The sequence below is a fragment of the Flavobacterium sp. SP2 genome (genome assembly GCF_057626655.1).
On sequence record NZ_JBVHBT010000001.1, the window covers coordinates 461372 to 576714 of the forward strand.

Here is a 115343-nt window from a genome sequence, read left to right on the forward strand (position 1 = left end):
TTTCGCTCGATTGAAAGAAAAATACGGAAAAGGTCGCGAACGTCAAACCGAGTTAAGAAGTTTTGAAAATATTGAAGCTACGAAAGTAGTTTTAAGAAACACAAAATTATATGTAAACAAAGAAGAAGGTTTTTTTGGAACAGGTTTGAAAAAAGACGAATACGTAGCCGATTGTTCTGATATTGATGATGTGATTGTGTTCTTACGCGATGGAAAAATGATGATTGCCAAAGTGGATGACAAGAAATTCGTTGGAAAAGATATTATTCACATTGCGGTTTTTGATAAAAATGACAAGCGAACTATTTACAACATGATTTACCGTGATGGTAAAAATGGTTCTACATTCATTAAACGATTCAATGTTTCGGGTGTTACTCGTGATAAATTTTACGATTTAACTCAAGAAAAACCAGGTTCACAAACCTTGTATTTCTCTGCCAATCCTAATGGTGAAGCTGAGGTTGTAACGATATTATTACGTCAAGTTGGAAGTGTTAAAAAGTTGAAATGGGATGTCGACTTTACCGATATTGCTATTAAAGGTCGTGCTTCTCGTGGAAATACTGTTACGAAATATCCAATCAAGAAAATCGAATTGAAGGAGAAAGGAATTTCTACTTTACGTCCGAGAAAAGTGTGGTTTGATGATACAGTTCAACGTTTAAATGTTGATGGTAGAGGCGAATTGTTGGGCGAATTCAGACCAAATGATAGACTTTTAATTATCAATCAAGCAGGAAAATTGAAGACCATAATTCCAGAATTGACTACGCATTTTGATGAAGACATGATTATTTTGGAAAAATGGCATCCTAAAAAACCAATTTCTACCATTTATTATGATGGTGAAAAAGAGCGTTATTTTGTAAAACGATTCTTAGTGGAAAACGAAAACAAAGAAGAAATTTTCATAACCGAACACGAAAAATCACAGTTAGAAATTGTTTCTACCGATTGGCGTCCGGTGGCTGAAATTGTTTTTGCAAAAGTAAAAGGCGTTCAAAAAGAAAATCAAACGATAGATTTAGAACAGTTTATTGCTATTAAAGGAATCAAAGCTTTGGGTAATCAATTAACAGCTGATAAACTGAAACAAGTCAATCTTCTAGAATCCTTACCTTACGAAGAACCTGTGGAAGTAGCTCCAGAAGAACTAGAAGTTACAGGTGAAGATACAGTTTCTGAAAATATTCAAACCGAATTGGATGATGATGGTCAGATTACGTTGAGTTTGGAGTAGTTTAAAGTAAACGTCTTACTGAATTTATTATCTATTCGATACAAAACTTATCTAACCCTGATAGCAGTGGAAATAAAAAATGCCTTGATTGTTTCAAGGCATTTTTTATTGCAACGGATAGCAGGAATAGGGATTGTTGAAAATGCCCAAGCCATTTGTTCCTAATTTTTACTGTCCGAAAGTGTTTTCATGAAAGCAATTAGTGCTTTTTGTTCTGCTTTGCTTAAATTGAGTTTGTCCGACGGTAAGGTTTGGTTTTCTATAATAATTCCGGTTCCAATGCCGCCACCTTCATTATAAAAATCTACTACTTCTTCTAAGGTTTCAAAAACTCCGTTGTGCATGTATGGCGCGGTTTGCGAAATGTTACGCAGTGTTGGCGTCTTGAACGCGTTCTTGAGTTGTACCATTTTATATTGGGTAAATCTTCCCAAATCTTGACTTATGATTTTGCCATTTTTAGTTTGTGGCGTACCAATAACTTCTTGCTCGGTTTTTTTATAAATTGGCGGAACGGTGCCGTTAAATAGCGGAATAAAATGACAAGTGGCACATTTGGCTTTTCCTGCAAAAAGGTTAAAACCTAGTTTTTCCTCGGCCGAAAAGGTGTTGGAATTGGTTTGAAAATAGCTATCGAATTTAGAATTAAACTTGTTTAATGAGCGAACGTAACTTGCCAAGGCATTTTGCAATTGCCATTCTTCGAGCGTTTTGGTATTTGGAAAAGCAGTAGCAATGAGCACTTTATAACGCGAATTGGCTTGAAGTTTTGGCAGGTTGTCTTTCAAATTTCCGTGCATTTCGTCTTTATTCTGAATTACATCTAAACTTTGCTTTTCTAAATCAGGCTGGCGCATGTCCCAAAATTGTGCATTTTGTAACGAAGCGTAAGTCAAAGTTGGTGTATTTCGTGGCAAACTTGTTCCTGTCAGCGATTGATTGGTTTTTTGACCATCAGTAAATGCTTTTTCTGGATTGTGACACGTTGCACAGTTGCGATTTCCATCTTTAGAAAGCGATTTATCATAGAATAATTGCTCGCCAAGTTTGGCTTTGGCGTCTGAAAATTCATATTCTTTCGACGGAATAAAAGCATTGACATTAAATGTGTTTTTGGCAAATAGCGATTTTGCATCTTGATTTATAGCATTGGTTTTAACCACATTTTTAATTGCGTTATCTTTTTGGAACTGAATTAATTTTTCAGATATTGGATTTAAAAATTGTTTAATAAATGTGGCTCTATCGAACGAATTAAAATTGGTATTGGACTGGCAAAATTGATTGGCTTTGTCAATTAATGTAAAAATTTGTGTTCGAGATTTTGAATTTTGGGTATCTAATTTTTCAAGTAAAATCTTAACCGAAGACAGACTAGCGGTTGTTTCTGAAATAGAATTGTTAGCAATAGGCGAATCGAAACCCGTAATTCCTAAAGTTAGAATGCGGAAAATTTCCATCTTAGTTGCATCTACAACATAATCTGGACTTATAGTAATTACTTTAAGATGTTCTTTTACTTGTGCAATTAAACCTTTTAAAACAGCAATTTCTCTTTGTAACTCGGTTGTATTTTCAGGTGCATATTTAGGATAAATGAGTTCTTCAATTACTTGAAATCCTGTAGGTGATAAAAACTTATTTTCTTCGACTTCCAACTCGTCGAGTGCTGGTCCGTTTATAAATCGCGCTGGATCTGGTGTAAAATATTCAATTGCCCATTCTATTTTTTTGTAGGCCATTCGCGATGCTTCGAAAGATTTATGCAATTTTTCTGTAGTTGGATTTTGTTTAGCAACTTTTTCAAAATTGATAATTTCTTGATTTAGTTTTTCTAGATTATATAATAATTCCTCTTGAATTGAAATCTCCGAATACTCTTTCTGACACGAATTAAATATAAATAGCAGTGGTAAAATTTTAAAAATAAATTTCATTTTAATTATTATTACATACAAAAACAACCCAAAAAAATGGGTTGTTTTTACTAGTTATTTTAGATTTACTTATTTTTCAACGTTTCTAATGATCAACGTTTGACCACCTTCTTTGTTGGTATTTAATCCGCTTCCATCAGCATTTAAAAATTCATCTTTTTGCCAAGTATGCGGATGAACATTTACAATAAATGTGTTTGGAACACCTATGATATCTGAAATATCTTCCATTGCGCCATATTCCCAGCTTCCAAAACGCATTTCTCCAGTTTGGTTATACGTTGAATTCCAAGCTGCATCGGTTCTTTTATGGTTCATTGTTAACCAAGGTTTGTTTACTTTGGTAGCAATGTTGTATTGCCATATGTATGAATCGTGTTGCGCTGCTGTGTAATAAGAATCTCCATCTTCTTGAATATAAACGAAGTTTTCTGTTACACATAAATTATCAGGGTTAATAATTCCGGTACCTGGAGTAGAATCTCCTTCAACCACTAATTCTAATTTTCCTAATAATGGATTGGTATCGTTCAAAACTAATTTATAAACCCTACCCCACATGGTATATCCTGCTACTGGTGCATTAGAACTTGCCTGACCAGTTGCTGTAAAATAAATTTCTCTATTGTTTTTAGCAGAACCTTTTCTATAATCAACATCTTCTACTCTTGAAAAACGGATTGCTCCAAGATTGTTTACTGCAGTATTTATTGCGGCACCAGTTAGATTTTTAGCATTTGGAATTTCTACAAAAGAAACATCAAAAGAAGATCCAACATTCATGGAAGTTTCCACTTGGTTTCCATCATTTCTTTTTAATGCGTACAATTTACCATTATTTAAATCACCAGTTGTGCTTACATACATAATTACTTGTCCCGCGCTTGCATGAGATGTAGCATACGATTGATCTTCGCCAATAAGAATTACGGTTTTTCCTGAATATGCAGCTTTAGGAAGTGGCACTGCATTTTCCATACTAGCTTTACCAAGAGCTGGTAATACTCTATCGGTTCTACTTTTTTCGCTTGTCAATCCAAGTGGATCAATTCCGTGAACCATACTTTCTTCACCGCTTTCTCCAGCTGTTAAAAACATTGGTCCAAAACCGTGAATTCCTGGCGTTGCTAAAGTTGCTGAACACAATCTTGTTAATCCACCAACGGCATCAACGATGTATTCACCTTTTACTGGTTTTAATGTTTTATCAAAAAATACTCGTGAAACTGATTTTAATATTTCGTGATTGGTAATCATTACATATCCATCGCTGTTAGGATCTTTCATAAATCCTGCTCCATCTGGCTGCGCACCATAACGAAACGTTGGTGATTGCGCTAAAACATCGGGACTTGAAATTAAAGAAGTAATTTCTAAATCTTCAAAACCTTCTTTAGCAATTGCCAATGGTGGAACTGATGAAGTATTTGAGAAATCGATGTTTTGATTCACACTTTTACCTTCATTATCATCTTGACAACCAATGGTTACAGCCGATAACATTGAAAATAATGCAATCTTTTTTAAATAATTCTGACTCATAATAATTCTGTTTTTTAGTTATTTTGTTTGAGTTCAAAACTACTATTTAAAGTTTATTTTGAGTTTACGTGATAATTTTGAATTTGTCAAAAAAACGTAAATTGAGTATTACCTAATCGTAAATTTGTAAAATTATGGTAAAATTAAAATGACCTTAAAAAACGGAACAGCTTTCTAAGGTCATTTTTGTACTTGTGAACTATTGACTTTTAATTATTTAAATCAAAGTCTTCTAATTTCTTATCTTCAATTGTATTGTTATGTAATTGTACTGGTTTTCTGTTTTTTCTCATCTTGATATTTAAAAATTCTACAAACAATGAGAAGAAAATAGCGAAATACAAATAACCTTTCGGAATTACTCCAATTTCGGTATCGCTTCCAAATTTGAAATGTGCCAAATGCGAACCTTCAGCAAGCAACATCACTCCTATTAATATTAGGAAAGACAATCCAAGAATTTGAATGGTTGGATGTTCGTTTACAAATTTAGAAACTGGTCCAGCAAAAATCATCATGATAACAATAGAAATTACTACGGCAAGGATCATGATTTCGATAGCGCCATCTGGGCCAAAACCACCTTCAGCTGGAGATTTCATGCTAATCATTCCGATTGCAGTCAAAATACTATCAAACGAAAAAACGATATTTAATAAGGCAATTTGAACGATTGCTTTGGTTAAGTTACCAGCAGCTTTACCCGAAGTTGCTTCTTCTTCTCCTTCCATTTTATGGTGAATTTCAGAAACTGACTTGTACAAAAGGAATAATCCACCACCAAAAATAATCAAACTTTGTCCTGTAATACTAGCTTCAAAAAATCCTAAATCAATGTGCGTTAAAACGTCTTGTAAACTTAAAACCCAAGTTATTCCAAACAACAACACAATTCTAAAAGCCATCGCCAACAACAAACCAATTCTTCTGGCTTTTGGCTGATCTTTAGCTTCTAATTTACCAGAAACTATGGAAAGAAACACAATGTTGTCTATTCCTAAAATTATTTCTAAAAAAGTTAGGGTTAATAATGCTACCCAAGCATTTGGATTGGTAATTAATTCAATCATTAGTTTGTGAAAGTTTAAAATTATAAAATGGTTTTACGTAATTAATCAATTTTTGTTACAGTTCCAAGTTGTTTATTGTCGTCGTTTACAAAAGAATATTCAAAGGTATAACTTTTATCTTTTGTTGTTAGAATTCGCATGGTAATTGCTTTTTTCTCTCGCATATTTTTAGGATGTAACTTTTCTAAGACAAATTCGCAGTCGTTTACCCAACGAACAGAAGCAGTATCGGTTTTTCCATTATAAGTTTCTATCTGAAATTTATCGGTTCTTTCGAAAGTTGTGGTTTGCTTTTTACCCTCAATTTCCTGTGTAAAAGTAAATTTTCCTGTTTTAAAATCGGTGCAGTTTTTTTCTTGTTTGTAACAAGAAACTAATGTTGATGCAGTTAAAACTAAGAATACAAAGGGTTTAAGTATTTTCATAATTATTGTAATTTTTTTATTTCGTCGTCAGTAAAATGCTTGGTTGTTTTTTCTTGAGAAAATTTGTCAGCATTATACAAATTGGATTTGTTTTTAGGAATCGAAAGACTGGTCCATTCTTCTTGTTTGAGCATTTTAGCATAAAAAACGATTTGTCCAATATGGTACGGGTAATGTGCCAATTGCCGGTTTACTGCATCAAGAACACTCTGACCTTCATTGCGAATGTAGATTATGGTAGTCAAATCTAAATCTTGCATGACGTTTAATGCATTGAAAAAGCAATTCCAACCTGCGTTCCAAAGTTCCATGATTTCTTCTTTGGAATGTAGCGCTTCATCAAATTCAGAATCTCTGTTGCGCCATTCTTTCTCTCCATCAGATGTTAAAAAATCGGTCCATCGCGAAAGCATGTTGCCCGACATATGTTTGATAATTACAGCTATAGAATTGGTGTTTTCATTGACTGAAACAAATAATTGCTCTTCCTGCAACTGATCTATTGCTTTTTCACCAACAATTTTATAATACAAAAACTGTTTTTTAATGCTTTCTAAGTAGGTGTTATTTATCATCGTTAAAAAGTCCTTTTACAACAGTGTTAATTCCTTGAAAAGTAAAATACATTCCGCTCAAGCATAATGCGCAACCAATTACCAAAACCAAATAATGCCAATTGGTATGTTTGTTACTGAACGCATTAAAAATAACCGCCGGACCAATAAACATTTGCGGTAAAGCAATAAGTAAATATTTTAATCCCTTATTTAAAAGCTTTTGATTCGTTGGCATGATATACTTATTTAAGAATTATAGCCTTCAACAGCTTTACGAACACTTCCAAATTCTAACAACAAAGCAGCTGCTTTTTCATAAGCTACTGGAATTTCGTCCATAATCATTTTTACACCGCGGTCAACCAATTTATCATTACTCAATTGCATGTCGACCATTTTATTGCCTTTTACTTTGCCAAGTTGGATCATTGTTGCAGTCGAAATCATGTTTAAAACTAATTTTTGAGCCGTTCCAGCTTTCATTCGTGAACTTCCTGTAACAAACTCTGGTCCAACAACAACCACAATTGGATAGTGCGCGGTCAATGCCAACGGACTTCCTTCATTACAAGTAATACATCCCGTTATGATATTATTTTCATGACATTTTTCTAAACCCGAAATTACATAAGGCGTAGTTCCTGAAGCAGCAATCCCAATAACCACATCGTTATCAGAAATATTTTGTTCCTGTAAATCAATCCAACCTTGTGTTGTATTGTCTTCTGCATTTTCAACAGCACGACGAATGGCTTTATCACCACCAGCAATAATTCCGTTTACCAAATCAAATGAAACTCCGAAAGTTGGCGGACATTCACTGGCATCCACAACTCCCAATCGACCAGAAGTTCCAGCGCCAATATAAAAAAGTCGTCCACCAAGTTGCATTTTTGAAACAATTTGAGTCACCAATTTTTCTATTTGCGGAAGCGCTTTTTCTACAGCAAAAGGAACAGTTTTGTCTTCGTTATTGATATTTTGAAGCAAATCAGTAACCGACATTTTTTCTAAATGCTCGTATTTCGATGCTTGCTCGGTGGTTTTTGTGAAGTTCATTTTTTTATTGAGTTGCTGAGTAGCTAAGTTTCTAAGTAGCTAAGTATCTGATTAGCTAGGCTTCTGAGTGGCTAAGTTACTCAGCTACTCAGAAACTAAGCTACTATTTTAAAACATGGTGCGCCAAAACAGTTTGCACATCATACACATTTACCGATTTATTAAATTGCTTTACAATACTCGGATTTACTTCGCTAGAAACCCAAATTTTAAGTTCGGCTTCTAAGTCAAAAGTTCCTGCAGTTTCAACACTAAATCGTGAAATACTTTTGTAAATTATCGATTTATATTCAATTTTGCTACCCGTAATACCTTGCTTTTCAATCAAGATTAATCGTTTTGTGGTGAAAATAAAAGTATCTCGTATCAATTTGAATCCCAATTCAATTGATTCACCTTCAATAAGTAATTTTCCGTAATCTTTAATTAAAGACTCTTGGCTTACAGAACCAGCATTACCCATCAAGGCAGAAAATATTCCCATACTATTTGAATTTAAATTTTAGTTTATCAAAGGTAGATAATTACTCTGAATTAAAGAAAATAAGCCAAGGCAATTCCTAAAACAATCATCGAAACTTTGGCAATATTAAATTTATGACCTTCACTACTCTCAAAAATAATTGTTGACGAGATGTGAAACAAGATCCCAATAACAACCGCCGTAATTTCAGAATAATACTGATTTAAAATTGGAAAACTGTCTGAAACAAACGTTCCAAGTGGCGTCATTACGGCAAAAATCATCATAAATAAAAACAAAGCCGTTTTATTCAATTCGGCATTCAGAAAAAAAGTTGTCAAGATTATTGCAATTGGCAAGTGGTGAATTGCAATTCCCAATGCCAAATCATGATGATGACCAACAGGAAAACCTTCTAGTAAAGCGTGCAAACACAAACTAAAAAACAACAACCAAGGTATTTGGGTAATCTTATCATGACCGTGAACATGACCATGTTCGGCACCTTTGGAGAAAAATTCCAAAATTATCTGGAACAAAATCCCAATCATTATAAAAATTCCTATGCTGTTGTTATGCGTTTCGTAAACTTCTGGAAGCAAATGCATTACGGTCAAAGAAAGTAAAAACGAGCCACTAAAAGCAAGGAGTAATTTCAATCTTTTTTTCTGTTTTGGACGTAAAAAAAGTGCAACTCCGTAGCCCAAAAGTACTGATAATAAGGGTAAAATATAATTCATTATAGTCTATTATCTTTTTGTCTATTATCTTTTTGTCTATTATCTAAAAGTCTATTTAAAAATCATAATCAATCGTTCACTGTCTTTTTTATGAAATTTCTTCAGCTTGTAATCGCCAAAAATATCCAATAAAAATATGCCAGCTTCGTCCATCATTTCCTGAAAATTTTCCAATGTTAAAGCACGAACACGCTCGGTGAAATGATATTTTTCACCATTATCTTCAAAGTCAATTTCTTTATAAATATGACCTTCCTTAAAATAACGTTTTATATGAAAATCAATCTCGTCAACAGTTTTTACTTCTTCTGGAACCAAATTTTCTAAAACCTGATGCACATTCATGAAGTCAATTACAGCAAATCCGTATTCTGTAAGGCTATTTTTTATTGCAATTAGAGTGGTCAAATTATCTTCTTCATTTTCGAAATAACCAAAGCTGGTAAACAAATTAAAAATCGCATCAAACTTACTTTCAAACGCTTCACGCATATCATGAACCTTAAAATGTAAGCTGTCATTCTCGTTTTTCTTCGCAGATGCAATGCTGTTTTCGCTTAGGTCGGCACCAATAACATCAAACCCAAGTTGGTTCAAGTAAATAGAATGGCGTCCTTTTCCGCAAGCCAAATCTAAAACTTTCGCTTTTTCTGGCAAGTTTAAATAATGGGTCAAGTTGTCCATGAAAATCTGAGCTTCACGGTAATTTCTATCTTTATATAATATGTGATAATACGGCGTATCGAACCACGAAGCAAACCAATTTTTGGATACTATTTTCGGATTTTGGGAATCGGGTTTTTGTAAATCTGACATTTAATCGTTTCAAATAAATTCTAATCCTGCAAATTTAGTGTATTTTTGCCGAAGAAAATATAAAACAATAGGTTTGACTTTGGTGACTTTGTAATTTAAACACAAAAGACACAGTAGAAAAGCATAAGAAATGAAAGACCTTTTGTGACTTTTGTGGTAAAAAAATAAGAATGGAAAATTTTAAAATGGTTGCCAAAACCTTCTTTGGTTTTGAAGAATTATTAGCGCAAGAGCTTCGTGTTCTTGGCGCACAAGATGTAGAAATAGGAACACGAATGGTAAGTTTTAAAGGCGATAAAGGTTTTATGTACAAAGCCAATTTATCGTTAAGAACCGCTTTAAAGATACTTAAACCAATCTATTATTTCAGAGCCAAAACTGATATTTTACTATATAAAGGAATTCAAGGAATTGACTGGAGCAAATACTTAAATGCCAATCAAACATTTGTAATTGACACTACGATACACTCCGATTTTTTTAAGCATTCGCAATTTGTATCCCAAAAAGCAAAAGACGCTATTGTAGATCAGTTTCGTGAAAAAACAGGACAACGACCAAGTGTAGACAAAGATTTTCCAGATTTACGAATCAACATTCATATCGATAAAGATCAATTATCCATTGCGTTAGATACTTCTGGAGCATCATTACACCAACGTGGTTACAAAACCGCAACTAATATTGCACCCATAAACGAAGTTCTTGCAGCCGGAATGTTAATGCTTGCCGGTTGGGATGGAAAATCAGATTTTCTAGATCCAATGTGCGGTTCGGGAACCATTCTTGCCGAAGCAGCGATGATAGCTTGTAATATTCCAGCCAACATCAACAGAAAAGAATTTGCTTTTGAAAAATGGAACGACTGGGACAACGACTTATTCGACAACATTATTGATGCCTTAATGAAGCGAACACGCGAATTTCATTATAAAATTACAGGCTATGACAAAGCGCCAAGCGCAGTTGAAAAAGCAAAAGCCAATATAAAAAATGCCAACCTTGACGATTATGTAACTGTAAGTCAGCAGAATTTTTTTGATACTAAAAAAGAAAGTTCTGGACCTTTGCAAATGGTTTTCAATCCACCATATGGCGAACGATTGGATATTGAAATGGAACGTTTTTACCGAGAAATGGGCGATACTTTAAAAATAAATTATCCCAATACCAACGCTTGGTTCATTACCGCAAATTTGGAAGCATTAAAGTTTGTTGGACTAAAACCATCGCGAAAAATTAAACTTTTCAACGGAAGTTTGGAAGCGCGTTTAGTAAAATACGAAATGTACGAAGGAAGCAAACGCACGAAATTTCAACCGAAGGAAGAAGAATAATTTTAATTGCAACTAAAAATCGTATAAATAGTCAACCACTATGAGTAAGAAAACAAAAGCATTTCTATTTCAATTAGCAAGTTTTGCCGTATTATTCTTTACAGCAAGATATTTAGTAGCAACCTTTACACCGTTAAAAGAAATTTGGATACCTCTTTCAGCATTTGTCGTTGGAACAATTTTATCTCCAAAATTTCAAGCAGTTCAAACTAGAGATGGTGAAAAATTATTTATGAAATGGATTTTCCTTAAAGGAATTCGAGAAATAAAATAATTTCATTAAAATAATAAATCCACCAATTTTAAAAATATAATTATTATTAAAATTGGTGGATTTTTCGTTAGGTAACGTTACTTATTTTTTCTTTTTTACCTCTTTTGCTTTAGCCTTTACAGTCGATTTGTACAAAGGTAAAAAGTACGAAACTGTGTAATTAAATCCTACACCAAAATCACCATTGTACGTTCGGTTAAATCCTGGAATGTAAAGATTTTCAAAATTATCAGGCTGTTTGTTGGATACCATTCGATTCATTCGAAGACTAAAACCTACATAAATGTTATTAAAAACCTCCGCTTTTACACCGGCAACAACTTCAATCCATTGCGCTGATAATCCATCAAATTGTACTGCATCAACAATAACGGGTTGGTCGCCAAAAATAGAGTTGGGATCATAAATTTTATAACTGTTGCGCTGCTGACTAAAGGAACTTACACCATAGCGCAAACCAACGTAAATTAAGTTTTCCATTCCGAGCCAATTTTCATAGGCGTTGTAATCAAAACCCGCTTTTAAATAAGTACCTTGAGTAGTAAAATTTATTCTGTCGTCGTCAACAGTTTTATCTTCATTACCCAATTCTACCGCAATGTAATGTTTTCGCGTGAGTCGATAATCGCCAACCAATTCCAATCCGCGATAGTCCTTTTCATAAAAAGAACGTGTTAACTTGAATAAATCTACACCAAATCGTATTCCATACCGCTCCGTTTTGGGAACAATGGTATCTTTTTTTGCCGCAACAGTATCTGTTTCTGCTTTAGTTGTAGTAACCTGTGCTTGTCCGATGTAAGAACCCAACACAAGTAAAACACTAAAAGTAAATTTTAACATGTGTTGTTTTTTCATCGTCAATGTTTGTTGTAATTATATCAAGATCTTTTATCCATTTTCCATCCAATGAAGCTGCATCACTATCAACTGCTGGAGCATTTTCATCTAAATCATACGTTATTTTAAATCCACAGGCTCGTGAAACGTATAAGGTATTTTTGCTGTATTTAAATTCTAATAAATCTTCATTAGCACTTGCTGGTAACGAACTATTAAGTATCAATCTGTAATTGGTAATTGTATCTGCAACGTTTAACGGTAATTCTATTTTACTTACAGCATTAAAAACAGCTAAAGAATCGACTTGACCAACTCCTACAACCTTCAAACTACTTACATTTTTCACCAATGATTGTTGCGCAAAATCATAAAACTCAATTATAACTCTAGGAGTTGTAGAAGTATTTTCATCGCAAATATCGTCTTTCTCACAACTTGAAATCGAAAATCCCAACACGATTAGTAACAGGAAATATATTTTTTTCATAATTATCATCAATTATTTCAGTTCCAAAAGTACAACATTTTCAACATGATGCGTTTGCGGAAACATATCTACAGGTCGCACTCTAGTAACTTTATACAATTCGTCCATCAATGCCAAATCTCTTGCTTGTGTAGCCGAGTTGCAACTTACATATACAATTTTTGGAGCGCCAGTTTTTAATAACATGGCAACCACATCCTTATGCATTCCATCTCTTGGTGGATCGGTGATGATAACATCTGGTTTGCCGTGTTGCGCGATGAAATCGTCATTGAAAACATTTTTCATATCACCAACATAAAACTCACAATTGGTGATTGCATTGCGTTTGGCATTTTCTTTAGCATCAGCAATCGCTTCTGGAACGGCTTCCACACCAATTACTTTCTTAGCTTTTTTAGAAACAAATTGCGCAATAGTTCCAGTACCAGTATACAAATCATAAACTACTTCATTTCCGGTTAGTCCGGCAAAATCTCTTGTAATTTTGTACAATTCATAGGCTTGGTCTGAATTGGTTTGGTAAAAAGATTTTGCATTGATACTAAAATGCAAACCTTCCATTTCCTCCAAAATGTAATCTCTTCCTTTATATAATTTAATATCTTGATCGTACAAAGTATCATTAGCTTTACTGTTGATAACGTATTGCAATGAAGTAATTTGCGGGAATTTCTCGTGAATAAAATTCATCAATAATTCTCTATTTTCCTTATCGTTTTCAAAAAACTGAATCAACACCATGATCTCGCCAGTCGAAGCCGTTCTAATCATCAACGTTCGCAACAAACCTTCATGATTTCGTGCATTGAAGAACGTCATGTTATGAGCTACAGCAAATTCTTTAATCGAATTACGAATAGCGTTGGATGGATCTTCTTGCAAATGACATTTCTCAATATCCAGAATCTTGTCCCACATTCTAGGAATATGAAAACCAAGCGCGGGTTTTTTACTTAATGTTTGATCATCCGATTGTATTTCGGTTTCGTTCAACCAACGTGTGTCGGAAAACCCGAACTCCATTTTGTTTCTATAAAAAAACTGTTTTTCTGAACCTAAAATTGGTTCAAAAGCAGGCAATTCAATTTTACCAATGCGTTTAAGGTTATTATAAACTTCCTGATTTTTATAAAACAACTGTTGCTCGTACTTCATATTCTGCCATTTGCAACCGCCACAGGCACCAAAATGTTGGCAAACAGGTTCAATTCTATTCTCAGAAAACGAGTGAAATTTAATGGCTCTTCCTTCAAAATACGACTTGCGTTTCTTTAAAGTTTGCACATCCACCACATCGCCAGGCACAACGTTTGGTATAAAAATTACTTGTCCTTCTGGCGCTTTCGCAACCGAAACACCTTTCGCACCAGCATCAAGCACGGTAACATTTTCAAAAATCACTTTGTCTGTCTTCTTTTTTCCCATGAGGCAAAAATAATGTATTGGTTTGTTTTATTAGAATGTTTAAGAAAAAAATATAATTTACACGACAATTCTTGTTAATTGAAGCAATGTTGGCTTTTGGAAATTTGTATATTTGGGATTAAAAAAAACTAATTAAAAGTGAAATCAAAATTTCCAAATACAAGCATTTTAAATATTATTACTCAATCAAAAAAAGAAGAAGAAATCATTGTGTTTTTTCATATTAAAAATGTTCCTGATTATTCTGAAAAAGAAATTTTTTGGTTTGAAAATAAGGGAAAAAATGGCAAAGCAGTATTGATTTGGGAGGAATTATTATTGAAACAATGGTTAGTTGTTGGAAAAGATGATGAAATATCAAATCTTCTTGATGAAATTTTAAAGAATTCAAACACTACAATAGATTCTAAAGTAATTAATTTCAACATTCCTAAGCATACAAAAATATCAAGTCAAGAAAAATCTTCAAAAAGAAGCAATGATATAGTATCTGATAGCTATTTATTAAAAGATTTTTCTATAGTTCCAAGACAACTTCTTAATAGAGATAATTTAGATGTCTTAAGCGGATTGAAGATTAGAGATACTATTAAAGCATTACTTCCAATAGGTTTATACGAACAAGATTTTATTTATAATTATTTAAATGAAAAAACATTCGGAATAAAGGAATACAGACAACCTTTTGTGACATTTAGAGGAGTTAGAAAGACTTCTGTAAAAGGAAAAGGAAGTAAAGAAATTATTGGATTTTATCAATCTAATTACTTAGATGAACAAGAATATTATGTCTCTATAAATAATGAATCAAGTTTAGAAATTGGCAAAAGTAAAATAAACAAAAAAGACGGTGTATTTAAAATAGCTTTAAAAGAAGCGTCTTCAAAAGGACAAGTTATTATCACAAATAATGAAGAAGAAATAAACAAAATAGATTTTGTATTGCTTCAAGAGATTCAGTTTAATATGGATGTCATTAATAAAACATTTAAAGATGCCTATGGTAGGGAATTTGGCATAACCCCAAAAAAAAATAACTCAACTAAAAAATTGAATCCCATTTATTGGGAAAAAGATTTATTTAGTGATGACATAGAAGCTTATAAAAAATTATCTGATATTTTCAGAACTGTTTTTGAATATTTAGGAGATAACATTTTAATTGCTGACCCTTATTTTATTGGATTAATTAAACTAACTGAAACCACAAATGAATATAAATTAAGTAGATGTCAATTATCTCTTATTAATGCCATTACTCACTTTTCTCTTGAATCTAAAACAAATAGTTTTACAATTCTAGGTTGTAATTCAAGAGCAAACAGTATATCTGACAGTATTGAGGATGAGAACACTTCAAAATCAGAACGTAGATTTGAAAACTACAATAAGTTTTTTAATAATTATATTTCACAAAACGAATTAAAAGATTATTTCCCGACAATTACTTTTAAAAACTCAAAAAAATCATTTCATAATCGTTATATATTTTCAGTCAAGAATGTTGGTGGTATTAAAAAATTAGATAAGTGTATTATATTCACTAACAGTTTTGGAAACATTGAAGAACTTGATATAGTTCCTTGCACGGATGAAGAACAAATAAACCTTATTACAACAAGGTTTTTATTATTAAATAACCACTCAACAACAGAAATAGAACTTTAATGAAAGATACATTCCTTAAAATATTAAAGACATCATCTGATATTGATTGGTTTATTACTCATAAACTTTCAAAAGAAGAATTTAATGATATTTCATTTTCTTTTGTTGATGGTAAAGAACGGTATGACAATCCTTTTAAAACTAATTTAGGATATATTTCCTTTAATAAAAAACCATTTTTAAAAGAATACAAAAAAACTATTATAGACCTAATCAATGAATTAAGAGGAAATGATTTTGCATTAGCAAATATTTATATATTTATAACTCGAACTTCATTTAAAAAGGAGAATGATAATATTCTTGAAAAAATATTTAAAAAAGAACTTGGTGCAAAACACACTAAAAGTATTTATGAATTACTAGCTAAATCATTAAATGAAAATTATTATTATCAATTACCAAAAAAATCAAATAATTACGAATCATTAAATGAATGGCTAGATATTCTAAATAAGACAGGATATTTGCACGATACTTCAGACACTATTTTTTCTATTTTATATTTAGCAGATGTTGATAACTTTCAAAAAATAGAATATGAAAAAATCAAAATATTGAATCCCTTAATAAGAAGTCGTCTTATTTCTTGGTATGGAACGAGTATTGAAATTGACAAAGATGAATTATTAGAATTAATAAATGTCAATATAAAAGAAGCAAGTTTCTTTGCTGCATTATTGATTGAGAATGATTGTATGCCTATTTGGGCAAATGAAAAATCTTTAAATGTATTTATCTTAAAATATTGGACTGATATTGGTAAAGATTTGTTTTTAAACATATTCGGTATCAGTTATAGAAATAAGAATAAGGACTTTTCAGAATTAAAGATAATAATACATTCAATACTTTTTGAAAAGATAAAAATTAATGACGATTTTAATAAAGAATGGCTTAAGTCACTTGATTTTCCAAATGACTTTATTGCATTTTTTAATTGGATACATGAAAATGAATTAACACTTGCTGATATAGATAGTAATAATAAAAAAATCATATCAAATTCTTTAATCAATTCTCTGAATACTATTGCTGACAATTTTCCCAAATATATTGCATCAAAAAATGATTATTTTCCATTTAATTCACATCAACTAAATGAAAAAAAATATCAAACTTCATTATCATATATTTTATTATTCATCACAACTTTAGATGAAGTTGATTTTAAATTAATAAAAAAGGAATTAAATAATTTGGCATTCAAAATAAGACCTCAATATTATGGAAGTTACAGAAGTCAATATTTAGCAAGAAATTTTACCGAAATTCTCTTATTAGTTCTTTTATCAGCAATTAATATTAGTAATATATCGGTGCAGATGATTGTAAATATACAGGGCTTTTTAAAGATTCTAAATAGTACAATTCTAACACCATACATTCATTTAAGTGAAAGAGAAGAAGAAATATGGAATAAAGATATAGAAGAAAATAATTTTCAATATAAAATAGGTGAATCAGTAATAAACAATTATTTAAAAAAAGTAAATAATAATGAAAATAATATAAAAGAGTGTTTTAAAGATTTATTCGAATTGTTTGACAATGTAAAGGTTGCTAAATGGATTTATGAACGATAAAACACTATATATTAAATATGATAAAGAGTAAACAATTTACCTAACCCTATAACTAGTACTTCTGCCTTTCCCGACTAGCTCCAAAACCTCTTTTTTAACCAAGTCTTGCAAATCTCTCAAAGTAGTATCAGTGGAGGTTTTGGTTATTTTGGCATACTTATAAACATTAAGAGTTCCAAAAAAATCTTCTGGTAGCAATTGTGCTATTTTTTGTTGGCGTGCATTAAAAATTGCGGTGATTATTTTGTCTAATCACCGCATTTTAAATACCTGACAGGTTTTAAAAACCTGTCAGGTATAGCATCTTTAATTATCTTTACATCATGAAACACCCAGCACTACTTCACAAAATCAACGTCTCAGGACAGAACATGATAAAAATATAAAATAGTACCAAATCATTTAACCCTATAACAAGTACTTCTACCAGCACCAACTTGCTCTAAAACCTCTTTTTTAACCAAGTCTTGCAAATCTCTCAAAGCAGTATCGGTAGAGGTTTTGGTTATTTTGGCATACTTAGAAACATTGAGATTTCCAAAAAAATCATCCAGTAGCAATTGTACTATTTTTTGTTGGCGTGCATTAAAAACGGTTGTTTTATTTACTTCCCAAAATTTTGTGCGCGTTCTAGACTTGGCTATCGTTTCGTCGGTTTGCTTCATAGAACGCAGTAAGCAATTTAAAAACCAAACCATCCATTCGGTGCAATCTAAATCGCCTTTTTGCGTGCTTTCTAATAACGAATAATAGGTGTTTCGCTCTATTTGTATTTGCGCCGACATCGAATAAAAACGCTGCGGACTTTCATCAGCTTGTGCCAAAAGCATATCGGTTATCGCTCTGGCTATACGACTATTTCCATCGTCAAATGGATGTATCGTTACAAACCATAAATGCGCTAATGCTGCTTTTAGTACTTTATCAAGTTTGTTTTCGTCTTGAACCCAATCTAAAAAAAGTTTCATTTCGACTGGCAATTTTTCGGCGTTTGGTGCTTCAAAATGTATTATTTCTCTTCCCATTGCGCCGGAAGTTACTTGCATTGTGCCATCACGCCATGCGCCAGTTATTATTTTGTACATACCACTTCTTCCTGTTGGAAATAAAGCAGCATGCCAATCAAATAAGCGTTCTTCAGTAAGTGGTTTGTTGTAGTTTTGAGTTGCGTCTAATAGCATTTCTACAACGCCTTCCACATCTCTTTCGGCTTTTATTGCACCAGCTATTTCTATGCCCAATCGTCTTGCTATTGAAGAACGTACTTGTTCAGGATGTAAAAATTCGCCTTCTATTTCGCTGGTTTTCAATGCGTCCATTGTTAAGGTAACTAACATGTTTTCTTCTAATTGCCCAAAACCAAGTGCTTGCATTTGTCCCAATATTTTTCCTTGCTGGTGACGTACAGCTCCAAGTAAAGAACTTACTTCGTCTGAATCCCAAGTAAAATTTGGCCAATTTTTAAGTTGATGTATGTACATAATCACCGCATATTTGCAGTAAAAATACAATCTTTTTACTGAAGTAAGAAGTTTTGCGGTGATTATTTCATCTAATCACCGCATTTTTACGGTGAATAATCTTTTAATCACCGCATTTTAAATACCTGACAGGTTTTAAAAACCTGTCAGGTATAGCATCTTTAAGTATCTTTACATCATGAAACACCCAGCACCACTTCACAACAGCAACCTCTCAACACACAACATAAGAAAAAGTCTAGCACTAATAACAACCTAATAACCCATTAGGTTTAAAAATTACCACCAGTAAAAAAAAACTACCATCCAAGGAAAGTATACTTCCATAAAATGAAAGTATACTTCCGTTAAGCTAACAACTATTTACATTAAGGTAACAACTATTTACATTAAGGTAGCAACTACTTCCATTATGCTAACAACTACTTCCATTATGCTAACAACTACTTACATTTAAGTAACAACTACTTCCATTAAGCTAACAACTACTTCCATTATACTAACAACTACTTCCATTATACTAACAACTACTTCCATTAAGCTAACAACTACTTCCATTATGCTAACAACTACTTCCATTAAGACATAGAAAACTACCGTACTTAGAAAGTATAGTGGCACTAAACCCAATAATCCTTCACTACATTTTATAAACAGTACCTTTATAAGTATCTTTACACCATGAAACACCTAGCACTACTCCGCGGCATCAACGTCTCAGGACACAACATGATAAAAATGGATGCGTTAAAAATAGCCTTGGAAAGCATAGGCTTTACTAATGTCGTTATGTATATCCAAAGCGGTAATGTGTTTGTTGAAACAGACGAAGAAAGCAGTTTTGGTGTGGGTTTCAAAATCAAACAGGAAATTTTTAAAACGTTCGGACACGACGTTCCAGTTATTGTAATTGGTAAAAACGATTTGGAGTTGTGTTTAAAAAACAATCCGTTTCTCAAGCAAAAAGACGTTGATACTAAGAAGTTGTATGTGGCTTTTATTTCTAAAGTAGTACCAAGTTCTGCCATAAACGAATTAAAAATCAGCCAATTCAAACCCGACGAAGCCGCAATCGATGGCAACAGAATTTTCATAAAATACGACATCGGCGCAGGAAAAACACGTTTAGACCAAAAATACATCGAGAAAAAACTAAACGTCACAGCAACCATTAGAAATTGGAATACTGTTAATAAATTGTTGGAATTATACGATACGGCTTAAGTGTAGCTTAAATGATTTAAATTTGTTTAAAACAACTAGTTTAAAAATGTATTTATGAGTTCAACCGTTACATTTAAAAGTGCCATTTCTGGATTAGAATTTCCTGAAAAAGATAAAGTTTCCTGCAAAAACATTCGAATTCCTGTACTTAATTTAATAAAAGAAGACCATCCAAATATTGATGCTAAAGATGCTATTGCAACTGAAGAATTGAATGTATATCGCGAAAAATACATTTCAAAATTTCTGCAAACCGAGGTTGGCGAACTTTCAGAAGTTCATAAAGATGTAATAAAATCCATCCGTCAAGACGATACTTCATTTGTAAAAAAAATTGAAGAAGAAGAAAACGATGACACCCGAAATCTAGGTCAAGTAATCGCCGATAAAGTAGCTTCATTTGGAGGAAGTTGGACGTTTATCATTTCGTTTTTCATTTTTATCTTAATCTGGATTGCATCCAATGTATTTATTCTTTTAAATAAAGGTTTCGATCCGTATCCTTTTATATTATTAAATTTAATTCTGTCGTGTTTAGCGGCTTTGCAAGCACCAGTTATCATGATGAGTCAAAACCGTCAAGAAGAAAAAGACAGAGAGCGTGCTAAAAAAGATTATTTAATTAACCTGAAATCAGAGTTAGAAATCAGATTATTAGATGATAAATTGGATCATTTAATCATGCACCAACAGCAAGAATTAATCGAAATTCAGAAAGTGCAAATTGAAATGATGAATGATATTTTGGAGCGAATTAAAAAATAAAAAACCTGCAATTTTCATTACAGGTTTTAACTTCTATTATATTTCTTTTCTGAATTACACGTTAAAACGGAAATGCATCACATCGCCATCTTTAACTATATATTCCTTACCTTCTACTCTTAGTTTTCCGGCTTCTTTAACTTTGGCTTCTGAACCAAAATTTGAAAAATCTTCGTAAGCAATAACTTCAGCACGAATAAATCCTTTTTCAAAATCGGTATGAATAACTCCAGCTGCTTTTGGCGCAGTATCTCCGATATTAATTGTCCATGCACGAACTTCTTTTACACCAGCAGTAAAGTAGGTTTGCAATTTCAACAATTTGTAAGCTGCACGAATTAATACCGCTGAACCTGGTTCGGTCAAGCCCATATCTTCAAGAAAAACCTGACGCTCTTCGTAACTTTCCAACTCCGTAATATCAGCCTCTGCTCCAACAGACAAAATGATAACTTCTGCATCTTCATCTTTTACCAGTTCGCGAACTTGATCGACATATTTATTTCCGTTTACAGCAGCACTTTCATCAACATTGCATACATATAAGACAGGCTTTGTTGTAATTAATTGAAAATCTTCTAATAAATCTTCCTCATCTTGACTTTGCGGTGCCACAGTTCTAGCTGATTTTGCTTGCAATAAAGCTTCGCGAATTCGGTCTAAAAATGCTTTCTCTACCTGAGCCTCTTTGTTTCCCGTTTTAGCTGCACGATTTACTTTTTCCAAACGTTTTTCAACAGTTTCTAAATCTTTTAACTGCAATTCGATATCAATAGTTTCTTTATCACGAATCGGATTTACATTTCCATCAACATGCACAATGTTATCATTATCAAAACAACGCAAAACATGAATAATAGCATTACATTCTCTAATGTTTCCAAGAAACTGATTTCCCAATCCTTCACCTTTGCTTGCGCCTTTTACCAATCCAGCAATATCAACAATATCAACTGTTGCCATTTGAACTCGCTCTGGTTTTACTAACTCTTCCAAACGAACAATTCTAGGATCTGGAACGTTAACAACACCAATATTAGGTTCTATAGTACAAAAAGGGAAGTTGGCACTTTGCGCTTTTGCATTTGATAAACAATTGAATAACGTTGATTTTCCAACGTTTGGTAATCCTACAATTCCTGCTTTCATTATGAATAATTATTTTAATAAAGTGTGCAAATATAAGGTTTTAAATGGTTTAATAAATACCCGAACTTAATTAATAAAATATGTTAATTATTTATTAAACTTTTGGTATATTGCGCCAATATTAAATAAATCAAAACCAATTTTATGAAAAAAGCCTCATTATTATTAATTCTTTTTAGTTTTACAAGCCTATTTGCACAAAAAGAAGTATCAGGAAAAGTTACAGACTTGTCTGGTGCTGCATTAGCAGGAGTAAATATCTTAGAAAAAGGAACTCAAAATGGCGTTGCAACCGATTTTGATGGAAACTTTAAAATCAAGACTTCAGAAAATGCAACGCTGGTTTTCACCTACATAGGTTACACCACACAAGAAAAAAACGTTGCTAATGTAAACACAGTTTCGATTAAATTGTCTGACGGACAACAATTGGATGAAGTTACCGTATCGGTAGGATCAAGAAATAGTAAACGAACCGTAGTAAACTCAGCAGTTCCAATTGACATTATTGATGTAAAAAATGTAACTACTCAGAGTGGAAAACTGGAAATTAATGAATTACTTCAATACGTTGCACCTTCATTTAATGCCAATAAACAATCAGGTTCCGATGGCGCCGATCACGTTGATCCAGCTTCATTGCGAGGAATGGGACCAGATCAAACTTTAGTCCTAATCAATGGAAAAAGAAGACATCAATCATCGTTAATCAATTTATTTGGTACTCGTGGTCGTGGAAATACTGGAACCGATTTAAACGCTATTCCAGCATCTTCTATCAAAAGAATCGAAATCTTACGAGATGGTGCGGCAGCTCAATACGGTTCAGATGCTATTTCAGGAGTTATCAATATAGTTCTTAATGATTCTGTTGACGAATTTACTGGAACTGTTAGCTATGGCGCATACAGTACTAATGCCGATGGTGACTTTCCAGCCGGAACAGCCAATACAGATGGGAATTTTTTAGATACCAATCAAGATGGAAATCAAATTGGAAAAGATAAAAACTTCGATGGCGGTTCACTAAAAGTAACTACAAATTATGGAACAAAAATTGGAGACAAAGGTGGTTATGCAAATTTTACTGCAGAGTACATTAATAAAAATAAAACATTACGACCAGGATTTGATTTTAGAAGAGGATTTGGAGAAGCCTCTATAAACGGATTTAACTTTTTTACTAATGTAGCAATTCCAGTAAGTACAAATACGGAAATCTATGCTTTTGGTGGTAGAAATTTTAGAGATACCGATGCATACGCTTTTACTAGAAACAATCCTACACCTAGAAATGTAGTTTCAATTTATCCTGACGGATTTACACCAAGAATTACATCTAACATTATTGATAATTCAGTAGCAGCGGGAATTAGAACTACTACAGACAGTGGATGGAAAATTGACATAAGTAATACTTTTGGTAAAAACAATTTTCATTATTTCATCAAAGGAACATTAAATGCATCATTAGAAGAAGCATCACCAACTGAATTTGATGCTGGAGGACATAGCTTAAGCCAAAATACAACCAATTTTGATTTTTCAAAAAACTACAAATCAATACTTAACGGATTAAATTTGGCTTTTGGAGCGGAATACCGTACAGAAAAATTCAATATTTTCGCAGGAGAAGAAGGGTCATATGCAACCTATGACGTGAATGGTCAACCCGTAACCGATCCAACTACTCAAACCATCCCAACCGATCCTGAAACTGGAGATCCAAGACCTGGCGGATCGCAAGGTTTTCCTGGATACAGTCCAGCCAATGTTGTAGATAGAACAAGATCGAATGTATCTTTATATGCCGATGGAGAATTGGATGTAACCGAAAAATTCTTAGTAAGCACTGCAGTTCGATTTGAAAATTATAGTGATTTTGGAAGCACTTTAAACGGAAAAATTGCTGCAAGATTCAAAGCTACAAAAAACATTAACCTAAGAGGATCTGTAAGTACAGGATTTAGAGCACCATCGTTAGCACAAATTTATTACAATCTAAGATTTACCAACTTTTCATCGTCTGGAGCTTCAGAAATCTTATTATCTCCTAACAATAGTCCCGTTACTCAAGCATTCGGAATTGATAAATTAAATGAGGAAAAAGCTTTAAATGCATCTTTTGGTTTTACAGCTAATTTTGGAAACTTTACAGCAACTGTGGATGCCTATTTAATTAAAGTGAAAGACCGAATTGTTTTAACTGGATATTTTGACGCAAGTGCATTAGGAATTGGAGTTGACTCTGCACAATTTTTCGTAAACGGAACTGACACTAAAACACAAGGATTGGATGTTGTTCTTTCCTATAAAAAGAAAATAGGAAACAATTCATTTTCTGCAACACTTGTTGGAAATATCAACGACATGAAAATTGACAACGTAAATAATGGTGGCCTTGACGAGCAAACCTATTTTGGAGAAAGAGAAAAAGCATTTTTGCTGGCTTCTGCACCAAAAAACAAGTTTGGTTTAAACCTAAATTTCGAGAAAAGATGGTTTGATGCAGGATTAGCATTTACAAGATTTAGTAAAGTAGAATTATTAGACTATCAAATGTATGAAGACGTTGCAGATTACGGAACTTTCGAAAATCAAATTAAAGCAGCAACCGACACTTACGGTGCAAAAATTGTTACCGACTTAACGTTAGGATTTAAACTTTCTAAATCAATTAAATTAAACATAGGAAGCAATAACTTATTCAATATCTATCCGGATCAACAAGACGACTGGGTTGAAGCTGGTGGATATTGGGATGCGGTACAAATGGGATTTGGAGGAGCATTTTATTACGCTCGTCTAGGATTTAGATTTTAATTAAAAAAACATAGTATTAAAAGTCTCGAGGTAACTCGGGACTTTTTTTATTACTTAATGTGTGAATCATATAATATTAATCCATAATTATAAAACAATACAACTGTACGTGTAAAGTAACTTTGTAATGTATTAATAAATAAAATATTTACTTATGAAAACAATAGCTTTAACAATATCAGTAGTCCTTTTATCATTTGGCATTCAAGCTCAAAATAAAAACGTTTTAAAAACTACCGAAGTAACTACAACAACCATCAAAGATTCTGATGGCGAAAAAAAATTAGTTAAAAAAGAAGAAACTCAAGAAGTACAAAATATAGAACTTAAGGAAGCGCAGCCAAACACACTCAACATAGAAATGAAAGAAACACCAGTTGAGGTTGTAAAAACTACACAAATCACTAACGCCGACGGAAGTACAAGAACTGTAGATGTTGACCGTTCTGGTTACTACCAAGGAGAAAATAATGTAAAGTATAAAATTTCTTTAGATTCTCAAGGATATACAGTGGTTTCTGATGGAACTAAAAAACCAGATTTATTAAGAAAAACTTCTATCAATACTTACATCTATAGAAATAAGAATACAACAGCTATAAGTTATTTTGACACTCAAGGAAACTTAGTAGTTGAAACTTATAACGATAAAACAGATAAAGTTACCACACAAAAATACATGAAAGTTCAAGAATAAATTGCTAGTGAAAAAGGGAAAAATTGTTTTTGAAAAAGAAAAATCCTGAGTGTAATGCTCAGGATTTTTTGTTACTATACTTTTTGAAATAAAAAAAATCCCAATTCACATTGGGATTTTCTATTCATTTATTTTATATAATTAAGAAAGTGCAGCCTGAACTTGATCTGCAGCTTCTTGAAATTGAACAGCAGATAAAATTGGCATACCCGAATTATCAATTAATTCCTTAGCAATTTCAGCATTTGTACCTTGTAATCTTACAATGATTGGCACTTTTATAGCATCACCCATGTTTTTGTAAGCATCAACAACACCTTGAGCAACACGATCACAACGAACAATTCCTCCAAAAATGTTAATCAAAATAGCTTTTACGTTTGGATCTTTTAAGATAATTCTAAAAGCCAGTTCCACACGTTTTGCATCGGCAGTTCCACCAACGTCCAAGAAGTTAGCTGGTTCGAAACCTGCATATTTAATTAAGTCCATCGTTGCCATAGCAAGTCCAGCACCATTTACCATACAACCAACAGTTCCGTCAAGATCTACATAATTTAAACCTGCAGCTTTCGCTTCAACTTCAATTGGGTTTTCCTCGCGAATATCTCTGTATTCTGCTAACTTTGAGTGTCTGTATAACGCATTATCATCAAGATTTACTTTAGCATCAACTGCAATAATTTTATTATCCGATGTTTTTAATACTGGATTAATTTCAAACATTGAAGCATCAGAACCAACATAAGCTTTGTACAATGCATCAATAAACTGAACCATTTCTTTAAAAGCATTTCCAGAAAGACCTAAATTAAAAGCAATTCTTCTAGCCTGAAAACCTTGTAATCCAACATTTGGATCAATCTCTTCATTAAAAATTAAATGTGGCGTGTGTTCAGCAACTTCTTCAATGTCCATTCCACCTTCAGTAGAATACACAATCATATTTCTTCCAGAAGCTCTGTTCAATAAAACCGACATGTAGAATTCAGAAGTTTCACTTTCACCAGGATAATATACATCCTCAGCTACCAAAACTTTGTGTACTTTTTTACCTTCAGCGCTAGTTTGCGGAGTAATCAATTGCATTCCAATAATTTGCTCAGCCAATTCCTCAACTTGTTGCAAATTCTTAGCAAGCTTAACGCCACCACCTTTTCCTCTTCCACCTGCGTGAACTTGAGCTTTAATAACATGCCATCCAGTTCCTGTTTCAGCAGTCAATTGTTTTGCAGCAGCAACCGCTTCTTGCGGATTGTTCGCCACATAACCACGTTGAATTTTCACACCATAACTGGCTAATATTTCTTTTCCTTGGTATTCGTGTATGTCCATAATGAAGTTTTAGTCTTTTAAAAAGTGATACAAAAGTAATTAATTTCAACGAAACCAAAAAGAAATGTATACCAATTTAGTAACTTTATTAATTAAATTTCAATCACGCCTTTCTCAATAGTTTGAAGCAATTGGCTTGGGCATTTTCAATTATCCATTTTCCTGCTGCTGCACGTCGCTTTTGTCTTGTTTTAAACACAAGACAAAGAGCTCCAACAAGTGCAACATCAGGGCTAAAAAATTAGGGAAGTACACCAAATTCAAAAACTAATGCATTATTTTTTTTAACAAAAATTATCAATTTATCAATTTTCATTCTTTTATTTATTATATCGATAAAAATTTATCAAATAACTAATTTTAACAGATTATTACTATACATTTTAATAATTTAGTGAAAAATATATAATAATGAAAGTGGAGCAACAAGGGCTATATTTACCCGAATTCGAACATGACAATTGCGGAGCAGGATTTATCTGCAATTTAAACGGAATAAAATCGAACGACATCATTCATAAAGCCTTAGATATTTTAATAAAATTAGAACATCGTGGTGCCGTGAGTTCCGATGGTAGAACTGGTGATGGCGCCGGAATTCTATTCGATATTCCACACGATTTCTTCAAGAAAGTATGCGCTTTTGAACTCCCAGAACCAAGAGAGTACGCCGTTGGAATGCTGTTTTTACCTAAAAGTAAAAATCAGGTAGTTTTTTGTAAAACAACTTTCGAAACCGCAGTTTCCGAGCAAGGTTTGTCAGTTCTTGGTTGGCGTGATGTTCCAGTAGACGATACCAATCTCGGACAAATCGCTGCCGAAAAAGAACCATCAGTAGTTCAAGTATTTGTTGGTAAAAACGGTTTGAATTTATCCGAACAAGAATTCAATGCCAAACTATTTGCTGCAAGAAAAATATCCGAACATGCCGTAATACAATCCAAAATTTCAGAAGCTTTTCGCTATTATTTTACAAGTTTCTCAACTACAACCATAATATATAAAGGTCTTTTAATGCCCGAAGACATCAGTCGCTATTTCACCGATTTACTCGATGATGATTTAGTAACCCGATTGGCTTTGGTTCACCAACGTTTTTCAACCAATACATTTCCTTCTTGGGAATTGGCACAACCGTTTAGATACATGTGTCACAACGGCGAAATTAATACACTTCGTGGCAACATCAGCCGTATGAAAGCCCGTGAAGAATTGATGAAAAGTCCAGTGTTTGGCGACGATATCAAAAAACTTTTTCCAATAATTCTCGAAGGAAAATCCGATTCTGCTTCCATGGATATGGTAATCGAATTATTATTAATGACTGGTCGTTCTTTGCCAGAAGCCATGATGATGGTCGTGCCAGAAGCTTGGGAAAAACACCAAACCATGTCCGAAGATAAAAAAGCATTTTACGAATACAACGCTTGCATCATGGAACCTTGGGATGGTCCAGCATCCATTCCGTTTACCGACGGAAATGTAATTGGTGCATTATTAGACCGAAATGGTTTACGACCTTCAAGATACACCTTAACCAAAAGTGGTTTTGTAATCATGTCGTCAGAAATTGGTGTTTTAGATATCAAACCCGAAGATGTAGTAAAACACGGTCGATTAGAACCCGGAAAAATGTTCTTGGTTGACATGAACGAAGGACGAATTATAGAAGACGACGAAGTAAAAAATGCCATCGTAACCAAGCGACCATACAAAAAATGGCTCGATGAAAATTTACTACAACTAGCAAAAATTCCCTATACAGACAATCCAATATCAGAAGAAAAAATAGATTTTGAAACAAGACTACGTTTGTTTGGTTACACCATCGAAGATTTAAAAACCATCATAAACCCAATGGGAGAATCCGGCAATGAAGCCTTGAGTTCCATGGGAAACGACACGCCATTAGCCGTTTTATCAGAACAACCGCAACTGCTATACAATTATTTCAAACAGCTTTTTGCACAAGTTACCAATCCGCCATTAGACGGAATTCGAGAAGAAATTATCACTGATATTAGTCTAGCAATTGGTGGCGATTTTAATATTTTCGAAATCGAACCCAAACACTGCAAGAAACTAAAAATTCAAAATCCGGTTATTTCCAACGAAGATTTAGATAAAATAAAAAACATCAACCATCCCGATTTTAAATCCGTAACTATTTCAACGTTGTATGAAATCGAAAAAGGCGTCAACGGATTGGAACGCGCACTTGAAAAATGCGTTATGGCAACTTTCAAAGCAGTTGAAGAAGGTTGCAATATTGTAATTATTTCCGATCGTGGCGTTAGTGAAAGATTGGCTCCAATTCCGATGCTGTTGGCTTGTTCTTACATTCATCATTCGTTAAATAAATTGAAAGCGCGATCCAAATTCGGAATCATAATTGAAACTGCAGAAACGCGCGAACCACATCATTTTGCCTTACTTTTTGGTTATGGCGCAAGTGCAATCAATCCCTACATGGTAAACGAAATTATTCACGACCAAGTCAACAAAGGATTTCTCACAAAAGTAAAAGCCGATTATGCTGTAAAAAATTATAACAAAGCCATTGCAAAAGGAATTCTGAAAATCATGAACAAGATTGGAATTTCAACACTTCACTCCTATCGCGCGGCTCAAATATTTGAAATTATTGGTTTGAATAAAACGTTTACCACGAAATATTTTCCAAATACACCTTCAAGAATTGAAGGAATTGGTTTGATTGAAGTTGAAAAAGAAATCAAAAAAAGATACCAAAAAGCCTTTCCAAAATCACAAATTGCCAACTTATTACCCTTAGAAATTGGCGGAATTTACCGTTGGAGAAGAAATGGCGAAAAACACATGTTTAATCCAACAACTATAGCCAAACTACAACAAGCCGTACGATTAAACAGTCCTGAAAGTTATGCCGAATATTCTAAAATGGTCAACGATCAAAGCGAAAATTTAATGACTATTCGAGGTTTATTTGAATTTAACAATTTGGATCCAATACCAATTGATGAAGTCGAACCTTGGACTGAGATTGTAAAAAAATTCAAGACTGGCGCCATGTCTTACGGTTCCATAAGTCAGGAAGCACATGAAAATTTGGCCATTGCTATGAACAGAATTGGTGGAAAAAGCAATTCAGGCGAAGGCGGCGAAGATCCAAAACGTTTTCAAAAAGAAGTAAACGGTGATTCTAGAAATAGTGCTATCAAGCAAGTCGCTTCCGGACGATTTGGCGTTTCAATCAACTATTTATCCAATGCCAAGGAAATCCAAATCAAAATGGCACAAGGTGCAAAACCAGGTGAAGGCGGACAATTACCTGGAGAAAAAGTAGTTCCGTGGATTGCCGAAACTCGAAATTCAACTCCTTATGTTGGCTTAATTTCTCCGCCACCACATCATGATATTTATTCTATTGAAGATTTATCACAATTGATTTTTGATTTAAAAAATGCCAATCGTGAAGCACGAATCAACGTGAAATTAGTATCAGAAGTCGGCGTTGGAACCATCGCTGCAGGAGTTGCCAAAGCCAAAGCCGATGTAATTTTAATTTCGGGTTACGATGGTGGAACTGGCGCAGCACCATTAACATCGTTGCAACATACTGGAATTCCGTGGGAATTAGGATTGGCAGAAGCACAACAAACTTTGATATTAAACGATTTAAGAAGTCGCGTAGTTCTCGAATGTGACGGACAATTAAAGACAGGTCGTGATGTTGCTATTGCAGCTTTGCTTGGCGCAGAAGAATTCGGTTTTGCAACTGCTCCACTTGTTGCTTCGGGTTGCATTATGATGCGTGCTTGTCACTTAAATACCTGTCCGGTTGGAATTGCAACTCAAGATCCTGAATTGCGAAAAAACTTTAAAGGAACGCCCGAACATGTTATTAATTTTATGTATTTCATTGCCGAAGAATTACGTCAAATAATGGCGCAGCTTGGTTTTAGAACGTTAAAAGAAATGGTTGGTCAATCGCAAAAACTTAATGTAAATAAGGCCATCGAACATTATAAAGCAAACGGATTAGATTTATCTCCAATATTGTACAAACCAGAAAAAGCAAAAACAGTTCCGAATCACAACACGACAACTCAAGATCATGATTTAGAAAAAGTATTGGATTTTGAAATTATAAAAGCGGCAATTCCATCGATTTATAGAAAAGAAAAAACGAGAATTAATTTTAAAATTAAAAATACAGACCGTTCTGTTGGAGCCATTTTGAGCAATGAAATATCTAAAATTTATGGTGCTCAAGGATTGCCAGAAGATACTATTTTAATAGATTTTGAAGGTTCGGCTGGACAAAGTTTTGGTGCTTTTGCAACCAACGGATTATCATTTAAAATTCATGGTAATTGTAATGACTATTTAGGAAAAGGACTTTCTGGCGGAAAATTAATCATAAAAGTACCACCAACGGCAACTTTCAAACCAGAAGAAAATATCATAATTGGTAATGTCGCACTTTATGGCGCAATTACCGGCGAAGCCTACATCAACGGAATTGCTGGCGAACGTTTTTGCGTACGAAATTCGGGTGCAACAGCTGTCGTAGAAGGTATAGGTGATCATGGATGCGAATACATGACTGGCGGAACTGTTGTAATTTTAGGAAAAACAGGACGCAATTTTGGAGCAGGAATGAGTGGCGGAATTGCTTATGTTTTTGACGAGAAAAAACAATTTGAAAATGGATTGTGCAATATGGAAATGGTGGCTTTGGAAAAATTGGAAGAAGACGATTTTAAAAAATTAAGACGATTAATTAAAAATCATTCCTTATTCACAAACAGTCCATTGGCAAAAAGAATATTGGATGATTGGGAAAACCAAATGCAGTATTTTATAAAAGTAATGCCTACTGATTACAAAAAAGCATTGCAACGCATATCAGAAGAAAATCAAATTAAACAATTGTTAGCTGTTTAGTCATGGGAAAAATAGGAGGATTTAAAGAATATAAAAGAGCTGACGAAAGCAACATTAATGTATCAGAACGTGTTTCAAATTACAACGAGTTTACGATTCCACTGAATAAAGAAAGTCTCAAGGAACAAGGTTCGAGGTGTATGGATTGCGGTATTCCGTTTTGTCACAGCTCGTGTCCGTTAGGGAATTTGATACCCGATTTTAATGATATGGTGCATCAAGAAGAATGGCAAAGTGCTTTAGAAATTTTACATTCTACAAATAATTTCCCAGAATTCACTGGAAGATTATGTCCTGCGCCATGCGAGAAATCATGTGTTTTAGGAATTATTGAACAACCTGTTGCGATTGAAAATATTGAGAAAAATATAGTAGAAAGAGGTTTTGCCGAAGGTTGGATTAAACCACAACCACCAATAGTTAGAACCGGAAAGACTGTCGCCATTGTTGGTTCTGGTCCAGCCGGATTAGCCGCAGCACAACAATTGAATCGCGCCGGACACACCGTTACCGTATTTGAAAGAGATAATGCTATTGGCGGATTATTACGTTATGGTATTCCGAATTTTAAACTTGAAAAAGCAATAATTGATCGACGAGTTGCCATTCTTGAAGCCGAAGGAATTGTTTTTAAAACCAATGTAAATGTTGGCGTAAATTATGATGCAAACGAATTAAAATCATTCGATGCAGTAGTGCTATGTGGTGGCGCAACCGAAAGTAGGAGTTTGCCAACGAAAGGAATTGAAAGCAAAGGTGTAGTTCAGGCAATGACTTTTTTAACGCAACAAACTAAATCACTTTATGGTGACACTATCGAAAATCAAATAACTGCCAAAGATAAAAATGTAATTGTAATTGGCGGTGGCGATACCGGTTCGGATTGTGTTGGGACATCCAATCGACAAGGAGCCAAATCGGTAACCAATTTTGAAATTCTACCAAAACCGCCGATTAGCAGAAGCGAAACTACGCCATGGCCTTTTTGGCCGTTGCAATTAAAAACTTCCTCATCGCACGAAGAAGGTTGTGAACGCAATTGGCTCATCAATACTAAAGAATTTATTGCTAATGAAAAAGGCGAGTTAATAGCTTTAAAAACAGTTGAAGTTGCTTGGAAAACAATTCCTGGAGAACGACCACAATTACTAGAAAAAGAAGGTTCAGAGAAAATTTGGCCTTGTGATTTGGCTCTTTTAGCACTTGGTTTTACTGGTCCAGAAAAAACAATTAGCGAACTATTGGGATTGGAAATTGATTCCAGAAATAATTACAAAGCCAACAATTATCAAACCAATATTCCTAATATTTTTACAGCCGGCGATATGCGTCGAGGACAATCTTTAATTGTTTGGGCAATTTCAGAAGGTCGTGAAGCTGCACGAGTAGCCGATTTATTTTTAATGGGTTACACTAATTTACCAACTAAAGGAAATGGCGATTTACCAGCTTTATAATAGTAATTAGAAGATTTTTTTTGACTTTTTTTATGAATTTGTAAATAAAGTAGAAAACTGAATGTCAATATCATAGAAATAACTTTCTTTTTGTTAATCCTTTTTTGATGTTTTATATTTACCAAAAATAATAATCTAATAATAACATTAAAAATGCAACCTAAAGAATTACTAGCACTTGCCGAAGAGTTTGGCAGTCCGCTGTACGTCTATGACGCAGCAACTATCGAGAATCAGTACAATCGTTTGACTTCGGCTTTTTCCAAGGTGGAAAAGTTACGCGTGAATTATGCAATGAAGGCTTTATCAAACATTTCGATCTTGAAGTTGTTGAAGAACTTGGGTTCAGGATTAGATACTGTTTCGATACAAGAAGTACAATTGGGTTTACACGCGGGTTTTACTCCAGAAAAAATCATCTTTACACCCAACGGAGTTTCATTTGAAGAAATTGAAGAAGTAGCTAAATTGAGTGTTCAAATAAACATTGACAACCTTTCTATTTTAGAACATTTTGGTGCTAAACATCCAACAGTTCCAGTTTGTATTCGTATAAATCCACACGTTATGGCTGGTGGAAATGCTAATATTTCGGTAGGTCATATTGATAGTAAATTCGGAATTTCAGTACATCAATTGCCTCATATTTTACGTATTGTTGAAAATACTAAAATGCATATTAACGGAATTCACATGCATACTGGTTCTGATATTTTAGATATCGAAGTATTTTTGTATGCTGCTGAGATTTTATTTGATGCAGCCAAAAATTTCAAAGAATTGGACTTTTTAGATTTTGGGTCGGGTTTCAAAGTTCCTTACAAAAAAGACGATATCGAAACCAACATAGAAGAATTAGGGAAAAAATTAGCTAAAAGATTCTTAGCTTTCGAAAAAGAATATGGTCGCGAATTGACTTTGGCATTCGAACCAGGAAAATTTTTAGTCAGTCAAGCAGGATATTTCTTGGCGAAAGTAAATGTAGTAAAACAAACTACATCTACTGTTTTTGCAGGAATTGATTCGGGTTTTAATCATTTGATTCGTCCGATGTTGTATGGTTCACAGCATACTATTGAAAACATTTCAAATCCAAAAGGAAAAGAGCGTTTTTACACCGTTGTGGGTTACATCTGTGAAACGGATACATTTGCCAATAACAGAAGAATTTCTGAAATAAAAGAAGGTGATATTTTGAGTTTTAAAAATGCTGGAGCATATTGTTTTTCAATGGCTTCCAACTACAACTCACGTTTTAAACCAGCAGAAGTTTTGTGGAAAGATGGAAAAGGTCACTTGATTAGTAAAAGAGAAACCTTCGAAGATTTAATTAAAAATCAGATACTGATTGAAGTTTAAAATAAAAAAATCACCTTAATAAGGTGATTTTTTTTGACTACTTTACATCTAAAATTTCTTGTAAAACTTCAGCTTCCGTTCCGTTTGGTAATGTAATTTGAATTTTTTGAGCTATTGTAGGTGCAATTTCTGTAATGTACTTTTTATCGTGAGAAACACCTTTCGGAATTTTCCAACCATATAATAACAAAGGAACATGCGTATCATAAGTGTAAACGGTTCCATGAGAAGTTCCGGTAACTCCATACTGAATATAACCAGGTTTGTCAAGAACAACCAAATCACCATTTTGTGTTACATCGTATCCTTTAGCAATACAATTTAAGTAGTAATCGTTTCCAGAATTGGCTAGAATTTCTTCTTCAGAATAGACTCTTTTCACTTGGTCCTGAGTGTACAAATAACTTTTGAACGACGCTTTCACTTTTTCCAAATCCAATCCTTTAGATTGTATTAGTTGCTTATTGAAAAAAATATTAAAATTGGAATAATCTAAAATCAAATCTTCACCAAAAGTTTCTTTCGAGTATTTTCTCAAACCAAGCGGAATATCTTTATACTCTACATTGGTAACATTGTATTTATTATCTTTCAAATATTTGGCATTTTCTGCGCCAGCGTGATCGGCAGTTAAAAATAGTAAGTAATTATTTTTTCCAACCGTCTTATCTAAATAAGTTAGCAAATCGGCTATTGTATTGTCCAAACGCAAATAAGTATCTTGCATTTCCATCGATCTTGGCCCTATGATATGACCAATATAATCTGGAGAAGAGAAACTTATCGTTAAAAAATCGGTAGTTTCATCTTTTCCCAATTCTTCTTTTTCAATTGCTTTTTTAGCAAATTCTGCTAATAAATCATTTCCAAATGGAGTAGTACGAATAACACCAGCATCATTTTTTTCATACATTTCCTTTAGATTGTAAGGAAAAATAGGTTTGTCAACTCGGTATAATTTTCCTTCATACGGATTGTTATCAGAAAGACTTTCGTTGTAGGTTGAAGCTGGTTTTAACAAATCCCAACCTTTGTTTAAATAAGGTAAATAGTGTTTTTCATTATTAAAATCGGTTACCCAACTAGGTAAATTTTCACCATAAAAAGTGCTAGAAATAAAAGCTCCAGTTTTGCTGTACCAAAATGCCCAATTAGCAAAATGTCCTGCTGGCAAAATTGCACCTCTATCTTTCAAACTCATCCCGATTACTTTTCCAGTAAAGTTGGTTGACAATCTCAATTCGTCTGTAATTGTGGTACTTAACAAATTTTTAGGCGACATGGCTCCTTCTTCTTTTGTACCATCACCAATAGTTTTAACTGAGGCATCATCGGTACAATACATACTTTTCCCTAACGACCGATTGAACCAATCATTACCTACAATTCCGTGAGTTGAAGGTGTAGTTCCAGTATAAATGGATGCATGTCCTGGGGCAGTATATGTTGGTAAATAATTGTAATGTGTATTGGCAAAGGTGTAGCCATTTTTCATCAAACGTTTGAAACCATTTTCTGAAAAATCACTGTTAAATCGGTATAAATATTCCATTTTCATTTGATCTACAACAATTCCGACAATTAGTTTAGGACGTTGTTGAGCGTAACTGAATGATACAAGTAAAAGGAGAATAAAAAGCTTTTTCATGATATAAATTTATGACTGCAAAAGTAGGAATTACAACTTAGAATTAGGTTGTATCAGATGATTAAATAGTTGTGAAATTGCTAAGTAAATTAAAAAGTTACCAACTGCTTTTTCGCCGATTCAAATTCTGAAATTATTTCTTCAAAAATAGTTTCTACAGGTAAAATTTCGTGAATTAGTCCTGCAATTTGACCAATTTCTAATTCGCCTTCCAATAAATCACCTTCAAACATACCTCTTTTAGCTCTTCGTTTTCCTAACAAATTTTCTAAATCTTCTTTGCTCGGACAATTGGAATACAATTCTTGCACATCATTAAAAAACTTGTTTTTGATTAATCGTACTGGTGCTAATTCTTTTAAAGTTAACTGCGTATCACCTTCCTTTGTTTCAACGATTGTCTGTTTGAAATCAGCATGTGACGAACTTTCTACTGAAGCTGCAAAGCGACTTCCCATTTGAACTCCATCCGCACCAAGAATTAGAGCCGCGAGCATTCCTCGACCAGTGGCAATTCCACCAGCCGCAATTAAAGGAATTGTTATATTTTCTCGAACCATTGGAATTAACGTTAGTGTAGTAGTTTCTTCACGACCATTGTGTCCGCCAGCTTCAAATCCTTCGGCTACAACAGCATCAACACCAGCTTCTTGCGCTTTCAAAGCAAATTTTGAACTGCTTACCACATGAACAACTGTAATTCCGTTTGCTTTTAAATGTGAAGTCCAAGTTTTAGGATTTCCAGCCGAAGTAAAGACAATCTTCACGCCTTCTTCGATGATTATTTGGATAATTTCCTCAATATTTGGGTACAACATGGGTACGTTTACACCAAATGGTTTATCGGTTGCTTTTTTACATTTTTGGATGTGTTCGCGCAGAATTTCTGGATACATTGATCCTGCTCCAATTAATCCTAATCCACCAGCATTGCTAACTGCACTTGCTAATTTGTAACCACTATTCCAAATCATTCCACCTTGAACAATTGGATATTTTATATTAAAAAGTTGGGTGATTTTATTCATTTTAAAATTTGAATATCATTTTATTTCTTGATTATCTTTCCAGTCTGAGAAGCATTTGCGGAAGCGATTTTATAAAAATAAATACCTGAATTGAGATTTTCTATATTTAGATTTTCATCAGATTGCAAATTGTTTTTCTCCAAAACTAATTGTCCTAAATTATTGTACAAACTCAAATTACTACGTGAAGAATTTGCAGGAAAACGAACAGAAAAACTATTTATAACTGGATTTGGAGCAATTTGAAAGGTAGTTTTTGATGCAGCTTCAACAGATAACAATGCATTGTTTAAAGCCAATTGAAAATCGGGAATTCCGTAACCAAATTGAGGATTGGGATTCGTAAATCTATCGGATGATTGTTTGATAAAATTCACCACTTGCTGGTTGGTTAAACTGGGAACAGCTTGCCAAAAACTAGCAACCATTCCAGCGATTATTGGCGCCGAAAATGAAGTACCGCTTGAGGATACAATCGTACCGTTTACGTTTGATAAAGTTGCTCCTTGACCTTTGGCCATAACATCTGGTTTTACTCTGTTATCAAAACTTGGTCCAATTGAACTGAAACTAGCATACGATTCGTTGGCTTGTACTGCTCCAACAGCCAAAACATTGGTTGCTTCTGCAGGAACATTAATGTACGGATTTGCTGTTGAACCGGTATTTCCAGCGCTTGCTACCACAACTATACCTTTAGAAAAAGCTATATTGGCGCCACGAGATGCAAAGGCAACATTTCCAGTTAAGTCACTATATGTATAACTGTAATTTGGATTGTCGTAGGTAAAATATCCTAAAGAACTGGTAATTATATCTACTCCAAGACGATCTGCTTCTTCGGCAGCTTCTACCCAATAGCTTTCTTCTACTGGATTTTCGGAGTTTACATCTTCGGTAACAAAAAGATAATATTTTGCGTCGGGTGCTGTTCCAACCAATTGATTGTCGGTAAAACCACCCATACACGATAACACAGTCGTTCCATGATCATGAAGGCTATAAACATTGGTAGAAGCAGCGACATAATTATAACCACCTAAAATAAGGTTATTAGTAAACAACCTTTGAAAAGGCTGTACCACATTTACATTGGTGAAACCAGAATCTAAAACAGCTATTATCTTACCCGAACCTGTGAAATTTTGTTGGTGTAATAAATGACCATTTAGCATTTGAATCTGATTGTTAGAGTTGCCGTAATTAAAATTAGCTTGTACTTCCAATTGTTTGTTTACAGATAAAAACTCATTATAAACCGAACTTTTTGCATTTAAAGCATTGTTGGCAAAGTCAATAGAACTTACAAATGGTAACGATAAAAGCGCATTGATATTGGCTTGCGTTCCTCTAACATGAACACAATTTAACCATTTGGACTTTGCTTTCAATGTAATTCCTGTTGCCGTTGCAACTTGATCTACATAAGGTTGATGAATTGGAACATCGTTGAATGTTAAAGATATATTTTGATTTACTCGTCGGTCTAATGCACGTTGCGTAAGCATTTCTAGAGGATTATCTAAAAAATACTGTGCATTGGGTTTACCATTAAAATATACCCATGCATCTTCTTGCGAAAAGGTTACAAATGAAACTAAAAACGCTAAAAATAAAAGTCCCTTTTTCATTTCAAATAAATTTAAATAATCGAATTTACGAAATTACTCCCGAACCAACTAATTCATCTTCAATATTCCAGGCAACAAATTGTCCTTCGGTAATTGCGGATTGCGGTTCTTGAAAAGCAACATAAAGTCCAGACTCAAATTGGTGTAAAGTGGCTTTTTGCAACTCTTGACGGTAACGAATTCGAGCCATAACTTCCATCGTTTCACCATTTTTAAGTCTTAAATCTTCACGAATCCAGTGAATTTCAGAAGAATCAACACGCAATACTTTCTTAAATAAACCTGGATGGTTATGCCCTTGTCCTGTATAAATCTCGTTAGTTTTAACATCCGTAGAAATAATGAATAAGGCTTCTTTAGTTCCGCCAACATTCAATCCTTTTCGTTGTCCGGTTGTAAAATAATGTGCACCTTGATGTTTTCCAACGACTTTTCCGTCAGATGGAAGGTATTGAATTGATTTTGATTGGAATTGTAGTTCTTCTTCTAAACTTAAAAATTCAGGTTTGGGCTGCTTGTAAATTTCGCTTGAAGATGCAATTTCATAAATCACTCCTTCCTTGGGTTGCAATTGCTGCTGTAAAAACTCTGGCAAACGCACTTTTCCTATAAAACAAAGTCCTTGAGAATCTTTTTTCTCAGCTGTTATTAAGTCTAACTTTGTTGCAATTTCGCGTACCTGTGGCTTAGTTAGTTCGCCAATTGGAAATAATGACTTAGCCAATTGCTGTTGTGAAAGTTGGCATAAAAAATACGATTGATCTTTGTTTCCATCAATACCTGCAAGTAATTGAAACGTTGGAATTCCATTTACATCTAACTCACCTTTTCTGCAATAATGCCCAGTAGCAACATAATCAGCACCAAGTGAAAGTGCAATTTTCATGAAAACATCAAATTTTATTTCGCGGTTGCAAAGAACATCAGGATTTGGTGTTCTACCTTTTTCATATTCATTGAACATGTAATCCACAATCTTCTCTTTGTATTGTTCACTCAAATCAACCGTTTGGAAAGGGATTCCCAATTTTTCAGCTACTAAAAGTGCATCATTACTATCCTCCAACCATGGACATTCATTAGAAATGGTAACCGAATCATCATGCCAATTTTTCATAAAAAGACCAATCACTTCATAGCCTTGTTCTTGTAAAAGATAGGCCGCTACACTCGAATCAACTCCACCGGAAAGTCCTACTACAACACGTTTCATTTTAAAATTATTTTGAATTGCAAATTTACGTCAAATAATAAAAAAAAGTATATGCTTTAATCATTAAAACATATACTTACGTAAATTTTATTTATTGTAAAATCAATCTAAACTTATAGGCTTTTCTCTCTTAACAAACTTAACATCATTAGGCTTATCCATATCCTTTTTAGATATTTTACCGTTGGTGTTAAACTCCCAAATTCCCGATTTTTTACCTTTTTTAAATAATCCTTTGCTTACAACTACATTTTGCGCATTCCTAAAAATAGCTAAACCGTCAAATTGACCGTTTACATAATTTGATTCTTCAAATAAAACGCCATTCTCAGCATATTTCTTATAAAAACCATTTTTGACACCCATTTTATAGGAAGTTTCTTCAGCAATTTTACCACTAGGATAATAAACTTTTCTAATTCCGTCCAACTTGCCATTATTATAAAGCTCCAAAGTCATTATTTTATCAGAATTTTCATGGTAATATTTCCATTCTCCTACGTATAATTTATTGATTAACTTGCCTTCACTTACTTTATTTTTCTTTTGATTGTAAAATATAGTGTAGCACGAATTGTCTTTATCATTAAATTCACGTGTTGCAATAACGGTTCCAACTTGAGTATCATCAAAAAATTTAAACAATCCGACTTCTTTTCCATGACTAAAAGTACCTTCATACCTAGGTCGCTTGGATTCTTCGTAAACTCCTTTCCAAAGACCATCCTTTTTTCCTTGGGCATCTAACTTGTTGAATTCTTGAGCAAACATAGTCGATGATAAAAAAATAAAAAAGTACAAATATTTTGTATTCATAATAAATAACTGTTTTAATATTAACTAAAATGGTGCCGTTTTATTATTGCAAAAATAGGTCCAAAAAATAAAAAATCAATTAAATCTTTAATTTATATGTAAACACTTAGACTTTAGTCAGTTGTTAATTTTTTTATAAAGATTATTTTTTTTGTTTATTGTTTTGCTAAATTTGTTAAACAAACTTATTAATTAATATAAACTTTAAACAAAACGTTATGAAAAAAAATTTTTTATTCAGAAAACTTATTGGTGTAATGACAGTAATGTCGTTGTTTTTGGCTGTAACAAGTTGTAGTGATGATGATGAAAATTCAAACCAACCACAAACAATTGCTCAAATTGCACAAGGAAACTCAAATTTATCAACTTTAGTTGCAGCATTGCAAAGAGCTGATTTGGTAAATGTATTGAATGGTGAAGGAACTTTTACTGTATTTGCTCCAACAAATGCCGCATTCGAAGATTTACTTGGACCAGGTGTATCTGTAGATGCTGTACCAGTAGCGCAATTGAGACAAATTCTTTTAAACCATGTTATTGCTAATGAATTGCCAGCAGCAAATTTACCAGCAGCGGGATACATCAAAACATTAGCAATTGGTTCTGCTTCTACAACAAATACGTTGAGTATGTATGTAGAAAAACAAGGAAATAATGTAATTTTGAATGGTGACGCACAAGTAGTAACGCCAAATATTGAAGCATCTAACGGTGTTATACACGTTGTTGATACTGTTATTGGATTACCAACTGTTGTAGATCATGCAAGTGCTAATGCAAATTTTTCGGATTTAGTTGGCTATTTAGCTACTGCTGATTTAGTTGGAACTTTAGATGGTACTCCAAGTTCTCCATTTACAGTTTTCGCTCCATCAAATGCTGCTTTCGACACGTTTGAATCTCAAAATCCTGGAGTTTTAGCAGGATTAACTGTTCCGCAACTTACTGATATTTTAAAATACCATGTTGTTGGCGGTGCAAATGTTTTAGCTAATGCTATACCAGCTTCAGCTACAACTTTAGAAGGAGGTTCATTACAATTCTCAGGAACTACAATTACTGATGTCAACAACAGACAAACTGGAATTGTAGCAACAGATGTACAAGCATCTAATGGAGTTATTCATGTATTAAACAATGTATTACTTCCATAAACATTAAATTATTATGTACTTTGAAAAAGCTGACCTACTTGTAGATCAGCTTTTTTTATGAGCCTAATTCTAAAGCACGATTATTTGCAGCTTTAACAGCTTTTATAATCACATCTTCAAGGAAATTATCACTAAATACTTTTAATGCTTGCTCCGTAGTTCCACCTTTAGATGCTACTTTTTTAATCCAATCACTGTTAGAAAGAGAACTTGTATTTTGCAAATCAACCGAACCCATGAAGGTCTGGTTTACCAAAAGTTCAGCTTCCGATTGGGAAAAACCTAAAGACTCAGCCGCTTTAATCATTGAATTCATAAAATAAAAAACATAAGCCGGTCCGCTTCCTGAAATCGCGGTTGCGGCATCAATGAGTTTTTCGTTTTCAACATATATCGATTTCCCTGTGGTATTAATTAAATTCTGAATTATAAACAGTTCTTTTCTATCCACATAACTTGATGCAGAAAAAACAGTCATTCCCTTACCAATTTGTGTCGGAATATTAGGCATTGAACGTAAAATTTTAGAGCAACCCAATTGTTTTTCGATAATAGAAATAGTAACACCAGCCATAACAGAAAACACAATTTGATTTGGATTTAAAAATGGTTTAACGTCAAATGCTAACGCACTAAAATCTTGCGGTTTGACAGCTAGAATAATTATATCAAAATCTTCGATTCTCTGATTAGGGATAAATGTAAAATTGGAATAAGGAATACCGTATTCATTTGCAGTTGCATGCAGACTTCTTGTCAAAACATGAATATCTTCTGATTTTATAAATCGAGAACTAATAAAACTGTTGGCATAGGTTTTACCCATGTTCCCAAAACCTATAATCATAACTTTCATAGTTCTAGGTATTAAAAAACTCTGTTTCTAAATTTTACAATTTAAAAACAGAGTTTCAATTATTTAGAAAATAAATGTACTATTTATTTTTCAATCTTTTTTGTTCTTCGGCTTGTTCCATCATTTCTCTCATTTTTTTCTGGAACTTACCTTCTGCTTTTGGCTTCGTTTTATTTTCTTGAATTTTAGCGTGAATTTTATCGCTGTCAATAAAATATTTCTTGATAACCAACATAATTCCGATGGTAATTAAATTAGAAATAAAGTTATACAAACTCAAACCTGAACCATAACTATTAAAGAAAATAAGCATCATCACCGGCGAAAGGTAAATCATTATTTTCATAATCTTAGTCATGTCTGGCATTCCTTCTTGTTGTGGTTGCGCCATTGCATTATCTCCAGATGTCATTTTCATGTAAAAGAAAATAGCAATTGCTGCAAGAATTGGGAATAAACTCACGTGATTACCATATAATGGAATGGTGAATGGCAATTTTAAAACTTGGTCAAAAGAAGATAAATCGTCTGCCCAAAGGAAACTTTTTTGTCTTAATTCAAATGCCGATGGGAAAAACTGAAACGAAGCATACATAAACGGCAACTGAATCAATGCAGGAATACAACCCGCCATTGGATTTACACCTGCTTTGTTGTACAACTTCATGGTTTCTTGTTGTTTTTTCATTGGGTCTTTTTTGAATTTTTCACCCAATTCGGTAATTTCCGGACGCAATACTTTCATTTTTGCCTGAGACAAGAACGACTTGAATGTAATTGGCGACATGGCCAATTTTATAATTATTGTGAAAACGATAATTGCAATTCCAAGTGACATGAACGAACCTAGTAATCCGAAAAGTGGAATAAAAATAAAACGATTGATCCAACCGAAAATTCCCCAACCCAGTGGCACAATTTTCTCGATATTTTTATCGTATGCTTTTAATGTTTTGTAATCTGTTGGACCATAATACCAATTCATTTTATAATCCAATTCGCCATTTTTGTATGCTAATGGCATGCTTGCGTTAAATTGTTTAGTAAAAACAGTATCTTTTTCGTCATTAATTACTAACGAATTTGATTTTAATACGGCTGACTCAAATGGCTTTTCTGTTAACAAAATTGAACTAAAGAAGTGCTGCTTAAAAGCAATAAAAGTAGCACTTTCTGGATTCTCAATTTTATTTTCTCCTTGACCAACATTGTCGTATTTTTCATCTTCGTATTCAAATCTAAGATCGGTGTACTGATTTTCATATTTGATACTTTTCTCATTACTTATGGCTTTTAAATCCCAATTGAAATTAGCCGGTTTTGACGTATTCAAGACTTTACTTAATCCTTGCGAACGAATGTCGAAATCCAACATGTAATCGTTAGGTTTCAAAACATACTTGTATTCTAAAAACTCGTTAGTACCTGCTTTCAATTTCATAGAAAGTATTTGGTTTTCACCCACTTTGGTAATGGTTGGCTCGAAAAATAAGTCTTTGGTATTTAAAACTCGATTATCGGCAGTTTGCAATGTAATGTTTAAATCAGCATTGTTATTTTTTACCAATGAAACTAACTGACCAGAACCTTTTTTAAATTTTTCGAATTGCTTCAAGGTTGCTTCAGAAATGTAACCACCTTTGTTGGCTATTGTTAGTTTTACAACGTCATTTTCTATTGTTGTAAAGGTTTCTTTAGCCGATGGTAATGTTGCTGAATAAGCAAAGCTTCCTAATGCGCCTTGAAGTTTAGCTAGTTTTACGGTGTCGTTTGCAGTTGTATCCACAATTGCAGCAGTAACTTGTTTAGTCGCAACTTCTTTGGCTTTGGCTGCTTTGTCTATCTTTTCTTGCTTGGCTTTTTCGGCTTGCTCTTGTTGGGATTTTTTGCTGCTGTTGAACATAATCCACATTACAATTAAAAAGATTAATGCAAATCCGATTAATGAATTTTTGTCAAATTTCTTTTCTTCCATTTGGTGCTGAACTTAATTCTGTACTTTTTATAAAGTACTATTATTTATTGGTTAGTCGTTGTGTTGACTGTTTTGTTTCAATTGTATTGAAAATGGTTTGTAAGACCTTTATTTTTATTCGAAAACCTAATTCTTTTAGCCCTGATTGAAACGGTAGCTCACGATTTTTATCGTGACTACAAGAGTAAAGCAGGAATTGCGCTACTCGAAAATGCCTACAGTTTTGCTTCTAAAAAAACTATTTTTTATTTTTCACCATAGCATTTACAAAACTTACGAAAAGTGGATGCGGATTGGCAACGGTACTTTTATATTCAGGATGGTATTGTACTCCGATGAAAAATGGGTGGTTTTGTATTTCTATAATTTCTACTAAACCCGTATCTGGATTGACTCCAGAAGCGGTTAGACCTGCCTTTTCCAAATCGTTTAAATACTTAGAATTGAACTCGTAACGGTGACGGTGACGCTCTTCAATTTGCGTTTTTTCGTATATTTTGTGTGCTAATGTATTGTTTTTTATATCACATTTCCAAGCACCAAGTCGCATTGTGCCGCCTTTATCGGTAATGGTTTTTTGCTCTTCCATGATGTTGATTACCGGATGCGATGTGCTGTCGTTCATCTCGGTAGAATTGGCGTCTTTATAACCTAAAACGTTTCTTGAATATTCGATTACTGCCATTTGCATTCCTAGACAAATTCCGAAAAATGGGATGTTGTTTTCACGTGCAAATCGAACTGTTTCAATTTTTCCTTCAATTCCTCGTTCTCCAAAACCTGGAGCAACTAATATTCCATCAAGACCTGACAACTTATCGCTAACATTATCAGCATCAATATATTCTGAATGAATACTGATAACATTCACCTTGGTTTCGTTGGCAGCACCAGCGTGTATAAACGCTTCTAGAATTGACTTGTATGAATCTTGAAGTTCAACATATTTCCCTATCAACCCAATGTTGACAGAGTGTTTTGGATTTTTTAATCGGTGTAGAAATGTATTCCAATTTTTTAAATCTGGTGCGGCTTTTTTAGGAAGATCTAATTTTTTTAAAGCTACAATATCTAATCCTTCTTCTAGCATCAAATTCGGTACTTCGTAGATGGTTGAAGCATCGATAGATTGTATTACTGCTTCGCGTTTTACATTGCAAAAAAGTGCTAATTTCTGACGCAATTCGTCTGATAATTCGTGCTCGGTTCTACAAACTAAGATATCGGCTTTGATACCGCTTTCCATTAACGTTTTTACAGAATGTTGCGTAGGTTTAGTCTTTAATTCTCCAGCTGCGGCAAGAAATGGGACTAGTGTTAGGTGAATTACAATTCCGTTATTTTCTCCAAGTTCCCATACTAACTGACGCACCGATTCTATATAAGGTAATGATTCGATATCACCCACAGTTCCTCCAATTTCGGTAATTACAATGTCGAAATCGCCAGTGTTTCCTAGCAATTGCATTCTATCTTTAATTTCGTTGGTAATGTGAGGAACAACTTGCACCGTTTTTCCAAGAAATTCGCCACGACGTTCTTTTTCTATTACAGAAAGATATACTCTACCTGTGGTAACGTTGTTGGCTTGTGAAGTTGGAACGTTTAGAAATCTTTCGTAATGTCCTAAGTCCAAATCGGTTTCGGCTCCGTCATCTGTTACATAACATTCGCCGTGTTCGTATGGATTTAAAGTTCCTGGATCGACATTTATGTACGGATCAAATTTTTGGATTGTAGTGCGGTAACCTCTTGCTTGAAGTAATTTTGCTAATGATGCTGCGATAATTCCTTTTCCTAATGAGGAAGTTACACCGCCAGTAACAAAAATGTATTTCGTTTGATTCATTGTTTTTTTTTTAGAAGTAGTAACGTAAAAATTTACGCTAGTACCTCTGTAGTGTTGTGTGTTTTTTAAAAGCGATGCAAAAATACAAATTTAATTGGATGTTTAAGTAATTAGACAGATCGATTTTTAGAAATAACAGTAATCTAAAAATCTAATTTTCTAAAAATCTAAAAATCAAATTTGAGGTTTCGGATATTGTTTTTTGATGTTGCGAATTAATTCTTCTAGTCCGTTTAGTTTAAGTTCATAAACGAGTTTGAGTTGTTCGCCAAGTTGACCGTTTGGCAAACGATTGTTATGCAACCAAACCATGTAATATTCGGGCAAATCAATTAAATATTTGCCTTCATATTTGCCGTAAGGCATTTTGGTATGAGCTAGTTTTATAAGAAGTTTTTGTTGGTCGTCCATTTTTTGAAGAGAATAGAAAAAAGACAATAGATTATAGACCTTTGAACCTCTATATTCTATGTTCTATATTCTTGATTTATTTCCAATTAAAAACAATTTCCTTCTTAATATCTGGGTGCAGACTAAAATGAACTGGACAAGTCATTGCCGTTTTTTCTAAAATAGTTTTGGTTTTTTCGTCGGCAATTAAATTCATATTGAACGTTACCTGAATTTCTGCAATTCGTCTTGGTTCTGTTCCCATGACTTTTGTTACTTCAGCGGTCGAACCCGAAAAATCTAGTTCCATTGCATTTGCTTTGATTCCCATTACGGTAAACATGCAACTTGCTAGAGCATTAGCAACAAAATCGGTTGGTGAAAACGCTTCGCCTTTACCATTATTATCTACAGGTGCGTCTGAAATGATTTCTGTTCCAGATTGTAAATGAATGGATGATGTTCGTAATTCTCCTAAATAGGTTACTTTGGAAGTTGCCATTATTGTGCAGTTTTTATGGTTAAATCGGTATCGTAGTACTGAATGTAAATTCCGTTATTGGTAAAACCGCCTGATATCTTTTTGTTGTAATCAAACTTATTTTCAATTTGCTCGGTGGCAGCATCATTTACTGTTTCTTCAAATGTTTTGTCTTGAGCCAATCGCAACATGGTATCAAAAGTTAAATCGAAACCACGAATTGCATACTGATTAGGAACTATTTTATTCTTCTTTTTGTAGGCTCTTTCAAATTGTTTTGCCTCGTCAGAATCGTTTTCTTTGGTAATTGATGGATAAGCCATTTTCAATTTTGTCAATCGACTAAGTGGAATTTCTTCAAAATCTAAAGTTTCATTTGGCTCCAAAATGACCAACTGCACTTGATAGTCTTTCATTGCACTCTGCATTACACTCGTGGTAGTTAAAATTGCCGAAGTTTTTTCGGATGCTAAAACCACATAATTCATTCGGTCTTTTACAAAATATTTTTTGATGCTGTCTGCTACAAACGATCCACTATCAGAAGTTCCAACTATTTTTACATCTTTTTGATAGTCTTCAATATAATCTTTAACCGAAGTTTTTTTAGGTGAAATAACAGCAATTATATTCCCGTTTTTTTCGCGCATATAAGTAAACATGGCGTTTTTAATCGCTTCATTTTGTGGTGTTGATTGGTATAAATTAGCAAATGATTTACCTTCATCTTTCGACAATGGCGAAATTACTGGAATATTTTTCGACTCTAATTCGGAAGCTACTTTTTCAACATTAACTTGATAAAACGGACCAATAACTGCATCTGTATTGGCAAAATCACTGCTTTTAACAACTGACAATGCCGTAGTTGAATTCTTGGTTTCTTGCGAATCAAATATTTTTACATCCAAATTAATTCCTAGAACTTTAGCAGAATCGATTGCCATTAAGGCACCAGAATAAAAATCCAAAGTCATGTTTAGAAACTTATCTTTCTTTAGTCGCTCTCCAATTGACGTTACCGTATCATTTTGAATTTTAGAAGCGTTAAATGGTAAAAATAAAACCAATTGTTTTCTTTGCTTGGTAGAAATTGATTTGGTTAAATCTTTCAAATCGCTTTTAGTTTCTTTAGCAATTGAAATAGTTGCAGGAACTTTCAAGGTCATTCCTTCTTTAACTCCATCTTTCAAGTCTGGATTTAATCCTATGATAGCGGCTTCAGACAAACCAAATTGACGTGTCAAACTGTACAAGGTTTCGCCCGATTTTACGGTATATTCTAAAGCTTTTGGTTGTGCTTTTTCTACAATTGCTTTCGGCGTTTCTTCTTTATTTTCAGTTACATTAACTGGTTTATTGTTATTTCCTGTAACTTTAAGTTTAAAACCAACAGGAAGATTCTCAACAATTTCAGGATTGAGTTTTTCTAATTCCTGAACTGTCATTCCGTATTTGGTTGCAATTCCGTATTTCGTTTCTTTGGGTTGTACTTCGTGAACAGAAAACATTTTAGTTCCTGAAGCCATTTTTGGAGGATTTTCGTACTTGATAATTTTCAAAATTTGACCAGGTTGCAAACCATCTGCCTTTAAAAACGGATTAGCTTCTTCTAAATCTTCGATCGAAATATCATATTTTTTAGTTATGCTATATAAGGTTTCTTTTGCAACTACTTCATGAGTTTTATCCGATGATTTTGTAGTTACTGATGGTTTAGCTTTTGCTTTCACATCTGCTTTAGTTTCTACTTTTCCAATACTTTTTGGAATTAATAAAACCGAATTCGGTTGAATTCCATTTTGAGAATCAGGATTCAACTTGTAAATATCGTACGGCGTAACCTTATATTTTAGAGCTATTTGAGCAATAGTTTCACCTTTAGCCACAGTATGCTTGGTGTAGTTTTGTCCAAAAACAGCACACGTAAAAACCAAAACCAAAATGTAAATAACTCTTTTAAACATATCTTTTTATTTTAAATTACAAAATCAACTTCAATATCAATTTCAAAAATCAATTTCAAAATTTTCCAAATTGAATTTTGCCATTGGCATTGTCATTGATATTGAAAACTATTCCCACTCAATAGTTGCAGGCGGTTTCGAGCTAATATCATATACAACTCTGTTGACACCTTTCACTTTATTGATAATTTCGTTTGAGATTTTCATCAAAAACTCATACGGTAAATGTACCCAATCTGCCGTCATTCCATCGGTAGATTCTACAGCGCGAAGTGCTACAACTTTTTCGTAAGTTCGCTCATCGCCCATTACTCCTACACTATTTACTGGAAGCAAAATTGCACCTGCTTGCCAAACCTTATCATACAATCCGTGTTCTTTCAATCCGTTGATGAAAACCGCATCTACTTCTTGTAAAATGCGAACTTTCTCTGGTGTAATATCGCCTAGAATTCTAATCGATAATCCTGGACCAGGAAACGGATGACGTCCTAATAATTCAGGGTCTATTCCTAATGTTGCTCCTACTCTTCTCACTTCATCTTTAAACAACATTCGAAGTGGCTCTACGATTTTCAACTTCATGAAATCAGGTAAACCACCAACATTATGATGCGATTTAATTGTGGCACTCGGACCTTTAACCGAAATCGATTCGATAACATCAGGATAAATTGTTCCTTGTGCCAACCAAGATACGTCTTCAATAATTTTCGATTCATCGTCGAAAACTTCAATAAAAACGCGTCCTATTATTTTACGTTTCGTTTCTGGATCATCAACTCCTGCCAATTCATTCAAAAAACGTGCCGAAGCATCAACGCCTTTGACATTTAAACCCATTCCTTTATATTGTTCCAGAACGCTTTCAAATTCATTTTTACGCAATAATCCGTTGTTTACGAAGATACAATATAGGTTTGCTCCAATTGCTTTGTGCAATAAAACCGCCGCAACTGTAGAATCTACACCGCCCGAAAGTCCTAAAACTACTTTATCATTTCCTACCTTGTCTTGCAAATCTTTAACGCAATCGTCAACAAAAGCATTTGGAGTGAAATTTTGAGGAACTTCGGCAATTTTTACCAAGAAATTCTCTAACATTTGTTTTCCGTCAGTCGAATGATACACTTCTGGGTGAAACTGAATGGCGTAGGTTGTTTCGCCTTCAATTTTGTATGCCGCATTTTCTACGTCGTTAGTACTTGCCAGTTTTACACCGTTGGTTGGTAAATGTTTTATGGTGTCACTATGACTCATCCAAACCTGTGAATTAAGGTTTACATTTTCAAAGAAAACTTCGTCTTCCTTAATGTAAGACAAATTCGCTCTTCCGTATTCTCTAATGTTGGAAGCCGCAACTTCACCACCAGAAAAATGGGCCAAATATTGTGCACCATAACACACGGCAAGCAAAGGCATTTTGCCACGAATATGCGATAAATCTATCTTTAAAGCATCGTCAGCGCGCACCGAGTAAGGGCTTCCGCCAAGGATAACCGCTTTGTAAGACGATAAATCAGTTGGATAATTGTTGTAAGGGAAAATTTCGCAGAATATATTTAATTCGCGAACGCGGCGTGCAATAAGTTGTGTGTATTGCGATCCGAAATCTAAAATAAGTACGTTGTGTTGCATGCGCAAAAGTACTATTTTTAGCAGAAAATAAAAAATGGAATTTAGAAAATAGTAGATTTTTTTTGGAGCGACCCGAGCTTTAGCGAATTGGCAAAGCAATGGTTTGGGCATTTTCTAATTTTGTAATTCCTGCTTTTCGCTTTACTTCGTGCCACTTCAAATGAAATTCATCGAACTCCAATTAAAATCATTAAAATAGTGAGATAATCATGGCTAGAAAGGCTTTGTCTTTTGTGAAATTATGGAATTTCATAAAACTAAAATCTATTCTTATAATAATTCAAAATCTACTTTCTTTTTTTATTCTCAAAATTCCCCAAATAAGTATTAAGCAAAATCACTTCTTCCTCAGTTATCATTCCTTCTTGCTGGTAAGGAACAATTACATCAGTAACAAAATCATATTCAATATCGTTATTTATTTTTTTACGCTTTAATATTTTCGCCATTTTATTTTCTCGTTTAAAAGGCAAATTTTCTTCTTTAATTCTTCTCCAAAACTCTTCAACATTTTCTCCAGATCCTTCCTGAAAGCGAGTAAATACTTCTTCTTCAAGATATTTTAAACTTCTCATATTTTGAAATTTTGGTTCAGGATTATTGATGAAAAATAATCGTTCTTTACAACAATGTAAAGTATGATTTATCGAATCAACATCCCAGTTTTTTGGAGGAAATTTTTCCAATGATTCAATCGCAATTATTGCAGCCTTAGATAAATTTTCAGCCGCTTCAGTAAACTTTTTACTTGCCATTTTTATTTTAACATTTTAACATTACAAAACTACTTATCTATAATTAACATCAAAACAAATCCTATAAAATATCTTTCAAAAAATTAATTTATTATTTAATCACTAATTCTTCTTGTTTCATTAAATTTGAATTCAAATTAAAATCATGCTCAAAACAATTCTCTACATAGCAATCGGTGGCGCTGTTGGCAGTGTTTTACGTTACTTAACATCGGTATTGGTAAATAAATATTGGTCCAATCATTTTCCGTTAGCCACTTTTATTACTAATATTTTGGGTTGTTTTTTAATTGGATTACTTATTGGTATTTTAGAGAAAAATAATCTGGCAAACACCAATTTGAAATGGTTTTTAATTACAGGTTTTTGTGGCGGCTATACCACATTTTCCACTTTTGGTTACGAAAATTATTCCCTTTTTCAGGACAATAATTCGTTAGTAGCTTTTGTATACATTGGCTTGAGTATTCTAGTTGGTTTATTGGCCGTTTGGTTTGGACTTACAATTACTAAATAATTACAACTTACAAAATGAGTTCTACTAAATTTATTTTTTTACTTATTTCTTCGTTAACAATTATTGTGAACGTTAGTTTTTCTCAAAGTAAAACAACCTCAGAAGAAAATTGTTTGATAACAAATAGCAAAGATTTAAAAAAAAACACGACGAAAATGAATCAATTAAATGTTCTTGGTACCGAATTAAAGTTAGCTAGTATCGATCCATTAACTGGTTTTTACAGAAATGGGTATTGTTCAACGGATGCAAATGACCGTGGTGTTCACGTGGTTGCAGCAGTAGTTACAGAAGAGTTTTTAAATTATTCTCTTACAAAAGGAAACGATTTAATTTCAGCCTATCCTGCTAACGGATTCCCAGGTTTAAAACCAGGTGACGTTTGGTGTCTGTGCGCATTACGATGGAAAGAAGCACTCAATGCAGGTATTGCACCGCCTGTTATACTTGAAGCTACCAATAGTAAAGCTTTAGAACATGTTAAACTTGAGGAATTAATAAGTAAAAAATTTGAAAACTAAAACTTGTGATTTGTGTAAAGTCGAAGAATCCATACTGTTTCGAATTCAAATTCAAAAAGGTAAAACTTGGCTCTTTGTATGCAAATCGTGCTGTGTGAAATCCCAAAAATTAGAAAACTACAAATATGGTGGAACTTGGAAAGGCACGCGCCATTGATTCCAAAATAACTTTACATTTTTCTGAAAAAGTAAACATTAAATTCTGTGTTAATCTGTGTAGTGATTGTGTTAATTTTTAGTATTTTCGCAACCTATGAACGAAAAAGACATTCAAGCCATTCAAGAATTGTTGGCTACGCCCAAGAAAATTGCGATTATTCCACACCGAAGTCCAGACGGAGATGCTATGGGATCTACGCTGGGATTGTATCATTTTTTATTAAAATTAAATCATAATCCAGTTGTAATTGTACCTAATGATTTCCCTAATTTCTTAGCTTGGTTACCCGCTTCTGAAACTGTTTTGGTTTATGAAAACGACAAGGAAAATGTGTCCAAAATTATTCAGGAACAAGAACTAATTTTTACTTTAGATTTTAATGCTTTACATCGCACTGGCGAGTTGGAACACGTTTTAAACAAACTTTCCACACCCATGATCATGATTGATCATCATCAAGCGCCAGATGCCTATGCTACAGTTACCTATTCTGATACTTCATTTGGATCTACCTGTGAGATGGTCTATAATTTTATTGAATTTCTAGGTAAAAAAGAAGTACTTGATAAAACAATTGCAACTTGCTTGTATACTGGAATACTTACCGATTCTGGTGGGTTTAAATTTCCAAAAACAACTGGTACAACACACCGAATTGTTGCTGAATTTATAGATTTAGGAGTTGAAAACACTGAAATTCCTACCTTACTTTTCGACAATAATTCTTATAATAGATTACAGCTTCTTGGTCGATCGCTTCAAAATATGAAAGTAATGCCCGAATTTAAAACGGCATACATTTCGCTTTCACAAAATGAGCTAGATGAATTTCATTATGAAAAAGGTGATACTGAAGGCAATGTAAATTACGGATTGTCAATTAAAGGCATTATTTTTGCAGCCATTTTTATAGAACACCGTGACGAAAATGTTATTAAAATTTCGTTTCGTTCGCAAGGAGATTTTGATGTAAACCAGTTTGCAAGAACCTATTTTGGTGGTGGTGGACATATTAATGCAGCAGGTGGAAAATCAAACGACACGCTGGCCAATACAATCAATAAGTTTGAAAAAATAGTATCTACTTTGGATATTTAAAAAGTTAACTATGAAAATTATAAAAAAAAGTTTTCCCATTTTACTGCTCTTTATAGCTTTAGTAAGCTGTAAACAACAGCAAGCGCGCATGCCTGTGTCTAGATCATCTGGCGAGTTTTTGAAAGAATCGGCGGCACGCAACAAAAAACTAGTTAAAGGAGAAGAAGGTCAGATTCAAGCTATAATAAATAGTAATCCAAAAATCAAATATATCGCTTCTACTAAAGGATATTGGTACCGCTATGAAACTAAAAATTCAACCGATAGTATCTCGCCAAAAAAAGGTGATGTTGCTTTTTTTGATTATGAGATTAAAGATTTAAAAGGCAATGTTATTTATTCCAAACTAGAACTAAAACCTCAAACCTACTTGGTAGACAAGCAGGATATATTGATGGGTTTGCGCGATGGTATAAAACTTATGCATAAGAATGAAACAGTTACCTTCTTATTTCCGTCGCACATGGCATTTGGTTACCATGGAGATGACAACAGAATTGGAACAAACGAACCGATAATGTGTACCGTTACTTTAAACGATTTTAAACTAGATACAAACCCACCAAAAACAGATACAAAAAAAAATATAACACCCGAATAATTAAAAAATGAAGAAAACAATTTACCTTTTAACTGCATTCATAGCACTAACTTTGACATCGTGTAAAGACGACCATGCTAACCTAGCTGATGGTTTATATGCCGAAATTGAAACCTCTAAAGGATCTATTTTAGTATCCTTAGATTATAAAAAAACGCCTGTAACTGTAGCTAATTTTGTATCATTAGCAGAAGGTACCAACACATTTGTTAGCAATGATTTTAAAGGAAAACCTTTTTTTGATGGTTTAAAATTTCATAGAGTAATTCCTAATTTTATGATTCAAGGTGGTGATCCACTTGGAAATGGTAGTGGTGATGCTGGCTACAAATTTAAAGATGAAATTACTGAAGAAAAATTTGATAAAGGCGGATTACTAGCTATGGCTAATTCTGGTCCAGGAACCAATAGCAGTCAGTTTTTTATTACACACTTAGAAACCCCTTGGTTGAACGGAAAACATACCATATTTGGACGTGTTGTAGAAAACGGAATGGAAGTTGTAAACACTATAGTTCAAGATGATGTAATCAACTCAATTTCAATTATTAGAAAAGGAGAAGATGCCAAGAAATTTAAAGCTGATAAAGTTTTCACAGACTACTTTTCAGTTGCATTCGAATCTCAAAAAGCAGAGCAGAAAATAAGTGCTGAAAAAGCGCAAAAAATAATTGCTGAAAAAGTAGCTTTTTTTAAAGAGCAAAAAGCGCAAGCAACCAAACTACCTTCGGGCTTAGCATACCACATTATAAAAAAAGGTTCTGCCCAAAAAACTCCGTCTGGAACACCTACATTAATAGCCTACTCAGGGTATTTAGAAAATGGAACGCTTTTCGATTCAAGTGATATTGAAACTGTAAAAGCCTTTGGAATGTTTGATCCGCAGAGAGCTGCACAAAACGGGTATCAAACACTGCCATACACTGTTGGAAGTAATGGTGGAATGATCGTAGGGTTTGAAGAAGGTTTGAAAAAAATGAATGTTGGTGATAAAGCCATTTTATTTATTCCAACTAATTTAGCCTATGGTGAAAACGGAGCTGGAAAAGTTATTCCACCTTATGCTAATATCATATTTGAAGTTGAAATGTTAGAAAAAAAATAATTGATCCAAATTTTAAAAATCCATGAAAATAAATCTTAAATTATTAGTGTTACTTTTTTTAAGTGTTACTATTGGTACTGCACAAACAAAAAAAGCAACTACCAAACCGGTAGTAAAAGCAAAACCAGCAACAACTTCGGTAAAGCCAAAATTTGCTCCAACACCTTCCTCTAGCAATGACGGAATATTTGCAGAAATAACAACCTCTAAAGGTGTTATCGTTGTAAAACTTGAATACCAAAAAACACCAATTACTGTTGCCAATTTTGTTTCACTTGCAGAAGGCAAAAATACCGCAGTAGCAGAAAAGTATAAAGGAAAAAAATTCTACGACGGCTTGAAATTTCATAGAGTAATTGCTAATTTCATGATTCAAGGTGGTGATCCAGACGGAAATGGTTCTGGTGGTCCAGGTTATGCTTTTAAAGACGAATTTGATGCAAGTTTGGTTCACGACAAACCAGGAATTTTGTCGATGGCAAACTCAGGTCCAAGAACTAATGGTTCGCAGTTTTTTATAACACACAAAGATACACCTTGGTTAAATAATAAACATTCGATTTTTGGTCATGTAGTAACAGGAATGGATGTAGTAAATGCCATAGCACAAGATGATATTATTACTAAAATAACAATCAAAAAAGTAGGAACAGAAGCTCAAAAATTTGATGCTGCAAAAGTATTTTCTACCTATTTTGCCAACAAAGCAGAAGATGATAAAAAACAAGCTCTTCTAGATGCTGAAAACAGAAAAAAGCAAACGGAATTAGCAGAAGAAAACAGAAAAAAACAAGCACTTTTAGATCTTGAAGCCAAAAAAATATACGTTGAAAAATACGGAAATGTAATGGCACAAAAAGTATCTGAATTGGCACAAGTTAGAAAAAATGCTATAAAAACACCATCTGGTTTAGAATATACTGTAACTAGTAAAGGAACAAATGTAAAACCAGTTGAAGGTTCAACAGTATTCATTAACTATGCTGGATATTTAGAAGATGGAACTTTATTTGACAGTTGTATTGAAAGCATAACACAGCAATTTGGGAAGTTTGACCAAAACAGAGCTAATGCAAAAGGTTATCAACCAATGCAAGCTCAAGCTGGAAAATATCAGTTTATACCAGGTTTTGCAGAAGGGTTGAATGCTTTAAATATTGGCGACAAAGCAACACTATTTATTCCTTCCAACTTAGCCTATGGAGCGCAAGGTGCTGGTAATGTAATTCCACCAAATGCTAATATTATTTTTGAAGTAGAATTACTTGACGCTAATCCTACTAAATAATTTATAACATATAATAAGAAAAGGGTATGAATTTCATACCCTTTTTTTTATGATTTAAATTTAAATACAAACTCGTCTTTGTCATTCAATACAGCACCTAATTCCAATCGAATTACGGTATCGTATTCTGATTGCAACACAATCCAATTACTTTCATTAAAATGGTTTTCGGTTGAATCAAAGTCTTCTTGTTCCCAATTCTTAAAAGGTAATGCATTTTTTAACTCCACTACATTAACACCTATTACTTTCTTATCAAGTAACGTTACATCTTGGTTAGAAGAAATAATATATCCTAATTTAAAATCTTCATCTTCATAGAAAGTCAATCGAAATTTTAAATTATTGTACAAGTAAATCGTGTTTCCATCGTCGTCTGTAAATTGTTTATTGGGCTTACCATACAACAATTCTACATCCTTTTTCTTCATTCCAAATAGAAGTTTATCTATTCCATTTTTTGGATTTACTATCATAAGTATCAATTTTGAGCAAAATTAAAATTTTCTAGACAATTCTGCAGAATACCTTGAAAGAATTAGATAATTAATTTGGTTTAAAAATAAAAATTTACCCGAAAATAGAAGTACTTTTTTGTTTCTTTGTAAGATGTTACACTCGAAAAGCGTTACATAGATAGATAATTTCGAAACCTTTCCAGAATACAAAATAGCTTTGAGAATAATTTTCTTTTTTCTTTTCCTACTCTTAAGTTGTACTACTAGCACAGCTCAAACTGTTACGCCTAAAAAAGACAGTACTAAAGTATACAAAGACATTGAAAATTATTCCAAAAAAAGTGGATTTGGTAAATTTGTTTATCGCTTAATTTTTAGATCGACCAGAATTTCAAAGCCATCGCAGAGAAAACTTCATAAAATAGCCATCTTAAAGAAAAAGTTTGACAAACATGAAGGTAAAATCATCCGAAATATATACATTGAAACCTTGGATCCGTTTGGATATTCATCCGATAATGATTTAGACAAACCTGAAAAAGGATTCGAACGATTTGGAAATGCAGTGCATTTGAAAACCAAAAACTGGACAATAAAAAATATTTTACTTTTCAAAAAATACGATCAACTGGATTCGTTAAAAGCAAAAGAATCCGAACGATTGATAAGACGCCAACGCTATGTGCGAAGTGTGGTAATCAAACCTGTATCGGTAATTGGTTCTACCGATTCGGTCGATGTGTCGGTTCGAGTTTTAGATTCTTGGAGTCTTATTCCAACCGGATCATTTTCGGGATCACGAAGTAATATAGAACTAACCGAACGAAATTTTTTTGGCTTAGGTCACGAATTCGAGAACAATTATGGAACCCGATTTGATAACGGCGACAACTCCTACTCGGCTCGATATAGAATCAATAATATTCAAAACACCTTTATAAATGCAACTGCAAATTACAGTAATGATTTAAACAACAATACGGTAAGAAGCTTCGTGGCAGAGCGACCATTTTACTCCACTTATGCACGATGGGCAGCAGGCGCAACCTACAGACATCAATTTTATACTGATTCGCTTCCCGATAGTTCTAATGTTTTAGCACTTCAAACTTATAAAATCAAAACTAAAGACATTTGGGCAGGACATTCATTCAGAATTTTTTCGGGTAAAACCGAAGAAACCAAGACCGTAAAATTGGTAACTACTTTGCGGTATGCCGATATTGCTTATGAAGAAAAGCCTACTTTAGAATTTGATCCCGAACGGTTTTTTAACTCCGAAAAATTATATTTAAGCAGTATTGGAATTTCATCTCAAAAATTTCAGGTAGACAAATACTTATTCAATTTCGGGATTATTGAAGATGTACCGTACGGATATATTTTTTCGTTTACTGGAGGATTTCAAAACAAAAATAGTTTAAGTAGAGCCTATTTTGGAACCAAATTATCATTTGGTAATTACTTTAGCTTCGGCTATTTGGGCACCAATATCGAATACGGTACTTTTATAAACAATGGAAATAATGAAGAAGCCACTTTTCGAATTGAAGCCAATTATTTTACAAACTTGCTAACTGCTGGAACTTGGAAATTCAGACAATTTATAAAACCAAGTGTTGTAATTGGTACCAACCGAAATTTTGTTATTAGAGATCGTTTGTCATTAGAAGAAACCAATGGTATTCCTGGATTCCCTTATAATCAAAGACTTTTAGGGTCTAAGAGGTTGTTGGTTGCATTTCAAACCCAATCGTACGCACCTGGAAATTGGCATGGATTTCATTTTAGTCCATTTTTTAATTTAACAATTGGTTCGCTTAGTGATAGTGGCAGTGACACTTTTAATACCAAGTTTTACTCTCAAATTGGATTGGGGGTTTTAATAAATAACGAATATTTGGTGTTCAATAATTTTCAATTATCCTTTTCATTTTATCCAAATATACCAGAAAACGGAACTAACGTAATCAAAACAAATTCGTTTAAAAACGACGATTTTGAAATTCCCGACTATCAAATTGGTCAGCCTACAATCGTTCCGTACCGGTAAATTTATTTTAAAATACGACAATCTAGTAACAATTTTAACTTTCGTTCGTCCTACTCTTAAATCAAAAAACCAAATAAGCTGTGGACACAATTCTCTCAATTCAAAATTTAAATAAAAAATACGGAAAACTTCAAGCTGTCAAAAATGTTTCGTTAGAAATTAAAAAAGGCAATGTTTATGGTATTCTTGGTCCAAATGGAAGCGGAAAATCAACCACATTAGGAATTGTTCTCAATGTTGTAAACAAAACTTCTGGAGAATACAGCTGGTTTGGCGGAACAATGCAAACGCATGAAGCCTTGAAGAAAGTAGGCGCTATTATTGAAAGACCTAATTTTTATCCGTACATGACGGCTAAAGAAAATTTAGAACTTGTATGCAAGATTAAAGACATTAACTATTCTAAAGTTCAAGAAAAACTAGAAGTTGTTGGCTTACTAGATCGAATGAACAGCAAGTTTAGTACTTTTTCATTAGGAATGAAACAGCGTCTTGCCATTGCCTCAGCACTACTGAATGATCCAGAAATTTTAATTTTGGATGAACCAACTAACGGACTTGATCCGCAGGGAATTCGCCAAATAAGAGATATCATAAAACTCATCGCCTCGCAAGGAACCACTATTTTACTTGCCTCGCACTTGTTAGACGAAGTAGAAAAAGTATGCAGCCACGTACTCGTATTACAAAAAGGCGAAATTCTTTATACTGGAATTGTAGGTGGTATTTCTAAAAATGCCAATTATTTAGAACTTCAATCTGAAGATTTAAAACAATTATCAATCGCTATTCAACAATTACCAAATATCGAATCGGTAGAAGAAATTGAAGGGAAAATTATAGTTTTCTCTAAAAATGAAATCGATCCTGCATTTGTAAATAAATTTTTAGCAGAAAGAAATGTATTTCTGAGCCATTTAGCACTAAAAAAACAAAGTTTAGAGCAACAATTTCTAGAACTAACTGGCAAATAATTCAATCTTCAAAAAACTCATCAAACCTAAAATACAATTTAAATGATACGATTACTGACCATAGAACTAGATAAAATTTGGAAAAATAGAGCTAGTAAAATTCTCACAATCACCTACTTTGTTCTCTTGACTTTTATTGCTTTAATTGCATCAATCAAATTTGAAATTGGTTCGTTTAAACTGCATTTCGCTGACGAAGGAATTTTTAATTTTCCTTACATTTGGCATTTTAACACCTACATTGCCTCTATTTTAAAAATTTTCTTGGCAGTGGTAATTGTTTCGATGATGGCCAACGAATACAGTTATGGAACCTTAAAACAAAACCTAATTGATGGGTTGAGTAAAAAAGAATTTGTACTTTCTAAATTTTTCACTGTACTCCTATTTGCTGGAGTTTCAACTGTATTTGTATTCGTAGTTTCGTTGATTTTAGGATTAATATTTTCTTCCTATGATGAATTTGGAATAATATTTTCAGATTTAGAATATTTGTTAGCCTACTTTATTAAGTTGGTTGGTTTTTTCTCTTTTTGCTTGTTTTTAGGAATTTTAATCAAAAGATCGGCATTTGCAATCGGCTTTTTGTTTATCTGGTTTATAGTAGAAAAAATTTCGTACGGTATTATGAAATTTGAAATTTTCGATAGAAGTCCGAAAGTGGATGAATTTTATGCTTTTATGCCGTTGGAATCCATGAGCAATTTAATTATTGAACCTTTTTCTAGATTATCGGTCGTTAAAACTATGGGAAACCAAGTAGGCATCAACCAGCTGAAAGATTATTCTGTGCATTGGTATTCCTTGTTAATTGTTATAGCTTGGACAGCACTATTTGTGTTTTTATCGTATAAACTTTTGAAAAAACGCGATTTATAGTATCTTTGCCGATGCTATGAAGGTTAAAAAAATACTGTCCCTAATTTATTTTCTTGCTGTTTTCAATTCAAGTTATAGTCAATATATAACTGTTGACGATTCGTATTCACCACAACAACTTGTTCAAAATGTTCTGCTAAATAGCGGCTGTGCTAACGTTGCTAATATTTCTGTAACAAGTTCTCAAAACAGCGCTTCCAATGGTTACGGTTTTTTTGATAAAAATGGTAGTTCCTTTCCATTTGAAAACGGCATAATTTTGAGTACTGGCAACGCTTCATCAGCTGTTGGACCAAATGGTTCATTGCTAAGTGAAGGTGGAACAAATTGGCCAGGTGATACCGATTTAGAACAAGCATTAGGAATTTCAGGTTCTATAAATGCAACAATTTTAGAATTTGATTTTACACCAATTACTGATAATTTTAGTTTTGATTACATCTTTTCTTCCGAACAATATTTAACCAGTCCAACACCCAATCAATGTAATTTTACCGATGGATTTGCTTTCTTGTTAAAAAAAGCCAATACTTCAGATCCGTATGTAAATTTAGCAGTAGTGCCAAATACATCAATCCCGGTAAAAGTTAATACAGTTCGTGGTTCAGGAACAGTTTGCCCAGCCGCGAACGAAGAATATTTTGACGGTTTCAACGCAGACGAACATCCAACAAATTTTAATGGACAAACCGTAATATTAAAAGCAAAGTCACAAGTAATTGCTGGAGAAACCTACCACATCAAACTTGTAATTGCCGATCAGGGCAACAACTTATATGACTCTGCTATATTTCTTGGTGGTGGTAGTTTTAATAGCACAACCAATTTAGGTCCAGACCGATTATTAGCCAACAATAATCCACTTTGCGAAAACGAAACATTAGTTGTAACTGCAAATGAACCTGGAGCAAATAGCTATCAATGGTTTCAAAACGGAAATTTACTTTCGGGTGAAACTAATGCGTCTTACACCGTTACTACTGCTGGAGATTACTCTGTTGAACTAAATTTAGGTGCAACAACTTGTAAGGCAATTGGTGAAATCAAAATTGAATATGCTTCATTGCCTGCTTTAACAAATCCTGTGAGTTTAGTACAATGTGACGATGATGCCGACGGATTTTCAGAATTTAATCTCACAAAATTAGACAATTTAATCAAGCAGAATAACTTGCAACTTGGAACTGTAGCTTATTATTTGAATCAAACCGATGCTTCAACTGGATCAAATCCGATTACAAATCCTTCTTCATTTTCAAATACTCTTGGCAATCAAATTATCGCTAAGGTTGCTAATCAGTATGGTTGCGTAAATTATGCCACGGTAAACTTGCAAATAGCTAACAACGCACTACCAACTTTAAATCCTTATATAACATGTGATGAAGACGGAACATTTGACAATTTCACTACAATTAATCTAAATACAATTGTAACTCCAGATGTACTAAATGGCTTACCAAATGGTCTTGTGGTAGAATATTATGCGACTGAAAATGATGCCATTAGTCAGTCTAATCCCCTAGCAAATAATTTCACCAACACGACAGCCTCAAATCAAATCTTCTTTGCACGAATCGTAAATGGTCCAGATTGTTATGGTGTTGTACCTGTTACTTTACAAATAGTAAGTTTTAATCCGCCAAATTTTGCTGATGAAGCTGTAGTAGTTTGTCAAAACAGTTCCGAAATTTTAGCAGTAGCCAATACCTTTTCAACTTACCTGTGGAATACTGGAGCAACGACATCGTCAATCACAGTTACGACTGCAGGAAATTATAACGTTGTGGTAACCAATTCAAGCGGATGTCCTGCTGTTAAGAACTTTATAGTGTCAGTTTCAGAAATACCAGAAATTACATCGGTAACCGTAAATGATTTTTCTGGCTCAGCAAATTCTATTGAAGTAAATGTAACTGGAAGCGGAATTTTCGAATATTCTATTGATGGAGTAAACTTTCAAACATCGTCGTTTTTCTCCAATGTGGCTACAGGAGTTTATACAGTAATTGTACGTGATATTGGAAGATGCGGATTTGATATAGAATTAGTTTCTGTGTTAGATTATCCAAGATTTTTCACTCCTAACAATGATGGTATAAACGATACTTGGTACATTAAAAATCTTACTCCTAAAGACAAGATAACTATTTTTGATCGGTTCGGAAAAGCCATTTATAGCTTTAAAGGTGGACAACCTGGATGGAATGGAAAATTAAAAAATACCGATTTATTGTCTACCGATTATTGGTTTGTATTAGTTTTAGACAATCAAAAAACCTTAAAAGGACATTTTAGTTTAAAGCGATAACAGTTATATTTTTTTTATTCCTATAATTTTTATTAATTTTATCGGATGAAAAAGAAGTTTTACCCATTTTTAGTACTGTTTTTACTCTCATTAAGTTGCTTTTCACAATTTAGTAAAACGCATTACATACCGCCATTATCCAATTCTCAAAATTTATCTGTAGGAAGCCAATACTTATATATATCAACTCCAAGTACGACACCTGTAAGTTTTTTATTAAAAGAAAACGGAGGAGTAACGATAAGTGGAACTGTCACACGAGATACTCCATATGTATATGATGTTTTTGGAGGACAAGGCAACTCCAACCAATTAATTACTGAACAATTTAACGTTAATACCATATTATCTAATAAAGGATATATTGTTGAAGCATCAGATTTAGTTTATGTGAGCGCCAGAGTTGCTACAGATGATGGAAATCAAGCTGGAGAATTGGTTTCAAAAGGATCGGCTGCCTTAGGAACTCATTTTAGAATTGGTGGTTTTATCAATACCTTAACACCTAATTATTCTGCAATTCATCACACATTTGTATCCATTTTAGCTACAGAAAACAACACAACCATACAATTTGGGAATATTGATCCAGGTGCACAATTATTAAACGATGCAGGAAGTGGCAATACGCCTGCAAATATAGTCTTGAATAGTGGCCAAAGCTTTGTAATGGCAGTTCAAGGTCCTAATGGCGCCAATAAGGATGCTTTGATTGGTTCATTTGTCACTTCAGATAAACCTATTGCAGTAAATTGTGGCTCATTTGGAGGTACTAATGGTGAATTATCCAATTTAGATTTAGGATTCGATCAAATTGTTTCTGCTGAACGAACTGGAACGGATTACATTTTTATTAAAAGCACCGGACTTGCTAATGTTGAAAGAGTATTGCTAATTGCAGACCTTGATAATACAGAAATCTTTTTAAATGGTAGCACAACACCAAATTACACTTTAAATGCTGGTGACTATATTGCCTTAACAGGAAATGATTATAATGCATCTGGAAACTTATTTGTACATTCATCAAAAAATATTTTCGCTTATCAGAGTGTTGGAGACGATATTAGAACCGATCAAGCCAATCAAGAGTTATTTTTTGTCCCACCATTGAGCTGTCAAACGCCTAAAGAAATCAATAATATTCCATTTATTGATTTAATAGGAAATCGCGTTTTTACGGGTAGAGTAACCATCACGACCAAAGTTGGATCTACTTTGAATTTTATCATAAATTCAGTTCCGTATACCGTTTCGAATTTGCCTCCAGGCGTTACCATAGCTGGACCTTCTACTGTTACAGGAAATACAGACTACGTATGCTACACTTTATTTGGTTTAAGCGGTAATGTATCGGTATTTTCAACCACCGAATTGTACGTAGCGGCTTACGGAAGTAGTGGTGCAGCGACTTTTGGAGGTTATTATTCAGGATTTACATTCAAACCAGAAATTTCTTATCAACCAGTAAGTACAAGTGTTGCAAATTGTATTGCTAACGTCAATCTACAGGTCAATACTTTAAGCGGGTTTGATACTTTCCAATGGTTTTTTAACGATTTACCAATCTCTGGAGCTACATCTGCAAGTTATACTCCTGCAAATCCAGGGTATTATTTCGTATCTGCGACAATCGCTGCATGTGGAACGACTTTAACATCAGATAAAATTCCCGTTAGCAATTGTCCTACTAATGCGGATAATGATAATGCCAATGATAATGTTGATTTGGATTATGACAACGACGGTATAGCGAATTGTACCGAATCTTTCGGAAACCAACCGATAAATTTATCCAACAGTACAGCAGGAATTCTAAATGTTGGCGCAGGAAATTATACTAATAGTTTCACAGGAACAATTACAACTTCAACTACAGCTAGTGCAACGCCACTTGTATCTAATACAGATGGAAGTTTTGTATCTGATGTTCCAGCTGGTAAAACCAATTTTGTAAAATATCAACTTACGTTTGCACAACCTATCACACTTGGATTAGAATATGTATCAACAGCAAATCCAACGGATTTATTAAACTCTAATGCCGAATTTATTGTGAATTCGCAGGTTGACAAAACAATCACAGTATTAAATCCGAATAACGAATTATTGATTGACACCAATTATGATGGTTTTTATGAAACTGATGTTACTGAATTTTCATCATTTGAAATTCGTTTTAGAATAAACGGTACCGTTCCGTTAGTCGCAGGAAATACTAGTTTTAGATTTGTTTCCTATTTAGCAAATACAGTTAGTTTTACTCATAAAAATTTAGTTGACGACTTACCAAACAGAGCAACGATGAAGTTCTATGCGGTATGTGTGCCAAAAAATTCTGGAACAACTAATAATTATGATGGTGATGGCGTTTCAGACGCATTAGATTTTGATTCTGATAATGACGGAATACCAGATTTTATTGAAGCACAAGGACTAAATCCTATTGCCGCTTCTGGAGTAGATGCAAATAATGATGGTATCGATGATGCATTTGGAACTGGATTGATTCCAGCAGATTCAGATAATGATAACGTGCCAGATTATCTAGATTTAGATTCGGATAATGATGGAATATATGATTTAAACGAATCAGGTTTTGCAGGAAATCAAACCAACAGTACTGGGCAAATTTTAACTTCTGCTGCAGGAACAAACGGATTAATTGATACCTTAGAAACATTTCCAGATAGTGGTATTTTAAACTATACTGTTGCTGAAACTGATGCAGATGGTATACGAAACAGCATAGAGCTAGATAGTGATAATGATGGTTGTAGCGATGTTATTGAAGCTGGTTTTACTGATGCTAATGCTGATGGAATTGTAGGAAATACAGCACCTACAACGGTCAACCCGTCTACAGGAATAGTAACCAATAACAATACAAGTGGTTATACAATTCCTAACGGAAATTACATAATAGCAGCACCAATAGTAATAACCACGCAGCCTCAGGATACAACTGCTTGCGAATTGCAAAATGCTACCTTTACTATTGTAACATCAACGCCAACAGACGCTTACCAGTGGCAGCAGTCTACAGACAATGGTGTTACTTGGACAAACCTTTCTGATAATGCAAACTATAGCGGTACTACTACCATCACTTTGACGGTAAACGCTATAACGAACGCCATGAATGGATACAGATATAGAGTTTTACTCAATAGAAATGGCAATTCATGTGGTTTATTTTCTAGCAATGCGATAATAAATATTTTACCCTTACCAGTAATTACTACTCCGACAACATTAGTACAATGCGATACCGATACCGATGGAATTTCTGATGTAAACCTAACTCAAAAAAATAGTTTTATTTCGGCAAATTCGGCCAACGAAACCTTTACATATTATACTAATTTCAATGCAGCAGAAACTGAAGATACCAACTTTTTAATTGGGAATCCAATAGCATATAATACTGGCAATACTACTATTTATGTTAGAGTTACTAATGCCAATAATTGTTTTAGAATAGCAACTTTGAATGTCATCGTATCTGCTACACAAATACCTGCAACATTTCAAATTGCCGATTTTGTAAAATGTGATGATTTTATTGATGTGATAAATAACGACCGTGATGGTATTGCATCATTTGATTTTAGCTCGGCAACGCAACTTATTCTAAACCAAATTACAGCTACTGGAAATTATACTGTTGATTATTATAGAAATGAAGCCGACTTTAATGCGGAAACTGATGCCAACGGAAATTCATTAGCAATTCCAACTTCAGAAATCACCAATTACAGAAACATTGGTTATCCTAATTTACAAGTTATATGGGCAAGAGTAGAAAATAGTGCTACTAACGACTGTTTTGGAAACACACGCTTTAATTTAGTTGTAGAAGCTTTACCTGTAATAAATACCGTTGGAAACAATAACATCATAAGACATTGTGATGACGATCAAGATGGTACATATATTTTTGACACAAGTAATCTTGAAAGCACAATTTTAAACGGTCAAACTAATAAAACAATTACGTATACCGATCAAAATGGTGCGGTAATTCATTCACCTTTCCCTCCAACTTATTCGGTTACAACATCGCAAACGATCACTATTACTATTAGAAATAATGAAGTCGTTGCACAAGATGCACCTTGTCAAACCAGTGGATCTTTTCAATTTATTGTAGATGCTTTACCGCAAGCCTTTGGAATTCCAGCTGGACAATTAACCAAATGTGATGACGAAGTTGCTGATCCTGCAAGTCAAGACGGAAGTACTAGTTTTGACACAACTGGTATTCAAGCCACTATTTTAGGAACACAAATCAACTCTGGATATCAAGTAACGTATTTATACGCCGATGGAACAACTAGTACTACTTTGGCCAATCCATTTATTACATCAACACAAGATGTGATTGTAAGAGTTACCAATCCAATAAATCCAGACTGTTATGCAGAAACTACACTGAATTTCATAGTGAATCCCTTACCCAATATTGATTTGAATACCGATGGAAATGAAGACGAATTAGTTTGTGAAAACATACCTACATCATTTGTAACCTTGAGTGCTGGAACAATTGTTGGAAATCCTGTCAACGCATTTACCTACCAGTGGTTTTTAAATGGTACCTTATTACCTGGTAGAACTGCCTATACAATAACCGTAAATATTGCAGGAACTTACACAGTAGAAGTTACTAATGCATTTGGTTGTACGGTAGTTAGAACAATTGAAGTAGTATATTCCAATATAGCTCAAATACAAGACATCATTGTAACTGATTTAACTGAAAACAATACAATTTTAATCAATGTGACAGGAAGTGGAAATTATGTATATAGTATTCAAGAACCCTATGGTCCGTTTCAAACCTCAAACTTTTTTGAAAATGTTCCAATGGGATTCCATACCGTATATATTAAAGATTTAAATGGTTGTGGTATCGAAGAGCAACTAATATCGGTATTAGGAATTCCACAATATTTTACACCAAACGGTGATGGTATACATGACACTTGGAATGTTCGTGGCGTAAATTTTGAATTTTATGCTAAATCAACCATTAAAATTTATGATCGTTATGGCAAACTAGTTCATGCTATGAATGCTGTAAGCGAAGGTTGGGATGGAAATTACAATGGAAGACCATTACCATCTGATGATTATTGGTATAATATTGAATTTGAAGACGGAAGAAATTCTAAAGGCCATTTCAGTTTGAAAAGATAAATTCCAAAAAATAATACATAAAAAAACCATCAATTAGATTGATGGTTTTTTTTATGAATCGAAAATATATATTAGATTTTAAATCTTTTTCTATCTGTTTCAGTCAAATAGATTTTTCTTAAACGAATAGATTTAGGTGTGCATTCTACATACTCATCTTTCTGGATATATTCTAAAGCTTCTTCTAATGAGAAAATAATTGGTGGAATAATTCTAGCTTTTTCATCATTCCCAGACGAACGAACGTTAGATTGCTTTTTCTCTTTAGTTACATTTACGCACATATCATCACCACGAGAGTTTTCTCCAATTACTTGGCCCTCGTAAATTTCTGCATTTGGTTCAACAAAAAACTTACCACGATCTTGCAATTTATCTATTGAGTAAGGAATAGCTTTTCCTTTTTCCATAGAAATCAATGAACCTTTGTTACGTCCAGCAATTTCTCCTTTGTAAGGTTCGTATCCTATAAAACGGTGCGCCATAATAGCCTCACCAGCAGTAGCAGTAAGCAATTGATTACGCAATCCAATAATTCCACGAGATGGAATATTGAATTTTACAATCATACGTTCTCCTTTAGTTTCCATAGAAAGCATTTCACCTTTTCGTTGCGTAACAAATTCAACTGCTCTACCTGAAAGTGTTTCTGGTAAATCAATTGTCAATTCCTCAATTGGCTCACATTTTTTACCATCAATTTCTTTAATGATAACTTGCGGTTGCCCAATTTGCAACTCATAACCTTCTCTTCTCATTGTTTCAATAAGAACAGATAAGTGAAGTACACCACGACCAAAAACCATAAACTTATCAGCAGAATCAGTTTCACCCAATTTCATTGCTAAGTTTTTCTCTAATTCTTTTGTTAAACGATCTCTAATATGACGAGAAGTTACAAATTTACCCTCTTTACCAAAGAAAGGCGAATCGTTAATTGTAAATAACATACTCATTGTTGGCTCATCGATTGCAATAGATGCTAATCCTTCAGGATTTTCAAAATCGGCAATTGTATCACCAATTTCAAATCCTTCAACTCCAACAATAGCACAAATATCACCTGCAATAACTTCTTGAACTTTCTTACGTCCAAGACCTTCAAAAGTATGTAATTCTTTGATTCTTGACTTTGTTACTGTACCATCTCTTTTCACTAATGCAATTGGCATTCCTTCTTTTAGAATACCTCTTTCAAGACGACCAATTGCGATACGACCTGTAAAAGCAGAAAAATCTAACGAAGTAATCAACATTTGAGGAGTACCTTCAGATACCTTAGGAGCAGGAACATGTTCAATTACCATGTCTAGTAAAGCTTCAACGTTATCAGTCACATTTTCCCAGTGGTCAGACATCCAGTTATTTTTAGCCGAACCGTAAACAGTTGGGAAATCCAATTGCCATTCTTCAGCACCTAATTCAAACATTAAGTCGAAAACCTTTTCATGAACTTCTTCAGGAGTACAGTTTTCTTTATCAACTTTATTAATTACAACGCAAGGCTTTAATCCTAAATCTAGAGCTTTTTGTAATACAAAACGCGTTTGTGGCATTGGACCTTCAAAGGCATCTACAAGAAGACAAACACCATCTGCCATGTTTAATACTCGCTCAACTTCTCCACCAAAATCGGCGTGACCAGGAGTATCAATAATATTGATTTTAGTTCCTTTATATGTAACCGAAACGTTTTTAGAAGTAATGGTAATACCTCTTTCACGCTCTAAGTCGTTGTTATCAAGAATTAAATCACCTGTATTTTCGTTGTCACGAAAAAGCTGACAGTGATACATAATTTTGTCAACCAACGTAGTTTTACCGTGATCGACGTGAGCAATAATTGCAATGTTTCTTATAGATTCCATCTGTTATTTTTAATGGGTGCAAAGGTACACATTATTTTTATTAAATTAGCTATAGATGTAATAGTTTACGTTTTAATAACTTATATTATAATTTTTATATAAAAATCTATTATTTTTATACAAAACAATTAATTTTTGAGTATATTTTTTTTATTTTTGAATTATGTTATTAAGCTAATTTATCATTGTAAAAGCCTATAAATTGTTTTTTTGACAAGTAATATTTTTTACAACCTTTATCCCTACTTTTATTTTGCCTATACTGTTTTTAATTTTCATTAGTGTACTTATTTTGTTTTACCTTGTTTTAACCACTATTTTCAAAAAAAAATTAGTTGGTTACGAACAAAAAATCGCATTATTAGATGCCAAATATTTGGAACTTCTAGAGTCTAACGAACGATATGAGATTGTTTCTAAGGCCACTAGCGATACCATTTGGGATTGGGATATAAAAACAGATGGATTCATTTGGAATAAAGGCATCGAAAATGTATTTGGTTACAAATCTGAAAATGTAGAAGGAAATCTACAGTGGTTATTTAATCAAATTCACCCAGAAGACAGCTTAAAAATGTCGGTAAAACTCTATTCCTTTATTTCTGAAAAGTCAGACAAATGGCAAGACGAATATCGATTTAGATGTGCCGATGGATCCTACAAATATGTTTTCAACAGAGGTTTTTTAGTCAAAGATGAAAACAATAATGTTGTTAGAATGATTGGAGTAATCCAAGATTTTACAAAACAAAAAACCGAAGAGCAACGTTTAAAATTGTTAGAAACGGTAATTACTCAAACTAAAGATTCTATAATTATTACCGAGACCAACGAAAATGATACCGAAATACCGAAAATCTTATATGTTAACCCAGCTTTTACCAAAATGACAGGTTATGAATACAATGAAGTATTGGGTAAATCGTCAGCTATATTCATCAACAAAAAGAGTATACAAGATAACATCAAAAAAATTGCTGAAGCTTTACGTAAAAAAGAAGAATTTACATTCGAAACTTTAAACTACAGAAAAAATAACGAACCGTATTGGTCTAATATTTCTATCATACCCATCACCAATAAAGACAACAAACATTCGCATTGGATATCGATTCAAAGAGACATTTCATCTGAAAAAGAAAGAGAAAAAGAACGAGAACAGTTGATAAGTGAATTAACCCAAAACAATAAAGACTTAAAGCAATTTTCGTACATAACCTCACACAATTTAAGAGCACCACTTTCTAACCTTATTGGACTCTTAAATTTAATTGAAGACATTCCAATAGAAAGTGAAGAACTGAGTGAAATTATTGATGGTTTTTCTAAATCTACACAAATGCTTAACGAAACTATAAACGATTTAGTTAAGGTAATAATAATAAAAGATAATCCATCAGTAACCAAAGAAAATGTAAATCTAAACGAAGTAATATCGAATATTTTAAATCAATTAAATTTTCTTATAGTTACTAAAAAACCTATAATACATCTCAATTTAGAAACAGAAACTATTTTTACGAACAAACCATATTTGGAAAGTATTTTGCAAAATCTCACTACTAATTCATTGAAATATAATGATGAAAATAGACCTTTAGAGATTACTATAACTTCGAAAACAAATAACAATTCCACTCAAATTATTTTTAAAGACAATGGAATCGGCATTGATTTAGAAAGAAATAAAAATAAATTATTTGGGCTTTATCAACGATTTCATGATTATCCAGACAGTAAAGGATTAGGTTTATATTTAGTGAAATCTCAAGTAGACTCTATGGGAGGATTTATTACCGCTGAAAGTCAAGTTGGAGTTGGAACCTCGTTTGAAATCACATTTAAAAACAATTAAAATGTTACATAAAGTTTTATGCATTGACGACGATCCAATAACTTTAATGCTTTGTAAAAAAGTAATTATAAAATCTGAATTTTCTGAAATAATTGATTCTGTATCAAATGGCAAAGAAGCGGTACAGTATTTCAAAAACATTTTAGATTACAGAAATTCCGAAAATGAAATTTCTGTTCCAGATTATACCCTACTTGATTTAAATATGCCAATAATGAATGGTTGGGAATTTTTAGATATAATTTCAAGCAACGAATTTTCGATATTACATTCCTCTATAAAAGTCATTATATTATCTTCATCTATTGACCCAAAGGACATCGAAAAATCAAAAAAATACCCAATAATAATTAAATTTCTATCCAAACCAATTACGCAAGAAAAACTGCAAAATCTATAAATAAAAAAAGCTTCCTAAATAGGAAGCTTTTTTATATGAAAACGTAACTACTAGTTATAGACTAGTTACGTGCTTAGTTAATTTAGATTTTAAATTAGAAGCTTTATTATCGTGAATAATATTTTTCTTAGCTAATTTATCAATCATTGAAATAACGCTTGAAAGTTTTGCAGCAGCATCAGATTTATCAGTTGCTAATCTTAATGCTTTAATTGCATTACGAGTAGTTTTGTGCTGATATCTATTTAACACTCTTTTCTTTTCGTTACTTCTAATTCTCTTTAATGCTGACTTATGATTTGCCATTTTGTTCTTTTTTTAATTGTAATAATTGTTATAAACTACTAGTTAAAAAAGAAAAACCTCCCACAACTCTTAGAGTCACTTTGGTTTTAACTAATAAAATAGTAATCGAGACACCAATTGCTATTTTACAAAACTTATTTACAACTAATTCTGTAGCCCGTAGGGGAATCGAACCCCTCTTACCAGGATGAAAACCTGGCGTCCTAACCGATAGACGAACGGGCCATTATTATCCCTTAGGATAAAGTAAAAATATTTGTAGCCCGTAGGGGAATCGAACCCCTCTTACCAGGATGAAAACCTGGCGTCCTAACCGATAGACGAACGGGCCATTACATATTTTTGTAATGCGAGTGCAAAAATACAACTATTTTTATTTCACACAATAGTTAATTGCACTTTTTTTATATTTTTTTTAATATGCTTTAGCAAAAAGTACTCTACCAGCTGATTCAGAACCTGTAAATACACATTTACCCGTTTCTTCTACTCTGCTTAATGGAATACATCTGATGGTTGCTTTGGTTAAATCTTTAATTTTTTCTTCTGTTGCTGCTGTGCCATCCCAATGAGCAGAAACGAAACCTCCTTTATTTTCTAGCACATCTTTAAATTCTTCGAACGACTCTACTTCAGTAATATGATTTTCTCTGTAATTTAATGCTTTATGAAATAACTCTGTTTGAATTGTTTCAAGTAAATCATTAATATAATTTACGATTCCGTCTTTAGAAACCACTTCTTTACTTAGTGTATCTCGTCTTGCAACTTCAAAAGTTCCGTTTTCTAAATCTTTTGGTCCAACAGCAATTCGAACTGGAACACCTTTCAACTCCCATTCGGCAAATTTAAATCCAGGTTTCTGAGTTGTTCGATTATCATACTTTACAGAAATTCTTAATTTTTTAAATTGAGAAACCAATTCGTTTACAACAGAAGATATTTTTTCTAATTCTTCATCTGTTTTAAATATCGGAACGATTACAACTTGAATTGGAGCTAAATTAGGCGGTAAAACCAATCCATTATCATCGGAATGAGTCATTATTAAAGCACCCATAAGTCGAGTTGAAACACCCCAAGAAGTTCCCCAAACATGTTCTTGCTTTCCTTCAGCATTTGCAAACTTCACATCAAACGCTTTAGCAAAATTTTGACCAAGAAAATGGGAAGTTCCCGCTTGAAGCGCCTTTCCATCTTGCATCAAAGCTTCAATACAGTACGTTTCGTCAGCGCCGGCAAAGCGTTCTGTTTCTGTTTTTAAACCCTTAATAACTGGCATAGCCATAAAGTTTTCAGCAAAATCAGCATATACATGCATCATTTTTTCTGACTCTTCTATTGCTTCCTTTTTTGTTGCGTGTGCTGTGTGTCCTTCTTGCCATAAAAATTCAGCAGTACGCAAAAACAATCTTGTTCTCATTTCCCAACGAACAACATTAGCCCATTGGTTAATTAACAATGGTAAATCTCTGTATGATTGAACCCAGCCTTTATAGGTTGACCAAATAATTGCTTCACTTGTAGGACGTACAATTAGTTCTTCTTCCAGCTTAGCATTTGGATCTACCATTAATTTCCCTGGTTTATCTGGATCGTTTTTTAATCGATAATGTGTTACAATAGCACACTCTTTAGCAAAACCTTCCGCATTTTTTTCTTCAGCTTCAAACATACTTTTAGGAACAAAAAGAGGAAAATAGGCATTACTATGTCCAGTTTCTTTAAACATTCTGTCTAATTCCGCCTGCATTTTTTCCCATATTGCATATCCGTAAGGCTTGATCACCATACAGCCTCTAACACCTGAATTTTCAGCCAAATCGGCTTTAACCACAAGTTCATTATACCACTTGGAATAGTCTTCTTCTCTTTTTGTTAAGTTCTTGCTCATAATGAATAGTTTGGCATAAAAATTGTTTTGATAATTTTAACTAAATAGTTCCGCAAAACTAACTATTTTTGTAATGTCCAACAATAAAAATGCTATAGATATGAAAACTTATTATTTTTCTCCGGCTAAAATCTCCATATATTCTTTATTTGGATTTTTTTCATTGCTTCTAACTTCTTGTGGTTCATACCAAAATTCATCTTATTATGATAATGATGGAATATATGGTAGTTCAGAACAAAGAGTTGTGACAAACGACCAACAACAAGCAACTAACAAATACCAAGAGTACTTCAGTACACTCAATCAAGAAAACAAAAACAATGAAGTTTTTACTAACGTTGATAATTATTCCACTTACAATGATACGGTAGTTAGAAATGTAAATCAAACCGAAAACACAAACTCTTACTCTGGTTGGGGTTCTAACGGTTCAGAAAATGTAACTGTTAATATTTACGATAACGGTTGGGGTTATGGTGGCTGGAACAACATTTGGTATGGAAATACTTGGGGTTGGAACAATTGGTATGGTCCAGGTTGGGGTTGGAATAATTGGTATGGACCAAGTTGGGGTTGGAATAACTGGTATGGCGCAGGCTGGGGTTGGAATAATTGGGGTTGGAATAATAACTTTTATGGTTTTTATGGCAATGGTTTTTATAATAACAACTACTATGGAAACTACTATTACTCTAACGGAAGAAGAAATTCTAACTATGCAAGTAATGGAGGAATGTATTCTGGTAGAAATTCAGTAAATTCAATAAGAACAAGAAATGAAGTTGCAACTAGAAATTTTAACAACGCTAGAACAACAACTGGTACAAGAAATTACAATAGCGTAACTACACCAAGAAACAACAGCGCAACGAATCCAAGAAGTTACAACAGTACCAATCCACGTACTAACAACTATAATACACCTCGTACGAATACTTACAATACTCCTAGAACCAACAACACACAAAGTACTCCTAGAAGTTATAACAATTCAACACCAAGAACCTATTCGTCTCCACGTTCGTATTCATCTCCTAGTTCAGGTGGTGGAAGCTATGGCGGTGGAAGATCTTCTGGTGGCGGTAGACGATAATATATAGTTAAAATTTTATGAAAAAAATTGTATTATTTGCTTTAGTAAGTTTAAGTTTTTCATTTACTCAAGCACAGGATATAAGCGATGCCTTGCGTTATGCTCAAGATAACCAAACAGGTACCGCAAGATTTAGAGCAATGAGTGGTGCATTTGGAGCATTAGGCGGTGATCTTTCTTCCATTAATATAAATCCAGCAGGATCGGTTATTTTTGCTAATAGCCAAGTTGGAATTACACTTGGAAATTACAACATTAAAAATAATTCTAATTATTTTGGATCTTCTACATCTCAAAATGATTCTAGTTTTGACATAAGTCAAGCTGGTGGTGTCTATGTTTTTGAAAATGTTGATCCTAATAGTTCTTGGAAAAAGTTTGCATTAGCGATGAATTATGAAAACATTAGAAATTTAGACAATTCACTATTTTCAGCGGGTACTAATCCTACAAATTCTATTGACAGCTATTTTTTAAGCTATGCCAACGGAATTCCAACAAGTATTGTGAATGGTAGTGATTTTGGTTATGGAGAATTATTTTATAACGAGCAACAAGCCTATCTTGGCTTTCAAGCATTTGTTGTAAATCCTGTAAATAATAATCCTAACAATACCGCTTACACATCGGGAATAGCACCAGGTGACTTCTATCAAGAATACTCGGTAGTTTCTACTGGTTATAATGGTAAGTTATCTTTTAACGGATCGGGACAATATAAAGACAAGCTGTTTTTTGGTATCAATTTGAATTCCCATTTTGTAGATTACAGACAATCGGCTAGTTTTTTTGAAAGTAACGATAACAATACATCAGCAACTAATTTTGTAGAACGCCTTCGATTTAATAATGATTTGTATACCTATGGAAATGGTTTTTCATTTCAGTTAGGAACTATTTTCAAGGCTACTAAAGAATTTCGTTTAGGTCTTGCCTATGAATCGCCTACTTGGTTGCGTTTGAACGATGAGTTATCACAAAGTATTAGCTCGGTTAGTTCTAGTTCTTCTGGCGAGTTGGCTCCTGATGTGTTTAACCCTCAAATTACAATGGTTTTCGCACCTTATCGACTTCAAACACCTGGAAAATGGACTGGAAGTTTGGCTTATGTATTTGGAAAAAAAGGATTGATCAGTTTTGATTACGCTTTAAAAGATTATAGTAATACCAAATACCGACCAAGTAATGATTTCTCAGCCACTAATAATTTAATGGCAAATGTGTTGGATGTAACTAACGAATTTAGATTGGGTGCCGAATATAAAATTGAAAGAGTGAGTATTCGTGGCGGATATCGATTTGAACAAAGTCCGTACAAGAATGGAAGTACTATTGGTGATTTAACTGGTTATTCTGGTGGTTTAGGATATAATTTTGGATCGACAAAATTGGATCTTGCTTATTCATTTTTCCAACGTGATTATGACAGACAGTTTTTCTCGCAAGGATTTACAGACAGTTCACGAATAAATTCTAAAAACAATACTATCAATTTGACTTTACTGTTTGAATTGTAAAATAAATAAACGGAGCATATAAAACCATTCGTGAATCGGATGGTTTTTTTTTTTGTAAAATCCTTAGTCTTCTAGCCCTGATGGCAATGAAAATCCTAGCCAATTGCGACAGAAATTGGCTAGATTGAAGTGTACAGCAGGAAAAGGGTTTATAGTAATGCGCAAGCCCTATGCTTCAAAAATAAATAATATTGCAATGAGTGTGAATTAAATATCGTAATTTTGCACACTTTCTAAAAATAGAGATACTTTACATATATGAGAACCAAATCGTTAAAGAAAAATAAAATCAACGTAATCACACTAGGTTGTTCTAAAAATGTGTACGACAGCGAGGTTTTGATGGGACAATTACGTGCTAGCGGAAAAGATGTTGTACATGAAGAAGAAGGCAATATTGTGGTTATAAATACCTGTGGATTTATTGATAATGCAAAAGCAGAATCTGTAAATACGATTCTAGAATATGCTGATAAAAAAGAACGAGGAATTGTTGATAAAGTATTTGTAACAGGATGTTTATCGGAACGTTACCGACCTGATTTGGAGAAAGAGATTCCAAATGTGGATCAATATTTTGGAACCACTGAATTGCCAGGTTTGTTAAAAGCACTTGGTGCCGATTATAAACACGAGCTTCTTGGTGAACGATTGACTACTACACCAAAAAATTATGCTTATTTAAAAATTGCTGAAGGTTGCGATAGACCTTGTAGTTTTTGTGCTATTCCACTAATGCGTGGAAAGCATGTTTCTCAAACCATCGAAAAACTGGTAAAAGAAGCTGAAGGTTTGGCTAAAAACGGTGTTAAAGAATTGATTTTAATTGCGCAAGATTTAACGTATTATGGTTTAGATATTTATAAAAAACGTAATCTTGGCGAACTATTAGAAAATCTTGTAAAAGTTGAAGGAATTGAATGGATACGCTTACACTACGCCTTTCCTACTGGTTTTCCTATGGATGTTTTAGAGATTATGAAACGAGAACCGAAGATTTGTAACTATATTGATATTCCGTTACAGCACGTATCGGATTCTATTTTAAAATCGATGCGAAGAGGAACTACGCAAGAAAAGACTACAAAATTGCTAAAAGAATTTCGTGAAGCAGTTCCTGGAATGGCAATTAGAACGACCTTAATTGTTGGATATCCTGGAGAAACTGAAGAAGATTTTAGAATTCTAAAAGATTTTGTACAAGAAATGAAATTTGACAGAATGGGATGTTTTGCCTATTCACACGAAGAAAATACACACGCCTATTTATTAGAAGATGATGTTCCAGATGATGTAAAAAAAGCTAGAGCAGAAGAAATAATGGAGTTACAATCGCAAATTTCTTGGGATTTGAATCAAGAAAAAGTAGGTCAAGTATTTAAATGTATAATTGACAGAAAAGAAGGAAATCATTTCGTTGGAAGAACCGAATTTGACAGTCCAGACGTAGATAACGAAGTTCTAATTGATGCTAGCAAACATTATGTAAAAACAGGAGAATTTGTTAACATCAAAATTATTGAGGCTACCGAATTTGACTTATACGGTGAACCAGCAGTTTAGAATAAACCGTTATTACACAAACATAAAAAAACTCCTAATCGAAAATGATTAGGAGTTTTTTAGTTAACCAACCTTTTATTCAAATCTTTATTTTGCTAGTACAGTACCTTTAAAAGTCAATATTTTTGGAGTATCATCAGCATTTGTAGTTACGGTTACCGTTTTAGAAAAAGTACCGGTTGCCGCAGCATTATAGATAGCTTTTACGTATCCCGATTTACCTGGAGCAATTGGTTCTTTCGAATAATCGGCAGCAGTACAACCACAAGCAGGTTTTACATTAGTAATGATAATTGCTTTATCGCCTGTATTTTTAAATTCAAAATTGATGATTTTAGGTGTTCCTTGCGGTATTGTTCCTACATCAACAGAATCTGATTTCCAATTAATTACTGATGCAACAGAAGTGGTACTTGTAGATTTCGTTGCAACTGGCACAACCGAAAAAGACATTAAACTTACTGTTAAAGCTAGTAAAGAAATTTTAAGTGTTTTCATTTATATAATCGTATTAAAGTTGTAAAATTTAAGTAATTCAATTCTCTTAAACAAAGATACTTTATCGTAATACTACATCTGTTAAGCAATTTCAAATGTTTGTTAATGACATGTTAAGCGCCGATTTTTAAGAAAAAAATGAGTAATATTACACAACGAATTTGATGAAAATAATTTTCAGATTTATTATTAAATGAAAACAAAAAACCTAAATATAATAATTGTTCTTGGTCTGATTGCGACAATAGGAATATTAATTGCGCAGCTACTTTGGACAAAAGAAGCCTTCAATCTTGAAGAGAAAAAGTTCTCTCAAAAAACCCATATTGCCTTACTTGAAGTGGTAAAAAAACTTTATGAAGGAACGAATAGCGAACTCCCAGCTGAAAATCCAATTAGAAAAGTTGCCAACGATTACTACATTGTAAACATAGATAATGATTTTGAACCCGAAATTTTAGAATATTATTTAAAGACCGAATTTGAAAAATTCAATATCGCTACCGATTTTGAATATGCCATGTACAATTGCCAAAGCGATGAAATGGTGTATGGAAATTACATTTCATTGACCGACAAAACCAAAAAGAAAAATTCGGTATATTTTCCTAAACACAAAAATTTAGTTTACTATTTTGCAATACGATTTCCGAACGAAACTAGTTATTTATTCAGTTCCTTGCGGTTTTGGTTTATACTTTCATTTGCCTTAATTATTATTCTATTGGTCTATGTATATTCAATTTACACTATAATTCAACAAAAAAAATATTCGGAATTACAGCGTGATTTCATCAATAACATGACACACGAATTCAAAACACCTTTATCCTCTATATTGCTAGCTTCTAGCTATTTGAAAAAGCAAGAATCCATAAATACAGATGAAAAATTAGAAAAATACACTAATATAATTATAAGTCAGAGTAATAAATTAAACCAACATATTGAAAAGATTTTAAATAGTGCTAAGTCGGATAATTCACCACTAAAAATGGATTGTAAAGAACTTCAAATTCTTCCTATTTTGAATGAAGTTGTCGAAAACATGAAACTGAAACACGACAATCTTACAGTTGAAATTCATACTGAAAAAGATTATACCATAAATGGCGATGCATTTCATTTCACCAATATAATTTACAATCTTCTTGATAATTCTATTAAATACTGTGAAGAATATCCAGTTATAAAAATTAGTATCACGGAAGAAAACAACAAAATTAAACTCAATTTTTCTGATAACGGAATAGGAATTTCAAACAAAAATCTTACTTTTATTTTTGATAAATTTTATCGCATTCCAAGTCTCAAAAGCAATGAAGTAAACGGTTTTGGATTGGGATTGTACTATGTAAAAAAGATTTGTTTACAACATAAATGGAAAATTTTTGCATCAAACAACACGGATAAAGGAATAACAATTTCGATAGTCATTCCGAAATAACATATTAAAAAAATAAAAATGTCTAAATTTAAAATTCTATATGCTGAAGACGATGAAACTCTAGCATTCTTAACCAAAGACAATTTGGAGCAAAATTATAACGTTTCGCATTGTGCAGATGGTAAAGAAGCCTTAGAACTGTTTAAAAAAGAAAGTTTTGACATTTGCATCTTTGATATCATGATGCCTAAAATGGATGGATTTGAACTGGCAGAATCGGTTAGAAAATTAAATGCTGATGTACCAATTATTTTTCTTTCTGCTAAAACTTTAAAAGAAGATCGAATAAAAGGATTGCGAATTGGAGCCGATGATTATCTTGTAAAACCTTTTAGCATTGAAGAATTACAACTCAAAATTGAGATATTTTTAAAGCGGTCACAAAAAAGTGTTTCACAGGACATCTCTAATTATACTGTAGGCAAATATCAATTTGACAATAAAAACTTTATTGTTTTTAATGAAGATGAAAAAATAAGTTTAACCCAGCGTGAATCCGATTTACTAAAACTTTTTCTAGACAATAAAAATGTAGTTTTAAAACGCGAAGAAATTTTAAAATCACTTTGGGGTGACGACGACTATTTTATGGGACGAAGTTTGGACGTTTTTATTTCAAGATTACGAAAAATTTTAGCCAATGAAAAAGAAATAGCAATTGAAAATTTACACGGAATTGGATTTCGATTTTCTGTAAAATAAGCACTAAAAAAAACCGATGCAGTAACATCGGTTTTTATTTATAGTTGTTCTAACTGTATTATTTTTTCTTTTTCGAATTCTTTTTCTTCTTAGCTTTAGCTTTTTTCGCTTTTTCTTTTGCTTTAGAAATTTTGGCTTTCTTTTTTGCCTTTTCTTTTTCTTTAGTCTTCTTTGCTTTAGCTTTTTCCTTTTCTTTTGCCTTTTTTTCTTTAGCTTTAGCTTTTTCCTTAATTGATTTTTTCAAATCTTTCAATTTTTTAACCTTAAATACCTTTTTCATTTCGGCTTCTGGTGGAGTAGTATTTGAGGTTGCATCTTCAATAGAAACTACTTTTACTTCCTCAACAACTGCTGGTTTAACAGCTGCTCTAGTTCTTCTAACAACTGGTTTTGCAGGAGCAACGGTTTCAGAAACAGAAGGTTTTCTTGTAGTTGCTCTAGGTCTTGAAACTCTAGGTTTGGGTGTTACTTCAGCTACTTTAGTAGCAGCAGGAGTTTCTTTAACTGTTTCAGGCGTAACCGTTTCAGGATTTGCGATTGAGTCGATATTCTTTTCTTCGTTAGTATCCATATAGTTATCTTTTAAATTTAACGTAAATAATATGTAAATTTTACGTTAACAAAAGTACGTTAATAATCGATTCGCCAATGTTAAGTTTTGCCTCGAGATGAAAACTTAACATTGGAAACTAAAAAGTAATCTAAAAAAATTATTCTTGAAGTACTCGATTCACTTGCACAAATGAACGGGAATAATAATCTTCTTTGGTAGATGATATAATTACGCCAGAACTTGTAGAAGAATGTATGAATTTGATTTCATCACCATCGGTTTCGGTAACCATTCCTACATGGCTTACACGACCTCTTCCAAAAGTAGCAAAGAAAATCAAGTCGCCTTTTTGCGCTTGAGATTTATCAATTTTTACACCATATCTAGCCATTTCATGAGACGATCTAGGCAATGTCATGTCAATTTCTTTGAACGTTGTAAACATCAATCCTGAGCAATCAAATCCAGCACTTGTTGTGCCACCACTTCGATACCGAGTTCCTAAATGTTCCGATGCCTTTGCAATTAAAAATGCCGCTTTCGACATATTTTCTATTGATAAAGGCTTTATGGGTACAACATCATTTGTAGAAGTAGTATTCTCTGGTACTACTACAATATTATCTTCGGGTTTAGAACCTTTTTTTATTACTAATTCATATCCAATAGGTAAATCAGATCCGATTGAAGGATTTAATTCTTGCAAATCCTTGACAGATACTTTGTATATTCTTGAAATTTTATACAGGGTTTCTTTAGGTACAACTTTATGTGTAAGCGAAACATTTTCTTGAATTTTTTCAGATTTAGTATCGGTAATTATCGCTTGAATTTCTTTCTTATCTTCTTTTTCAACTTTAGGTACTTCGTTATTATTTGGAAGTAGCAATCGAGAACCAACTTTTAAAGTACTAGTTTTTAGTTCTGGATTCAACTCGCAGAGTGCTTCCATAGAAATTTTATATTTCTTTGAAATACTATATATTGTTTCTTTGGCAGTTACAAGATGTGTAGTTGAATTTTTATCTACTTCTGAATTGATATCTTTTTTGTCTTTTAATTTAGATTTTTCGGCAAGTTGACTTTTTTGCTTTGTTTTAAAATTTTTATTAGGGATTTGAACCACAGCTTTTAGTGGTAAAATTGCTCCTTTTAATTTCGGATTAAGTTCAAATACTTCTGCTTCAGTTACATTATATTTTTTGGCAATTAGATAAATGGATTCACCTGACTTTACAGTATGCTTGATAATCTTTTGAGAAAAAGAGTTGAAATTTATTGCGAGTAAAAAAAATAATATAATTTGTAAGGATTTCATAGACAGACTTAATTCTAATTTTATGAAAATTGTTTCGAGTGGTGCAAGATAACAAATACCTGCCTTAACTCAGAACTTTTAACTGTTTTTTAAAAAATAAGTACAATCACGCACAAATTTATTAGTAGTTAAAAATACCAAACTCACTTTTAATTGTAAGCTTTGTAGCATCACTAGCTTCTACTCTTCCAACAATTTGTGCATCTACACCAAAAGATTTTGAAATAGCAATTACATCTGAAGCAAATTCTTCATCAAGGTAAAGTTCCATACGATGACCACAATTAAAAACTTGGTACATTTCTTTCCAATCGGTTTGAGATTGCTCTTGGATAAGCTTAAATAAAGGTGGAACTTCAAACAAATTATCTTTAATTACTTGTACATTTTCTACAAAATGCAACACCTTAGTTTGCGCGCCTCCAGAACAATGCACCATTCCATTAATCTCTTTAGAAGAGTATTTTTCTAGAATCTTTTTTATTATCGGAGCATAGGTTCTTGTTGGAGATAATACTAATTTACCAGCATCCAAAGGAGCATTTTCAACTGAATCGGTAAGTTTTACTTTTCCAGAGTAAATTAAATTTACAGGTACCGAAGCATCATAACTTTCGGGATATTTTGATGCTAAATAATGATCAAAAACATCATGACGTGCCGATGTTAAGCCATTGCTTCCCATTCCGCCGTTATAACTTTTTTCATAATTAGCTTGACCAAACGAGGCCAATCCTACAATAACGTTTCCTGGTTTAATATTGGCATTATCAATTACATTGCTGCGTTTCATTCTTGCAGTAACGGTAGAATCTACAATAATAGTTTTGACCAAATCACCAACATCGGCAGTCTCGCCACCAGTTGAGTGTATTGTAACACCAAATTCTTTGAGTTCTTCAATAAGTTCTTCGGTTCCATTGATTATGGCTGAAAGGACTTCGGCAGGAATTAAATTTTTATTTCTTCCTATTGTTGAGGAGAGTAAAATATTATCGGTAGCGCCAACACACAATAAATCATCGATATTCATGATTAATGCATCTTGTGCAATGCCTTTCCATACAGATAAATCACCAGTTTCTTTCCAATACATGTAAGCTAATGAGGTTTTGGTACCTGCGCCATCAGCATGCATGATTATACAATGATTTTCATCATTGGTAAGATAATCGGGAATTATTTTACAAAAAGCTTTAGGAAATAAACCTTTGTCTATGTTTTTTATGGCATTGTGAACATCTTCTTTGGAAGCAGAAACTCCTCTCAAAGAATAGCGTTGGCTGTTATCAGAACTCATTTTTCTTATTTGTTGTGTGTGCCACAAAGATAATAAAAATTGCCAATTTTAAGTCCCAATAGAAACTTAGATAGGTTTTCAATCGGATTATTTCCAGTCGGGCATGGTGCAATTTTGAAATAACGTTACTCTAGAATTAATAATTCCCATAGTAAATTTTTGAATATTTCGTTGTGATATACCGTCGTTAGAGGTATTTACAAATATTAATTCTGCCTCATTAGGTGAAAATCTAACATCTAAATCGTTAAAACCTGCTGGCTTTTCTACAGGAACTTCGGTGCTATTTCCAGTCGCAAAATTATACATAAATATTCTAGAATCTAATTGTCGGTAATTTCCGTTTTCAAATCCTGAGACATCTCGTGCATAAACTAATTTTTGGTTATTAGCAGACAAATGTATTCCATTTACAGCACCATTTATTCCAGACAAAATTTGCGTTTGCACCTGACCATTAGGCGTAATAGTATAAATTTCTACATTATAACCATTGCTATCGTTAACCTTTAAAACGATAACCGAACCGTCAAAACTCCAATCGCATTCTGTAATAAATTTTCCGTTTGGTGTTTGAAAAATTTCGATTAAACCAGAACCATCAGCATTAATTTGATATAATTTATTAAAATTTGGATACAGTATTTGTGCACCATTATTTTTCCAAGAAAACTTTAGATAATCAAAATTAAATCCAGCAATAGGAACAGTATTCGTTACTTTAAATAAGTTGGAACCATCATTATTCATGGTGTAAATATGATTTTGTGAACCATCCGATTGAATAAAAGCTATTTTTCCTGATTGTATATTTTTTTGAGGACGAAAACTATTTTTATTTGATGATGTAAGTTGCAACTCATTGCCGCTTGCATTAGCCGCAAAAATCACGCTATTGGACTCAATTTTTCTGGTATACAAATATCTTGCATCTGGGAAACCAATAGTTCTAAACGAACTAATCGGACTGTAAACAGCTGGATTAATACCGTCATTAACAATAACTTGCCAAAAATATTTAGTACTATAATTTAAATTTGAAATCGTAAAATTGGTCGTTGTGATGTCTTCAAAAGTTTCAATTTCATCGGTAATATCATTTCGCAAAACTATAGTTGCAGTTATAGGATCGGCATCAGCATCAGATACGGTCCAAGCCAAATTTAAGGTCAAACTTTGATTGGTTGCATTATCCGCCGGTGTTGTTAAAACTGGAACTGTTGGTGCACTATTTCCGGCAGTTGAAACTTTTAATTCATAAACCAATTCTGAAATATTATCATTTGTAACTGTCACTGCTTCAAATTTTGCTACAAAACCATCTTTTCTTGCTTCAAATGAATAATCGCCGGTTACGACATCATTAACTTGAAAATAACCATCGGCATCTGTAAACACGATACTACTATTTGGACTAGATGAAATTCGTACATTTTCGAGTGGTTCAAATGTGTTCTCTTTCACTACTCTACCCTTAACGATACCTTTTCCGTCTGTGCCTATCTTGTCTTCGCTACAAGAAAAAAGCAAAACAAATAGGCTCAACAATAGATATTTTATATAGTGTTTCATAGTATTTTATTTTTGTTTTTTTCCGAAATAATAAATAATTCCAACTCCTAATCGCCAATAATTATCGTTTAGTTTTCCAGATTTGATATCATCTATTCGATCAGTAAATGTGAGATTCTGTTCACCAAAAATCCTCAATCCCATATTCTTAGAACATAAAAATTCCAATCCTGCTCCAAATTGTGTTTTGAAATGTGGATCTTCTAAATAACTCGAAGCTGCGCCACCTATACCCGCATAGAAAAAAGGTGTGATTTTATCTTTAGGTAAAAGAATAAGCTCCGAATTTAGATCAAAAGAACCAAAAGATTTATCGTATCGGTCTTGATTACCCAATCCAAACAATTGAAGTGAAGAGGAAATATTAAAATAAGGATTTAAAAAAAACTTCATTCCAATTTTTCCGAAAGGTCGGGTTAAGGGTAACGCATAATCACTATCGACTTGTGTAATTCCACCAGCAAATTCAATAGCTACTTTTTTTCTAATTGTTGCATTTGTTCTACCATAAAGTAGTGCCGAACTTGCATCGCCTTCTTCTTTTAAATAATTAGCGAAAACATTTACCATTTCTGAGCTTGGAGTTGATGTTTTCCAAATTCCATCTTCAATTCCTTCTATTACTAATGACTGAACGCCTTTTTCTATTGCTTCAGTTACAGCCATATGCATTGGTTCATTTTTAGTATAACCAGTTTCAATTTCCAACAATCTTTTAAAATTAACGTATCTAAAAAGACTTGCATCTATTGCTTGAGATAAAATAGTTTTGGATACATAAACCGTTTTTAAAATTTCACCATTATTGGTAGATACCAATCTTAAATAGATTGAAACCCGATCTTGTCGATATCTTGTTGATGATCCAGCTCCAAAATATCGTGCTCCAAAACCTCCTGTAATTATATTACTATCAAATGATACAATGCCTCCTTCTATTAAAACTCCTGCATACAAAAGTGGTGTTAATTGTATATCATTAGGGTTAGCATTTTTTAGATATTCTTGTCTAGTTGACCGGATAATATTTCTTTCATTCAATAAATTTCCTAAATTTTCTCGTTCAATAGGGATAAACCATTTTGAATCTTCGAGTGCTTTTATTAAGATGGATGTTGCGCCTTGAGTTACTGCTGTACTGAATGTACTTCCAGTTTCAGTAGCTTTATATTGACCCGTTTGATCTCTAAACTTATAAACACCTACAACTACTTTCTCTTTAGGTATTGGTAAATTTTTTAAAAGTTTTGTTGCGCTTGTAGCTTCGCCTAAGGTTGCATCTTGCACATCAATAGGTTGATTAAAATAAGCACCGCAACTAGTAAGTAAAAATAAGGCAGATAGGCAAATGATTTTGATTTTATACATTTATCATGGATTTGGGATGATAACTTGGGTTTCTTCTCCTGTGGTTGTGTCTAAAATATTAATTGTTAAGCCACCAGTAGATTGATAAACTTCTACCGATAAACTTCCAAAAACATAGTTTCCTTCAGAAATTCCTTCTTCACCAAATTGTTGGGTGAATAATGATCGTGAAACTTGATTCAATAACTGATTATTAAGATTTTCAGTAAATCGTTCTATTTCTGTTCGATTATCTTGTGTTGAAGCTTTTTCCTTGTATAAGTTTTGAGACTCTGCTGAGCTAAGCAACCATTGATAGTTAAACGTATCGCCACCAAACGCTGGATTTCGAGGTTTATAGACTAACTCTTGAGAATAGGAAAGTGAAGTTAATAATACTAAAAGTAAAAGTAGGTAGTGTTTCATTGCAGTTAGTATTTAATAATTTGCTGGCTTTGTCTTTCCAAATTTTTAAAATATTTAAATACAGCCAACGAAGTTTCCGACGCCATATAATTTAAATATTCATCGTCTGGTTTTAACAAAAATTCAGAAATAATCTCATTATCAACCGATATTATTAATTTGGTATTTCTAGCAATTGACAATTCTTCGGATACTACTATTATTTTATTACCTTTTTGATTGGTTTTTAAATACTCTGTATAAAACAAATCGTAAAAATCTTTGCCGTTTTTAGTTTTAGTTTCATCCGATATTATTCCGGCTAGTTCGAGCCCATCATTTGGTTTGGGTTGGATATTTTCACTCTTTTTTTTTTCTCCAATAACTACGCGATCTTTACCTATAATAATTCCTTTTTCATCGTAAATTAAAAGTAAAAGAATGATTTCGTCTTCTTTATTTATATTAATCTGAGTTTTAGATAAATCTTTAATTTGTTCCGATTCTAAAGTTTCTCTACCTGATTGAGAATTGGTAGACTGATTTCCTTTTCTGCCTTCATTTTTAATTACAGACAATTTATAAGAAATTGATTTAAAAACATAAGTCAAGTTTTCTGCTGTTGCTTTAATCACGGCTAGATCTTCATTATAACTAACAATAATCTTAGCTTTAACCTCTTTATTCATAGTTTGTGAAAAAGAAATTAAAGGTAGGATTAGTAGTAAGAAAACTAACTGTTTCATAATTTATTTGTTTAAAATAATTACTGAGCCAGAATTGCCTGTTTGGTTGATAGTAAGTTCTTTAGAAATACTGTTTGCACCAATACTTATAATATTTAAATTATTTCCTAATTGTGAAAAATTACTGTTGATTGTACTATTGCTATACAAATTGAAATCAACAACTGAATTATTATTGCCATTTTGTATCACTAATTGATTAACTTGAGTAGCATTTTTATCTAAATAAATGTAGTTTTCATTTCCTAATTGGTTTAATACTACATCCGAATTACTAGATTTAATGGTTGATGATATTGCATTTCCTTCGCCAATTTGTTGAATAAATACACTATTTGATGAATTTAAAGGTACTGTTTCCTGCAAAGGACTGTTTGTCATTGAGGATAACAGATTAAGAGAATTTTGTTTGCCATTAAACGTTAGTGCCAAATCATCAGTTTCCTCTTCTTGAGCATAACTAGAAACTACTGAAATTAGTAGTATTAAAAGTAGCATAACTTGTTTATTAGCTTTCATTATATTGGTAATTAAAAAAAGAAAAGATAGCCTTATACAAGACTACCTTTTCTTTATATTTAAAGCTTAGTTTGATTGAGTAACAACTGAATTATTCATTGCTCCTAATTGAGTAACTGTACTTAAATGCATTCCTCCTGTTTGAGTTGTGATAGCATAGTTATCATTTCCTGTTTGAGTAATAGCAGAGTTGTTAGACATTCCGTTTTGAACTGTCAATGCATCATTGTCATTTCCAACTTGGTTATGGTTTGTTATGTTTCCATTACCTGTTTGAGACTGGCTAGAATAGTTGCTATCTCCGTTTTGTCTAGAATAAGCAAAGTTATTATCTCCAGTTTGAGTTTGAACGATCAAACTATTTTCAGTAGCTGGAGCACCTAAACCTTGATCAGCTTCTGCGCTATTTCCATTACCAGTTTGAGTTTGCGAAGCAGTATTATCACCACCTGCATTTACATCATTTTGATACACTAAAGCATTGTTACCATTACCTGTTTGTAATTGCTCAGAGCTATTTCCAGATTGACCTTGGTAAGCATTTGCTTGGTTTAAATCTCCAATTTGACGTTGTCTAGCATAGTTGTCAGTTCCTGTTTGAGTAATTTGCTCGTAGTTACTGCTACCATTTTGTCTTTGAATAGACTCATGGAAAGTACCGATTTGAGTTGCGAAAGCTGAGTTACCAGGAGATTGGTTTGGTCCAGAAGATTGGAATTGCGTTGCAGAGTTACTGCTACCTGTTTGAGTAATTCTTGCAAAGTTGTTGTCGAATCTTTGAGTTTGTAATGCTGTATTACTATTACCTGATTGTGTAGTATACGCAGTATTATCTTCAGCAAAACCTACACCTTGATCAATAGTAGCATCGTTTAAATCACCAGTTTGCAAAACATTTCCGTAGTTATCATCGCCAGACTGTAACACATCAGAATCGTTTGTAGCACCTGTTTGTACCACTATTGCCTCATTACTAACACCACTTGCAGCAGCATTTAAGCCATTTTGCATAACAAGCGAATTGTTAGCATTTCCAGTTTGAGTAACAGTAGAACCATTTGCAGTTCCAGACTGTTGAACATCGCTCACGTTTGATTGAGCAAGAGCTACTGTTGTAGCAAGCATCGCAGAGATGCAAAAAAACACATTCTTCATAATATAAAAATTTTGGTTAATAAACTTAATAAAATGTGTTAAGTGTTATTTTTAGATTTGGGAACCTTATAAAAATCCTTAGCATTTTAATGTTAAAATTCTATTTGCCAGAAAATTTTAACACTACAAATTTATATAAGAATTATATTCAGAAATACGAATTCGATAAAAAAAATGCTAACAAAATGTATATTTTCGATACAACGATATTTTTCATCGACAAAATACACTTATCCTAATGCTACATCGTTTTTTTTGTAAGAATCATGGTAATCGTATACGTAAAAATACGTAGTCACACAATTGTACCTGCTTTTTGTGGGAAAGAAAACTACATTTCAATTATTAAAATTTCCACTCTTCTATTCTCGTCTTCTTCTTGTGGATTGGCTTCAGGAATTTTGTGAACAGGTCTAGAAACTCCATAACCTTTAAAAGAAAGTCGGTTTCTAGCAATACTATTTTTTATTAGATAATTGTAAACTGCTCGTGCTCGAGCAGAAGAAACTACTTCGTACTCTGCTGCAGATTTACAACAAATATGACCTTGAATTTCAATCTTTAAATTCGGATTCTCCTGCATAACGCACAACAAATCATACAATACCGATTTTGAATTGGGAACAACTGTTGCCGAATTATTGTAAAAATAAATGTTCTTTAATTTAACTAAATCACCTTTTTTAGACGTTTTAAATTTGTCAGAAAGCTTTTCTTCTACCACTACTTTTACTGGTTCTACTTTCTCAGAAAATAAAAGCGTGACTCTTCTATTTTCTTCTTGGTTTTTCGATTGTATAAAGTCCTCACCAAAACCTCTTATTTCAATGTTGTTTGTTACATCTATTCCGCTTTCTTTCAAAAAATTATACACGGTATTTACTCTTTTAAGTGCTAAAGTATCGTTGTAAGAATTGCTACCTTTCCAATCACAAAAACCATAAAGTTTGGTTATCTGATAATTTTTACCTTCGGAAATCCAAGAATTAATTTTCTTAATTGAAGCTTCATTGAGTTCAAATTTATCAAAATCAAAATATAAATCTAATTTTCCTTGCGCGTAATTGGCAAAAGATAAAAGCATGAAAAGAAGATAAATTTTGGATTTCATAGTTAATCATTTTCAAGTATTAAAATTTCTACACGTCTGTTGGCGGCTCGTTCTTCTTCATTTTTTTCTGGAAGAGGATAAATTGGTCGCGAACTTCCAAAACCTTTGTAAGACAAGCGTGATTTATCTACTTTATTATTTATTAAAAAATTGTAAATAGATTTTGCTCTTTGAGTAGACAAATTGGTCCGATCAATTGGCTGACAACATAGATTGCCTTGAATTTCAATTTTTAAATTTGGATTTTGTTCCAACACCAACAGAAGTTCAAACATTTTTACCCGTGATTCATTTACAACGATAAAAGTATTGATAACAAAATTTAAGTTTTCAATTTTTAATTTTTCTCCAGATTTTCCTTTAGTAACTTCTTTCATAAAAGCCACATCAAGTTTCATCTCTTTCTTGCTTCCATCAGGATTTGTAAAAACTAATTTTTCAGGATAGTTGGGTTCAGGTTTAAGTTTTGCAACAACTTCTTTTTTAATTCCTAGAATTTCATCCTCTCGAGGAAAATCTTTTGGAAGGATATAATAAATAGTAACTTTTCTATTTTCAGCTTTATTTACAGCTTGCTTAAAATCTTCTCCATAACTTCGTGATTTAAAATCTTCCCGAATTTTTATTTTAGATTTTACACTGTTTAAAGCAAATGCTACTCGGCGTTGGGCTAAAGTATCGTTGAACGAATTACTTCCGTCTTCATCAGTAAAGCCATTAATTGCTACGATTTTAGAGTCCTTGTTTACACTAATCCAGTTTTGAAATTTTTCGTCTTCAACCTTATTTAGATCGAATTTATTACTTTCAAAATACAAAACAAACTGTTCTTGCGCTTTGGCAAATTGAAATGCAAGCAATACTACACTATATACAATAAGTTTTTTCATATTCATATAACGAAGTTACTTAAAAATAGTTGTAGTTTATCACAATTTATTCCATAAAAAAAGCCATTTGATAATTCAAATGGCTTTTAAAATTTATTTTTTAAAGAAATTATCTTGTAAATAATAATTCTCTGTATTTAGTCAATGTCCAAATTTCGTCGTCTACTAAAAGTTCTAATTTATCGCAGTGTTCACGAATTTCATCAAAATAAGGCTTCACTTTATCACAATACGATTCGGCCATTTTTTGAGCATCAGTCAAGGCATTAGCTTTTTTACGAGCTTCCGTCATTGCTTCTACCTTAGAATTAATTCCTTCGATATGTCCCGAAATTTCTTTGATGATTACAATTTGCTCTTTAGCAATTTTTTCAAAATCTTTTCCGAAAATTTCTTTCAATCCGCGTACGTTTTCAATAAGCGTGTTTTGGTAACGAATTGCAGTCGGAATTACGTGATTACGAGCAATATCGCCTAAAACTCTTCCTTCAATTTGTATTTTTTTAGTGTATTCTTCCAATTCAATCTCGTAACGAGCTTCAACCTCAACGTGGTTCATTACGTTCAAATCTTTAAATAAATCCAATGCTTTTTGCGAAACTTTTGCTTTCAAAGCTGCAGGAGTTGTTTTGTGATTACTCAAACCACGTTTTTTAGCTTCTTGCTCCCAAGCGTCGCTATAACCATCTCCTTCAAAAAGAATATTTTTAGTACCTTTAATATATTCTCTTAAAACATTAAAAATAGCTTCGTCTTTCTTTAAATCTTTAGTTTCAATTAAGCTATCAACCTCTTTTTTAAACTCTTTCAATTGTTTTGCAACGATTGAGTTCAAAGTAGTCATGGCGTTAGCACAGTTTGCAGTTGAACCAACCGCTCTGAATTCGAATTTATTTCCAGTAAATGCAAATGGAGAAGTTCTATTTCTATCGGTATTATCCAACATTACATCTGGAATTTTACCCACAACATTTAATTTTAGGTCGGTTTTTTCTTCTGGAGATAATTTACCTTTAGAAACACCTTCCAATTCGGCTAAAACTTTGGTTAATTGTGCTCCAATAAATACCGAAATAATTGCTGGTGGCGCTTCATTGGCACCCAACCTGTGATCGTTACTTGCTGTTGCAATCGCGGCACGAAGTAATTCTTCATAATCATTTACCGCCTTAATTGTATTGATGAAAAACGATAAAAATTGTAGGTTGCTCATTGGAGTTTTGCTCGGTGAAAGTAAGTTTACTCCAGTATCCGTAGCTAACGACCAGTTGTTATGTTTTCCTGAACCATTAACACCCTTGAATGGTTTTTCGTGGAAAAGTACTTTAAAATCATGACGCTCACCAACTTTAGACATTACATCCATTAATAGTGAATTGTGATCCACAGCTAAATTGGTTTCCTCAAATATTGGAGCCAACTCGAATTGATTTGGAGCAACTTCGTTATGACGTGTTTTTACTGGAATTCCCAACAACATACATTCTTCTTCCAGTTCTCTCATGTAATTTAACGCACGAGACGGAATTGAACCAAAGTAATGATCGTCCAATTGTTGTCCTTTTGCAGAAGTATGTCCCAATAAGGTTCTTCCAGTCATTATCAAATCTGGACGAGAATTTGCTAAAGCAGAATCCACCAAGAAATATTCTTGTTCCCAACCTAAAGTTGCAGTTACTTTTTTAACGTTTTTATCAAAATATTTACATACTTCTGTAGCCGCTTCATCAACAGCATTCAAAGCACGTAAAAGTGGTGTTTTATAATCTAAAGCTTCACCAGTGTAGGAAATGAAAACTGTTGGAATACACAAAGTAGTTCCAAAAATAAAAGCTGGAGAAGTTGGATCCCAAGCTGTATATCCACGAGCTTCAAATGTATTTCTAATTCCACCATTTGGAAATGAAGAAGCATCTGGTTCTTGTTGTACTAATTGACCTCCACCAAATTTTTCAACTGGATCGGAACCATCGTATGAAGTTTCAAAAAACGCATCATGTTTCTCAGCGGTTGTACCAGTTAATGGTTGAAACCAGTGTGTATAATGAGTTACGCCTTTGCTCAAAGCCCACTCTTTCATACCCATTGCAATATAATCGGCTAACTTTCTATCAATTTTAGTTCCGTGTTGTACGGCATCTTTCACACCTTTATAAGCATCTGAAGTTAAATATTGCTTCATTGCTTTGTCATTGAAAACATTTGAACCAAAAAGATCTGATTTTCTTCCAGATTCTTCGAATTTTACAGGCTTTCTACCTGATGCGTCTTTTAATGCTTGGAAACGTAAAGTTGACATAAAAATTAGTTTTAAAATTTGTACCCTATTAATTTGATGCAAATATAATAATTATTCGATTAAAAAATAAGTATACCCTATTTTTTTGAGGGTTATTTTAATAATATTTAATTTTTAATTGTTCGCAATGAATTTTTATTGCCGTTAAAAAGAATTATATTTGCAAGGATATACTAGTTTCAAATTAACCTTTTTTGAAAGCTTGTAATTTTCGTAATTTTAAATTCATAATCTACTAAATATGATAGTTTGGATAATTTTTATTGCAGCCATTTTGGTGTTTTTAGCTTTAGATTTAGGTGTTTTTAATAAAACACCTCATATTATCAGTTCTAAAGAAGCTGGAAAATGGACAGCAATTTGGGTATTTATGTCGTTTGCTTTTTCTGGCGTGATTTATTTATTGTACCAGAACCAAATGATTGGAAATCCTAACAATCTCAAACCAGCTGCTGCTTCTATTAAATTCATAACCGGTTATTTAATAGAATTGTCTTTGAGTGTTGACAATATATTTATTATCGCAATTATATTTTCATCTTTCAAAATTCCGCAGAAATACCAACATCGCGTTCTTTTTTGGGGAATACTTGGCGCTATCGTATTTCGTGGTTTGATGATTTATTTTGGAGTAATCCTTATTAATAAAGTAAGTTGGATGACATATGTATTTGGTGTGTTTTTACTATTCACAGCTGCAAAAATGCTTTTCACCAAAGACGAAGAAGATTTTCAACCTAAAGATTCGTTTATTTATAAAATTTTAGGGAAATTTATACCAATATCCAAACATATTGATGGCGAACATTTTTTTATTAAAGAAAACAATAAAAACCATGCAACACCCTTATTTGTAGCATTAATTGTAATTGAGGTTATGGATATGCTTTTCGCATTGGATAGCGTTCCTGCAATCTTAGCTATTACCTCAGATCCTTTTATAGTTTTTAGCTCTAATATTTTTGCAATTCTTGGTTTGCGTTCCATGTACTTTTTCTTGGCAAATATGTTAGAAAAATTCAGTTATCTAGAATACAGTTTGATTGCAATTTTGAGTTTTGTAGGAATCAAAATGTTAGCACATGACTACATTGAAATTCCTGAATGGGCATCCTTAGCATTTATTGCCCTGTCTTTAACAATTGGAATTTTATACTCATTACACAAAAACAAAAGCGAATTGGAACATAAACCTTCGCGAGATGAAGAATAAAAAAAAGCTGTCAATTGATTTTGACAGCTTTTTGTTTAATACGAACAGTATATTTAAAGTTTGATTTTTTGAATATTTTTATCGTCGATATTGTATTTTTTTATCACTTCGTTATAATTGCTAAACTCGGTTTTAGAAGCAGATTTATTTCCAAAAGAAGCAGGAATCACAACCACTCTCAAAACTTGATTTACTCTAAAATTATTGGATACAGATTCTAAATCGTTTCCTGTTAAGTAAACATTAGAATCAAAACGTGTAAAGTCATAGTTGTAAGCAAAATCTAAAGTCCCATCAGGAAAGTAAAAAGTTTCTGGTAAAAGTTTCCAAACGTCTTCACCTTGATCAACTGCAGACAAGCGGTATACTAAAACCATATCTGATGCAAATATTGGACGAGGAAATTCTAAAAATACACCATAACTAGGACCAACAAAATTTACATTTGAATATTCAAAAACGGTGCTAATAGTATCATTATCAATATCGTCGTCTTGTGTAGTACAGCTGTTTAGCGTTATCATCCCGATAAAAGCTAAAATTAAAGTAAGTTTTTTTCTCATAGTATTATTGTTTTTTTGGTTTTCGTGAATCTTCGGTTTCATTCTATATATTTTTTAGATTTATGATATAAAGATAATAACCAATACTTGTGCCAAACTTTAGTTTTAACAAAAAATTGTACTTTTACCTCATGATAACACCACCAAAATTATATATGGCCATGTTAGGTTGCCGACCTCAAGGCCGATATACAGAGCAACACGACATTTTTTTCGGTATTGGACATTCGTTGAAAGAATTGATACCAACCATGAAAAAATTTTGGCCTGAAGCCAAAGGCAATATTCACATTGATGTGTGGCGCGAAGTAACAGCAGTGGACGGATATACAATTGAAGTGGTTCCAAAAGACGCAGCAAAAACAGAAAATCTAAATTTATTTTTTATTAATCTTGGAGGTTATAAGGAAAATGAATTTGATGAATTTCACTATAAAATTGTTACCGTTGCCGAAAATCTATCGGAAGCTATAAAAAAAGCTAAAGCAACTTCATTTTATAAACATTGTGGTTTTAAAGGAGCAACCTCTCACATAGACGATAAATTTGGAATTGATGTAGACGATATTTTCACCGTTAAGGAAATATTAAGTCCAATCTTTACCGATCATTACGACTTACTAATAACTAAAAATAATACAGACAGCAAAGAAGATGAATTACATATTGGCTATTTAAAACTAGCGAAAATTGAATGAGGATTTCCTTAAAAAAAATTAACTTTTTGCTAAACCTTTATTATTTAAAATAGTGTAACTTTAGAGTATGGGAAGAAATAACGAGCGAAACATTAAAAAGCATAACGATAAACTTCACAAAGAACAAGATAAAGCGAAAGCTAAGAAAGTACTGCGTGAAGAAAAATTGAAAGAAATTGCACGAAAGTTTAACGATGCTAAACAATAATGACCTATGACTATTTGCTATTGTGGAAATCACCTATCGTTTGAAGAATGTTGTAAACCTTACATTACAGGTTTAAAAAATGCACCAACAGCAGAAGCATTAATGCGTTCTAGATACAGTGCTTACGCTACAGCTGCAATTGATTATTTAGTTAAAACCACTCATAGTTCGACACGAAAAAATCATAAAAAATCTGAAATTGAAAGTTGGTCAAAATGTAACAAATGGCTGAAATTAGAACTTCTTGAAGTAACCGAATCTACTGTTGCATTCAAGGCCTATTTTTTAGACAATCGATTGAAAGAGCAAATCCATCAGGAACATTCAAATTTTATATTTGAAAATGACAAATGGTTTTATGTTGATGGAGTTTATTGATGATCAGATTTTTTTAATCGGAATCCAAATTTCTTCTTCCGAATTACTATCATTATTTTTATATTTATCTCCTAAAATTTCAAATTGCGGACGATTATCTAATTCATATTCTGAGTTTGGCAACCATTCGGTATAAATTGAATTGAAAAAAGCAGCGGCATTTTTTTGATCACCTTTGTAATTAAAAACGGCATACAATCCCTCCTCAATTTCTAAAATTTCCATATCATCTGGAACCGAATCAAAATTGGAAACTGCAACTGCAGCCCATTTCACAAAATGTGTAGTAGGTTGAAAATCAAAATTATCTGGATTGATTTGGATGTTATACAATTCTGAACCTATACTATTTGAAATTTCTTTTCGTCTTGGCATAAAACTACTCCATAATTCGAATACACGATAATCAGCATAAGTAAACGAACTATTTTTACCTATGAAATTTGTCTTTGGGAACGTTTTTATTGTTGGCTTCATTCTTCAAAAATAAAAAAACCTTTCAATATCGAAAGGTTTTCTTGGTTTTTTATAACGATCCGTTACTTTTTAAAATTTTACTGAAAAACAAAAGATGATATGGTAACGCGTTGTCCCAATATTCCCAAGTATGCGCACCAGGTCTTTCGGTATATTCATGTGGAATTTTGTTATAGAGTAATCTTCGACGCAGTTCTCTGTTGCTTTCAATTAAAAAATCATCAACACCACAATCGATGATTAATGGCATTTTGTTATTTTTAAATAAATCAATTTTTTCTACAACTGCATATCTTTTATACGCAGCTGGCGATGTAACTTCGTCACCTAAAATTGGTCCAAATAACGTTTTGGTGCGTTCAATACCTTCAGGATTTAGCATGATATTCATATCCACTGCGCCACTCATACTTCCTGCTGCACAAAAAAGTTCAGGATGTTTGCTCGATAAGTACAAAGCACCATGTCCGCCCATAGAGAGTCCGGTTATAACACGTCCATTTTTAGTAGCAATTGTTCGGTAAGTTGCATCTACTTTTTGAATAACTTCTTGCGTTATGAAAGTTTCAAATTGGCTTTCTTTATTCACTGGACTATCAATATAAAAACTAAATGTTTCACCTTCGGGCATTACAATTATCATGTTGTATTGATCGGCTAAGTCGGTTACCAAATTTTTATTTGGTGTACTTTTTAACCAATCACGAAAATGACCATAAGCACCATGAAGTAAATACAAAACAGGATAATTCGTTTTTCCTTTTGCGTACGAATTTGGAGTAACAACAGCAGCATTGTAGGATTTATTCATTGCTTTACTTACAATTTGGAGTGTATCCACTTTGGCCGCAAAAGTTACATTACTTAGAAAAAGAATTAGAGCTACTGCTAAATAGTATTTTTTCATGATTGATATTTTTTTATAAATATATAGATTTTTTTTTAATGGTAATTTTATAACGTTACATCTTTACTATATAATGACTTACTACATTGTTCTTGGTAATTTTACCAAACACTATTCAAAACAAAACATTATGAAAATCGAAAAAATTCTAGGAACAGTATTAATCTTAATTTCACTTTATGTTGGTTATTTAGGAATCGATAAAGTTTCCAACAACAGTAAAGAAGTCAAAGTTTTAGGATTAGAAATAGATGCTTCAAACGAATCTGGGAAAGAAAAAGGATATCTGTTTATTGGTCTTGCTGTGGTACTTTTCGCCGGCGGATTGTATTCTATAAATAAAAAATAAAATTTATAAATGAAGACCTTCATTATTGAAGGTCTTTATTTCTATTTAATCTTCTTAAATTTTAAAAAATTGATATCTTCTATTTGTACCACTATATAGCTATTATTTATTAATTAAAATTATAGGCTAGCATAATTTCAAAACGAAAAAGATCGGTAGTAAACGAATCATTCCTATTGAACTGTGTTGGAACAACATACTCTGTATATCTATTTTTCTTCCCAAATAAATATCCAATTTGCGTATCAATAGTCCATTTTTTAGATTCTCCTAAAACGAATAAAGTTCCAATTGCTGGTCCAAACAAATTATATTTAGTTTCTCGATGATAATAATCGTGAGGATAATTTCTATCATTATCAACAGTTCTTTTACCATTTTTATAAGATGTAGAAACATATGGTACTACTAGTTTTTCTTTAAGAAAATTGAAATCAAAATAATATTTATACTCAATAATAAATGAAATATCTTTGTCATAAGTGTAGTCTATTGATTCATAATTATTTGCTGTATCTTCTCTATGCGGCGTAAAAACATTGTAAATAAATTTGACTCCGAGTGATTGATTTTTTAAAAATCCTTTCTCCAAACCAACAATTGAACCAAAACCACCATCTAACAAATTTAAATAAGCACATCCTTTAACAGCAAATGTGTTACTAGAATTTTCTCTACTAAAAGGTGTTTGAGCAAAAGAAAATGAAGTTATAAAAATCAAAAAGTATTTATACATAGATGTTATTTGATTTAAACAAATCTAAATAATTTATAATAAAAAACCTTCCATTTCTGAAAGGTCTTTTGTCTATTTTTTTTCTAAATTATTTATTACATATTTCTTCTATACTGACCACCAACTTCAAACAATCCATTAGTGATTTGACCTAACGAACAAACTTTGGTTGCGTCCATTAATAATTCGAACAGGTTTTCGTTTTTGATGGCTGCCGTTTGTAATAATTCTATTTGTTCGGCAACTTTATCAGCACTTGATTTTTGTAAATTGGTCAACATATCTATTTGATATTGCTTCTCCTCTTCTGTCGCACGAATAACTTCTGCTGGAATTACCGTAGGTGAACCTTTAGAACTCAAGAACGTATTGACACCAATAATTGGGAATTCACCCGTATGTTTCAACGTTTCGTAGTACAACGACTCTTCTTGAATTTTACTTCTTTGGTACATGGTTTCCATTGCGCCTAAAACTCCTCCACGCTCTGTTATTCTGTCAAATTCTTGCAAAACTGCATCTTCCACTAAATCGGTTAATTCCTCAATAATGAACGAACCTTGAATTGGATTTTCGTTTTTCGCCAAACCTAATTCTTTATTGATAATCAACTGGATCGCCATTGCTCTACGAACCGATTCTTCCGTTGGAGTTGTAATTGCTTCGTCATATGCATTGGTATGCAACGAGTTACAGTTGTCATAAATTGCATACAACGCTTGTAAGGTCGTACGAATATCGTTGAAATCAATTTCTTGTGCGTGTAACGAACGACCAGATGTTTGAATATGGTATTTCAACATTTGCGCTCTTTCGTTGGCACCGTATTTATTTTTCATGGCTTTCGCCCAAATTTTACGCGCCACACGACCAATCACAGCATATTCTGGATCGATTCCGTTTGAGAAAAAGAAGGATAAATTTGGTCCAAAGTCGTTGATGTTCATGCCACGACTTAAATAATATTCCACGTAAGTGAAACCATTAGAAAGTGTAAAAGCCAACTGCGTTATAGGATTTGCTCCAGCTTCGGCAATATGATAACCCGAAATTGAAACTGAATAGAAATTACGAACATTCTGCTTGATGAAATATTCTTGGACGTCACCCATTAATCGCAAGGCAAATTCTGTAGAAAAAATACACGTATTCTGCGCTTGATCTTCCTTTAAAATATCTGCTTGAACCGTTCCACGAACTTGTGCTAATGTTTTAATTTTGATATCGTTGTAAACATCCAAAGGTAAAACTTGATCTCCACTTACTCCCAAAAGCATCAAACCTAAACCATTATTTCCATCTGGCAAATCACCTTGGTATTTTGGTCGGATAGTACCTTTTTTCTTGTAAATTTCGTTGATGGTATTTTCAACTTCGTCTTCAAGACTGTTTTCGATAATGTATTTTTCACAATTCTGATCGATGGCAGCATTCATGAAAAACCCAAGTAACATTGGTGCTGGACCATTAATTGTCATCGAAACCGAAGTTAACGGATGACTCAAATCAAATCCTGAATACAATTTTTTAGCATCGTCCAAACAACAAATTGAAACTCCGGCATTACCGATTTTTCCATAAATATCAGGACGAATATGTGGATCGTTTCCGTATAAAGTTACAGAGTCAAAAGCTGTAGAAAGACGTTTTGCTGGCAATCCAGCAGAAACATAATGAAAACGTTTGTTGGTACGTTCTGGCCCGCCTTCACCAGCAAACATTCGGCTTGGATCTTCACCTTCTCGCTTAAACGGATACAATCCTGATGCAAATGGAAATTCTCCTGGAACATTTTCTTGTAAATTCCATTTTAAAATATCACCCCAAGCTTGGTACTTTGGTAACGATATTTTCGGAATTTGAGAATGTGATAAACTTTCGGTGTGTGTAGCAATTTTGATTTCCTTATCGCGAACTTTAAAACTATAAAACGGATTTTTGTATTTAGCTACTTTTTCATCCCAAGTAAGAATCACTTCCCAATTGTAAGGATCCAAATTCATTTTTACTCGGTCGAATTCTTTTACCAAAAGATTTAAAAATTCGTTTCTATTTTCATCTTTTGAATGCAGAATTGTTTCTTCGATTCCGGCTTTTGTTAACGTTGGTTTGCTTCCAAAAACGGTTTCGATGGTTTTGTAGATTCCGTATAATTTTTGTGCTACCTCAACTTGAGAAAGTGCAACTTCGTCGTATTTTCTATTATTTTCTGCAATTTCAGATAAATAACGCGTTCTGTGTGGCGGAATTACAAATATCTTCTCGCTCATTTCACGCGTAATTTCGAACGTCGATTTTAAATCGGCTCCGGTTTTTTCTACAATTTTATCCATGATAGATTTGTAGAGCGTGTTCATACCTGGGTCATTAAATTGTGACGCGATAGTTCCAAAAATTGGCATCGTATCTACATTTTCATCCCACAAATTATGATTGCGCTGGTATTGTTTTTTAACATCACGGATGGCATCTAAAGCACCACGCTTGTCAAATTTATTTAATGCTACTAAATCGGCAAAATCCAACATATCGATTTTTTCCAATTGCGTTGCAGCGCCGAATTCTGGTGTCATAACATATAGCGAAACATCCGAGTGATCCATAATTTCGGTATCACTTTGACCAATTCCTGAAGTTTCTAAAATGATGATATCGTATTTTGCAGCTTTCAAAACTTCAATCGCTTCGTTTACATACTTCGACAAAGCCAAATTCGATTGACGTGTTGCCAACGATCGCATGTATACTCTAGAATTATTGATAGCATTCATACGAATTCTATCGCCCAAAAGTGCGCCACCAGTTTTACGTTTTGATGGATCGACAGAAATTAGTCCGATGGTTTTCTCTGGAAAATCGATTAAAAATCGTCTTACTAATTCGTCTACTAATGATGATTTTCCTGCGCCACCAGTTCCTGTAATTCCTAGAACCGGAATTTTATTGGTTTCATTTTTCTTGTGAATTTCATCAAAAGCCGCTTTTGCAATTTCAGGAAAATTCTCTGCTGCTGAAATTAATCGTGCAATTGCAGTTGGATTTTTATCTTCAATATGGGCTAATTCATCAGTTAGTTTATCACCAATTGGATAATCGGAACGCTGTACTAAATCGTTAATCATTCCTTGCAATCCCATGGCACGACCATCATCTGGCGAATAAATTCTTTCGATGCCGTATTCGTGTAATTCTGAAATTTCAGATGGCAAAATAACGCCGCCACCGCCACCAAAAATCTTGATATGACCTGCTCCTTTTTCTTTTAGCAAATCGTAGATATATTTGAAATATTCATTATGTCCGCCTTGATACGATGTCATTGCAATGGCATTGGCATCTTCTTGAATTGCAGTATTTACAACTTCTTCAACACTTCTATCGTGACCAAGGTGAATAACTTCAACACCTGTTGATTGAATAATTCGACGCATGATATTTATGGCAGCATCGTGACCATCAAAAAGTGATGCAGCAGTAACAATTCTTACTTTATTTTTAGGAATATAAGGAGTTTGTGGTTCCATTTGTAATTTTTAATCGATTTTAGGTGTGCAATTTACGAATTTAATAATTTTTATAGTGATTTATCAAATGGAATTTACTGGAAAGTTTCAGTATTAAACAAAAATCTTTGTTAACAAAGAAGCGCGCTTGAATTTGAGGCATTATATTTGTATTGCAAGTAAAAAAAAATTGACATGAAAAAAATTATTTTATTGCTGTTAACAGCAACTTCATTTTCTGGATGTGCTGAAATGCAACAAATTGGAAATCAATTGCCAGGAATTTTAAATCAAGGTAACGTTGATATTGCTGGTGGATTAAAAGAAGCCTTAAATAATGGAATTGAAAAACAAGTTGTAAAATTGACCGCTGTAGATGGATTTTACAAAAACGAAGCTGTAAAAATTCTAATGCCAGAAGAACTTAAAAAGGTAGATCAAGCGCTTCGTCGCATTGGCTTATCTTCTTTAGCAGATGAAGGTCAGAAAATGCTAAATCGCGCTGCAGAAGATGCGGTTAAAGAAGCAACTCCAATATTTGTAAGCGCCATAAAGGGAATGAGTTTTACCGATGCCAAAACGATTTTGCTAGGAAATGAAAGTGCTGCTACTTCGTATTTACAAAATAGTACCACTACCGCTTTGTATGGAAAATTTAATCCAGTTATTAAAAATTCTTTTGCGAAAGTTGGTGCCGATAAAGTTTGGGCAAACATAATTTCTAAATACAATGCACTTCCTTTAGTTAAAAAAGTGAATCCCGACTTAACCGATTACACCACTACAAAAGCCTTAGAAGGTGTTTTTAAAATGGTTGCTGTTGAGGAAAAAAACATTCGAACCAATATTAATGCTAGAAGTTCAGACTTGTTAAAGAAAGTCTTTGCTATGCAGGATAAGAAATAATTTTTTATAGAGTTGCAAATTTCTAATCTTTTATATAGTAATTTGCAACTTCTTCTTTTATAAAAATGAATTCAGAAAACATACTTTCAACTTCTAATTTAAGCATTGGTTATAAAACTAAAAATGCCGAAAATAGTATTGCTTCGAATCTAAATTTAAATTTGCAAGTAGGAAAACTTATTAGCCTAGTTGGTGCCAATGGTATAGGAAAATCAACGCTATTGAGAACATTAACAGGCATTCAAAAACCATTGTCTGGAACTATTTTCCTTAATACAAAAGATATTCAAAACTATACTACAATTGAATTGGCACAAAATTTAAGTGTTGTTTTAACCGAAAAATTACCCACTAGTAATTTAACCGTTTTCGACTTAATTGCCTTGGGAAGACAACCTTACACTGATTGGCTAGGCAAGCTATCAGATGAAGATGTAACCAAAATAAATACAGCAATATCTTTGACTGAAATTGCTCATTTATCTAATAAAAAATATCATGAAATAAGTGATGGACAGCTTCAAAAAGTTTTGATTGCTAGAGCTTTAGCACAAGACACTCCTTTAATAATATTAGACGAGCCAACAACTCACTTGGATTTATTGCACAAGGTTTCAGTATTCAAACTTTTGAAAAAACTTTCTCAAGAAACTCAAAAATGTATTTTATTTTCTACACATGATATTGATTTAGCTATTCAATTATCGGATGAAATGATTGTGATGACCGAAAATTCAATGCATCACGACCAACCGTGTAACTTAATTTCTGATGGTGTTTTTGATACACTTTTCAAAAATGAAAATATATTTTTTGATGCTTCAAAAGGAAAATTTATTGTAAACTAATTTGCCTTTTGGCTTCTCCAACTACAAAAGCAACAGAATTGGCAATATTAAAACTTCGAATTAATTTACTCATCGGAATGGTTAAATGATTTTCAAAAAGCGATAAAACTTCTTGACTTAAACCAACGCTTTCTTTTCCAAAAACCAACCAATCACCGTCTCTGAATTGATTTTCATAAATAGATTGTGTGGCATGTGAACTCATCAAAAACACCCGAGACGCATCTGGAATTACCTCCATCCATTCTGAAATATTTTGGTACTCTGTAACATCTAGATGAACCCAATAATCTAAACCCGATCGCTTAAGGTTTTTATCGTTTATAACAAATCCAAACGGATGTATTAAATGCAATCTACTTTCTGTACCCACGCACAAACGACCAATGTTTCCTGTGTTATTCGGAATTTCTGGCTCAACCAAAACTATATTTAACATTCTAAATTTTTTATTTTAATGATCTAATTATTTATAATTCGAAATCGGTTACTTCTAGAACTTCACCAGGTTTTAAATCGTTTAAACCTACATTTCCAATTCGTATTCGAAGTAATCTTAAAGTTGGAAATCCAACGGCAGAAGTCATTTTTCTCACTTGTCTAAATTTACCTTCTCTAATTGTTATGGAAAGCCATGAAGTTGGTCCGTGACGATCATCTCGTATTTTTTTTGCTCTTTCGGGAAAACTTGGAGTTGTTTCTAAACGATGAGCTTTACATTTTTTAGTTACATACTTTTTACCATTAAAACCTATTTCAACGCCTGCTTGTAAAAGATCGATAGCTTCCTGAGAGATAACTCCATCAACTTGAACATAATATTCCTTTTCAACTTTTTTACTACGAACCATTTCGCTCATCATTCCATCAGTAGTTAGCAATAACAAACCCTCAGAATCTTCATCTAATCGTCCGATAGCCATTGTGTTTTCAGGAAAATCATACAACTCACCAAGTAATTTTTTAGGACGCTTTAATTCATAAATAAACTGTGATAAAAATCCGTAGGGTTTAAATAGGATAAAATGCCTGGAATGACTCACTTTTCTAAAGTTTATAGTTACATTATGAACTTACTTTTAGTTAAATTTTACTTAACAAAAAATATGAATTATGTAAATCTAAGTTAAAATTATATAAATACAAAAAACAAAAATAACGCTAATTTTACGATATAAATAATTTAAAATTGCGACGCTATGAAAACTTTAATTTTATTTTTATCTGTGTTTTTTTTAATGGTATTTGGATATGTTTTCACGAATAACATCCAAGATTCTAACGATACCAATTATTTGATTTTTATGGCGCTATTAATTATTTCAATGTTAATATGTATTGTGGTATTTATTCTTAATTTTCCTAATATCAATAGAAATAAAAGACGATTAAAATCCTTAATTTACAACAGTTATTCGGAAAGAAGAGTTAAAAATGATGGTTTTGACAAACAGTATTCTTATATCAACAATTAACCGGTTTTATGAATAGTTTTTTTATATTTACCTTTTAAAAAATCATTCATGAACGCCACGATTTTAACAATTATCGTATTTGTAATTGCATTATTTATTGGGATTCTTTTTGGAAAATTATTTTTTACTGCATCTTCAAAATCAGATAAAATTTCGCTTGAAGAAAGAACCAATGGATTGTTGGCGCAAATAAATCAGTTAAAAGAGCACTTTCAAAACGAAAGAAATCAATTTGAAAAACAAATTGAAGCCGACAAATTGCACTACGAACGATTACTTGTAGTTTCTAACTCCGAGAAAGAAACTATTCGAAACGAGAAAGAATCATTAGCGATTCAATTGTCAAAAAAAGAAACCGATTTCGAAAATCTTTGGGAACGAAACAAAGAACAAAAGCAAGAAGTAGAACAGCTTCAAGAAAAATTTAGTAAAGAATTTGAAAATTTGGCTAACAAAATTCTAGAAGAAAAAACCAATAAATTTACCGAACAAAATAAAGAAAATTTAAAAAACATTTTGTCGCCTTTGCAAGACAAAATTCATTTATTTGAAAAAAAGGTAGAAGACACTCACAAAGAAAGCATTGATTATCACGCAGCATTGCGCCAACAGATTATTGGTCTTCGTGATATGAACGAACAGATGAGTAAAGAAACTTTAAATCTTACCAAAGCTCTGAAAGGCGATTCTAAGATGCAAGGCAATTGGGGTGAATTGGTATTGGAACGCGTTTTAGAAAAATCGGGTTTAGAAAAAAATAGAGAATACTTTGTACAGCAAAGTCATGTTGCAGAAAATGGAACCAGAGTTTTCCCTGATGTAGTGCTTAATCTACCAGATGGTAAAAAAATGATAGTCGACTCGAAAGTAACTTTAACCGCTTACGAACGTTATATAAATGAAGAAGATGGTACTTTAAAAAATTCGTATTTGAGAGAACATGTACTTTCGATCAACCGACATGTAGAACAATTGGGCAACAAAAATTATCATGATTTATATCAAATGGAAAGCCCTGATTTCGTGCTACTTTTTATCCCTATTGAATCGGCTTTTGCAATTGCTCTAAACGAAGATACTACATTGTACAATAAAGCATTCGAAAAAAACATAATTATTGTAACACCATCAACATTGCTGGCTACACTTCGCACTATTGACAGTATGTGGACCAATCAAAAACAACAAGAAAATGCTATTGAAATTGCTAGACAAGCTGGCGCTTTGTATGACAAATTTGAAGGATTTGTATTAGATTTAGTCAAAATAGGCAAAAAAATGGATGAAGCCAAAGTAGAATATCAAGGTGCAATGAACAAGCTTGTAGATGGAAAGGGAAATCTTATTACAAGCGTAGAAAAATTAAAAAAAATGGGTGCTAAAGCAAAAAAAGCATTACCCGATAATATTATAAATAGAGCTACAATATTAGAAAATGAATTAACCGAATCTGAAAAAATTTCAGAATAATAAATACAAATACTATGTTACGAAAAATCATGTTTTATGCAGTACTAGCTGTTTCAATTGTATCTATTGCTTATTTTGCATTTGTGTACTATGCCACATACAGTGAAGGAGTTAGAAGTGGCGAATTAATAAAAATAAGCAGTAAAGGTTATGTTTTTAAAACTTGGGAAGGCGAAATAAGCCAAGGAATTTCTGGTGCACAAATATTCAAATTTTCAGTACTAGATAGTGAGCAAAAAGTAATTGACGATTTAAAAACACTGCAAGGTCAATATGTAAAAGTATCCTACAAAGAACGGTACCGAACGTTTCCTTGGTGGGGTGATACGCATTATTACATTACCTCAGTTGAAAAAGAAAAATCACCATTCAATTTTAAATAAGTTCTATGTCGGAATTTAAAACAGTACAATCTTCAAAAATTACAATATCAGAATTAATGTTGCCATCGCATACCAACTTTTCTGGAAAAATTCACGGTGGTTATATATTGTCATTGTTAGATCAAATAGCTTTTGCTTGTGCGAGCAAATATTCGGGTAACTATTGTGTAACAGCATCTGTTGATACCGTAGATTTTTTAAACCCAATAGAAGTTGGCGAACTTGTGACTATGAAAGCGAGTGTAAACTATGTGGGAAATAGTTCAATGATTGTGGGTATCAAAGTGGATGCTGAGAACATTCAAAGTGGAAAAATAAAACACTGCAACTCTAGTTACTTTACAATGGTTGCTAAAGATGAAAATGGCAAAAATATTCGAGTTCCAAAATTAATATTATCCAACTTTGAAGAAGTCCGTCGTTTTTATAATTGTGTCAAACAAATTGCTCTAAAAAAAGATAGAAATCTTCATGAAGAGATTTTTGATTACAAATCGGAAGAAGCCATAGCAAATCTTTCAAAGTACAATGTGAAAGTTGCTGTTTTTTAAGTTTTTTATGAGATATTTCGGAACAATTGTGATAATAAAATAAGTTAATCTAATTATTTTTAACAACTTAAGATTTTTTTTATATTTTTGGCTAATTCAAACCAAAACTATGAAGAAATATTACTTATTGGCACTAGTGCTATTTTTTTTAACCACATTAATAATTTCATGTACCGATTCTGAAAATGATGACGATTATGTAGAAGTATCTCCAGTAACAGTTGACCTTACGCAAGTTCCTTACCCGAAACTATCTGATTATCATTTTTTTGATGGAGAAATGAAAAATCAAAATCCTTCTTTAAATGTGCTTCCTTATGAACCAGCGAGTTCACTATTTACAGATTATGCTAAGAAAAAACGCTTCGTTTGGATGCCAGACGGAACTACATCAACATTTAATGGTGATGAAAAAACGCTTGAGCTTCCTGTTGGCGCAGCTTTAATCAAAACATTTTATTACGATAACGTTCAAAATATAACACCTGTTGGAGGAACTAGAATCATTGAAACTAGAATCATGATTCGAAAAACTTCGGGTTGGATATTTGCCGATTATATTTGGAATGCAGAACAAACAGAAGCCTTTTACAGTTTAGAAGGAAGTTTTACTGAGGTTTCATGGAAAGATGAAAACAATGTAGTGAAGAGTGCTAATTATAGAATACCTAACGAAGTTCAATGCATCATTTGTCATAAAACCAATAAAGTTATCAATGGAGTTACCACGGCAGTTAATGTACCAATAGGCATAAAGCCGCAAAACTTAAACTTTAGTAAAAACTATGGTTCAACTAACGTAAATCAGTTAACTAAATGGATTCAAGAAGGATATCTTACTGATAATTTCGCATTACCATCAGCACAAAACACTACTGTTGATTACAAAGACACCTCTAAATCTATCGAACTTAGAGCAAGATCTTATGTAGATATAAATTGTGCGCATTGCCACCAAACCGATCATCATTGTGATTATAGACCAATGCGATTTTCATTTAAAGAAACAGGCGAACCTAATGGCGTAGGAAATACTAATATGGGAGTTTGCGTTACAACACAAGATTTACAAGATTTTCCACCAGCACTTAGTTCAATAGTAAAACCAGGGAATATTGATCGTTCAATGTTGTATTACAGATTGAATACAGATAATGAAAATTACAGAATGCCTTTGCACGGAAGAACCATTATTCATGAAGAAGGCGTTGCACTAATTGAACAATGGATCAACTCATTACAAGCTTGCCCTTAACCTAACCCAAAATAATAAACCAACCTTATGAAAAAAATTACTTTACTAATTTGTTTACTTTTTTTAGTACAAATTTCAAAAGCACAAAATACCTGTAGTACTTCGCAAGCTATAACAACAGCTGGAATATTTGCTGTTGGTGTAATTAATGGTACTCAAGTTCCATCACCGTTGTGTGATGCGTCAAATGGTGCTATACCTGCTGCCAATATTCCTGCAGGCGAATGGTATGCCTACACACCTTCGCAAAATTATACTGTTACTGTAACTACAGACATCGCAGCAAATACACCACGAAAAGACACAAGGTTTCACGTTTACACAGGTACATGTAGCAACCTAGTGTGTTATTCAGGTGATGATGACACAGGATCCAATTATTCATCAGTAGCAACATTTAATGTAATTGCTGGAACAACCTACTACATTGCTTTTGACAACCGATGGTTAAATACCAGTAGCAATACAGGATTTTCATTTCAATTAATTCAAAATCCATTTGTAGCTCCTATCCCTACTCCAATTACCTACACTACACAAACTGTCAATACAATCAACAGTACCTATAATTTGGGAGTCGTAGATATGAATAACGACCATAAAGATGATATCGTTGGAGTTAGTTCTAATAATTTAAGAATCCATTATCAAGTACCAACTGCAGGTAGTTTCACTCCAACCGATTTTGCATTTACAAATGTGAGTAATATGCCCAATTGGAGTTTGGCTGCTGGAGATTACAATAAAGATGGGTATAATGACATCGTTCTTGGTGGTGGAAGTGGTTTATCGATATTAAGATCTAACAGTACGGGTACTGCTTACACCGGAATTACACCTGGTCAATACATTTTTTGTCAAAGAACAAATTTTGCTGATTTAAATAATGATGGAAATTTAGATATTTTTTCATGCCATGATATTGCACCAAATGTTTATTACTTAAACGATGCATCTGGAAATTTAACTCATTACCAATCATCAGTTACTCCTGGAGCAATGAGTATTGGATCAGGAGGCGGAAATTACGCCACACTTTTTACCGATTTTGACAATGATGGTGATTCTGATGTTTTTATTTCAAAATGTTCTGGACCACCATGCGAACTTCATCGAAATGACGGAAACGGAGTTTACACCAATATTTCTGCAATTGCTCAAATAAATGTAACACCGATACAAACATGGTCGTCTGCAATTGCCGATTTTGATAATGACGGCGATATGGATATTATTATTACAGCAAGTGCTGGAACACATCGTTATTTTAGAAACAATTTAAATACATCCAATAGTGTTGAAGAAGCTTACAGTAATATTACTGCTGGAAGTGGATGGGATACAAATGCATCGGTAAACATTGACAATATTGCTTACGATTTTGATAACAACGGATTTGTAGATGTTCTTGGTGCAAGCGGAAAAATAATGTTCAACCAAGGCAACAGTACTTTTGCACCGGTAAATTATAGTGGAATTAGCGTTGGTGCAGTTGGAGATTTAAACAATGATGGATTTATAGATTTCCTAAACGGTTCAACTATAAGATATGCCGTTCCAAATGCTAATAATTGGATAAAAGTAGCTCTTAATGGAGTTCAAAGTAACAAAAACGGAATTGGAGCTAGAGTTGCTATTTATGGTGCTTGGGGCAAACAAATAAGAGATATAAGAAGTGGTGAAGGATTTAAATACATGAGTTCATTGAATGCGCATTTTGGCTTAGGAACATCAAATAGTATTAGTCAAATAGTCATTACTTGGCCATCAGGAATTGTAGATACAATTGTAAATCCGAGTATAAATCAAACTTTACTTGTTAACGAAGGTTCAACACTTAACAATTCAAATTTTGCAATAAATAATAGTATAATTTATCCAAATCCAGCAAAAGATAGTATATCAGTTCAATTACCAAACTCAGCAACTATTTCTTCAATTCAAATTATGGATTTATTAGGGAAAACTATTGCTAAACCAAGTTTAGATAATAACAGTATATCTGTTCAAGACTTAAGTATTGGCACCTATATTTTAGTTATTAAAGATGTTGATGGCTTATCGTACTCTCAAAAATTCATAAAAGAATAACTAAAAGTAATTACAATAAAAAAGTCCCATCAATTTTAAATATTGATGGGACTTTTTTTAACTCAATTATATTAAAATACTCTAGCCAAGTTGAATCCGAAAAATACATCACCTTTAGTCCAATCTCCCGTAGTTTGACCTAAATATCCTGCTTCATGAATTCCTTGAGAGCTTGTAAAGTGCATTTGAAAAACGTGGCCACCAGTTTCTAAATCAAAACCTATAGATAGTGGATTCTTGTAAACAGAATTTGATGCACGATTCAAATGTGCAGCATAATCAATATTTAAAGACCATCTTTTTGTCAATTTGTATCTTCCTCCAAGACCAATGGCATATTGTGAGTTATCTTGTTCGTCGTTATCCACAAAGTTTTCATGAAAAAAAGTTGGAGCAACTTCTAGCGATAATTTTTCAGAAAATTTTCTTGAAATTAGCAATTGTGATACATAAATCAATCGGTTGTCAAAAGTTAATTTTGGATAAAGACTTTCTTTCAATGTATTGTTTATTGCCAAACTGTTAAACCCAACAACAGATACTGGAAAACCATCTTTAACTTGACTTTTTAAATTGTATTTTACAGAAAAATCATAAGCTAACTCATTTCTTGCTCCACTAATAGTCAACCATTCGGTTAAACCATACAAAAATTTTATTTGAGTGTTCGCATTATCTAAACCATAAAATCCTTCAAATCCATCTTTTACCGAACCAAAACGATGCGCAACTATAAAATACAAATCACCTTTAGCTGCTAACTTTGTAGATTCTAAATTTACAATTTTCAAACCTTTAAAGGCTGATGAAACATTTTCCTTAACACTTGTAGAGTCAACACCAGCAAGCAGGTCTTCTTGTGAAAAAGACAAAAAAGGAATTAATAATAATAACGATACGATTTTTTTCATGATACTTATTTATAAGCTTAAACTAATTATATACTACTTTACAACACTAATTTGATCTAATTTAAATTCTTCTAGCAAATCATCAAAACCGATAAATCTACCTTTAATTTTAACAACTTTTCCAACTGCAAGATCTGTTGGTAACGATTCGTTAAAAGTTCCATACAATTTGTCATCTAGAACGATACCTTTAGTTTCAGTATCTACATTGGTAATTTTTCCTACAACTTCAATTGTTTTATCTTGGTATTTTAGATTAGCAATGCTATCATTTTCTAAAAATTCAGTTTTTAATTTTAAAACTGTAATTTCAAAATCTGACTTTTCTGTAGCAATATTTCGATGGTCTTTATAAGCATATAAATAAACTAGAGTTCCTACAAAAATTAAAAAAATTACTACTAAACCTATTTTTTTCTTCATATTGCTGTGAATTATTTTATACAATGAGTTACGAAAATTTTTTAGTTTTGGATTTTAAGCATTTTCAAACAATTTCATTTAAATACTTAATAAATAAAACTAAAAAGAAAATGTTTACGTAATTGTATCATATAAATACTTAGTAAAAGTATTTAAAATTTTAAAATATTTTTATACTTTTAAATAAAATTGCAATTAGTACTAAATCTGATAAATAAAAAAAATACTATGAAATTTAAAATTCTTTTCTCGACAATAATTTTAGCTACCGCTTTTTCAAGTTGTACTAACGATAGCGTTGATGATTTAATAGGTGATACCGTTATCACTGGCGAAGTAAAATACACCCAAAATGTTAAATCTATAATTGAC

At 33.0% G+C, this 115343-nt stretch carries 101 protein-coding genes and 2 tRNA genes (2 of these 103 running past the window's edge); 46 read left to right on the forward strand and 57 right to left on the reverse strand.

The features are described 5' to 3' along the window. Window positions 1–1243, forward strand: partial view of a DNA gyrase/topoisomerase IV subunit A gene (locus tag ACZ098_RS02360; RefSeq protein WP_487310125.1) — the end only. It extends 1496 nt beyond the left edge of the window; only the last 1243 of its 2739 coding nucleotides appear in the window; its start codon lies beyond the left edge, outside the window; the stop codon is at window positions 1241–1243. 161 nt (window positions 1244–1404) lie between these two features. On the opposite strand, the gene ACZ098_RS02365 is transcribed toward ACZ098_RS02360, so the two are convergent. The 10 genes from ACZ098_RS02365 to ACZ098_RS02410 form a co-directional block, all read right to left on the reverse strand. Further along, window positions 1405–3180, reverse strand: coding sequence for a cytochrome-c peroxidase (locus ACZ098_RS02365; protein ID WP_487310126.1), 1776 nt, complete (start codon window positions 3178–3180; stop codon window positions 1405–1407). A gap of 69 nt (window positions 3181–3249) precedes the next feature. Continuing rightward, entirely contained in the window at window positions 3250–4722 is a 1473-nt protein-coding gene (locus ACZ098_RS02370; RefSeq protein WP_487310127.1) for a PhoX family protein, read from the reverse strand. Window positions 4723–4931: 209 nt separating this feature from the next. Beyond that, a complete protein-coding gene (locus ACZ098_RS02375) occupies window positions 4932–5792 on the reverse strand; it encodes a TerC family protein (RefSeq protein ID WP_487310128.1) in 861 nt (286 codons plus the stop codon). Window positions 5793–5833: 41 nt separating this feature from the next. Beyond that, window positions 5834–6217: a DNA topoisomerase IV gene (locus ACZ098_RS02380; RefSeq protein ID WP_487310129.1), complete on the reverse strand. Its 384-nt coding sequence runs from the start codon at window positions 6215–6217 to the stop codon at window positions 5834–5836. Between the two features lie 2 nt (window positions 6218–6219). Then, complete coding sequence (locus tag ACZ098_RS02385; RefSeq protein ID WP_487310130.1) at window positions 6220–6792, reverse strand: DUF1572 family protein; 573 nt, start codon at window positions 6790–6792, stop codon at window positions 6220–6222. After that, window positions 6782–7009 (reverse strand): DUF6095 family protein, encoded by a 228-nt coding sequence (locus tag ACZ098_RS02390; protein WP_487310131.1) that lies wholly within the window; start codon window positions 7007–7009, stop codon window positions 6782–6784. The genes ACZ098_RS02385 and ACZ098_RS02390 overlap by 11 nt, the downstream gene beginning before the upstream one ends. Window positions 7010–7020: 11 nt before the next feature. Continuing rightward, a complete protein-coding gene (murQ, locus tag ACZ098_RS02395; RefSeq protein ID WP_487310132.1) occupies window positions 7021–7833 on the reverse strand; it encodes an N-acetylmuramic acid 6-phosphate etherase in 813 nt (270 codons plus the stop codon). A gap of 103 nt (window positions 7834–7936) precedes the next feature. Then, the gene (locus tag ACZ098_RS02400; RefSeq protein ID WP_487310133.1) at window positions 7937–8317 is read right to left on the reverse strand and encodes a PH domain-containing protein; all 381 of its coding nucleotides are present in this window, start codon (window positions 8315–8317) and stop codon (window positions 7937–7939) included. Window positions 8318–8367: 50 nt separating this feature from the next. Further along, complete coding sequence (locus ACZ098_RS02405; RefSeq protein ID WP_487310134.1) at window positions 8368–9036, reverse strand: ZIP family metal transporter; 669 nt, start codon at window positions 9034–9036, stop codon at window positions 8368–8370. Between the two features lie 51 nt (window positions 9037–9087). After that, a complete protein-coding gene (locus ACZ098_RS02410) occupies window positions 9088–9852 on the reverse strand; it encodes a class I SAM-dependent methyltransferase (protein WP_487310135.1) in 765 nt (254 codons plus the stop codon). Window positions 9853–10022: 170 nt separating this feature from the next. On the opposite strand from ACZ098_RS02410, the gene ACZ098_RS02415 reads away from it, so the two are divergent. Then, window positions 10023–11189 carry a THUMP domain-containing class I SAM-dependent RNA methyltransferase gene (locus tag ACZ098_RS02415; RefSeq protein WP_487310136.1) on the forward strand — a complete coding sequence of 389 codons (1167 nt, stop codon included), beginning with the start codon at window positions 10023–10025 and terminating at the stop codon, window positions 11187–11189. Between the two features lie 40 nt (window positions 11190–11229). Then, window positions 11230–11463, forward strand: coding sequence for a hypothetical protein (locus ACZ098_RS02420; protein ID WP_487310137.1), 234 nt, complete (start codon window positions 11230–11232; stop codon window positions 11461–11463). 81 nt (window positions 11464–11544) lie between these two features. On the opposite strand, the gene ACZ098_RS02425 is transcribed toward ACZ098_RS02420, so the two are convergent. Genes ACZ098_RS02425 through rlmD form a run of 3 tightly spaced genes read right to left on the reverse strand, consistent with a single transcriptional unit; the run spans window position 11545 to window position 14221 of the window. Next, window positions 11545–12321, reverse strand: a complete 777-nt coding sequence (locus ACZ098_RS02425) for a DUF6048 family protein (protein WP_487310138.1) — start codon at window positions 12319–12321, stop codon at window positions 11545–11547. After that, window positions 12287–12793, reverse strand: coding sequence for a DUF6452 family protein (locus ACZ098_RS02430; protein ID WP_487310139.1), 507 nt, complete (start codon window positions 12791–12793; stop codon window positions 12287–12289). Before ACZ098_RS02430 ends, ACZ098_RS02425 begins: the two co-directional genes overlap by 35 nt. Window positions 12794–12805: 12 nt before the next feature. Further along, window positions 12806–14221, reverse strand: coding sequence for a 23S rRNA (uracil(1939)-C(5))-methyltransferase RlmD (rlmD, locus tag ACZ098_RS02435; protein WP_487310140.1), 1416 nt, complete (start codon window positions 14219–14221; stop codon window positions 12806–12808). Between the two features lie 138 nt (window positions 14222–14359). Here rlmD and ACZ098_RS02440 point away from each other — a divergent pair, with 138 nt between their 5' ends. Together ACZ098_RS02440 and ACZ098_RS02445 are read left to right on the forward strand one after the other, a co-directional pair. Continuing rightward, window positions 14360–15889 (forward strand): hypothetical protein, encoded by a 1530-nt coding sequence (locus tag ACZ098_RS02440; protein ID WP_487310141.1) that lies wholly within the window; start codon window positions 14360–14362, stop codon window positions 15887–15889. Continuing rightward, window positions 15889–17475, forward strand: coding sequence for a hypothetical protein (locus tag ACZ098_RS02445; protein ID WP_487310142.1), 1587 nt, complete (start codon window positions 15889–15891; stop codon window positions 17473–17475). Before ACZ098_RS02440 ends, ACZ098_RS02445 begins: the two co-directional genes overlap by 1 nt. A 398-nt stretch (window positions 17476–17873) precedes the next feature. Here ACZ098_RS02445 and ACZ098_RS02450 read toward each other — a convergent pair whose 3' ends face one another. Then, window positions 17874–18956 (reverse strand): Fic family protein, encoded by a 1083-nt coding sequence (locus tag ACZ098_RS02450; RefSeq protein WP_487310143.1) that lies wholly within the window; start codon window positions 18954–18956, stop codon window positions 17874–17876. A 681-nt stretch (window positions 18957–19637) separates the two neighbouring features. On the opposite strand from ACZ098_RS02450, the gene ACZ098_RS02455 reads away from it, so the two are divergent. Together ACZ098_RS02455 and ACZ098_RS02460 are read left to right on the forward strand one after the other, a co-directional pair. Further along, window positions 19638–20180, forward strand: coding sequence for a DUF1697 domain-containing protein (locus ACZ098_RS02455; protein ID WP_487310144.1), 543 nt, complete (start codon window positions 19638–19640; stop codon window positions 20178–20180). 54 nt (window positions 20181–20234) lie between these two features. After that, window positions 20235–20945, forward strand: coding sequence for a DUF1003 domain-containing protein (locus ACZ098_RS02460; RefSeq protein ID WP_487310145.1), 711 nt, complete (start codon window positions 20235–20237; stop codon window positions 20943–20945). A 54-nt stretch (window positions 20946–20999) separates the two neighbouring features. Here ACZ098_RS02460 and ychF read toward each other — a convergent pair whose 3' ends face one another. Continuing rightward, a complete protein-coding gene (gene ychF, locus ACZ098_RS02465) occupies window positions 21000–22094 on the reverse strand; it encodes a redox-regulated ATPase YchF (RefSeq protein ID WP_487310146.1) in 1095 nt (364 codons plus the stop codon). A 144-nt stretch (window positions 22095–22238) separates the two neighbouring features. On the opposite strand from ychF, the gene ACZ098_RS02470 reads away from it, so the two are divergent. Continuing rightward, complete coding sequence (locus tag ACZ098_RS02470; protein ID WP_487310147.1) at window positions 22239–24917, forward strand: TonB-dependent receptor; 2679 nt, start codon at window positions 22239–22241, stop codon at window positions 24915–24917. Window positions 24918–25071: 154 nt separating this feature from the next. After that, window positions 25072–25614, forward strand: a complete 543-nt coding sequence (locus tag ACZ098_RS02475) for a hypothetical protein (protein ID WP_487310148.1) — start codon at window positions 25072–25074, stop codon at window positions 25612–25614. 141 nt (window positions 25615–25755) lie between these two features. Here the strand turns inward: ACZ098_RS02475 and sucC are convergent, their stop codons facing one another. After that, window positions 25756–26949 carry an ADP-forming succinate--CoA ligase subunit beta gene (sucC, locus tag ACZ098_RS02480; RefSeq protein WP_487310149.1) on the reverse strand — a complete coding sequence of 398 codons (1194 nt, stop codon included), beginning with the start codon at window positions 26947–26949 and terminating at the stop codon, window positions 25756–25758. A 411-nt stretch (window positions 26950–27360) separates the two neighbouring features. Here sucC and gltB point away from each other — a divergent pair, with 411 nt between their 5' ends. The 3 genes from gltB to lysA all read left to right on the forward strand — a co-directional run bounded on the left by gltB (window position 27361) and on the right by lysA (window position 34694). Beyond that, the gene (gene gltB, locus ACZ098_RS02485; RefSeq protein ID WP_487310150.1) at window positions 27361–31878 is read left to right on the forward strand and encodes a glutamate synthase large subunit; all 4518 of its coding nucleotides are present in this window, start codon (window positions 27361–27363) and stop codon (window positions 31876–31878) included. Between the two features lie 2 nt (window positions 31879–31880). Continuing rightward, window positions 31881–33335, forward strand: a complete 1455-nt coding sequence (locus ACZ098_RS02490; protein ID WP_487310151.1) for a glutamate synthase subunit beta — start codon at window positions 31881–31883, stop codon at window positions 33333–33335. Window positions 33336–33488: 153 nt separating this feature from the next. Then, the gene (gene lysA, locus ACZ098_RS02495) at window positions 33489–34694 is read left to right on the forward strand and encodes a diaminopimelate decarboxylase (RefSeq protein ID WP_487310152.1); all 1206 of its coding nucleotides are present in this window, start codon (window positions 33489–33491) and stop codon (window positions 34692–34694) included. Window positions 34695–34731: 37 nt separating this feature from the next. On the opposite strand, the gene pafA is transcribed toward lysA, so the two are convergent. The 5 genes from pafA to ACZ098_RS02520 form a co-directional block, all read right to left on the reverse strand. Next, window positions 34732–36342 (reverse strand): alkaline phosphatase PafA, encoded by a 1611-nt coding sequence (pafA, locus tag ACZ098_RS02500; RefSeq protein ID WP_487310153.1) that lies wholly within the window; start codon window positions 36340–36342, stop codon window positions 34732–34734. An 89-nt stretch (window positions 36343–36431) separates the two neighbouring features. Further along, window positions 36432–37370, reverse strand: a complete 939-nt coding sequence (locus ACZ098_RS02505) for an NAD(P)H-dependent flavin oxidoreductase (protein ID WP_487310154.1) — start codon at window positions 37368–37370, stop codon at window positions 36432–36434. A 20-nt stretch (window positions 37371–37390) separates the two neighbouring features. Beyond that, window positions 37391–39001 (reverse strand): S8 family serine peptidase, encoded by a 1611-nt coding sequence (locus tag ACZ098_RS02510; protein WP_487310155.1) that lies wholly within the window; start codon window positions 38999–39001, stop codon window positions 37391–37393. 25 nt (window positions 39002–39026) lie between these two features. Then, window positions 39027–40214: a tRNA 2-thiouridine(34) synthase MnmA gene (mnmA, locus tag ACZ098_RS02515; protein WP_487310156.1), complete on the reverse strand. Its 1188-nt coding sequence runs from the start codon at window positions 40212–40214 to the stop codon at window positions 39027–39029. A gap of 102 nt (window positions 40215–40316) precedes the next feature. Continuing rightward, window positions 40317–41030, reverse strand: a complete 714-nt coding sequence (locus tag ACZ098_RS02520) for a toxin-antitoxin system YwqK family antitoxin (RefSeq protein WP_487310157.1) — start codon at window positions 41028–41030, stop codon at window positions 40317–40319. A gap of 218 nt (window positions 41031–41248) precedes the next feature. Between ACZ098_RS02520 and ACZ098_RS02525 the strand changes: the two genes are divergently transcribed. Further along, window positions 41249–42187 (forward strand): fasciclin domain-containing protein, encoded by a 939-nt coding sequence (locus tag ACZ098_RS02525; RefSeq protein ID WP_487310158.1) that lies wholly within the window; start codon window positions 41249–41251, stop codon window positions 42185–42187. A 55-nt stretch (window positions 42188–42242) separates the two neighbouring features. Here the strand turns inward: ACZ098_RS02525 and proC are convergent, their stop codons facing one another. The 8 genes from proC to ACZ098_RS02565 form a co-directional block, all read right to left on the reverse strand. Beyond that, window positions 42243–43043: a pyrroline-5-carboxylate reductase gene (proC, locus tag ACZ098_RS02530; protein WP_487310159.1), complete on the reverse strand. Its 801-nt coding sequence runs from the start codon at window positions 43041–43043 to the stop codon at window positions 42243–42245. A 79-nt stretch (window positions 43044–43122) separates the two neighbouring features. After that, window positions 43123–45018, reverse strand: a complete 1896-nt coding sequence (gene yidC / locus ACZ098_RS02535; RefSeq protein WP_487310160.1) for a membrane protein insertase YidC — start codon at window positions 45016–45018, stop codon at window positions 43123–43125. Window positions 45019–45256: 238 nt separating this feature from the next. Then, entirely contained in the window at window positions 45257–46867 is a 1611-nt protein-coding gene (gene pyrG / locus ACZ098_RS02540; protein ID WP_487310161.1) for a CTP synthase, read from the reverse strand. A 174-nt stretch (window positions 46868–47041) separates the two neighbouring features. After that, a complete protein-coding gene (locus ACZ098_RS02545; RefSeq protein ID WP_487310162.1) occupies window positions 47042–47278 on the reverse strand; it encodes a DUF3820 family protein in 237 nt (78 codons plus the stop codon). 76 nt (window positions 47279–47354) lie between these two features. After that, a complete protein-coding gene (locus tag ACZ098_RS02550) occupies window positions 47355–47759 on the reverse strand; it encodes an OsmC family protein (protein WP_487310163.1) in 405 nt (134 codons plus the stop codon). Continuing rightward, the gene (locus ACZ098_RS02555; protein ID WP_487310164.1) at window positions 47759–49705 is read right to left on the reverse strand and encodes a PBP1 and LysM peptidoglycan-binding domain-containing protein; all 1947 of its coding nucleotides are present in this window, start codon (window positions 49703–49705) and stop codon (window positions 47759–47761) included. The genes ACZ098_RS02550 and ACZ098_RS02555 overlap by 1 nt, the downstream gene beginning before the upstream one ends. 108 nt (window positions 49706–49813) lie before the next feature. Further along, the gene (gene guaA / locus ACZ098_RS02560) at window positions 49814–51343 is read right to left on the reverse strand and encodes a glutamine-hydrolyzing GMP synthase (protein ID WP_487310165.1); all 1530 of its coding nucleotides are present in this window, start codon (window positions 51341–51343) and stop codon (window positions 49814–49816) included. 287 nt (window positions 51344–51630) lie between these two features. Next, window positions 51631–52098 (reverse strand): hypothetical protein, encoded by a 468-nt coding sequence (locus tag ACZ098_RS02565; RefSeq protein ID WP_487310166.1) that lies wholly within the window; start codon window positions 52096–52098, stop codon window positions 51631–51633. Between the two features lie 145 nt (window positions 52099–52243). Here ACZ098_RS02565 and crcB point away from each other — a divergent pair, with 145 nt between their 5' ends. From crcB to ACZ098_RS02600, 7 genes are all read left to right on the forward strand, one after another. Then, complete coding sequence (crcB, locus tag ACZ098_RS02570; protein ID WP_487310167.1) at window positions 52244–52615, forward strand: fluoride efflux transporter CrcB; 372 nt, start codon at window positions 52244–52246, stop codon at window positions 52613–52615. Between the two features lie 155 nt (window positions 52616–52770). Further along, on the forward strand, window positions 52771–53136 hold the full coding sequence (locus ACZ098_RS02575) for a DUF2237 family protein (protein WP_487310168.1): 366 nt from the start codon (window positions 52771–52773) through the stop codon (window positions 53134–53136). 10 nt (window positions 53137–53146) lie between these two features. Further along, a complete protein-coding gene (locus ACZ098_RS02580) occupies window positions 53147–53293 on the forward strand; it encodes a hypothetical protein (protein WP_487310529.1) in 147 nt (48 codons plus the stop codon). 96 nt (window positions 53294–53389) lie between these two features. Further along, window positions 53390–54394, forward strand: coding sequence for a DHH family phosphoesterase (locus ACZ098_RS02585; protein WP_487310169.1), 1005 nt, complete (start codon window positions 53390–53392; stop codon window positions 54392–54394). Between the two features lie 10 nt (window positions 54395–54404). After that, on the forward strand, window positions 54405–54995 hold the full coding sequence (gene gldI / locus ACZ098_RS02590) for a gliding motility-associated peptidyl-prolyl isomerase GldI (protein WP_487310170.1): 591 nt from the start codon (window positions 54405–54407) through the stop codon (window positions 54993–54995). Window positions 54996–55002: 7 nt separating this feature from the next. Next, window positions 55003–56100, forward strand: a complete 1098-nt coding sequence (locus ACZ098_RS02595; protein ID WP_487310171.1) for a peptidylprolyl isomerase — start codon at window positions 55003–55005, stop codon at window positions 56098–56100. Between the two features lie 22 nt (window positions 56101–56122). Further along, window positions 56123–57388 (forward strand): peptidylprolyl isomerase, encoded by a 1266-nt coding sequence (locus ACZ098_RS02600; protein WP_487310172.1) that lies wholly within the window; start codon window positions 56123–56125, stop codon window positions 57386–57388. A 47-nt stretch (window positions 57389–57435) separates the two neighbouring features. Here the strand turns inward: ACZ098_RS02600 and ACZ098_RS02605 are convergent, their stop codons facing one another. Continuing rightward, entirely contained in the window at window positions 57436–57864 is a 429-nt protein-coding gene (locus ACZ098_RS02605) for a hypothetical protein (RefSeq protein ID WP_487310173.1), read from the reverse strand. Between the two features lie 199 nt (window positions 57865–58063). Here ACZ098_RS02605 and ACZ098_RS02610 point away from each other — a divergent pair, with 199 nt between their 5' ends. From ACZ098_RS02610 to ACZ098_RS02630, 5 genes are all read left to right on the forward strand, one after another. Continuing rightward, window positions 58064–59899 (forward strand): BamA/TamA family outer membrane protein, encoded by a 1836-nt coding sequence (locus ACZ098_RS02610; protein ID WP_487310174.1) that lies wholly within the window; start codon window positions 58064–58066, stop codon window positions 59897–59899. A gap of 80 nt (window positions 59900–59979) precedes the next feature. Next, a complete protein-coding gene (locus ACZ098_RS02615; protein ID WP_487310175.1) occupies window positions 59980–60873 on the forward strand; it encodes an ABC transporter ATP-binding protein in 894 nt (297 codons plus the stop codon). Between the two features lie 42 nt (window positions 60874–60915). Then, entirely contained in the window at window positions 60916–61752 is an 837-nt protein-coding gene (locus ACZ098_RS02620; protein ID WP_487310176.1) for an ABC transporter permease, read from the forward strand. Window positions 61753–61768: 16 nt separating this feature from the next. Next, window positions 61769–64063 carry a T9SS type B sorting domain-containing protein gene (locus ACZ098_RS02625; RefSeq protein WP_487310177.1) on the forward strand — a complete coding sequence of 765 codons (2295 nt, stop codon included), beginning with the start codon at window positions 61769–61771 and terminating at the stop codon, window positions 64061–64063. 45 nt (window positions 64064–64108) lie between these two features. Beyond that, the gene (locus ACZ098_RS02630; RefSeq protein ID WP_487310178.1) at window positions 64109–69265 is read left to right on the forward strand and encodes a T9SS type B sorting domain-containing protein; all 5157 of its coding nucleotides are present in this window, start codon (window positions 64109–64111) and stop codon (window positions 69263–69265) included. A 71-nt stretch (window positions 69266–69336) separates the two neighbouring features. Here ACZ098_RS02630 and typA read toward each other — a convergent pair whose 3' ends face one another. Beyond that, on the reverse strand, window positions 69337–71133 hold the full coding sequence (typA, locus tag ACZ098_RS02635) for a translational GTPase TypA (protein WP_487310179.1): 1797 nt from the start codon (window positions 71131–71133) through the stop codon (window positions 69337–69339). 376 nt (window positions 71134–71509) lie between these two features. On the opposite strand from typA, the gene ACZ098_RS02640 reads away from it, so the two are divergent. Then, complete coding sequence (locus ACZ098_RS02640; protein WP_487310180.1) at window positions 71510–72988, forward strand: PAS domain-containing sensor histidine kinase; 1479 nt, start codon at window positions 71510–71512, stop codon at window positions 72986–72988. Between the two features lies 1 nt (window position 72989). Further along, entirely contained in the window at window positions 72990–73388 is a 399-nt protein-coding gene (locus ACZ098_RS02645; protein ID WP_487310181.1) for a response regulator, read from the forward strand. A gap of 54 nt (window positions 73389–73442) precedes the next feature. Here the strand turns inward: ACZ098_RS02645 and rpsT are convergent, their stop codons facing one another. The 4 genes from rpsT to proS all read right to left on the reverse strand — a co-directional run bounded on the left by rpsT (window position 73443) and on the right by proS (window position 75588). Continuing rightward, window positions 73443–73694, reverse strand: coding sequence for a 30S ribosomal protein S20 (gene rpsT, locus ACZ098_RS02650; RefSeq protein WP_487310182.1), 252 nt, complete (start codon window positions 73692–73694; stop codon window positions 73443–73445). A 153-nt stretch (window positions 73695–73847) separates the two neighbouring features. Next, window positions 73848–73919 (reverse strand) — tRNA-Glu (locus ACZ098_RS02655). 34 nt (window positions 73920–73953) lie between these two features. Continuing rightward, window positions 73954–74025: transfer RNA gene (locus ACZ098_RS02660), tRNA-Glu, on the reverse strand. Window positions 74026–74109: 84 nt separating this feature from the next. Beyond that, on the reverse strand, window positions 74110–75588 hold the full coding sequence (gene proS / locus ACZ098_RS02665; protein WP_487310183.1) for a proline--tRNA ligase: 1479 nt from the start codon (window positions 75586–75588) through the stop codon (window positions 74110–74112). Window positions 75589–75688: 100 nt separating this feature from the next. Here proS and ACZ098_RS02670 point away from each other — a divergent pair, with 100 nt between their 5' ends. The 3 genes from ACZ098_RS02670 (at window position 75689) to rimO (ending at window position 79764) form a co-directional block, all read left to right on the forward strand. Then, the gene (locus ACZ098_RS02670; RefSeq protein WP_487310184.1) at window positions 75689–76684 is read left to right on the forward strand and encodes a hypothetical protein; all 996 of its coding nucleotides are present in this window, start codon (window positions 75689–75691) and stop codon (window positions 76682–76684) included. Between the two features lie 17 nt (window positions 76685–76701). Next, complete coding sequence (locus ACZ098_RS02675; RefSeq protein ID WP_487310185.1) at window positions 76702–78201, forward strand: OmpP1/FadL family transporter; 1500 nt, start codon at window positions 76702–76704, stop codon at window positions 78199–78201. Between the two features lie 258 nt (window positions 78202–78459). Continuing rightward, window positions 78460–79764: a 30S ribosomal protein S12 methylthiotransferase RimO gene (rimO, locus tag ACZ098_RS02680; RefSeq protein WP_487310186.1), complete on the forward strand. Its 1305-nt coding sequence runs from the start codon at window positions 78460–78462 to the stop codon at window positions 79762–79764. A gap of 87 nt (window positions 79765–79851) precedes the next feature. On the opposite strand, the gene ACZ098_RS02685 is transcribed toward rimO, so the two are convergent. Then, on the reverse strand, window positions 79852–80262 hold the full coding sequence (locus ACZ098_RS02685) for a DUF1573 domain-containing protein (protein ID WP_487310187.1): 411 nt from the start codon (window positions 80260–80262) through the stop codon (window positions 79852–79854). A 193-nt stretch (window positions 80263–80455) separates the two neighbouring features. Between ACZ098_RS02685 and ACZ098_RS02690 the strand changes: the two genes are divergently transcribed. Next, the gene (locus ACZ098_RS02690; protein WP_487310188.1) at window positions 80456–81709 is read left to right on the forward strand and encodes a sensor histidine kinase; all 1254 of its coding nucleotides are present in this window, start codon (window positions 80456–80458) and stop codon (window positions 81707–81709) included. An 18-nt stretch (window positions 81710–81727) separates the two neighbouring features. Further along, window positions 81728–82411: a response regulator transcription factor gene (locus tag ACZ098_RS02695; protein ID WP_487310189.1), complete on the forward strand. Its 684-nt coding sequence runs from the start codon at window positions 81728–81730 to the stop codon at window positions 82409–82411. A gap of 58 nt (window positions 82412–82469) precedes the next feature. Here ACZ098_RS02695 and ACZ098_RS02700 read toward each other — a convergent pair whose 3' ends face one another. The 12 genes from ACZ098_RS02700 to ACZ098_RS02755 form a co-directional block, all read right to left on the reverse strand. Beyond that, window positions 82470–82982 carry a hypothetical protein gene (locus ACZ098_RS02700; protein WP_487310190.1) on the reverse strand — a complete coding sequence of 171 codons (513 nt, stop codon included), beginning with the start codon at window positions 82980–82982 and terminating at the stop codon, window positions 82470–82472. Between the two features lie 139 nt (window positions 82983–83121). Beyond that, the gene (locus ACZ098_RS02705; protein ID WP_487310191.1) at window positions 83122–84282 is read right to left on the reverse strand and encodes a LysM peptidoglycan-binding domain-containing protein; all 1161 of its coding nucleotides are present in this window, start codon (window positions 84280–84282) and stop codon (window positions 83122–83124) included. A gap of 121 nt (window positions 84283–84403) precedes the next feature. After that, window positions 84404–85582, reverse strand: a complete 1179-nt coding sequence (locus tag ACZ098_RS02710) for an AIR synthase related protein (RefSeq protein WP_487310192.1) — start codon at window positions 85580–85582, stop codon at window positions 84404–84406. A gap of 87 nt (window positions 85583–85669) precedes the next feature. After that, window positions 85670–87154 (reverse strand): carboxypeptidase regulatory-like domain-containing protein, encoded by a 1485-nt coding sequence (locus ACZ098_RS02715; protein ID WP_487310193.1) that lies wholly within the window; start codon window positions 87152–87154, stop codon window positions 85670–85672. A gap of 6 nt (window positions 87155–87160) precedes the next feature. After that, on the reverse strand, window positions 87161–88522 hold the full coding sequence (locus ACZ098_RS02720) for a CsgG/HfaB family protein (protein WP_487310194.1): 1362 nt from the start codon (window positions 88520–88522) through the stop codon (window positions 87161–87163). Window positions 88523–88525: 3 nt separating this feature from the next. After that, complete coding sequence (locus ACZ098_RS02725) at window positions 88526–88927, reverse strand: curli production assembly/transport component CsgF (protein ID WP_487310195.1); 402 nt, start codon at window positions 88925–88927, stop codon at window positions 88526–88528. 5 nt (window positions 88928–88932) lie between these two features. Continuing rightward, window positions 88933–89652, reverse strand: coding sequence for a CsgE family curli-type amyloid fiber assembly protein (locus ACZ098_RS02730; protein WP_487310196.1), 720 nt, complete (start codon window positions 89650–89652; stop codon window positions 88933–88935). Window positions 89653–89655: 3 nt separating this feature from the next. Then, window positions 89656–90171, reverse strand: a complete 516-nt coding sequence (locus ACZ098_RS02735) for a hypothetical protein (protein WP_487310197.1) — start codon at window positions 90169–90171, stop codon at window positions 89656–89658. A gap of 66 nt (window positions 90172–90237) precedes the next feature. Beyond that, a complete protein-coding gene (locus ACZ098_RS02740) occupies window positions 90238–91326 on the reverse strand; it encodes a hypothetical protein (protein ID WP_487310198.1) in 1089 nt (362 codons plus the stop codon). 331 nt (window positions 91327–91657) lie between these two features. Further along, window positions 91658–92437: an OmpA family protein gene (locus ACZ098_RS02745; RefSeq protein ID WP_487310199.1), complete on the reverse strand. Its 780-nt coding sequence runs from the start codon at window positions 92435–92437 to the stop codon at window positions 91658–91660. 2 nt (window positions 92438–92439) lie between these two features. After that, a complete protein-coding gene (locus ACZ098_RS02750) occupies window positions 92440–93327 on the reverse strand; it encodes an OmpA family protein (protein ID WP_487310200.1) in 888 nt (295 codons plus the stop codon). 109 nt (window positions 93328–93436) lie between these two features. Continuing rightward, window positions 93437–95626 (reverse strand): glutamine synthetase III family protein, encoded by a 2190-nt coding sequence (locus ACZ098_RS02755; protein WP_487310201.1) that lies wholly within the window; start codon window positions 95624–95626, stop codon window positions 93437–93439. 241 nt (window positions 95627–95867) lie between these two features. On the opposite strand from ACZ098_RS02755, the gene ACZ098_RS02760 reads away from it, so the two are divergent. After that, the gene (locus ACZ098_RS02760; RefSeq protein WP_487310202.1) at window positions 95868–96839 is read left to right on the forward strand and encodes a TerC family protein; all 972 of its coding nucleotides are present in this window, start codon (window positions 95868–95870) and stop codon (window positions 96837–96839) included. A gap of 53 nt (window positions 96840–96892) precedes the next feature. Here ACZ098_RS02760 and ACZ098_RS02765 read toward each other — a convergent pair whose 3' ends face one another. Then, window positions 96893–97402: a hypothetical protein gene (locus ACZ098_RS02765; RefSeq protein ID WP_487310203.1), complete on the reverse strand. Its 510-nt coding sequence runs from the start codon at window positions 97400–97402 to the stop codon at window positions 96893–96895. 131 nt (window positions 97403–97533) lie between these two features. Here ACZ098_RS02765 and ACZ098_RS02770 point away from each other — a divergent pair, with 131 nt between their 5' ends. The 3 genes from ACZ098_RS02770 (at window position 97534) to ACZ098_RS02780 (ending at window position 98686) form a co-directional block, all read left to right on the forward strand. After that, entirely contained in the window at window positions 97534–98100 is a 567-nt protein-coding gene (locus ACZ098_RS02770) for a DUF1543 domain-containing protein (protein ID WP_487310204.1), read from the forward strand. A 67-nt stretch (window positions 98101–98167) separates the two neighbouring features. Continuing rightward, on the forward strand, window positions 98168–98308 hold the full coding sequence (locus tag ACZ098_RS02775; protein ID WP_487310205.1) for a hypothetical protein: 141 nt from the start codon (window positions 98168–98170) through the stop codon (window positions 98306–98308). A gap of 6 nt (window positions 98309–98314) precedes the next feature. Next, entirely contained in the window at window positions 98315–98686 is a 372-nt protein-coding gene (locus tag ACZ098_RS02780; RefSeq protein ID WP_487310206.1) for a YchJ family protein, read from the forward strand. 3 nt (window positions 98687–98689) lie between these two features. On the opposite strand, the gene ACZ098_RS02785 is transcribed toward ACZ098_RS02780, so the two are convergent. Then, on the reverse strand, window positions 98690–99163 hold the full coding sequence (locus ACZ098_RS02785) for a GyrI-like domain-containing protein (protein WP_487310207.1): 474 nt from the start codon (window positions 99161–99163) through the stop codon (window positions 98690–98692). A 49-nt stretch (window positions 99164–99212) separates the two neighbouring features. Then, window positions 99213–100070: an alpha/beta hydrolase gene (locus ACZ098_RS02790; protein ID WP_487310208.1), complete on the reverse strand. Its 858-nt coding sequence runs from the start codon at window positions 100068–100070 to the stop codon at window positions 99213–99215. Between the two features lie 130 nt (window positions 100071–100200). Here ACZ098_RS02790 and ACZ098_RS02795 point away from each other — a divergent pair, with 130 nt between their 5' ends. Further along, the gene (locus tag ACZ098_RS02795) at window positions 100201–100419 is read left to right on the forward strand and encodes a DUF5963 family protein (RefSeq protein ID WP_487310209.1); all 219 of its coding nucleotides are present in this window, start codon (window positions 100201–100203) and stop codon (window positions 100417–100419) included. Window positions 100420–100528: 109 nt separating this feature from the next. On the opposite strand, the gene ACZ098_RS02800 is transcribed toward ACZ098_RS02795, so the two are convergent. Together ACZ098_RS02800 and ACZ098_RS02805 are read right to left on the reverse strand one after the other, a co-directional pair. Beyond that, a complete protein-coding gene (locus ACZ098_RS02800) occupies window positions 100529–101155 on the reverse strand; it encodes a hypothetical protein (RefSeq protein ID WP_487310210.1) in 627 nt (208 codons plus the stop codon). 95 nt (window positions 101156–101250) lie between these two features. After that, complete coding sequence (locus ACZ098_RS02805) at window positions 101251–104679, reverse strand: methylmalonyl-CoA mutase family protein (RefSeq protein WP_487310211.1); 3429 nt, start codon at window positions 104677–104679, stop codon at window positions 101251–101253. A gap of 174 nt (window positions 104680–104853) precedes the next feature. Between ACZ098_RS02805 and ACZ098_RS02810 the strand changes: the two genes are divergently transcribed. Next, the gene (locus ACZ098_RS02810) at window positions 104854–105564 is read left to right on the forward strand and encodes a DUF4197 domain-containing protein (RefSeq protein ID WP_487310212.1); all 711 of its coding nucleotides are present in this window, start codon (window positions 104854–104856) and stop codon (window positions 105562–105564) included. 65 nt (window positions 105565–105629) lie between these two features. Then, entirely contained in the window at window positions 105630–106412 is a 783-nt protein-coding gene (locus ACZ098_RS02815; RefSeq protein ID WP_487310213.1) for an ABC transporter ATP-binding protein, read from the forward strand. On the opposite strand, the gene ACZ098_RS02820 is transcribed toward ACZ098_RS02815, so the two are convergent. Both ACZ098_RS02820 and ACZ098_RS02825 read right to left on the reverse strand, forming a co-directional pair. Next, window positions 106399–106851 carry a tRNA (cytidine(34)-2'-O)-methyltransferase gene (locus tag ACZ098_RS02820; protein WP_487310214.1) on the reverse strand — a complete coding sequence of 151 codons (453 nt, stop codon included), beginning with the start codon at window positions 106849–106851 and terminating at the stop codon, window positions 106399–106401. The genes ACZ098_RS02815 and ACZ098_RS02820 overlap by 14 nt on opposite strands. A gap of 31 nt (window positions 106852–106882) precedes the next feature. After that, complete coding sequence (locus ACZ098_RS02825) at window positions 106883–107455, reverse strand: pseudouridine synthase (RefSeq protein ID WP_487310215.1); 573 nt, start codon at window positions 107453–107455, stop codon at window positions 106883–106885. A gap of 156 nt (window positions 107456–107611) precedes the next feature. On the opposite strand from ACZ098_RS02825, the gene ACZ098_RS02830 reads away from it, so the two are divergent. The 6 genes from ACZ098_RS02830 (at window position 107612) to ACZ098_RS02855 (ending at window position 113637) form a co-directional block, all read left to right on the forward strand. After that, on the forward strand, window positions 107612–107887 hold the full coding sequence (locus tag ACZ098_RS02830; protein WP_487310216.1) for a hypothetical protein: 276 nt from the start codon (window positions 107612–107614) through the stop codon (window positions 107885–107887). 48 nt (window positions 107888–107935) lie between these two features. After that, window positions 107936–109357: a DNA recombination protein RmuC gene (locus tag ACZ098_RS02835; protein WP_487310217.1), complete on the forward strand. Its 1422-nt coding sequence runs from the start codon at window positions 107936–107938 to the stop codon at window positions 109355–109357. A 14-nt stretch (window positions 109358–109371) separates the two neighbouring features. Beyond that, window positions 109372–109740: a 6-phosphogluconate dehydrogenase gene (locus ACZ098_RS02840; protein WP_487310218.1), complete on the forward strand. Its 369-nt coding sequence runs from the start codon at window positions 109372–109374 to the stop codon at window positions 109738–109740. 5 nt (window positions 109741–109745) lie between these two features. Beyond that, the gene (locus ACZ098_RS02845; RefSeq protein ID WP_487310219.1) at window positions 109746–110291 is read left to right on the forward strand and encodes an acyl-CoA thioesterase; all 546 of its coding nucleotides are present in this window, start codon (window positions 109746–109748) and stop codon (window positions 110289–110291) included. Window positions 110292–110400: 109 nt separating this feature from the next. Further along, window positions 110401–111546 (forward strand): hypothetical protein, encoded by a 1146-nt coding sequence (locus ACZ098_RS02850; protein ID WP_487310220.1) that lies wholly within the window; start codon window positions 110401–110403, stop codon window positions 111544–111546. A gap of 27 nt (window positions 111547–111573) precedes the next feature. Next, a complete protein-coding gene (locus ACZ098_RS02855) occupies window positions 111574–113637 on the forward strand; it encodes an FG-GAP-like repeat-containing protein (protein ID WP_487310221.1) in 2064 nt (687 codons plus the stop codon). A gap of 71 nt (window positions 113638–113708) precedes the next feature. On the opposite strand, the gene ACZ098_RS02860 is transcribed toward ACZ098_RS02855, so the two are convergent. Both ACZ098_RS02860 and ACZ098_RS02865 read right to left on the reverse strand, forming a co-directional pair. Continuing rightward, entirely contained in the window at window positions 113709–114548 is an 840-nt protein-coding gene (locus tag ACZ098_RS02860; RefSeq protein WP_487310222.1) for a DUF5777 family beta-barrel protein, read from the reverse strand. 33 nt (window positions 114549–114581) lie between these two features. Then, window positions 114582–114971: an OB-fold protein gene (locus ACZ098_RS02865; protein WP_487310223.1), complete on the reverse strand. Its 390-nt coding sequence runs from the start codon at window positions 114969–114971 to the stop codon at window positions 114582–114584. A 228-nt stretch (window positions 114972–115199) separates the two neighbouring features. On the opposite strand from ACZ098_RS02865, the gene ACZ098_RS02870 reads away from it, so the two are divergent. Further along, window positions 115200–115343: the beginning of a hypothetical protein gene (locus ACZ098_RS02870; RefSeq protein WP_487310224.1), read on the forward strand. It continues 222 nt past the right edge of the window; the window shows 144 of its 366 coding nt (coding positions 1–144); its start codon is at window positions 115200–115202; its stop codon lies off the right edge, out of view.

Bases quoted from the DNA above. Each gene is read 5' to 3' on its own strand.
- ACZ098_RS02365 (WP_487310126.1), bottom strand. From the start codon at position 3,180: ATGAAATTTATTTTTAAAATTTTACCACTGCTATTTATATTTAATTCG.
- ACZ098_RS02370 (WP_487310127.1), bottom strand. From the start codon at position 4,722: ATGAGTCAGAATTATTTAAAAAAGATTGCATTATTTTCAATGTTATCG.
- ACZ098_RS02375 (WP_487310128.1), bottom strand. From the start codon at position 5,792: ATGATTGAATTAATTACCAATCCAAATGCTTGGGTAGCATTATTAACC.
- ACZ098_RS02380 (WP_487310129.1), bottom strand. From the start codon at position 6,217: ATGAAAATACTTAAACCCTTTGTATTCTTAGTTTTAACTGCATCAACA.
- ACZ098_RS02385 (WP_487310130.1), bottom strand. From the start codon at position 6,792: ATGATAAATAACACCTACTTAGAAAGCATTAAAAAACAGTTTTTGTAT.
- ACZ098_RS02390 (WP_487310131.1), bottom strand. From the start codon at position 7,009: ATGCCAACGAATCAAAAGCTTTTAAATAAGGGATTAAAATATTTACTT.
- murQ (WP_487310132.1), bottom strand. From the start codon at position 7,833: ATGAACTTCACAAAAACCACCGAGCAAGCATCGAAATACGAGCATTTA.
- ACZ098_RS02400 (WP_487310133.1), bottom strand. From the start codon at position 8,317: ATGGGAATATTTTCTGCCTTGATGGGTAATGCTGGTTCTGTAAGCCAA.
- ACZ098_RS02405 (WP_487310134.1), bottom strand. From the start codon at position 9,036: ATGAATTATATTTTACCCTTATTATCAGTACTTTTGGGCTACGGAGTT.
- ACZ098_RS02410 (WP_487310135.1), bottom strand. From the start codon at position 9,852: ATGTCAGATTTACAAAAACCCGATTCCCAAAATCCGAAAATAGTATCC.
- ACZ098_RS02415 (WP_487310136.1), top strand. From the start codon at position 10,023: ATGGAAAATTTTAAAATGGTTGCCAAAACCTTCTTTGGTTTTGAAGAA.
- ACZ098_RS02420 (WP_487310137.1), top strand. From the start codon at position 11,230: ATGAGTAAGAAAACAAAAGCATTTCTATTTCAATTAGCAAGTTTTGCC.
- ACZ098_RS02425 (WP_487310138.1), bottom strand. From the start codon at position 12,321: ATGAAAAAACAACACATGTTAAAATTTACTTTTAGTGTTTTACTTGTG.
- ACZ098_RS02430 (WP_487310139.1), bottom strand. From the start codon at position 12,793: ATGAAAAAAATATATTTCCTGTTACTAATCGTGTTGGGATTTTCGATT.
- rlmD (WP_487310140.1), bottom strand. From the start codon at position 14,221: ATGGGAAAAAAGAAGACAGACAAAGTGATTTTTGAAAATGTTACCGTG.
- ACZ098_RS02445 (WP_487310142.1), top strand. From the start codon at position 15,889: ATGAAAGATACATTCCTTAAAATATTAAAGACATCATCTGATATTGAT.
- ACZ098_RS02450 (WP_487310143.1), bottom strand. From the start codon at position 18,956: ATGTACATACATCAACTTAAAAATTGGCCAAATTTTACTTGGGATTCA.
- ACZ098_RS02455 (WP_487310144.1), top strand. From the start codon at position 19,638: ATGAAACACCTAGCACTACTCCGCGGCATCAACGTCTCAGGACACAAC.
- ACZ098_RS02460 (WP_487310145.1), top strand. From the start codon at position 20,235: ATGAGTTCAACCGTTACATTTAAAAGTGCCATTTCTGGATTAGAATTT.
- ychF (WP_487310146.1), bottom strand. From the start codon at position 22,094: ATGAAAGCAGGAATTGTAGGATTACCAAACGTTGGAAAATCAACGTTA.
- ACZ098_RS02470 (WP_487310147.1), top strand. From the start codon at position 22,239: ATGAAAAAAGCCTCATTATTATTAATTCTTTTTAGTTTTACAAGCCTA.
- ACZ098_RS02475 (WP_487310148.1), top strand. From the start codon at position 25,072: ATGAAAACAATAGCTTTAACAATATCAGTAGTCCTTTTATCATTTGGC.
- sucC (WP_487310149.1), bottom strand. From the start codon at position 26,949: ATGGACATACACGAATACCAAGGAAAAGAAATATTAGCCAGTTATGGT.
- gltB (WP_487310150.1), top strand. From the start codon at position 27,361: ATGAAAGTGGAGCAACAAGGGCTATATTTACCCGAATTCGAACATGAC.
- ACZ098_RS02490 (WP_487310151.1), top strand. From the start codon at position 31,881: ATGGGAAAAATAGGAGGATTTAAAGAATATAAAAGAGCTGACGAAAGC.
- lysA (WP_487310152.1), top strand. From the start codon at position 33,489: ATGCAACCTAAAGAATTACTAGCACTTGCCGAAGAGTTTGGCAGTCCG.
- pafA (WP_487310153.1), bottom strand. From the start codon at position 36,342: ATGAAAAAGCTTTTTATTCTCCTTTTACTTGTATCATTCAGTTACGCT.
- ACZ098_RS02505 (WP_487310154.1), bottom strand. From the start codon at position 37,370: ATGAATAAAATCACCCAACTTTTTAATATAAAATATCCAATTGTTCAA.
- ACZ098_RS02510 (WP_487310155.1), bottom strand. From the start codon at position 39,001: ATGAAAAAGGGACTTTTATTTTTAGCGTTTTTAGTTTCATTTGTAACC.
- mnmA (WP_487310156.1), bottom strand. From the start codon at position 40,214: ATGAAACGTGTTGTAGTAGGACTTTCCGGTGGAGTTGATTCGAGTGTA.
- ACZ098_RS02520 (WP_487310157.1), bottom strand. From the start codon at position 41,030: ATGAATACAAAATATTTGTACTTTTTTATTTTTTTATCATCGACTATG.
- ACZ098_RS02525 (WP_487310158.1), top strand. From the start codon at position 41,249: ATGAAAAAAAATTTTTTATTCAGAAAACTTATTGGTGTAATGACAGTA.
- proC (WP_487310159.1), bottom strand. From the start codon at position 43,043: ATGAAAGTTATGATTATAGGTTTTGGGAACATGGGTAAAACCTATGCC.
- yidC (WP_487310160.1), bottom strand. From the start codon at position 45,018: ATGGAAGAAAAGAAATTTGACAAAAATTCATTAATCGGATTTGCATTA.
- pyrG (WP_487310161.1), bottom strand. From the start codon at position 46,867: ATGAATCAAACGAAATACATTTTTGTTACTGGCGGTGTAACTTCCTCA.
- ACZ098_RS02545 (WP_487310162.1), bottom strand. From the start codon at position 47,278: ATGGACGACCAACAAAAACTTCTTATAAAACTAGCTCATACCAAAATG.
- ACZ098_RS02550 (WP_487310163.1), bottom strand. From the start codon at position 47,759: ATGGCAACTTCCAAAGTAACCTATTTAGGAGAATTACGAACATCATCC.
- ACZ098_RS02555 (WP_487310164.1), bottom strand. From the start codon at position 49,705: ATGTTTAAAAGAGTTATTTACATTTTGGTTTTGGTTTTTACGTGTGCT.
- guaA (WP_487310165.1), bottom strand. From the start codon at position 51,343: ATGCAACACAACGTACTTATTTTAGATTTCGGATCGCAATACACACAA.
- ACZ098_RS02565 (WP_487310166.1), bottom strand. From the start codon at position 52,098: ATGGCAAGTAAAAAGTTTACTGAAGCGGCTGAAAATTTATCTAAGGCT.
- crcB (WP_487310167.1), top strand. From the start codon at position 52,244: ATGCTCAAAACAATTCTCTACATAGCAATCGGTGGCGCTGTTGGCAGT.
- ACZ098_RS02575 (WP_487310168.1), top strand. From the start codon at position 52,771: ATGAATCAATTAAATGTTCTTGGTACCGAATTAAAGTTAGCTAGTATC.
- ACZ098_RS02585 (WP_487310169.1), top strand. From the start codon at position 53,390: ATGAACGAAAAAGACATTCAAGCCATTCAAGAATTGTTGGCTACGCCC.
- gldI (WP_487310170.1), top strand. From the start codon at position 54,405: ATGAAAATTATAAAAAAAAGTTTTCCCATTTTACTGCTCTTTATAGCT.
- ACZ098_RS02595 (WP_487310171.1), top strand. From the start codon at position 55,003: ATGAAGAAAACAATTTACCTTTTAACTGCATTCATAGCACTAACTTTG.
- ACZ098_RS02600 (WP_487310172.1), top strand. From the start codon at position 56,123: ATGAAAATAAATCTTAAATTATTAGTGTTACTTTTTTTAAGTGTTACT.
- ACZ098_RS02605 (WP_487310173.1), bottom strand. From the start codon at position 57,864: ATGATAGTAAATCCAAAAAATGGAATAGATAAACTTCTATTTGGAATG.
- ACZ098_RS02620 (WP_487310176.1), top strand. From the start codon at position 60,916: ATGATACGATTACTGACCATAGAACTAGATAAAATTTGGAAAAATAGA.
- ACZ098_RS02625 (WP_487310177.1), top strand. From the start codon at position 61,769: ATGAAGGTTAAAAAAATACTGTCCCTAATTTATTTTCTTGCTGTTTTC.
- ACZ098_RS02630 (WP_487310178.1), top strand. From the start codon at position 64,109: ATGAAAAAGAAGTTTTACCCATTTTTAGTACTGTTTTTACTCTCATTA.
- typA (WP_487310179.1), bottom strand. From the start codon at position 71,133: ATGGAATCTATAAGAAACATTGCAATTATTGCTCACGTCGATCACGGT.
- ACZ098_RS02645 (WP_487310181.1), top strand. From the start codon at position 72,990: ATGTTACATAAAGTTTTATGCATTGACGACGATCCAATAACTTTAATG.
- rpsT (WP_487310182.1), bottom strand. From the start codon at position 73,694: ATGGCAAATCATAAGTCAGCATTAAAGAGAATTAGAAGTAACGAAAAG.
- proS (WP_487310183.1), bottom strand. From the start codon at position 75,588: ATGAGCAAGAACTTAACAAAAAGAGAAGAAGACTATTCCAAGTGGTAT.
- ACZ098_RS02670 (WP_487310184.1), top strand. From the start codon at position 75,689: ATGAAAACTTATTATTTTTCTCCGGCTAAAATCTCCATATATTCTTTA.
- ACZ098_RS02675 (WP_487310185.1), top strand. From the start codon at position 76,702: ATGAAAAAAATTGTATTATTTGCTTTAGTAAGTTTAAGTTTTTCATTT.
- rimO (WP_487310186.1), top strand. From the start codon at position 78,460: ATGAGAACCAAATCGTTAAAGAAAAATAAAATCAACGTAATCACACTA.
- ACZ098_RS02685 (WP_487310187.1), bottom strand. From the start codon at position 80,262: ATGAAAACACTTAAAATTTCTTTACTAGCTTTAACAGTAAGTTTAATG.
- ACZ098_RS02690 (WP_487310188.1), top strand. From the start codon at position 80,456: ATGAAAACAAAAAACCTAAATATAATAATTGTTCTTGGTCTGATTGCG.
- ACZ098_RS02695 (WP_487310189.1), top strand. From the start codon at position 81,728: ATGTCTAAATTTAAAATTCTATATGCTGAAGACGATGAAACTCTAGCA.
- ACZ098_RS02700 (WP_487310190.1), bottom strand. From the start codon at position 82,982: ATGGATACTAACGAAGAAAAGAATATCGACTCAATCGCAAATCCTGAA.
- ACZ098_RS02705 (WP_487310191.1), bottom strand. From the start codon at position 84,282: ATGAAATCCTTACAAATTATATTATTTTTTTTACTCGCAATAAATTTC.
- ACZ098_RS02710 (WP_487310192.1), bottom strand. From the start codon at position 85,582: ATGAGTTCTGATAACAGCCAACGCTATTCTTTGAGAGGAGTTTCTGCT.
- ACZ098_RS02715 (WP_487310193.1), bottom strand. From the start codon at position 87,154: ATGAAACACTATATAAAATATCTATTGTTGAGCCTATTTGTTTTGCTT.
- ACZ098_RS02720 (WP_487310194.1), bottom strand. From the start codon at position 88,522: ATGTATAAAATCAAAATCATTTGCCTATCTGCCTTATTTTTACTTACT.
- ACZ098_RS02725 (WP_487310195.1), bottom strand. From the start codon at position 88,927: ATGAAACACTACCTACTTTTACTTTTAGTATTATTAACTTCACTTTCC.
- ACZ098_RS02730 (WP_487310196.1), bottom strand. From the start codon at position 89,652: ATGAAACAGTTAGTTTTCTTACTACTAATCCTACCTTTAATTTCTTTT.
- ACZ098_RS02735 (WP_487310197.1), bottom strand. From the start codon at position 90,171: ATGAAAGCTAATAAACAAGTTATGCTACTTTTAATACTACTAATTTCA.
- ACZ098_RS02740 (WP_487310198.1), bottom strand. From the start codon at position 91,326: ATGAAGAATGTGTTTTTTTGCATCTCTGCGATGCTTGCTACAACAGTA.
- ACZ098_RS02745 (WP_487310199.1), bottom strand. From the start codon at position 92,437: ATGAAATCCAAAATTTATCTTCTTTTCATGCTTTTATCTTTTGCCAAT.
- ACZ098_RS02750 (WP_487310200.1), bottom strand. From the start codon at position 93,327: ATGAAAAAACTTATTGTATATAGTGTAGTATTGCTTGCATTTCAATTT.
- ACZ098_RS02755 (WP_487310201.1), bottom strand. From the start codon at position 95,626: ATGTCAACTTTACGTTTCCAAGCATTAAAAGACGCATCAGGTAGAAAG.
- ACZ098_RS02760 (WP_487310202.1), top strand. From the start codon at position 95,868: ATGATAGTTTGGATAATTTTTATTGCAGCCATTTTGGTGTTTTTAGCT.
- ACZ098_RS02765 (WP_487310203.1), bottom strand. From the start codon at position 97,402: ATGAGAAAAAAACTTACTTTAATTTTAGCTTTTATCGGGATGATAACG.
- ACZ098_RS02770 (WP_487310204.1), top strand. From the start codon at position 97,534: ATGATAACACCACCAAAATTATATATGGCCATGTTAGGTTGCCGACCT.
- ACZ098_RS02775 (WP_487310205.1), top strand. From the start codon at position 98,168: ATGGGAAGAAATAACGAGCGAAACATTAAAAAGCATAACGATAAACTT.
- ACZ098_RS02780 (WP_487310206.1), top strand. From the start codon at position 98,315: ATGACTATTTGCTATTGTGGAAATCACCTATCGTTTGAAGAATGTTGT.
- ACZ098_RS02785 (WP_487310207.1), bottom strand. From the start codon at position 99,163: ATGAAGCCAACAATAAAAACGTTCCCAAAGACAAATTTCATAGGTAAA.
- ACZ098_RS02790 (WP_487310208.1), bottom strand. From the start codon at position 100,070: ATGAAAAAATACTATTTAGCAGTAGCTCTAATTCTTTTTCTAAGTAAT.
- ACZ098_RS02795 (WP_487310209.1), top strand. From the start codon at position 100,201: ATGAAAATCGAAAAAATTCTAGGAACAGTATTAATCTTAATTTCACTT.
- ACZ098_RS02800 (WP_487310210.1), bottom strand. From the start codon at position 101,155: ATGTATAAATACTTTTTGATTTTTATAACTTCATTTTCTTTTGCTCAA.
- ACZ098_RS02805 (WP_487310211.1), bottom strand. From the start codon at position 104,679: ATGGAACCACAAACTCCTTATATTCCTAAAAATAAAGTAAGAATTGTT.
- ACZ098_RS02810 (WP_487310212.1), top strand. From the start codon at position 104,854: ATGAAAAAAATTATTTTATTGCTGTTAACAGCAACTTCATTTTCTGGA.
- ACZ098_RS02815 (WP_487310213.1), top strand. From the start codon at position 105,630: ATGAATTCAGAAAACATACTTTCAACTTCTAATTTAAGCATTGGTTAT.
- ACZ098_RS02820 (WP_487310214.1), bottom strand. From the start codon at position 106,851: ATGTTAAATATAGTTTTGGTTGAGCCAGAAATTCCGAATAACACAGGA.
- ACZ098_RS02830 (WP_487310216.1), top strand. From the start codon at position 107,612: ATGAAAACTTTAATTTTATTTTTATCTGTGTTTTTTTTAATGGTATTT.
- ACZ098_RS02835 (WP_487310217.1), top strand. From the start codon at position 107,936: ATGAACGCCACGATTTTAACAATTATCGTATTTGTAATTGCATTATTT.
- ACZ098_RS02840 (WP_487310218.1), top strand. From the start codon at position 109,372: ATGTTACGAAAAATCATGTTTTATGCAGTACTAGCTGTTTCAATTGTA.
- ACZ098_RS02845 (WP_487310219.1), top strand. From the start codon at position 109,746: ATGTCGGAATTTAAAACAGTACAATCTTCAAAAATTACAATATCAGAA.
- ACZ098_RS02850 (WP_487310220.1), top strand. From the start codon at position 110,401: ATGAAGAAATATTACTTATTGGCACTAGTGCTATTTTTTTTAACCACA.
- ACZ098_RS02855 (WP_487310221.1), top strand. From the start codon at position 111,574: ATGAAAAAAATTACTTTACTAATTTGTTTACTTTTTTTAGTACAAATT.
- ACZ098_RS02860 (WP_487310222.1), bottom strand. From the start codon at position 114,548: ATGAAAAAAATCGTATCGTTATTATTATTAATTCCTTTTTTGTCTTTT.
- ACZ098_RS02865 (WP_487310223.1), bottom strand. From the start codon at position 114,971: ATGAAGAAAAAAATAGGTTTAGTAGTAATTTTTTTAATTTTTGTAGGA.